This is a genomic window from Desulfitobacterium sp., assembly GCF_035539115.1.
Lineage (GTDB): Bacteria > Bacillota > Desulfitobacteriia > Desulfitobacteriales > Desulfitobacteriaceae > Desulfitobacterium_A.
This window is the reverse complement of sequence record NZ_DATLJA010000042.1, coordinates 1-86,694: the sequence shown is the minus strand read 5'-3', so window position 1 is coordinate 86,694 and position 86,694 is coordinate 1. Positions and strand designations below refer to the sequence as shown.

The 86,694-nt window shown below is 43.7% G+C and carries 74 protein-coding genes, 4 pseudogenes and 1 other annotated feature; of the genes and pseudogenes, 67 read left to right on the top strand and 11 right to left on the bottom strand.

Features of this window, described 5'->3' with window-relative positions; all coding sequences use genetic code 11:
* The first annotated feature begins 264 nt into the window (after window positions 1–264).
* The 7 genes and pseudogenes from VM640_RS08040 to VM640_RS08010 all read left to right on the top strand — a co-directional run bounded on the left by VM640_RS08040 (window position 265) and on the right by VM640_RS08010 (window position 8,224).
* Window positions 265–1,044: an enoyl-CoA hydratase/isomerase family protein gene (locus VM640_RS08040; RefSeq protein WP_325391061.1), complete on the top strand. Its 780-nt coding sequence runs from the start codon at window positions 265–267 to the stop codon at window positions 1,042–1,044.
* 26 nt (window positions 1,045–1,070) lie between these two features.
* Window positions 1,071–2,528 carry a 4-hydroxyphenylacetate 3-hydroxylase family protein gene (locus tag VM640_RS08035; RefSeq protein WP_325391059.1) on the top strand — a complete coding sequence of 486 codons (1,458 nt, stop codon included), beginning with the start codon at window positions 1,071–1,073 and terminating at the stop codon, window positions 2,526–2,528.
* 2 nt (window positions 2,529–2,530) lie between these two features.
* On the top strand, window positions 2,531–4,354 hold the full coding sequence (locus VM640_RS08030; protein WP_325391057.1) for an acyl-CoA dehydrogenase family protein: 1,824 nt from the start codon (window positions 2,531–2,533) through the stop codon (window positions 4,352–4,354).
* 32 nt (window positions 4,355–4,386) lie between these two features.
* A pseudogene (locus VM640_RS08025) lies at window positions 4,387–5,252 on the top strand (3-hydroxyacyl-CoA dehydrogenase family protein).
* Between the two features lie 28 nt (window positions 5,253–5,280).
* The gene (locus tag VM640_RS08020; RefSeq protein ID WP_325391055.1) at window positions 5,281–6,450 is read left to right on the top strand and encodes a thiolase family protein; all 1,170 of its coding nucleotides are present in this window, start codon (window positions 5,281–5,283) and stop codon (window positions 6,448–6,450) included.
* Between the two features lie 33 nt (window positions 6,451–6,483).
* Window positions 6,484–7,806: a DUF362 domain-containing protein gene (locus tag VM640_RS08015; protein ID WP_325391052.1), complete on the top strand. Its 1,323-nt coding sequence runs from the start codon at window positions 6,484–6,486 to the stop codon at window positions 7,804–7,806.
* Window positions 7,807–7,819: 13 nt separating this feature from the next.
* The gene (locus VM640_RS08010) at window positions 7,820–8,224 is read left to right on the top strand and encodes a hotdog fold thioesterase (RefSeq protein WP_325391051.1); all 405 of its coding nucleotides are present in this window, start codon (window positions 7,820–7,822) and stop codon (window positions 8,222–8,224) included.
* Between the two features lie 107 nt (window positions 8,225–8,331).
* On the opposite strand, the gene VM640_RS08005 is transcribed toward VM640_RS08010, so the two are convergent.
* Window positions 8,332–9,024, bottom strand: a complete 693-nt coding sequence (locus VM640_RS08005; RefSeq protein ID WP_325391049.1) for a hypothetical protein — start codon at window positions 9,022–9,024, stop codon at window positions 8,332–8,334.
* Window positions 9,025–9,979: 955 nt separating this feature from the next.
* Between VM640_RS08005 and VM640_RS08000 the strand changes: the two are divergent.
* The 18 genes and pseudogenes from VM640_RS08000 to VM640_RS07915 all read left to right on the top strand — a co-directional run bounded on the left by VM640_RS08000 (window position 9,980) and on the right by VM640_RS07915 (window position 25,228).
* Window positions 9,980–11,137: pseudogene (locus VM640_RS08000) on the top strand (acyl-CoA dehydrogenase family protein).
* Window positions 11,138–11,195: 58 nt separating this feature from the next.
* The gene (locus VM640_RS07995) at window positions 11,196–12,305 is read left to right on the top strand and encodes a 4Fe-4S binding protein (RefSeq protein ID WP_325391047.1); all 1,110 of its coding nucleotides are present in this window, start codon (window positions 11,196–11,198) and stop codon (window positions 12,303–12,305) included.
* A gap of 527 nt (window positions 12,306–12,832) precedes the next feature.
* Window positions 12,833–14,497, top strand: a complete 1,665-nt coding sequence (locus tag VM640_RS07990) for a long-chain-fatty-acid--CoA ligase (RefSeq protein ID WP_325391045.1) — start codon at window positions 12,833–12,835, stop codon at window positions 14,495–14,497.
* Between the two features lie 101 nt (window positions 14,498–14,598).
* Entirely contained in the window at window positions 14,599–15,738 is a 1,140-nt protein-coding gene (sucC, locus tag VM640_RS07985; RefSeq protein ID WP_325391043.1) for an ADP-forming succinate--CoA ligase subunit beta, read from the top strand.
* Entirely contained in the window at window positions 15,719–16,588 is an 870-nt protein-coding gene (gene sucD, locus VM640_RS07980; protein ID WP_325391041.1) for a succinate--CoA ligase subunit alpha, read from the top strand. Before sucC ends, sucD begins: the two co-directional genes overlap by 20 nt.
* 199 nt (window positions 16,589–16,787) lie before the next feature.
* Entirely contained in the window at window positions 16,788–17,525 is a 738-nt protein-coding gene (truA, locus tag VM640_RS07975; protein ID WP_325391039.1) for a tRNA pseudouridine(38-40) synthase TruA, read from the top strand.
* 592 nt (window positions 17,526–18,117) lie between these two features.
* Window positions 18,118–18,573 carry a DUF2383 domain-containing protein gene (locus VM640_RS07970; protein WP_325391038.1) on the top strand — a complete coding sequence of 152 codons (456 nt, stop codon included), beginning with the start codon at window positions 18,118–18,120 and terminating at the stop codon, window positions 18,571–18,573.
* A 45-nt stretch (window positions 18,574–18,618) separates the two neighbouring features.
* Window positions 18,619–18,872, top strand: a binding site (T-box leader).
* Window positions 18,873–18,963: 91 nt separating this feature from the next.
* Window positions 18,964–20,148 (top strand): tryptophan synthase subunit beta, encoded by a 1,185-nt coding sequence (trpB, locus tag VM640_RS07965; protein ID WP_325391036.1) that lies wholly within the window; start codon window positions 18,964–18,966, stop codon window positions 20,146–20,148.
* Window positions 20,141–20,923: a tryptophan synthase subunit alpha gene (trpA, locus tag VM640_RS07960; RefSeq protein WP_325391034.1), complete on the top strand. Its 783-nt coding sequence runs from the start codon at window positions 20,141–20,143 to the stop codon at window positions 20,921–20,923. The genes trpB and trpA overlap by 8 nt, the downstream gene beginning before the upstream one ends.
* Before the next feature lie 79 nt (window positions 20,924–21,002).
* Window positions 21,003–21,269, top strand: a complete 267-nt coding sequence (locus VM640_RS07955; RefSeq protein ID WP_325391032.1) for a thioredoxin family protein — start codon at window positions 21,003–21,005, stop codon at window positions 21,267–21,269.
* A 191-nt stretch (window positions 21,270–21,460) separates the two neighbouring features.
* The gene (locus tag VM640_RS07950) at window positions 21,461–21,688 is read left to right on the top strand and encodes a DUF1858 domain-containing protein (RefSeq protein ID WP_325391030.1); all 228 of its coding nucleotides are present in this window, start codon (window positions 21,461–21,463) and stop codon (window positions 21,686–21,688) included.
* A gap of 16 nt (window positions 21,689–21,704) precedes the next feature.
* Complete coding sequence (locus VM640_RS07945) at window positions 21,705–21,857, top strand: DUF438 domain-containing protein (RefSeq protein WP_325391028.1); 153 nt, start codon at window positions 21,705–21,707, stop codon at window positions 21,855–21,857.
* Window positions 21,850–22,161: pseudogene (locus tag VM640_RS07940) on the top strand (PAS domain-containing protein); the annotation flags it as partial. The gene VM640_RS07945 and the pseudogene VM640_RS07940, both read left to right, overlap by 8 nt.
* A 146-nt stretch (window positions 22,162–22,307) precedes the next feature.
* Window positions 22,308–23,204 (top strand): DMT family transporter, encoded by an 897-nt coding sequence (locus VM640_RS07935; RefSeq protein ID WP_325391026.1) that lies wholly within the window; start codon window positions 22,308–22,310, stop codon window positions 23,202–23,204.
* 25 nt (window positions 23,205–23,229) lie between these two features.
* Window positions 23,230–23,928 (top strand): peptidylprolyl isomerase, encoded by a 699-nt coding sequence (locus VM640_RS07930; protein WP_325391024.1) that lies wholly within the window; start codon window positions 23,230–23,232, stop codon window positions 23,926–23,928.
* 63 nt (window positions 23,929–23,991) lie between these two features.
* Complete coding sequence (gene queF / locus VM640_RS07925; protein ID WP_325391022.1) at window positions 23,992–24,480, top strand: preQ(1) synthase; 489 nt, start codon at window positions 23,992–23,994, stop codon at window positions 24,478–24,480.
* A gap of 154 nt (window positions 24,481–24,634) precedes the next feature.
* Window positions 24,635–24,880, top strand: a pseudogene (locus tag VM640_RS07920) (ABC transporter ATP-binding protein); the annotation flags it as partial.
* Window positions 24,881–24,949: 69 nt separating this feature from the next.
* Window positions 24,950–25,228: a thioredoxin family protein gene (locus tag VM640_RS07915; RefSeq protein ID WP_325391020.1), complete on the top strand. Its 279-nt coding sequence runs from the start codon at window positions 24,950–24,952 to the stop codon at window positions 25,226–25,228.
* A gap of 76 nt (window positions 25,229–25,304) precedes the next feature.
* On the opposite strand, the gene VM640_RS07910 is transcribed toward VM640_RS07915, so the two are convergent.
* Genes VM640_RS07910 through VM640_RS07900 form a run of 3 tightly spaced genes read right to left on the bottom strand, consistent with a single transcriptional unit; the run spans window position 25,305 to window position 27,497 of the window.
* Window positions 25,305–25,529, bottom strand: a complete 225-nt coding sequence (locus VM640_RS07910; RefSeq protein WP_325391018.1) for a MoaD/ThiS family protein — start codon at window positions 25,527–25,529, stop codon at window positions 25,305–25,307.
* 30 nt (window positions 25,530–25,559) lie between these two features.
* Window positions 25,560–25,751: a MoaD/ThiS family protein gene (locus VM640_RS07905; RefSeq protein ID WP_325391016.1), complete on the bottom strand. Its 192-nt coding sequence runs from the start codon at window positions 25,749–25,751 to the stop codon at window positions 25,560–25,562.
* A 21-nt stretch (window positions 25,752–25,772) separates the two neighbouring features.
* A complete protein-coding gene (locus tag VM640_RS07900) occupies window positions 25,773–27,497 on the bottom strand; it encodes an aldehyde ferredoxin oxidoreductase family protein (RefSeq protein WP_325391014.1) in 1,725 nt (574 codons plus the stop codon).
* A gap of 440 nt (window positions 27,498–27,937) precedes the next feature.
* On the opposite strand from VM640_RS07900, the gene VM640_RS07895 reads away from it, so the two are divergent.
* The 15 genes from VM640_RS07895 to VM640_RS07825 all read left to right on the top strand — a co-directional run bounded on the left by VM640_RS07895 (window position 27,938) and on the right by VM640_RS07825 (window position 41,040).
* Complete coding sequence (locus tag VM640_RS07895; protein WP_325391012.1) at window positions 27,938–28,777, top strand: ABC transporter ATP-binding protein; 840 nt, start codon at window positions 27,938–27,940, stop codon at window positions 28,775–28,777.
* Window positions 28,710–29,486, top strand: a complete 777-nt coding sequence (locus tag VM640_RS07890) for an ABC transporter permease (RefSeq protein ID WP_325391010.1) — start codon at window positions 28,710–28,712, stop codon at window positions 29,484–29,486. Before VM640_RS07895 ends, VM640_RS07890 begins: the two co-directional genes overlap by 68 nt.
* A gap of 18 nt (window positions 29,487–29,504) precedes the next feature.
* Window positions 29,505–29,714, top strand: coding sequence for a sulfur carrier protein ThiS (gene thiS / locus VM640_RS07885; RefSeq protein WP_325391008.1), 210 nt, complete (start codon window positions 29,505–29,507; stop codon window positions 29,712–29,714).
* Between the two features lie 43 nt (window positions 29,715–29,757).
* The gene (locus tag VM640_RS07880) at window positions 29,758–30,570 is read left to right on the top strand and encodes a HesA/MoeB/ThiF family protein (RefSeq protein ID WP_325391006.1); all 813 of its coding nucleotides are present in this window, start codon (window positions 29,758–29,760) and stop codon (window positions 30,568–30,570) included.
* 11 nt (window positions 30,571–30,581) lie between these two features.
* Complete coding sequence (locus VM640_RS07875; RefSeq protein WP_325391004.1) at window positions 30,582–31,004, top strand: M67 family metallopeptidase; 423 nt, start codon at window positions 30,582–30,584, stop codon at window positions 31,002–31,004.
* Between the two features lie 305 nt (window positions 31,005–31,309).
* A complete protein-coding gene (locus VM640_RS07870; RefSeq protein WP_325391002.1) occupies window positions 31,310–32,176 on the top strand; it encodes a 4Fe-4S binding protein in 867 nt (288 codons plus the stop codon).
* Window positions 32,173–32,418, top strand: coding sequence for a sulfurtransferase TusA family protein (locus tag VM640_RS07865; RefSeq protein ID WP_325391000.1), 246 nt, complete (start codon window positions 32,173–32,175; stop codon window positions 32,416–32,418). The genes VM640_RS07870 and VM640_RS07865 overlap by 4 nt, the downstream gene beginning before the upstream one ends.
* Window positions 32,418–33,647, top strand: a complete 1,230-nt coding sequence (locus VM640_RS07860; RefSeq protein ID WP_325390998.1) for an O-acetylhomoserine aminocarboxypropyltransferase/cysteine synthase family protein — start codon at window positions 32,418–32,420, stop codon at window positions 33,645–33,647. Before VM640_RS07865 ends, VM640_RS07860 begins: the two co-directional genes overlap by 1 nt.
* A 65-nt stretch (window positions 33,648–33,712) precedes the next feature.
* Window positions 33,713–35,404 (top strand): adenylyl-sulfate reductase subunit alpha, encoded by a 1,692-nt coding sequence (locus VM640_RS07855; protein ID WP_325390996.1) that lies wholly within the window; start codon window positions 33,713–33,715, stop codon window positions 35,402–35,404.
* Complete coding sequence (locus tag VM640_RS07850) at window positions 35,388–35,702, top strand: 4Fe-4S dicluster domain-containing protein (protein ID WP_325390994.1); 315 nt, start codon at window positions 35,388–35,390, stop codon at window positions 35,700–35,702. The genes VM640_RS07855 and VM640_RS07850 overlap by 17 nt, the downstream gene beginning before the upstream one ends.
* 18 nt (window positions 35,703–35,720) lie before the next feature.
* The gene (gene cysD, locus VM640_RS07845) at window positions 35,721–36,521 is read left to right on the top strand and encodes a sulfate adenylyltransferase subunit CysD (protein WP_325390992.1); all 801 of its coding nucleotides are present in this window, start codon (window positions 35,721–35,723) and stop codon (window positions 36,519–36,521) included.
* Window positions 36,522–36,538: 17 nt separating this feature from the next.
* Window positions 36,539–38,260, top strand: coding sequence for a sulfate adenylyltransferase subunit 1 (locus VM640_RS07840; RefSeq protein WP_325390990.1), 1,722 nt, complete (start codon window positions 36,539–36,541; stop codon window positions 38,258–38,260).
* Between the two features lie 281 nt (window positions 38,261–38,541).
* A complete protein-coding gene (locus VM640_RS07835) occupies window positions 38,542–39,594 on the top strand; it encodes an aliphatic sulfonate ABC transporter substrate-binding protein (RefSeq protein WP_325390989.1) in 1,053 nt (350 codons plus the stop codon).
* Between the two features lie 123 nt (window positions 39,595–39,717).
* Complete coding sequence (locus VM640_RS07830; protein ID WP_325390987.1) at window positions 39,718–40,467, top strand: sulfite exporter TauE/SafE family protein; 750 nt, start codon at window positions 39,718–39,720, stop codon at window positions 40,465–40,467.
* Window positions 40,468–40,515: 48 nt separating this feature from the next.
* Complete coding sequence (locus VM640_RS07825) at window positions 40,516–41,040, top strand: TIGR00725 family protein (protein WP_325390985.1); 525 nt, start codon at window positions 40,516–40,518, stop codon at window positions 41,038–41,040.
* Window positions 41,041–41,186: 146 nt separating this feature from the next.
* On the opposite strand, the gene VM640_RS07820 is transcribed toward VM640_RS07825, so the two are convergent.
* The 3 genes from VM640_RS07820 to VM640_RS07810 form a co-directional block, all read right to left on the bottom strand.
* Window positions 41,187–41,786, bottom strand: a complete 600-nt coding sequence (locus VM640_RS07820) for a ribonuclease H family protein (protein ID WP_325390983.1) — start codon at window positions 41,784–41,786, stop codon at window positions 41,187–41,189.
* 156 nt (window positions 41,787–41,942) lie between these two features.
* A complete protein-coding gene (locus VM640_RS07815) occupies window positions 41,943–43,976 on the bottom strand; it encodes an N-acetylmuramoyl-L-alanine amidase (RefSeq protein WP_325391064.1) in 2,034 nt (677 codons plus the stop codon).
* 240 nt (window positions 43,977–44,216) lie between these two features.
* Window positions 44,217–45,539 (bottom strand): radical SAM protein, encoded by a 1,323-nt coding sequence (locus tag VM640_RS07810; RefSeq protein ID WP_325390982.1) that lies wholly within the window; start codon window positions 45,537–45,539, stop codon window positions 44,217–44,219.
* A gap of 201 nt (window positions 45,540–45,740) precedes the next feature.
* Here VM640_RS07810 and VM640_RS07805 point away from each other — a divergent pair, with 201 nt between their 5' ends.
* The 21 genes from VM640_RS07805 to VM640_RS07705 all read left to right on the top strand — a co-directional run bounded on the left by VM640_RS07805 (window position 45,741) and on the right by VM640_RS07705 (window position 76,785).
* Window positions 45,741–45,974 (top strand): hypothetical protein, encoded by a 234-nt coding sequence (locus VM640_RS07805; protein WP_325390980.1) that lies wholly within the window; start codon window positions 45,741–45,743, stop codon window positions 45,972–45,974.
* A gap of 257 nt (window positions 45,975–46,231) precedes the next feature.
* Complete coding sequence (locus VM640_RS07800; protein WP_325390978.1) at window positions 46,232–47,137, top strand: ketopantoate reductase family protein; 906 nt, start codon at window positions 46,232–46,234, stop codon at window positions 47,135–47,137.
* A 26-nt stretch (window positions 47,138–47,163) separates the two neighbouring features.
* The gene (locus VM640_RS07795; RefSeq protein WP_325390976.1) at window positions 47,164–49,071 is read left to right on the top strand and encodes an APC family permease; all 1,908 of its coding nucleotides are present in this window, start codon (window positions 47,164–47,166) and stop codon (window positions 49,069–49,071) included.
* A 19-nt stretch (window positions 49,072–49,090) separates the two neighbouring features.
* Window positions 49,091–50,776: a M3 family oligoendopeptidase gene (locus VM640_RS07790; protein WP_325390974.1), complete on the top strand. Its 1,686-nt coding sequence runs from the start codon at window positions 49,091–49,093 to the stop codon at window positions 50,774–50,776.
* 9 nt (window positions 50,777–50,785) lie between these two features.
* Window positions 50,786–52,063, top strand: coding sequence for a hypothetical protein (locus VM640_RS07785; RefSeq protein ID WP_325390972.1), 1,278 nt, complete (start codon window positions 50,786–50,788; stop codon window positions 52,061–52,063).
* Window positions 52,056–52,340: an EscU/YscU/HrcU family type III secretion system export apparatus switch protein gene (locus tag VM640_RS07780; protein ID WP_325390970.1), complete on the top strand. Its 285-nt coding sequence runs from the start codon at window positions 52,056–52,058 to the stop codon at window positions 52,338–52,340. Before VM640_RS07785 ends, VM640_RS07780 begins: the two co-directional genes overlap by 8 nt.
* A 19-nt stretch (window positions 52,341–52,359) precedes the next feature.
* Complete coding sequence (locus tag VM640_RS07775; RefSeq protein WP_325390968.1) at window positions 52,360–52,647, top strand: UxaA family hydrolase; 288 nt, start codon at window positions 52,360–52,362, stop codon at window positions 52,645–52,647.
* A 20-nt stretch (window positions 52,648–52,667) separates the two neighbouring features.
* Window positions 52,668–53,825, top strand: coding sequence for a UxaA family hydrolase (locus VM640_RS07770; RefSeq protein ID WP_325390966.1), 1,158 nt, complete (start codon window positions 52,668–52,670; stop codon window positions 53,823–53,825).
* Window positions 53,826–54,042: 217 nt separating this feature from the next.
* The gene (locus VM640_RS07765) at window positions 54,043–56,739 is read left to right on the top strand and encodes a response regulator (protein ID WP_325390964.1); all 2,697 of its coding nucleotides are present in this window, start codon (window positions 54,043–54,045) and stop codon (window positions 56,737–56,739) included.
* Window positions 56,717–57,568, top strand: coding sequence for a CheR family methyltransferase (locus VM640_RS07760; protein WP_325390962.1), 852 nt, complete (start codon window positions 56,717–56,719; stop codon window positions 57,566–57,568). Before VM640_RS07765 ends, VM640_RS07760 begins: the two co-directional genes overlap by 23 nt.
* Before the next feature lie 28 nt (window positions 57,569–57,596).
* Window positions 57,597–59,537 carry a PAS domain S-box protein gene (locus VM640_RS07755; protein WP_325390960.1) on the top strand — a complete coding sequence of 647 codons (1,941 nt, stop codon included), beginning with the start codon at window positions 57,597–57,599 and terminating at the stop codon, window positions 59,535–59,537.
* Window positions 59,538–59,592: 55 nt separating this feature from the next.
* Entirely contained in the window at window positions 59,593–60,762 is a 1,170-nt protein-coding gene (gene dinB, locus VM640_RS07750; protein ID WP_325390958.1) for a DNA polymerase IV, read from the top strand.
* 111 nt (window positions 60,763–60,873) lie between these two features.
* Complete coding sequence (locus VM640_RS07745) at window positions 60,874–62,031, top strand: C40 family peptidase (RefSeq protein ID WP_325390956.1); 1,158 nt, start codon at window positions 60,874–60,876, stop codon at window positions 62,029–62,031.
* Window positions 62,032–62,149: 118 nt separating this feature from the next.
* Window positions 62,150–63,061, top strand: a complete 912-nt coding sequence (locus VM640_RS07740) for a hypothetical protein (RefSeq protein ID WP_325390954.1) — start codon at window positions 62,150–62,152, stop codon at window positions 63,059–63,061.
* A gap of 218 nt (window positions 63,062–63,279) precedes the next feature.
* Window positions 63,280–65,256: a 1,4-alpha-glucan branching protein GlgB gene (gene glgB / locus VM640_RS07735; RefSeq protein ID WP_325390952.1), complete on the top strand. Its 1,977-nt coding sequence runs from the start codon at window positions 63,280–63,282 to the stop codon at window positions 65,254–65,256.
* A gap of 12 nt (window positions 65,257–65,268) precedes the next feature.
* Window positions 65,269–67,692 carry a glycogen/starch/alpha-glucan phosphorylase gene (locus VM640_RS07730; RefSeq protein WP_325390950.1) on the top strand — a complete coding sequence of 808 codons (2,424 nt, stop codon included), beginning with the start codon at window positions 65,269–65,271 and terminating at the stop codon, window positions 67,690–67,692.
* 54 nt (window positions 67,693–67,746) lie between these two features.
* Window positions 67,747–68,919 (top strand): glucose-1-phosphate adenylyltransferase, encoded by a 1,173-nt coding sequence (locus tag VM640_RS07725; protein WP_325390948.1) that lies wholly within the window; start codon window positions 67,747–67,749, stop codon window positions 68,917–68,919.
* Window positions 68,920–68,965: 46 nt separating this feature from the next.
* Complete coding sequence (gene glgD, locus VM640_RS07720; RefSeq protein ID WP_325390946.1) at window positions 68,966–70,087, top strand: glucose-1-phosphate adenylyltransferase subunit GlgD; 1,122 nt, start codon at window positions 68,966–68,968, stop codon at window positions 70,085–70,087.
* Window positions 70,088–70,119: 32 nt separating this feature from the next.
* Window positions 70,120–71,592 carry a glycogen synthase GlgA gene (glgA, locus tag VM640_RS07715; RefSeq protein WP_325390944.1) on the top strand — a complete coding sequence of 491 codons (1,473 nt, stop codon included), beginning with the start codon at window positions 70,120–70,122 and terminating at the stop codon, window positions 71,590–71,592.
* On the top strand, window positions 71,570–75,166 hold the full coding sequence (locus VM640_RS07710) for a bifunctional glycogen debranching protein GlgX/4-alpha-glucanotransferase (RefSeq protein WP_325390942.1): 3,597 nt from the start codon (window positions 71,570–71,572) through the stop codon (window positions 75,164–75,166). The genes glgA and VM640_RS07710 overlap by 23 nt, the downstream gene beginning before the upstream one ends.
* Window positions 75,167–75,189: 23 nt before the next feature.
* Entirely contained in the window at window positions 75,190–76,785 is a 1,596-nt protein-coding gene (locus tag VM640_RS07705) for a glucose-6-phosphate isomerase (protein ID WP_475394577.1), read from the top strand.
* Window positions 76,786–76,909: 124 nt separating this feature from the next.
* On the opposite strand, the gene glk is transcribed toward VM640_RS07705, so the two are convergent.
* The gene (gene glk, locus VM640_RS07700) at window positions 76,910–77,908 is read right to left on the bottom strand and encodes a glucokinase (RefSeq protein ID WP_325390940.1); all 999 of its coding nucleotides are present in this window, start codon (window positions 77,906–77,908) and stop codon (window positions 76,910–76,912) included.
* Window positions 77,909–78,249: 341 nt separating this feature from the next.
* On the opposite strand from glk, the gene queC reads away from it, so the two are divergent.
* Complete coding sequence (queC, locus tag VM640_RS07695) at window positions 78,250–78,918, top strand: 7-cyano-7-deazaguanine synthase QueC (RefSeq protein WP_325390938.1); 669 nt, start codon at window positions 78,250–78,252, stop codon at window positions 78,916–78,918.
* Between the two features lie 264 nt (window positions 78,919–79,182).
* Here the strand turns inward: queC and VM640_RS07690 are convergent, their stop codons facing one another.
* The gene (locus VM640_RS07690) at window positions 79,183–80,349 is read right to left on the bottom strand and encodes an iron-containing alcohol dehydrogenase (protein ID WP_325390936.1); all 1,167 of its coding nucleotides are present in this window, start codon (window positions 80,347–80,349) and stop codon (window positions 79,183–79,185) included.
* Window positions 80,350–80,453: 104 nt separating this feature from the next.
* On the opposite strand from VM640_RS07690, the gene VM640_RS07685 reads away from it, so the two are divergent.
* On the top strand, window positions 80,454–80,978 hold the full coding sequence (locus VM640_RS07685) for a type II toxin-antitoxin system RatA family toxin (protein ID WP_325390934.1): 525 nt from the start codon (window positions 80,454–80,456) through the stop codon (window positions 80,976–80,978).
* Window positions 80,979–80,982: 4 nt separating this feature from the next.
* Complete coding sequence (locus VM640_RS07680; protein ID WP_325390932.1) at window positions 80,983–81,969, top strand: aldo/keto reductase; 987 nt, start codon at window positions 80,983–80,985, stop codon at window positions 81,967–81,969.
* Window positions 81,970–82,037: 68 nt separating this feature from the next.
* Here the strand turns inward: VM640_RS07680 and VM640_RS07675 are convergent, their stop codons facing one another.
* Entirely contained in the window at window positions 82,038–82,544 is a 507-nt protein-coding gene (locus VM640_RS07675) for a CarD family transcriptional regulator (RefSeq protein ID WP_325390930.1), read from the bottom strand.
* 158 nt (window positions 82,545–82,702) lie between these two features.
* Between VM640_RS07675 and VM640_RS07670 the strand changes: the two genes are divergently transcribed.
* Entirely contained in the window at window positions 82,703–83,872 is a 1,170-nt protein-coding gene (locus VM640_RS07670; RefSeq protein WP_325390927.1) for a pyridoxal phosphate-dependent aminotransferase, read from the top strand.
* Between the two features lie 45 nt (window positions 83,873–83,917).
* On the opposite strand, the gene VM640_RS07665 is transcribed toward VM640_RS07670, so the two are convergent.
* Window positions 83,918–84,241, bottom strand: a complete 324-nt coding sequence (locus VM640_RS07665) for a hypothetical protein (RefSeq protein ID WP_325390925.1) — start codon at window positions 84,239–84,241, stop codon at window positions 83,918–83,920.
* A 131-nt stretch (window positions 84,242–84,372) separates the two neighbouring features.
* Here VM640_RS07665 and VM640_RS07660 point away from each other — a divergent pair, with 131 nt between their 5' ends.
* Both VM640_RS07660 and VM640_RS07655 read left to right on the top strand, forming a co-directional pair.
* Window positions 84,373–84,711 carry an arsenate reductase family protein gene (locus VM640_RS07660; RefSeq protein ID WP_325390923.1) on the top strand — a complete coding sequence of 113 codons (339 nt, stop codon included), beginning with the start codon at window positions 84,373–84,375 and terminating at the stop codon, window positions 84,709–84,711.
* Window positions 84,712–84,781: 70 nt separating this feature from the next.
* Window positions 84,782–86,395, top strand: coding sequence for an ABC-F family ATP-binding cassette domain-containing protein (locus tag VM640_RS07655; protein ID WP_325390921.1), 1,614 nt, complete (start codon window positions 84,782–84,784; stop codon window positions 86,393–86,395).
* Window positions 86,396–86,694: the final 299 nt, after the last annotated feature.

Here is an 86,694-nt window from a genome sequence, read left to right as displayed (position 1 = left end):
ACTCTAAGTGCAACCAGCGGTTTTCGCTTTCCTACGATGAATGCGGTTAAGTTCGGCAGGATAAGGCGACTAAGGCCACCGCTTTGGCGCTGACCAAGTCTTCTATATCGCAAAGCTCGGCGAAAGCCGGGTTTTCTTTATTTGCCGGATAAGGAATCGGCGTTTTTTCGAGGAATCTTTCCGTTGGCCTTTCGTTGGCATGATTTTTGAATAGAAGTAATGGGTAATCACAAAATTCAGAAAACTTTGAGGGGGAATGAAACTTTGAATTTCGAAACCTTACTTCTAAGTATTGAGGATGGAGTTGCCACAATCACCCTAAATCGGCCTGAAGTACTCAATGCTCTCAACCAACACGTTTATCTGGAACTAATCCAAGCAGCTGAGCAGTTAGCAAACGATGATGAAGTTCGCGCTGTCATCATCACTGGAGGGGAGAAAGTATTCGCTGCGGGAGCCGACATTCGGGATATGGCTATGGCTGGAGCACTTGATATTGCCTTAGCTGACAGACCTTCAGCCAAGGCACTGGAGATCATTGAGAATATGCCTAAACCTGTCATTGCAGCAATAGCCGGGTATGCGTTAGGCGGAGGGTGTGAACTTTCCTTGGTTTGTGATGTGCGTCTGGCGGGTGAAAATGCCAAATTGGGGTTACCCGAAATTACTTTGGGAATTTTACCTGGTGCTGGAGGGACACAGCGCTTACCTCGACTTATCGGTGCAGGGAAAGCCAAGGAAATGATTTTTAGCGGGGATTTTATTGACGCGCAAGAGGCCTTACGCGTGGGCCTAGTTAATAAAGTTGTGCCAACTGAACAACTCTTGGCTGAAGCCCAGCGCCTGGCCAAGCGTTTTGCGGCAAGGGGAGCGGTAGCCTTACGGATGGCTAAGTCGGCAATCGATGAGGGCCTCAGAATGGATCTCCAAGCCGGTCTTCAATACGAACATCAATGTTTTAGCCTGCTGTTTGCCACTCAAGACCAAAAAGAAGGAATGGAAGCCTTCTTGCAAAAACGACGTCCAAACTTTCAAGGGAAATAGGAAATCAACGAAATGGAGGTAAAAAGATGAGAACAGCAGAAGAATATTTGGCGAAACTAAAAATGATGCGTCGAAATGTATACATGAATGGTGAACTGATTGAGCGAGATGACCCGAGCCTTACTCCAGGAACCAACGTTATTGCCGAGACCTTCAACCTGGCTCAGATTCCGGAAAATGAAGCCCTTCTTACCGCCCAATCCCATTTGACAGGTCAGAAGATCAACCGTTATACCCATATTCACCATAGCACCGAAGATTTGCTAAAGAAACAGGAAATGACCCGCTTTTATAGCCAGTATGTGGGCGGCTGTATTCAGCGATGCATGGGCACAGATGCTTTAAATGCCTTGTCAGTTGTAACGAAGAATATTGATATGGCCAAAGGAACAAATTATTTCGAACGCTTTGAAACCTACCTTAAGAATTACCAAGAGCAAGATCTTGTGGGTAATTGCGCTCAAACGGATGTCAAGGGTGATCGCATGCTCAGACCCCATCAGCAAAAAGACCCAGATTTATACTTAAGAGTGGTCAAGAAAACCGAGTCAGGGATTATCGTTCGCGGTGCCAAAGCCCACAATACGATTGCACCCTACGCGGATGAACTTGTTGTGGTGCCTACGCGGATGATGACTGAAAAAGATGCGGATTGGGCTGTTGCTTTTACGATCCCCGCTGATGCCCCGGGTGTGACGCTCATTATCCGTTCAACCACCCTGAGACCTCGTGAAAAATTGAAAGCTCCCCTTGCTAATTATGGCTCAGCTGATTCCTTCACGGTTTTTGATGATGTCTTTGTTCCTTGGGAGAGGGTATTCATGTGTGGAGAATGGGAATTTGCCGGACAGCTTGCTTCCCTTTTTGCTACGTATCACCGACACAGTTATACCGGTTGTAAACCAGCAATGACCGATGTGGTCATGGGTGCAGCTGCTTTAGCGGCCGACTATAATGGGATTGAAAAAACGCCCCATGTCCGTGATCAAATGGCTGAGCTCATTGCCTTGGCCGAACTGGTTTATGGTACAGGAATTGCCGCTTCCGTAAAAGGAACCCAGGCTCCTTCCGGCACCTATATACCGGACATCGTCTTCACGAATGTCGCGCGCTATCACGCGGGGATTAATGTTTATCGCGAACACGAGATTCTCGCTGAAATCACGGGTGGACTTCCGGCGACCCTTCCTCCCGAAAAAGACTTTTATAATCCTGCAACAGCGAAATATCTGGCTAAATATATGATGCGTCGAGAAGGAGTATCTAATGAAGACCAACATCGAGCGTTTCGGTTCTTTAGTGATTTATTAACGTCAGCCCATGCAGGAGTCAGTATGGTTGCCGGCGTCCATGGTGGAGGCTCCCCAATCATGGAGCGAATTGCCATAACCGGACAATATAATCTTAAAGCCAAGAAGAATTTAGCAAAATACTTGGCCGGGATTCAAGTTGAAAAATCAACGAGTCCAAGAAAGGAGAGTTAGTGATGGCGAGTCACTATATCTATAGCAATCGCGAACATAAATTTATCATTAAAGAATGGCTCAAGGGAGAAAAGATCCTTGGACTGAAGCGATTTAAAGACAATCTAAGCCTTGAAGATGTAGATCCTATACTCGATCAAGCGTTAAAAATGGCCAAGGAAGAAATCGCCCCTACCAATGATGACGGAGATAACTTAGGTGCCATCTACAGGGATGGAAAGGTTACTGTTCCGCCCTCGTTTCATAAAGCATTTCAGTTCATTCAGGAAAATGGCTGGGGTTCCAGTAATAAAGATATCGAGGGGGAAGGAATGCTACCCCATCTCATCTTTGGTGCGGTCCATGAATACCTGCTCAGCGCTAATCCTGCACTAATACCTTATATCGGTTTAGGGGGTGGGATCGCCAGCGTTATCAAGGCTTTTGGTTCCGTGGAACAAATTAAACGGTTCACGCCTAAAATGTTTAGCGGCGTTTGGGGTGGAACCATGTGCTTGACCGAACCGGGAGGTGGTTCTGATGTAGGCGATATGCTCTCTAAGGCTTACCCTACTGAGGAGCATGGCATCTACTCGATCAAAGGTACGAAATGTTTTATCACAGGCGGGGATCATGACCTTACTGAGAATATCATTCACTTGGTATTGGCCCGCATCGAAGGTGCAGCCTCGGGTACCAAAGGGCTTTCCTTATTCATAACTCCGAAGTACTGGATCCAGGATGATGGAAATTTAGGAGAAAAAAATGATGTGACGACGGTTGGGATTGAACACAAGTTGGGCATTAAGGGTTCATCAACGGCAGTTTTAAGTTTTGGTGACGAAGGAAAATGCCGAGGATACCTTTTGGGTAACGCCCCAGATGAAAACGGTTTTGGTGAGGGAATGGCCCAAATGTTTAAGATGATCAATGGCTCACGGTTAGATACCGGTCATAGCGCTCTAGCGGTAGCAACCGTTGCCTATAACAACGCCGTCGCCTATGCCAAAGAACGAATTCAAGGGAGAGCAATCACCAAGCCTAAAGGTCCAAGAGTCCGCATCATTGAACATGAAGATGTGCGGAGAATGCTTCTGACGCAAAAGTCCACGTTAGAAGGCATGCGGGCCATGATCTTTAAAGCCTATTATTATCTGGATCTTCAAACCTTTGGTGAGGAAGCACCTGAAGTCGAAATGGCCAAACGTCGAATGGAGGTTATTACTCCACTGATTAAAGCTTATTGTTCAGACCAAGCTTGGATTTTGACTGCGGAGGCGATTCAGGTTCATGGTGGTTATGGATATACCGAAGAGTTTCCTGTGGCTCGGCAAGCTCGGGATAGCAAGATCTACTCAATTTGGGAAGGTACGAATTTTATCCAATCGATGGATCTTGTGGGCCGGAAATGGCGCTTAGATAAAGGAACAGTCTTTAAGGAATGGTTGATGGAACAGGTCCACTTCGTGACAGAAAACAAGGGGTATCCTCAGTTCACTCGGGAGTTCGCGATATTAGGTAAGGCTCTCCAAGCTTATCAAGAATTAATCCAGACAGTATCTCAATATTTCACTCAGGATATTCGTTTAGTCCCGATCTATGCCACCCGTATCTTGAGAATAACCGCCGAACTTTATTGCGGTAGCCTCTTGATGGAACAGGCCGTTATTGCTCAAAAAAGGCTTGAGGAAGTAACCGCGGAGTACTTTGACCGTGCGTTTTACGAAGGCAAAGTTCAATCGTCCCGTTTCTACGTACGCAACCTTTTACCTGATGTCATGGCTACTGCTCAAATCATTAAAGAAGCGGACACTTCAGCAATCGATATTCCTGAAGAAGCGTTTTAGGGCCGAGCAATAAATTTGAAGGAGGACTAAAAATGAGAATTGAGGATGTTCAAAAAATTGCGGTGATTGGTGCTGGAAACATGGGACACCAAATTGCCATCAGTGCAGCTTTGGCAGGTTTTCAAGTAAAAGTGTCCGATATTAGTGTTGAGATGTTAGCAAAGGCTGAGAGTTTTGCTCAAAGCTGGCTACCCGAGCGGGTAGCTAAAGGAAAGCTTGCTCCAGAGCTCGCCCAACAGGCGTTGGCTAATTTAAGTTTTACTGAGAATCTAGGCGATGCAGTGGGCGACGCTGACTTTGTTATTGAAGCAGCGGTCGAGAAATTGGACGTTAAGCGGAAACTATTTGCTGATTTGGATCGTTTAGCCCCCAGTCAGGCGATTTTGGCGACAAATAGTTCGTTCATCGTGAGTTCCAAAGTTGCAGACGCAACTCATCGTCCAGATAAAGTGTGCAATATGCATTTCTTTAATCCAGCTTTAGTTATGAAGCTTGTCGAAGTGGTCCAAGGGCCACATACCTCTGAAGAAACGGCTCAAATTACGAAGGCTTTAGTTGAAAAAATGGGCAAAAACGCAGTTCTCTTAAAAAAAGAAATTTATGGTTTCTTAATCAATCGAATTTTAGCAGCTCTCAACAATGAAGCAGTATTTTTAGCCGATGTCGGCATTGCAACCCAGAAGAAATCGACCTTGCGGTGACCCAAGCTTTAGGGCACCCGATGGGACCTTTCCGCCTCATGGACCTGACAGGTATCGATTTGTCCTACTACGTTTCAATGGAACGTTATCAAGAATCGAGGGATCCTAAGGATAAACCCTCTCCCTTAATTGTCGAGAAATTTGTGAAGAAGGAATGGGGTAAAAAGAGCGGTCAAGGATTTTATAGTTACGAATAAATTCTAAAAGGAATTGGAGTGGGACAAAGTGAGCAAAGAAGCTGTCATCGTGTCTGCTGTGCGTACAGCTATTGGTCGTGAGGGGGGGACCATTGGTAGGATTCCTCCTCAGTTTTTCGGAGCTGAGGTTATCAAAGAAGCCCTTAAACGGATTAACCTTGATCCCAATCTTGTCGAAGATGTGATTTTCGGCAACTGTCTGAATGCAGGCGGAAATATCGCCCGTTTATGTGCCCTTCAAGCAGGCTTACCGATGGAAATTACGGGAATCACCATCGATCGGCAGTGTGGGTCAGGTCTAAATGCGGTCAATCTGGCCGCGCAGGCAATTATGGCTGGGCAGGGGGATATCTACATTGCTGGAGGAGTCGAAAGCATGTCCCTCCGTCCATATATCATGGAGCATCAGGATTTCTTTAGTAAAACTCCTCCTCAGTTCCGTCAGGGCTTTCAACTTTCACCTTCTGAAATTGGAAATCCGGAAATGGGGCTCACAGCCGAAAATCTGGCGGCAAAGTACAACATCAGCCGTGAGGAACAAGATGCGTTTGCCCTCGACAGCCAACAAAAAATGGCTCATGCGCAAGCAAACGGAGTGTTCAATGCGCAAATCGTACCTTTAACTGTGCCTCAAGGTAAAAATCCCCCTGTTCTCTTTACGAGGGATGAACATCCACGCCCTGAAACGACCAGGGAAGGGTTAGCTAAGCTTGCTCCTGTCTTCAAAAAGGACGGTACCGTCACGGCAGGCAATAGTTCGGGTCTCAATGATGCAGCTGCTGCAGTTATTATTATGTCCAGTGATAAAGCTAAAGAGCTCGGATTAAAGCCACTGGCCAAAATCAGTAGCTTTGCCGTAGCCGGTGTCGATCCTTCGATTATGGGGATAGGGCCTGTGCCAGCAACCCGCAAAGCCCTAAAACAAGCTGGCTTAGCTTTGAAAGACATCGACTTAATCGAATTAAATGAGGCCTTTGCTGCACAATGTCTGGCGGTAGATCGCGAATTAGGTTTTGATCGGAATAAGGTTAATGTCAATGGCGGAGCAATCGCCCACGGTCATCCGATTGCTGCCACAGGCGCCATTTTAACCACGAAAGTAGTCTACGAGATGGAAAAAAGAAGTGCTCGATTCGGACTCGTAACTGCCTGTATCGGAGGAGGGCAGGGTATTGCTACAATTTTTGAAAAGGCATAGCTTTATAAATTTTAGAGAAGGAGCTAACATGTGATGTCAAAATCAATAGTGTCTATGGTCAGCTTTGAGGATCCTTACACTTCGCTGAAAAAGCTAATAGAAGAATGCGATGGATTTGCAGGATTAAATCCGGAGGACAAAATTCTCATTAAACCGAATATTGTGAGCTGGGATTTTGAACTGCCTTTTCCACCCTTTGGGGTGATTACAACCACAACGGTTATTCATGCCTTAGTGCGTCTGCTTAAGGAAAATGGCTTTAACCACTTAACCATCGGCGAAGGAGGGCTGCCGAAAGCGCATTCTCAGGATCCGTCTGTCTATCAAACGATTGGTTATGAGGACTTGGCTAAACAGTATGGATTAGAACTCGTTGACTTTAATCAAGGTCGTTTTGGACAAGTCGATTTTGGAAATTTCACCTTATCGATTGCTCAAAGTGTCCTTGATGCCGATAAGATTATTAATGTGCCTGTGCTTAAAACCCACAATCAAGCCAAAGTCTCTTTGGGTATTAAAAATATGAAAGGAGTTCTGAGCCGTAAGTCGAAAATGTTTTGCCATGGGTTAGGCGAGTTTGACTTATTAGAAACCTTTCCGCGAATTATCGAAAAACTTCCCGTTGCTTTAACGATTATCGACGGAGTGTACACGTTAGAAAAGGGCCCTGGGCATACGGGTAAGGCCTTTCGTAAGAACCTTTTGATTGCGTCCCGTGATCCCTTAGCGTGTGATTTGGTGGGTGCCGAAGTTTTAGGGTATAAAGGAGAGGAAGTCCCTTATCTTCAAGATTACGCCAAGCGCAACCGAAGAAGCCTAAGTCTAGACGACCTAAAAATCAAGGGTGAGCGTCTCGAAGAGCATCGCCAGTTTGTGGATTATGACTGGGAGTGGACCAAAGAAAATACCGGCCCGATTGGCTTTGAAAAGCGAGGAATAACCGGTCTGGCGATCCGTAAATATGATAATTCCCTGTGTACCGGTTGTTCCGTGCTGTTTAATCCAATGCTCATTCTGATGATGTCATCCTTCAACGGGCAGCCTTTTCCAAATATTGAACTCGTCAGTGGTAAATCTCAAAGCGCGTCCGAAGGCTTTGCCAAAACGATTCTCTTTGGTAAGTGTGCCTGTGATTTAAACAAAGATAACCCACATATTCAGCAGGCGATTGCGGTTAAAGGGTGTCCACCAGACTTAAAGGACTTTGAAGAACTCCTTCGTGCCGAAGGGATCAAGGTTAACTATGAAGAGTATGTAAACTATCGTCAGCATATTTTTGATCGCTATCGTCCAGAAGACGGATTTGAGCTCAATCATTGGCAGGTTAAGGAAGGTACAGAGGAAGTAAACGAGTAGAAAGGGGTTAGAAATGCTTAAGTCAAATTATCTTAAGAACGCAACTGAAGGTACGATGATCCAAGCCTTGGGTATTGTTATCAAGGAACTGACGCCAGAACGAGTGATCGCTACGATGCCAGTCAATGAGGTAACGCGTCAGCCCACCGGTTTACTCCACGGTGGGGCTTCAGTAGCCTTGGCCGAGACCCTAGCAAGCATTGGGACTTGGAATCTAATAGATCAAGAGAAACAAGCGGCAGTTGGGTTGGAGATCAATGCGAACCATTTACGGGGAAAAAAGGAGGGAATGGTAACTGCAGAGGCAACTCCCTTGCACAAAGGCCGCACAACGATGGTTTGGGATATCAAAATTCGCGATGAAAGTAATCAGCTGATTTGCATTTCCCGATGTACCATTGCCATCATAAACCAATAAACTCTTTACTCAAGTATTTTAAAAAGCGCTCCTTTAAGTCAATTAAAGAGAGCGCTTTACTCTGAGCGATATTAAAGCTCATCAGGACCATCTTTATTGTTTGAAAGTTAACCTTTTATATTAGAGTGAGCTTGTGCAGGAGCACCTGCAAGCTTAGCTAACAGTTTATTAATAGCATAAATACCTAAAATGAAGCAAGCTCCACCGATTAGCTCCACCGCCATCCATTGGTAAACACTCGTTATTGGTACGGTGGCCGCTATTGCTTTGTCCGTAGCAACTTTCACTGCAGCAAGCTCAGCAGCATTACCTCCAGTCGCAACAACACTAGCGGCAGCGCCAGCAACAGTTTTTGCGGCTAGAGAAGCAGCGGTATTTCCATTAGACGCAATAGCAGCGACTGTAAACAACATAAAAGCATAGTTATTGAATAATATGGGAAGAACATCTTTTAAGAAAATAATTGCTGCCACAAAAACAGCTACGTATATTAGCTTGGAAATGAACATAGTTTCGACTGTTTCTGGAGCGGTGTATTTTGCCATGTCCCCTCCTAGCAAAGGGACTGCAAAATAATACCAGTATTTTATCAGAATAAGATTGGCCATCCCGAAAAATGAACCCACCAATATCGCCGGAACTTCTTTTATATTCGTATGGGACATAAAGAAGAATATCATAATCATAAAAGCAGGCCAGCTAGGAAGGTGATTTAACTCAAAAACGAATTCACCAATCATAATAAGTGCTACTAACAAGACCGTAAAGATAATTGTTTCCTTTTTAAAAATATTAGTCATCTTTTCATCCTCCTTGTTTTATACTCACTCGTTACTTGGGGGCTCAGTTTTGCAAGTTCACTCCCTTCCAGCTTAATTCAGCTCTCAATAATTCTGAACTGTACCATACTGTATAAGCAATTTATATGCCATCAATGTGAATCTTCTAAATATACTGAAAATAATTAAAATGAAATCTAGCTTTCTTATTATTCGAGAATAAATGCGATTAGCCGATTCGGCTAGCCGTTTTTTTGTACTAACAGAAAGTATAAATTTTGGGGCAGATAGTATAAGTGCAACCAGCGGCTTTCATTCTCCTACGATGCAAGTGGTTAAGTCCGGCAGGATAAGGCGACTAAGGCCATCGCTTTGGCGCTGGCCAAGTCTTCTTTATCGCAAAGCTCGGCGAAAGCCGGGTTTTCTTTACTTCAGAAAGAGATATCCCTGCTCATCAGGGGATGGACAGCGACCTAAAGTGTTTGATTTGTATACACCCCTGTATATAAATTAAACAAAGCGAGGAGAGAGTACTTTGACTAACCGAGGGGTAGGGAAATCGCCAAAATTCTTAGAACTGTATCGATATGCATACATATAGATAGAGAATCCCACGAGGCAAATTAAAATATAGTGGCCGTTGTACCTCGGGTAAATGACGTTTTTGCTCTTAAAAGAGCAAAAATCCCTTCCTGGTATGTAAATTGCTTATTATAAAGGCAGAGTGATATAACTTAGAAAAATATGGGAGCTACATACGAAAGGAGGATTATAACCAACAGGCCTTATTAGCGGAGTTCTGGTGTTTAAGAATGAAGGACTCTCAAATGGCGATCGTTAGAGAGTTGGAAGATCACCGCGAGGCTTTGATTGAGATGGCCGAGTGGCAAGCTCAATTCCAAGGACGCTAATAAATTCGGATATTTCAAAGCATTTATTAGTACGAAAATACAACGATAAAAGGGGAGATTTGGGGATGGACTTTTCATTAACAATAGAACAAAAGTTATTACAAAACATGGTTCGTAAATTTGCCGAGAAAGAAATCTTACCGACAATGGAAGAGGATCTTCAAAGTCATACTTTTCGGCCAGAAATTGTTAAGAAAATGGGGGATGCGGGCTTTCTAGGCTGCGGCATACAAGAAGAATACGGGGGCAACGGGTTGGGAATTTTGGATTCGGTCCTGATAGCTGAACAAATCGCGAAACTGAATGCCTCCTGGCGGTTACCCCTGAACTTGCAAAACATCGGTCCTGCAATTACAGTTCAAGAATTCGGAACAGCCGAGCAAAAAGAAAAGTACATTCCTGGCTGGGTCAGCGGTGAAAAACTCGGCTTTTTTGCCATCACTGAACCGAATAACGGATCTGATGTCGGAAGTATGCGGACGACTGCGACAGATCGAGGGGATTATTGGGAAATTAACGGGAGTAAGATGTGGATATCACAGGCGTCTTGTGGAGATTATGGTCTTCTCTATGCATCGACTGATCGAGAGAAGAAAAGCAAGGGAATCACTTGTTTCATTATTAATCTCCAAGAAACTGAAGGAATAACGGTCCGCGAAATAAAAACAAAGGCTGGTCTTGCCAATGCTCCGACCGGAGAAATATATTTTGATGACGTAAAATTACGGAAAGACGCAGTACTTGGTCAGGTAGGCGAAGGATTTAAAATCTGCATGTGGCAGTTGAATAATACGCGTATTAGTTGTGCGGCTGGGGGTATTGGTGTGGCTGGAGCCGCCTTAGAGGTCGCAATCAGCTACGCCAATGAGCGGACTTAATTTGGCCAAAAAATCGGTTCATTTCAAATGATTCAGGCATCGATTGCCGAAATGACGGCGGAACATCATGCGGCCCAGCTTCTTGTCTACCGTGCGGCTTGGTTAAAAGACCAAGGCCAGGCAAATCAGATTGAAACGTCTATCGCTAAGTATTATGCGGCTGAATCTGCAGTACATATCGCAAACGAAGCCATGAAAATCTTGGGCTCTTACGGTTATTCCTCTGAATATCCGGTTGAACGGTATTTACGGGACGCAAAATCCTTCCAGGTTGTCGAAGGTACTTCCAACATCCAGAAAATGATTATTGCTGGTATCGCCTTAGGCGATAAACAGAATCGCTAGGATAAATCTTTTTAAACGAACGACTTGTTCAACATGTCTTCAGAGGGAGGAAAACACATTGGGACATATCCTAAACGCCAAAGATGAGCTATATCATGCCTTGGCAGAGCGCCTGAGCAAGACTCCTGAGGGAGCGCCAATCAATGAACCTCTATTGCAAATCCTTCATCGTCTTTATACGGAAAGTGAAGCCCTAGTCGGAAGCCAACTTCCTTTGGTTCCAATGTCCTTAGAAAAAATCGCAATTCTTATGGATTTTCCGGAAGAAAAACTAAGAACACTCCTCGACGGAATGTCCGATAAGGGTCTAGTCATTGATATTCCGCGCAAAAATACGGTCTATTATATGCTAACCCCCATGGTTGTGGGTTTCTTTGAGTATACATTTATGCGTACGGGGAAACAGGTCGACTTAAAAGAACTCGCCGAGTTATTTGATATCTATTTTCATAGCGAAGGAGTTCGTGCAGAAATGGCAGGCCTGGATACGAAAATCATGCGTACCTTAGTTTACGAAAATGTCATCCCTCTGGCCGTTGAAACTGAAGTCCTCAATTATGAAAGAGCAACCAAAATCATCAAGGAAGCTGGTGGCGGGGCCATCTCCTTATGTGCCTGTCGCCATGAAGCGGCTCATATGGGAACGGCATGTGATGCACCGGTAGAAGTATGTACTTCTTTAGGCTCAGCCGCCGAATGGATCATTCGTAAGGGTCTAGGCAGACCAGCCACCGTTGAGGAACTTCTGAACGTGCTCGAACAGACCCAGGAACTCGGCTTAGTTCATTTATGTGATAACGTGATGAACAAACCGACTTATATCTGCCATTGCTGTGGATGTTGTTGCAAAGTGCTTAGCGGTATCAATGAAGATCAAATCTTTGCAACCCAACCCAGTCACTTTATCCCGACCCTGGATAGTGAAAACTGCCTGGGGTGCGGAATCTGTTCGGATAAGTGCCAAATCCACGCTATCACTCTGACCCATTTAGGGGAAGGTGAGGAAATGCCAGTTGTGAAGGAAGAACTTTGCCTTGGCTGTGGAGTCTGTTCTGCGGCCTGTCCAAGTGGTGCCTTGACAATGTTCCGTCGAACGGTATTGTCTATTCCCCCGGAAAATATCCAGGAAAAAACGAGAAGAATGCATCAGGAAAAGGGGAGAGCCTAAAACCCTCTAACATTAATGGTGACTTACTATCGGCGGGTGCTATTCCTAAGCGAACGATGATTGGACATATGTGCGCAAATACAGACATTGCATATCATCTTCGCACGATATCTTGCCCGTCTTGAAGAAAGCAGGAATCAAGCAGGTTGATACTCTGTTTATAAGTAACAGCAGATCTTTGGGACCTAAAAATCCTATTCATTGCTCAACATTGTCTATTTAGTATACACTGTATCCTTAAACGTAAGGAAATGTCTTATTGGTATACACCTTGCTGCTGCGCCCCGAAAATTAGTCGGGGTTTTTTCCCTTGTGTGAAGAGGATTCGCGTTTTTTTAATAACTCTTTTTTAAGTTTCAAATTGGCATGGTTCTTGAATATAGAGATATGATGTTATTTTAATATTCTGAAAATATAAAGGAGGGAAAATCTTTTTGCAAAGTGACCGTTGTTGTGAATTGTTCTCCGTTTTAGACAAAAGGGGTAAGAGAGACAACACAATTTAGGATGAGAGAGGATGGATTGTAATGCTAGGTGGGAAATTTACGTGGTATAAGAATTATCCTTCAGATGTTAAGACGCAAATAGAGATTCCTTTAAAATCATTAGGAGAAATCTTCGATGATTCCGTTGCCCAAATGCCCGATACCATAGCCATGATCTTCGGGTCAGAACAGATCTCCTATGCTCAGTTCGGAGAACAGGTGAATCGTTTTGCAACCGCCTTAGCGGCTCTCGGAATTCAAAAGGGCGATCGCGTCGGCTTGATGGGGCCAAATTCTCCACAATGGGAAGTGAGCTTTTTTGCCGTGCTCAAACTTGGGGCAATCGTAGTTCAGACCAATCCCATGTATGTGGAACGGGAAATTTCCCATCAGATGATTGATGCGGGAGCGTCTTCAATGATTGTCTGGGATGCAATATATCCACAGGTCAAAGCGATTAGGAACGAAACCGCTCTTAAAAACGTGATTGCCTTTCATTTTGGGCAGCCAGCAGGAGAATTTGCGGACGTTCTGGAGTACGATACACTCCTCAAACAGTATCCGCCCTCTCCTCCAGAAGTCAAGATTGATCCTAAGGAGGATACCGCTGTATTACAATATACCGGAGGAACGACTGGGGTTTCGAAGGGAGTTATGCTCACTCATTTCAATCTTGTGGCCAATACGTATCAAGTGATGGAGTGGGCTATAGATCTGCAATACGGCCAAGAAAGAATTTTGACGATCTTGCCCGTATTCCACGTTTATGGGATGACAAACTGTGTCAATTATGCAGTGGCCTGTGCCAGTACGCAAATCGTCATGCCGCGATTTGACGCAACCCAGATTTTAGAGGCGATAAAACTATATAAACCGACGTCATTTCCTGGAGCTCCTACGATGTATACCGCAATCAACAGTCATCCCCGAGTCGGAGAATATAAAGAGGATCTGGCAGGAATTAAAGTGTGTATTAGTGGTTCTGCTCCATTGCCGATGGAAGTTGCTCATCGTTTCGAAGCAATCACAGGGGGAGGAAACCTTGTGGAAGGTTACGGTCTATCTGAAGCTTCTCCGGTAACGCACTGCAACCCACACGGTCGACCCAGCCGGATCGGCTCAATCGGGCTACCCTTTCCTAATACTGATTCCACGATCGTCGACTTGGAAACCGGGACTCATGAACTTTTGCCCGGAGAAATCGGAGAATTGGTGATCAAAGGCCCACAAGTCATGAAGGGGTATTGGAATAAACCGGAAGAGACTGCCAAGGCCTTGCGCGACGGCTGGTTATATACTGGAGACATCGCTAAGATGGATGAAGATGGGTATTTCTACATTGTCGATCGTAAAAAGGACATGATCCTGGCAAGCGGTTATAATATCTACCCTCGAGACATTGAAGAAGTTCTCTATGAACATCCGAAAGTCAAAGAAGCGGTCGCTGCCGGGATTCCCGATCAGTATCGCGGGGAAACAGTAAAAGCCTACATTGTCCTGAAACCTGGCGAGACAGCTACTGAACAGGAATTTATTGATTACTGCCGGACCAAGTTGGCTGCCTTTAAGGCCCCCCGGATTGTCGAATTTCGGGATTCTCTTCCTCGAACCATTGTGGGCAAAGTCTTACGCCGCGTACTTATTGATGAAGAAAAGGCTAAACTCGCTCAAATGGAAGCGTCTGCAACTCAGGAAGGCGATAAATAGGATTTATCCCTGAACGTGTCAGAGTAAGGTGTCCATAAGAATGAAGGAGTCCATGTCCGTGGACTCCTTTGATCTACGGAAAACGAGGAAGGAGTCTTTCCATGAAACTCTACGAATATATGGCCAAAGAGATCTTCCGGAATCATGGCATCGTGACCCCTAAAGGCTGTGTTTTCTCCAGTCCCGAAGGAATTAAGGAATATGTGGAAACTATCGGATCAGTTGTGATTAAATCCCAAGTTTTAGCCGGTGGGCGCGGAAAAGCCGGGGGGATAAAATTTGCAGATACCCCTGAGGAGGCAGTTGCTCGAGCGAAGGAACTTTTCGCCAGTCAACTGAAAGGGTCTAGCGTTAACGAACTTCTGGTGGAAGAAAAGCTAAAAATTGACCAAGAAATCTATCTTGGCCTAGCAATTGATCGAGCACACCGTAGGCCAGTTCTCTTGGCTTCCAAGGCGGGTGGAATGGAGATTGAACAAGTCCCTGCTGAACAGATAATCAAACGCCTCATTGACGTATCCGTGGGCGTACAACCCTATACAACCCGTGAGATCTCGCGGCGTTTGGGGGTTTCCGGAGAAGTTGCCAAGAAACTTTCAGATCTCTTAGTAAAGCTTTATCAGATCTTTGTGACTTATGATGCGGAGCTGGTGGAGATTAATCCCTTAGTCATCTCGGGGACCGATATTTACGCAGCTGACGGCAAAATGACCTTGGACGATGATGCTTCGTTCCGCTTCCGAAGCGATATCCCTCATGTTGAAGAAAAGACTGAGTTGGAAAAGAAGGCTTCCGCCATTGGCATTGCTTATGTCGACCTTGAGGGAGAAATCGGGGTCATGGCCAATGGTGCGGGCATCACCATGGCAACACTGGACCTTATTAAGGATTATGGTATGAATGCTCGTAACTTCATGGATGCCGGAGGTGGGGCTAGTCGCGAAACTGTTGCTCAAGCCCTGGAAATCTTATTATCAACCAAGCCGAAGTCTCTCCTGATTAACATATTTGGCGGAATTACACGGTGCGATGAGGTCGCCAAAGCGTTTATCGATGTTAAAAAATCCGTGGAAATTAATATCCCTGTTGTTATTCGCTTAGTGGGCACGAATGAAGAGGCTGGAATTGAGATCCTGCAGGCCAACGGAATTGAATCCTATAAAAATATTAAGGATGCTGTTACAGCAGTAGTTGCCTTAACTCAAAAGAAAGGAGCCTATCATGACAATTTTGATCAATAATCAAACGAACATCCTGGTTCAAGGAATCACGGGTAAGCAAGGGCAATTCCATACAGAACAGATGTTAGCCTATGGGAGTAAGATTGTAGCTGGTGTATCTCCCACTAAAGGCGGGCAAAGGATCGCCGATGTGCCTGTTTATGATACCGTCGATCAGGCAGTGAGTGAGGTGAAGATTGATGCTTCCGTCCTCTTTATCCCTTCCCAGTTGGTCAAAGATGTCGCATTTGAGGCTATGGATGCTGGTATTAAAACGTTAGTCATTATTACTGAACATGTTCCACTGCATGACGCAATGCAAATTATGGCCTTTGCTGAGAGAAAAAACGTGACCATTGTCGGACCGAACACCTATGGACTGATTTCCCCTGGGCAATCAAAAATTGGAATTATGCCTAATCGTATTTTTACTCCCGGATCCACTGGTGTAGTTGCCCGAAGTGGAACCTTAAGTTATGAGATTGTGGCCAACTTGACGACTACCGGAATCGGTCAATCAACGGTTGTGGGACTAGGAGGGGACCGGATCGTGGGATTATCCTTTATTGATGTTCTCCGAAAGTTTGAAGACGATCCTGACACCAAAGCAGTCGTTTTAGTCGGAGAGATTGGTGGCGATGCCGAAGAAGAAGCTTCAAAGTATATCAAAAGGATGACAAAACCTGTCGTTGCCTTCTTAGCAGGAAAAAGTGCTCCTCCTGGGAAACGGATGGGTCACGCAGGCGCAATTATCGATGGTGGCCGAGGAACCTTTGAGAGTAAAGTTGAAGCACTCACACAAGCTGGAGCACAGGTGGCTTCGCTGCCTTGGGAAGTCAGTTCACTTATTCAGTCGGCTTTGGTTTTGTAAGATCAAATATCGAAGTCATTCTAAGAAGAAAAGGGTAGTTTAATGAGCTGACATAGGGACGATATTTGCTTTAGTTGGGAATTTCCTGTTGTTACCGAGTGGTCTCATGCTTTTGTTGACTTAATTATTGTAGTATACTAACATGTAACCTTAGAATCGGGACAAAATAGCAGTTGAAATAAATTAAAGGCGGAATTAAATGAGAAATTTAAAAATGACTATAGCCTATGATGGTTCTAGATATAAAGGATGGCAAAAGCAAAAAGATACCGATCTTACAATCCAAGGCAAAATAGAAGCTGTATTATCGAAAATGACGGAGGAAAATGTTCTACTCGTGGGCTGTGGAAGAACTGATTTAGGCGTACATGCTGAAAATTATATTGCGAATTTTCATACTAAATGTGCCATGAGCAGTGACACGATGATGGATTATTTATATCAGTTTTTGCCTGAGGATATCGTTGTGAAATCGATGGTAGATGTAGATGAAAGATTTCATGCTCGATATAATGTAAAATCAAAAACGTATGTCTATAAAATAAATAACAATAAATACAGAGATGTTTTTAATCGGAAGTATACGTATCACCTTGCCGAGAAACTTAATTTAACTGAAATGAGAAAGGCTTCCGACGCTTTAATTGGAAGTCATGATTTTCAGAGTTTTATAAACTCCAAAAGTAAAAACAAATCGACTATTCGCACGATCAATTATATCAATATTATTGAACATGATGGCAATATAGATATAGAAGTTAACGGGGATGGATTCTTATGGAATATGGTCAGAATCATTGCAGGAACCCTCATCGAAGTAGGTAAAGGTAACCTTGAAGCCAGCAATGTTGAAAAGATATTGAATGAAAAGAAACGCTGGGAAGCTGGACCCTTAGCTCAAGCAAAAGGCCTATTATTACGAGATGTCCAATATTAGGAGAACATGCGGCAAGGCACAGTGAAATTAGAGTGTTTATGAATTCAATGTATAGAAAATCGAGGAGAAGCACATTATAATGTCGAAGGGTACGTAATGGTTGAGCCCAGATCTCTATATGCTTTGTAAAAAAGGTGTATAGGGGTCGGTCAAAGATAGTTTATAGGTGAAAGTCTATAAATTGTCGGAGAGAAGATTCTTGCGGGTAGGGAAAAGCTTTTTGGTAGTCGACTTAATCGTTGATTATCTGAGGGTTCCAACTTATCTTCAAGGGTCGAGCGAAGATCTTGCTGGGTTTCGAACATCTTTTATAGATAGACCTACACCGCGAGGTGTATTCTTATCTATGAATTTATCGGTCTTATTTAGCCGAAAGGTTAGATAAGGTCGAGTAGGTATCCAGTTTGGTCGAACGACTCATCAGTTGAGGTGGCGATTCTGCTTAGTTATTAGTCGAAAGATTATTGCTAGGTAATAAACTATCTCTATTGGTGTTAGATAGATCATTACGTGCTCTTCATTTAAATCAAAATGAAATGAGCCTTGCGTTCTTTGAGCGCGAGGCTTCTTGATCAAGGGGGGCTAAGGCGCGATGGAAAATCACTCCCAAGTTGATACGCTGAACGAGTTGCTAAAAGGCGAACATATGGCAATCCATATTTATGACAAAACCAAGGGAATACAACAGGATAGCCAAGTAACCGAAATGCTCAACAAATTTGAACAAGACCATCAAAGACACGCTGAGCAACTAACCCAGAGAATAAAGGACCTAGAGGGTACACCAGAAGCAAGAACTGGCTTTTCAGGGGTTATGGCGGACATAGCATCTGTCATTAATTCCCTGCGAGGCCCGGAATTCTTCCTTAAACAAATATACGACGGGGAAGATAAAGGTGTCCATGCCTATGAAGACCGCATTGATGAGATTGACACCCTAAGTCAAAATGTAGTTCGGCAAATAATGGAGGAAGATCATGATCACTTGAAGTGGTTTAAATCGAGAATGGAAAAGGAAAAATTTGAACGCAACCAAAATATCAATTGACAATAGGATCAATCTACGTTATGCTTTTTAAAACAAAATATTTCCAGTAAACCGTTGAGCAAGAGAAGTACGAAAAATTAGGTGTATCCAGAGAACTGCTAGTAGGTGTGAATGCAGTAATGCAGATTTTTCCGAATGGACTTGCGAGGGCAGCTTGAAACTGTGATCCAGGAGTAGACGCTGACGGGAACCTCGTCCGTTATCAGTGAGGTGCATATGATGGTATGCAAAATGAGGTGGACGATATTTTATCGTCAATTTGGGTGGTAGCGCAGAAGTTAGAAGCTTTTGTCCCTTTATTGGGGCAAGGGCTTTTTTGTTGTCCGGCAGGATAAGGCAACTAGCAACCTCAAGCCACCACTGGAATCAACGAGAAAGGGTGAGGTGTAGATGTTAAAAGGACGGTTTGGAATCCATGGCGGACAATTTATTCCCGAGACGCTCATGAACGCCGTGATCGAGTTGGAACAAGCCTATAACCACTATAAGAACGATCCTGACTTTAAGGAAGAGTTGGAGAACCTTCTCAAAAATTATGCAGGGCGGCCCTCGTTGCTCTATTATGCAGAAAAAATGACCCGCGATCTGGGTGGCGCGAAGATCTATCTCAAACGGGAAGATCTTAACCACACCGGCTCGCACAAACTTAACAATGTGCTTGGACAAGTGCTTTTGGCCAAACGTATGGGCAAGACCCGCGTGATCGCGGAAACGGGTGCGGGGCAACATGGTGTAGCTACAGCGACGGTCGCTGCCTTGATGGGTATGAATTGCGAGATTTATATGGGTAAAGAGGACATTGATCGTCAGGCACTCAATGTTTATCGTATGGAGTTGCTGGGTGCTAAGGTACATTCGGTTACGAGTGGTACCCAAACGCTTAAAGATGCGGTAAACGAAACGCTGCGCGAATGGTCATCGCGGGTGGAAGACACACATTATGTGCTCGGCTCGGTCATGGGACCGCATCCCTTTCCGATCATTGTTCGTGATTTTCAAAGTGTGATCGGTCGTGAGGTTAAAGAACAGATACTTCAAAAAGAGGGCAGGCTGCCTGATGCGTTACTCGCTTGCGTTGGCGGCGGGAGTAACGCGATGGGACTATTTTATGACTTTATTGGCGATCTAGGTGTTCGTCTGATCGGCTGTGAAGCAGCAGGAAAAGGCATAGATACAGACAAGACTGCCGCTACAATGGCAACTGGAACAGAAGGCATTTTCCATGGTATGAAATCTTATTTCTGTCAGGATCAGTACGGTCAGATTGCGCCGGTTTATTCGATTTCTGCAGGACTTGATTATCCGGGCGTTGGCCCAGAGCATGCCTACTTACACGATATCGGGAGGGCGGAATATGTCCCGGTTACTGATAATGAGGCGGTAGAGGCCTTCGAGTACCTCTCGCGGACAGAGGGAATTATTCCGGCAATCGAAAGTGCGCACGCGGTTGCCTACGCCCAAAAGCTGGCGCCGACGATGGGCAAAGACAAAATCCTCGTCGTCAATCTTTCGGGCCGGGGCGATAAAGATGTCGCGGCGATAGCACGCTACAGGGGGGTACAAATTTATGAATAGAGTACAGCAGGCATTTGCCAACGGAAAGGCGTTTATTCCTTTTATCACGGCGGGTGATCCCTCATTAGAAATAACTGAACAGCTGGTGCTAAAAATGGCCGAGGAGGGCGCGGATTTGATCGAACTGGGCATTCCGTTTTCCGATCCGGTCGCTGAGGGCCTCGTCATTCAGCGCGCGGATGAACGTGCGCTGGCGGGTGGTGCAACAACAGACAAAACCTTTGATCTGGTGCGACGTATCCGTAAGGTATGCAAGGTCCCCCTGGCGTTTATGACCTATGTCAACCCGATCTTTACCTACGGTACTGACCGGTTTATGAAAAATTGTCAGGAGACGGGTATAGACGCTGTGATTGTTCCTGATGTACCCTTTGAAGAAAAAGACGAGCTTCAACCGTATTGCACGAAATATAGCATCGATTTGATCTCGATGATCGCCCCAAATTCTAAGGATCGCATTCGCACAATTGCCAAGGAAGCACAGGGCTTCATTTACTGCGTATCCTCAATGGGAGTAACTGGCGTGCGGCAAGAAATCAGCTCCGACGTGAGCGAAATGGTCAAACTAGTCAAGAAAGTCAAGGATATCCCTTGTGCCATCGGTTTTGGCATCTCCACACCAGAACAAGCGGCGAAGATGGTTCAGTTTTCCGATGGCGCGATTGTGGGCAGTGCGATTGTAAAGATAGTCGAGCAATATGGCATGGACTGCGTGCCCCATGTGGCAGCCTATGTACGGAGTATGAAGAAGGCAGTTAGGCAAACCGAAGTTTGAAGGATAAGAGACGTTTGGCCGGAAGGATCCGGAAAAGGTTTACCAATTTATGCAGAAAATTAGAGGAGTATGATGTAAAATGAAACCTGTTCTTATGTTTACCATGAAATCCTGTCCTTACTGCAAACAAGCTCTTCAGTGGATGGATGAACTGAGTAAGGAAAATGATCAATATAGCAGGGTGGCGGTAACAATCATTGATGAAGATCTTCAACCGGACATAGCTAAGCAGTATGACTATTACTATGTGCCAACGTATTTTGTCGATGGCGTCAAACTCCATGAGGGAGTTCCAACTAAGGATATCGTCCGCAATGTATTCGAAAGATCCCTTGAAAATAACTAAGAAGCGAAACGAGAATAGCATAGCAGGTTGAAAACAGCTTAGGTTCAATTCACCTTAAGCTGTTTCTTTTAGATTAATGCCCTTCATTAAAAGAAATGAGATATTAATTTTACTCTAAAAGTATGAGTTAAATCACAGAACTCCTTTAATACTATCAGTATGATGGTCTTAGTTAAGAAGAGGTGATAGCCATGGGCAAAGTGATCGACTTATCCAAGACAGTTTATGAGATTTGTACAGAAGATCCTGGGATCATTGATATTATGAAGGAATTAGGGTTTGAGGGGATTACAAATCCAGGTATGTTAAATACGGCAGGACGTTTTATGACCCTTCCCAAAGGTGCAGTAATGAAGAAACTAAGTATGGAGAAAATAAAAGATGTCTTTCAAAGTAAAGGGTATCAAATAAGGGAATAGGAGAAAACTTTAAATTATGATGGGAGGGAATATCATGAGTGAATTGCTTAATAACCGCGCGTACAGGCAAAAGGTCTTAAAAGAACTGATTACTGATTTGCATAAGGGAAAAAGTGTTGAGGAGGTCAAATCTCGTTTTGCAAAGCTGATTGAGGGAATAGCGCGATGACACCGTAAAATACTTTACCCAAGGAAAAGATCGAATCTTCGCTCGGGCTAAGACTGTTCTTGGTAGAAAAGTTGAGAATTGTCATCCGCCTGCAAGTGTTCACGTGGTTGAGGAGATCGTCGAAGAATTAAAATCGGGTAAAAAAGACCATGAGGATTTCTGGCTTAAACTTGGGGACTCGTTTGTCTATATCCGCTACTTCGCAGTAAGAAATGCGCAAGGCGAATACCTAGGAATCATGGAAGTTACTCAAAATATTAAACCTATCCAAGAGATAACTGGTGAAAAGAGGCTGATGTTATAATGAACGACGTTTCAAAATAGAATGATCATCAACAACTTAGGTGAAAAAGCACACCTAAGTTGTTTGCTTTTATCTTGTAACACGCTCCGATTTGGATTAAAATGGCGGAGGAACAAGCGACAATAATCGAGAATAGGAGTATAGATTTGTTCACATCACATCTTGGCGAAATTGCGGCATTGACGACGGCTTTTTGTTGGACCATTTCGGCAACAGCTTTTGAAGTGGCAGGGAAAAAGGTCGGCTCTTTATCTGTTAATATCATCCGCTTAGTTTTCGCCTTTATCTTTATTTCAGGTTATAATTTAGTCTCGAGGGGAATGCTTTTACCCTTTGATGCGCCGGGTTCGACCTGGTTCTGGTTAATCTGCTCTGGCCTTATCGGCTTTGTCCTTGGAGATTTATTTTTATTCCAAGCGTATGTCGAAGTGGGTTCTCGTATATCACTGTTAATTATGTCCGCCGTCCCACCCATCACAGCTATTGCCGGTTTTTTAATTCTGGGAGAAAGAATTACGCTGATGGCTGCATTGGGAATGGTCATCACCTTAGGCGGAATCGCTCTAGTTATTCTGATGAAGGATTCAGGTAAGAACAAAGTAAAGCTATCACATTCGATTAAAGGGTTAACCTTTGCTTTTTTGGGTGCTAGTGGACAAGCCTTCGGCTTGGTTTTGAGTAAATTGGGAATGGGCGCTTTTGATCCCTTCGCAGCGACTCAGATCCGTATTATTGCAGGTATCTTTGGATTTATCCTTGTCATTACTCTTTTGAAGGGTTGGGGAAAGTTACATACAGCAGTTAAAAACACACAGGCCATGAAATGGATCTCAATAGGTTCCGTGTTTGGTCCGTTCCTTGGGGTTTCTCTTTCTTTATATGCAGTCCAACTTGCTCCCACTGGAGTTGTTTCTACCCTGACCTCAATTACCCCAATCCTCATCATTCCCGTCTCAGTTTTTCTGTTTAAGGAGAAAATACGTCCTCAGGAAATCCTTGGTGCCTTTATATCTCTTATCGGAGTTTCCCTTTTATTCTTATAAAATCACAAGTGAAGGAGGAATTTTCATGCAGAAGCTTAAACTTGCATTACTTGTCTGCGTATCGTTAATCCTATTTACCATCACCGGTTGTGGCACCACAGCACAAAACACGGCTAACAATACCAACAATACGAGTACCAGCAACACGCCCACAAATTCGAATACCCCTGCACCAACGAATGGGGGAACTCAATCAAATTCGAAAAATCCAATTGTCACGATCACCATGGCGAGTGGAGAAGAGATCAAGGTCGAACTTTACCCCAATGTCGCTCCGAATACAGTGAAGAACTTTATCTCCTTAGTGCAAAAGGGATTTTACAATGGGACTACGTTTCATCGTGTTATGCCTCAATTTATGATCCAAGGCGGAGATCCGAATGGCAATGGTACGGGAGGCCCAGGTTATAGCATTAAGGGTGAGTTCACCGAAAATGGGTTTAAGAATACCTTAAAACACGAGCGAGGGGTCATTTCAATGGCGAGAGCAAAGACCCCGGATTCAGCCGGATCACAATTCTTTATCATGGTAGCTCCTGCACCTGACTTGGATGGAAAATATGCTGCCTTTGGGAAAGTGCTGAGTGGAATGGAAACGGTGGATAAAATTGTCAACAGCCAAAGAGATCAAAATGATAAGCCATTACAAAGTCAAGTCATGAAAACGGTGACGGTGGATACCTTAGGTGTGAGCTATGGTGAGCCGGAAGTTATTAAGAAATAGAGTGCTTAAAAGTACCCTGTTGATTCGATAACTTATTGTATGTATTGGAAGGATTGAAAACAGATGACACGTCAAAAAGATGAGCTTGAAACAATTACCCTGCTGGGGAGTCAGGTTAAGTTAAACTTTAACTACAATCCCGATATCCTTGAAGCTTTTGTAAATAAGCATCAGGAAAATGATTATTGGGTCAAATTTAACTGCCCTGAATTTACTTCTCTTTGCCCCATGACCGGACAGCCCGACTTTGCAACGATCTACATTAGCTATATTCCTGATGTCAAGATGGTGGAAAGTAAATCTCTCAAACTTTATTTACTAAGCTTCAGAAATAACGGAGATTTTCACGAGGATGTGGTAAACATCATCATGAAGGACTTAATTAAATTGCTTGATCCACGTTATATTGAAGTATGGGGGAAGTTTCTACCTCGAGGTGGGATCAGCATTGATCCTTATTGCAATTATGGCAAGGGTGAGAAATGGGAGAAGTTCGCAGCTCAGCGTCTCTTTTACCATGATCTTCAGCCTGAACGCGTAGATAATCGGTAGGAAAAAGTCTACTTATGAAGCTCTGCAACTTAAAAGGCAGAGCTTTTTTATTAAGAGCTCAACCAATTCATCACTTTTTAATTGAATCCTCCCAGAATCCCCATTCGTGTTCTCCGTTTGTTTCGGTATACGTTGGAGTCACTCCGCAATACGATCGGAATCGTTAGATAATGAAAGTGAAAAATTCATTCAAAAGTCCTTAGCAGAACTCTCGCAAAACAGAACTACAATTGTTATTGCTCATCGACTCAGTACCATTCGCAATGCGGACGAAATCATCGTGATCAACGACGAAGGGATACAGGAACGAGGAAGCCATTAACAACTTCTTGAAATAGGCGGAATTTACGCTCACTATTACACGATGCAATTTGAAGGCAGGGAAATGGAGGATAAATAAACAAATGCTGCATGGGAAACACTAGCCTTCGTTAGAAATTATCTTCGCCCAAGAAAGGATGTATGTTCGATGCTTAAAGAGATAGAATCGGGACGGCTGCCTATCGTGTTAAATAGTCCGACTCCTTTTGCCCTTGAATTTGGTAATTCAACTGTTGAGCGAGTAGCTGATACACAAAAGTCTAAAGTAGAAGTCTATTACGTTGATGTAGATAAGGTTCCGGAAATTAAGGATGAGTTTCAAGTTAAGGAGCTACCGACTATAATTTTGTTTAAGGACGGCAAACCCCAAGACACGTTGATCGGTAATCATCAGGAGCGTGAAATAGACAATTTTCTAAACCAATAAATTGTAGGCTTATTAAGCGTACACATTAAGAAAGACCGTACTGAAAATTTAGTGCGGTCTTTCTTATCTTTTACTATTACATACCACCGACTGGAGGCGAAAAAGCAACGGTATCGCCATTCTGCAGGACATGCCCGAATTCTACATTATGACTATTGACGAGACATAAAGCCACTTTATCCAGTGGCAGATCATGCTTTTTAATAACATCAATTACACGGCTATTTTCCTCTAACTGAGTCATTTCTTGTTCAAATCGACCTTCACGCAGGTCGCCGAAAAGTTTTACATTCACATCCATTTGACTAACCTTCCTTCGAAAATTATATCCTTACCCCTCTCCTACAGGAGGAAAAATCGAAATAATATCACCCTCTTTTAATGTTTGTTCATGCTGAACATCCCGGCCGTTAACGAGACAAATTGTTACTTTCTCGAGTGGAATAGCATAGTAGTTGATTATATCAATAACCCGGTAAGAATCTTGAACTTCAATCTTACCGACCTTCCCGTAAAGAGGCAAAAAGCTTTATAGTGATCTACATTAGAACGTGTAAACCTGATCAAGCTCCTCACCCGTGAAATCCCAAGTCGCGTTATGTGGAGGTATCGGTTCACTAAAGAATTCCGGTAACCGATCATCTTTTTTAGTAAATCCCGCAGCTTTGTTGAAGCTCCGTTCCGTTTTAAGTACAGACTTACCCATTTCGAACCAATCTTCTACTGCCCAATTTGTACCATATTGAGCGTTGATCATGTCGATAAGAGCGTGAGAGACCGGTTCGTAATCCAGGATGGCAAACGCAGTGAAGATACAAAGACCCGCACTGTCGATGGCAGCGGTGGAAATTTGCATGTTTCTGGAAAGTTCCACCTGACCTTCTTTAGACAACGGGTCGACGTAGCCGCCCACTTTTAATATATTCGATGTAACGGTATACCCTGAGGTATGGTCAGCACCCATGGGGCTCGTGGCATAAGTCACTCCAATACCTTTGACAGACCTTGGGTCATAGGCCGTCATCGTTTGATGTTTAACCGTCGGTATACGAGTTACGCCATAGGCTTGACCAATAAAATTGGCTCCGTTACCAAGGATTCGGCCTAAGGATGTGCCTTCTTTAATCTCCTCTTTCAAAAATCTAAGGATCCCGTGACCATCTCCCCAGGAAAGTAAGCCTGCTTCCATAGCGACCATCATGGCGCCGGCGGTTTCAATCGTATCAATCCCGATATCATCGCAAATATTATCCACATGGGCAATAATATCTAGATCGTCAACCAAACAGCCGGCCCCAAACCCCCAAATTGTTTCATATTCAAAACCTGAGGTAAGATATCGACCGTCTTTGTCGTTATAGGTTTGAGAACAACGAATGATACACCCTACATGACAGCCATGAGTGGAATCTCCCTTTCTGCTCGCGATCGTATCATACATGGTCTCGCCGCAGATCTTTTCTGCTCCGTCAAACTGACCTAACCGGAAGTTCTTCGTAGGAAGACCACCCGCCTCATTAAGAATATTGACCAAAACGTCAGTACCGTATTTGGGTAGGGCATTGCCACTCACAGGGTGGCTTAGTAATCCCTTGTTAAAAATCTGAGCTGCGTTCTTGAATTTCTCTTTGTCGAGAATGCTAATTCCTTCTCCGTCGTTATCGTCAAGTGTTATGAACTTTATCCGTTTTGAACCCATTACAGCTCCGAGTCCGCCGCGTCCAGCGCTACGAATATGGCCTTTGGGGTCTTTAACCGAAATATTAGCCGCCGCCATTTTGTGTTCCCCGGCTTGCCCAATGGTCATTACCCCTGTATTTTCTCCATACCGTGAGGTTAACGTATGAATGACTTCATAGTTGCCTTTACCCAGGAGCTCGGTCTCTTCTTTAATTTCCACACCATCTTTATGAACATGAAGGCAGTACCATTTATCTCCTTCGGGAATGCCCTCTACAATTAGGGCTTTAACCCCCAGTTTGGCAAGTCTTTGAGCTGCAGTTCCGCCAGCGTTACTCTCTTTAATACCGCCTGTTAATGGACTCTTGGATCCGACCGACAAGCGCCCTGAGTTTCCTGCCATTGTTCCAGCAAGCAATCCCGGCGCAAAAACCAATTTGTTTTTTTTGCCGAGCGGATGGCAGGTTGGATCAACTTCTTTTGCGACGATGGCCGAGGTTAAACCTCTACCCCCAAGCACGTTCCACTCTTTAGGTACTTCCTCTGCGACAAAAGAAAGATCCGACATATTGACACGATAGAGTTTCATCTTGTTACCTCCAAAACTCATAGGTTTTATGAACCCAGTTCATCCAGAATTCATAAAGTATATTCTTCCTTTTCTCGGGTGGTTTGATTCATCTAAGAAGTGGTGAAGGTAATAATAAATAAAATATTGACATTTAATTCTTTTCAGGATAATATCATACTAAACCGCTTTGAATTATATTTTGATCTTACTAACAGAAAGTATAAGTTTTGGGCAGATAGCATAAGTGCAACCAGCGGTTTTCGCTTTCGCAAGCTCGGCGAAAGCCGGGTTTTCTTTATATGATGGATAAGAGCGGTGCTTCTGAGGGAGACTTTTTGTTTGTTTAGTGAGAGGCCTTTTCAATACCCTTAACTTAACAAACGTTGTGTGTTTTTTTACTCGCAATTCCTAGTAAACTTATATGCTTAGCAGGAATAAATTAGACTGAGGTGATCATTTTGAGTTTACGCGTCGAGAAGGTAAGTAAGGATTTTTCGACTCAGCATAAGTCCACACACGCTCTTGAAGAGGTTGAATTACAAGTGGAAAAGGGAGAATTTGTCTGTCTTTTAGGTCCTTCGGGTTGCGGAAAATCCACGTTGTTAAATATTATCGCGGGTTTAGATAGAGCGACTGAGGGTGAAGTTCATCTGAATGGACGTGAAATTACGGGCCCAGGTCCAGACCGCGTGGTTATGTTCCAAGAATCAGCCTTGTTTCCCTGGTTAAGGGTGATTGATAATGTCGAGTTTGGGATGAAACTGGCAGGAATTCCAAAAGTGGAACGACGAAAGAAGGCTCTTGAATATTTAAAAATGGTCCGTCTAACCCAGTTTAAGAATTCCTTTATTCATGAATTATCCGGTGGTATGAAACAAAGGGTGGCACTCGCTCGCGCTTTAGCGCTTGATTCTGAGATTCTGCTCATGGATGAACCTTTCGCTGCGCTTGATAGCCAGACCAAACGCATTTTACAAAATGAACTTCAACGCATTTGGGCAGAAACACATAAAACGATTATCTTTGTGACCCACAGTGTAGAAGAGGCAGTGCTGCTTGGTGACCGGATCGTCGTTATGGCTGCGAATCCTGGCCGAGTTAAAGCCGAGTTTCGCCTTGATCTGCAGAGACCGCGGAATCTTGAAGATGCTCAGTTAAGAGCCATAATCGCCGAGATCATGAAAGACCTGAAGGAGGAGGTAGAGAAGGTTGCCCAAGAGGAATACGACCTTGATTGGAGTACTGGAAAAGATCACGTTTTATCTGCTGGTGATCCTACTGTGGGAGTTCGTTTATAAGCTGGGCGTCGATGTTTTTAAAATATGGAAAGTATATATTTTCCCTTCTCCAATCGCTGTCTTCCAAACGTTATGGCAGATGATCAAGGATAACACCTTAGGGATCGCCATCTTAGCCAGCATGAGACGAATTATTGTCGGTTATTCGATTTCGCTGCTGCTTGGTGTTATTATCGGTTTCATTTTAGTTAAATTCAAATATCTTAACCGTAATTTACGTCCTCTTATTCTAGGATTACAAACTCTCCCGAGCATCTGTTGGTTACCCTTTGCTATCCTCTGGTTCGGGATCAACGAGAGTTCCATCCTTTTCGTCATCATCGTTGGTTCAACCTTTGCAATCGCAATTGCGACAGAATCTGGGATTAAAAATATCAATCCGATCTACATTCGAGCTGCAAGAACCATGGGGGCTAAGGGGTTTAATATTTATCTGAGCGTGATTATCCCTGCGAGTCTTCCCTCGTTCATTTCTGGAATGAAACAAGGATGGTCCTTTGCTTGGCGGGCACTTATGGCGGGGGAAATGCTCTCGGCCACGAAGGGTCTCGGTCAAGTGCTTATGGTCGGTAGGGATATGGCTGATATCAGTCAAGTCATGGCAGTGATGGTCGTTATTATTATTTTGGGTCTGGCGGTCGACAAACTTGTCTTTGGCCGTTTAGAAATAAGCGTTCGCGAAAAATGGGGCTTGGAAAGAGCTGCATAAAAGAAAGGATGAAAAACGATGGTTATTAAAGTTAATGGTAAAGAAGTTAACTTAGAAAAAGAAGTCACGATCAAGGAACTCCTCGTAATTCAACAGGTTCAAATGCCTGATTATGTTACAGTGCAAGTTAATGAGGAACTCGTCGATCAGGGGCGATTTAATGAGGTCGTAGTTAAGGATCAAGATACGGTTGAATTTCTCTACTTCATGGGCGGCGGAAGTTGCTAAGAAGCACTCCTGGAAAATTCAGAAGAGAAAAGAGGAATACAGTGTGGCTTTTACAGACGAACAACTCGACCGTTATTCCCGGCACATTATCTTAAAGGAAGTCGGGGTTAAAGGGCAAAAAAAATTATTAAAGAGTAAGGTTCTCATCATTGGAACGGGCGGGCTAGGTGCTCCTGCGGCCATGTTCTTGGCAGCTGCAGGGGTAGGTACGATTGGACTTGTTGATTATGACGTCGTCGAATTATCCAATCTTCAACGTCAAATCATCCATTTCACCCAGGATGTTGGAAAACCGAAGGTTCTTTCCGGCCAGGAGACGATTAACCTCATGAATCCAGATGTTAATGTGATTACCTATCGTGAATGGGTGAGTGCTCAAAACATCGAAGATATCATAAAAGACCAGGATTATGATTTCATTATTGACGGAACCGATAATTTCCCAGCAAAATTCTTGATCAATGACGCTTGCGTGTTCTTAAACAAACCGTTTTCTCATGCCGGTATTATTCGTTTTCAAGGTCAGACGATGACTTTTGTTCCCGGACAAGGACCCTGCTACCGCTGCATTTTCCATAATCCGCCGCCGGTGGATGCAGTTCCGACCTGTAAACAGGCTGGAGTTCTCGGCGTCATGGGAGGAATTATTGGAACGATCCAAGCGACGGAAGCCATTAAGTATATTCTCGGCATCGGGGAATTGCTCACGGGACATCTGCTCACCTATGATGCGTTAACCATGGAATTTAGGAAAATTAAACTCTCCAATAATCCAAAATGTGAGGTCTGTGGTGAACACCCCACGATTACAGAGCTCATTGATTATGAACAAACCCAATGTGATATTAAGTCTTAGAGGTGTAATGCATGACGATTCTTCTTAAACAGCAAGACTATGTTGAAATCCTTTCTTATACCCAGGAGAAGTTGCCGAATGAAGCGTGTGGTTTACTGGCTGGCCGGATTGAGGGTGAGGTTAAGACGGTTGAAAAAGTCTATTACCTTATAAATGTGGACCAAAGTCCGGAGCACTTCTCCATGGATCCGAAGGAACAGTTTGCAGCGATTAAAGATATCCGGAGCAAGGGTTGGATGCTGCTTGGAAATTTTCATAGCCATCCCAGTTCGCCCTCAAGACCCTCGCAGGAAGATATTCGCTTAGCCTTTGATCCCGACGCGAGTTATCTCATTCTTTCGCTTCAGGATAAGGAGCATCCCGTGTTTAAAAGCTTCAAAATCAAAGAGGGAACCGTGAACGAAGAGGAGCTGCGACTATTCGATTTACCCTGAAAACCCTTTAAGAATAACTAAAAGGGACCCGATAGCGTAGCTTCTCGCACAGGAATGAACGATTTGCACGGAAGGGCAGTAAAGGAAACTTGACTTGAGTTGAGGAACGAAACGCAAGCCTTAGTTGACTTATCCTCGAAGGGGACTAAGGTACACTACGTTTCCGTGGGTTAGCGGCGCCAGTGGTTCACATGCAGAAGGCAGAAGGGTTTGGCAGAGCTCCCAGGGAAGCGAGTGTGCCAGCCCTGAAGCGCTAAGTGAATGGATGTGCGAGAAGCTACTGTAAGCAGAGGAGGAAAGAAATCATGGCAAAAGTAGATTATAAAGCCTTAAAAGCCGGCGGTCTGATGAGACAAGTCCAAAAAGAGCAGTTTTCCATGCGTTTAAAGACTGTAGGAGGACAAATCTCTGCTGAACATCTTAAAAAAATCTATGAAATCGCCAATAAATATGGGCAGGGTTATGTTCATTTAACCTCCCGACAAGGGGTTGAGATTCCCTTTATTAAGCTTGAGGACATCGAAGAAGTCAAACGTGAAATGGCAACAGTGGGACTTCTCACCGGTGTTTGCGGTCCACGCGTGCGTACAATTACAGCCTGTCAAGGTTCGAGCGTCTGCCCAAATGGGCTGATTGAGACGATCCCCATCGCCGAAAAATTGGATCAAAGATATGCGGGTCTCGAGTTCCCGCATAAATTTAAATTTGGGGTAACCGGATGTAACAACAACTGCCTTAAAGCCGAGGAGAATGATATAGGAATCAAAGGTGGAGTTCAACCGGAATGGCAAGTGGATCCCTGTACGTTCTGCGGTCTTTGCGAAGCGGTTTGTCCGAAGAAGGCTATAAAAGTAGATCGAGACGCTCAGACGGTTACATTCGAGCAAGATCTCTGTAATTTTTGTGGAAAATGTGTGAAATCTTGCCCGAATGAAGCTTGGACTGGGAAAAATGGTTATTCCGTTTATTTTGGGGGACTCTTTGGCAATCAAATTGCAACCGGTAAGTCCATTTTTCCGATGATTTATGATGAAGATGTTCTCTTCAAAGTCACGGATCGGACGCTTGAATTCTTTAAGAAACGTGCCAAACCCGGAGAACGGTTTGGATTAACCCTTAAACGAGTCGGTTGGGAAGAATTTGAGAAGGATCTTCAGGAGGCTTTAAAATGAGCATCAAGGCCAATGATTTTATCGACATTACGAATGTCGTTTGCCCAATCACGTTTGTCAAGGTTAAAGTTGCGATCGAAGAGCTCGAACCGGGTGAAATCTTAGAAATCAAAATGAGCTCTGGAGAACCCATTCAAAATGTGCCCCGGAGTCTGAAGGAAGAAAATCACAAAGTCCTTCAAGTCGTGAACAATGAGGATGAGACCTACACCGTTTATGTAGAAAAGGGTGAGGAGCTGTAATGAAATTCAACACCTCCTTACTCCATGGCAATTTCAAGGGTGACCCAAAATCAGGGGCAACGACGATCCCCATCTATCAGTCCACGGCGTTTGCTCATGAAACGGCGGAAGAGTTAGAAAGAATTTTTACAGGACATGAACCAGGTTTTCTTTACACGCGACTAAACAACCCTACAATAGAGAGCTTTGAACGTCGGATAGCCTTCTTAGAAAAAGGCGTCGGAGCCGTTTCCTGTGCTTCCGGTATGGCGGCCATAAGTATGGCTGTACTGACTTGCTTACAAAGTGGGGACGAAATTCTAGCCGGAAGTGGAATTTTCGGAGGAACGTATGCGTTGTTTGAGGGCTTTAAACCGCTGGGCATTCAGGCTTCCTTCCTTAAGGAAAGCACGGTTGAAGGTTTTGAAGCAGCAATCACGGACCGAACGCGAATAATCTTCGTCGAAAGCCTAGGGAACCCCAAACTCGATGTTCCGGATATCAAACAGCTTGCTGAGTTAGCACATGCGAAGAGAATTCTTCTAATAGTGGATAATACGTGTACGACGCCCTACCTTATTCGCCCACTCGAACTGGGTGCCGATATCGTGATTCACTCGACCTCTAAGTATATTAACGGAAGCAGTAACTCGATTGGCGGAATCATTATTGCGAATGGGCGCACAAATTGGGACGTTAAGAAGTTCCCCAGCATTAAACCCTATAAGAAGTTTGGTCAATTCACGTATTTGGCGAAATTACGCCAGACAACTTTTAAGGATTTTGGAACCTGCAGTGCTCCAATGAATGTCTATTTGACCAGTTTAGGTTTAGAGACCCTCGGAATTCGCATGGATCGCATCTGTGATAATGCCTTAGCCCTTGCGAAGTTCTTGAAAGAGCAACCGCAGGTGAGTTTCGTAAACTACCCTGGGCTTGAGGATAACCCCTATCACGAAATTGCCCGAGAGCAGTTCTCTGGAAAGTTCGGAGGGCTCCTAACCCTTCGCGTCGGTTCCAAGGAAAATGCCTTTCACGTCATCAATAATCTGCAATACGCTTTAAATGCGTCGAATATTGGAGATGCTCGGACGTTGGTGGTTCATCCTGCTTCTACCATCTATGCGGGCAACACGCTTGAAGAACGAGAGAAGATGGGGGTTTATGAGGATCTCATTCGGGTTAGCGTAGGCCTCGAAGACGCTGAAGATATCATCGAAGATTTTCTCCAGGCGTTGGTCAGTCTTTAAAGAGAGAAGCCAAGAGAAGAAGAATAGAAAAAAAGCGTAAAGTAATTGAGAAAATGGAGTAGGTCATGGACTTAGAAATCAAAGAATTAACCACAGATATTTTGATCATTGGTGGTGGAACAGCGGGTTGCTTTGCAGCCCTCACGCTAGCTGAGCATTCCTCCTGCCAGGTGCTTATCGCTGAGAAAGCAAATATTAAACGCAGCGGCTGTCTGGCTGCCGGGGTCAATGCGTTAAATGCCTACATCGTCAAAGGAGAAACTCCGGAAACCTACCTCGATTATGTTCGCAACGATTCTGAAGGGATCCTTCGGGAAGACTTGGTCTATTCCCTTGCACAACGACTCAATAGCGTCACGGAAAAGATGGAAAGCTTGGGTCTGGTGATCCAAAAGGATGAGCTGGGAGAGTATGTGGCTCGTGGACGGCGCAATATCAAAATCAATGGTGAAAATATCAAACCTCTCCTCGCCGCTGCCGTGGAAAGTCAGGAACAGATCACGGTCCTTAATCGTGTGAATATTATTGATTATCTGCTCAAAGGCAATCAGGTTATTGGCGCCTATGGTTTCTCACTTGATAAAAACGTCTTTTATACGCTTCGAGCGAAAGCCGTCATCTGTACAACGGGTGGAGCTGCAGGTCTATATCGACCCAATAACCCGGGCTTTTCTCATCATAAGATGTGGTATTCGCCGTTTAACACGGGTGCAGGGTATGCTATGGGAATTCGGGCTGGTGCCGAAATGACGACCTTTGAGATGCGTTTTGTCGCCTTAAGATGCAAGGACACGCTTGCTCCTACCGGAACAATTGCTCAAGGTGTGGGAGCACCCCAGGTTAATGGCCAAGGGGAACTCTACGAAACAAACTATGGAACGCCTTCAACCCCCATTCGTATGTACTCGACGGCAATGGAAAACCTGCAGGGTCGCGGTCCGTGTTATTTAGCGACGAAAGGAAAATCACCTGCAGTTGAGCAGGACTTGTATAAAGCCTATCTCAATATGGCACCCGCCCAAACCTTAAAATGGCTCGAAAGTGGGAAGGGGCCGTCCCAGGAAAACGTCGAAATCGAAGGTACGGAACCATATATTGTGGGTGGCCATACCGCCAGTGGATATTGGGTGGATACTCAGCGAGCAACCACCCTCCAAGGACTCTATGCCGCTGGAGATGTGGCTGGGGGAAGTCCGCAAAAATATGTGACGGGTTGTTTTGCCGAAGGCGAAATAGCCGCACTCGCAGCTTTAGATTATATTCGAAACCAAACCCTTCTATCAGTTGACCTTGTGGACGTTCAGCGTAAACGCGATGAGCTTCAGTCCTTCTTGAATCAATCTAACGCAAGTCGTTATTCGATTGAAGATCTCGAAGAAGCGATGCAGAAGGTTATGGATATCTACGCTGGAGGCATCTCGGAAAATTATTTAGTTAATACCCCAAAGCTCAATCTCGCTAAAGAAAAAATTAACGTTTTGCTCAAACTGAGTCAGTCCTTAAAAGCCGAGGATCTGCATGAACTTATGTTGCTCTACGAGGTCATTGACCGCCTCTATGTCTGCTTAACGCTGATTGAACATTTACTCGCTCGCAAGGAAACCCGTTGGCACTGCTTCCAAGAGAATGCAGATTACCCAGAAAAAGATGATCAGCACTTCTTGAAATACGTTAATTCGCGTTATCAGCAGGGGAAAGTCGATATTCTATTTCGGGATCTTGTGACAAAGGATGTGAACTATGAGCATCGTGATTAACCGTGAACAATGCACCGGCTGCGGCAAATGTCTCAAGGTTTGCCCCGGGAACTTGATTTTTAAAGATGAATTCGGCAAGTCCTTTATCAAATACCCCAAGGATTGCTGGGGATGTACCTCCTGTCTCAAGGAGTGTGCTTTTGGCGCAATCCAATTCTTTTTGGGTGCAGATATCGGGGGGCAAGGTGGATATATGCAGACCCGAAAGGATAAAGACCTTCTGCACTGGTCTATTCACAAAGCCGAGGGGGAACCGATAGAAATCACCATTAACACTAAAGATCCGAATCAATATTAAAAATATGGAGGCCTTATTATGGATCATCTTGACCAATTAGAAGCCGAAAGTATCTTTATTTTAAGAGAGGCTTATAAGAAATTCGGAAAGCTCGGCATGTTATGGTCGATTGGCAAAGATTCGACCGTCCTTCTCTGGTTAGCTAATAAAGCTTTTTTAGGGTATTGCCCGTTTCCTCTGATCCATGTGGATACTACCTACAAGATCCCGGAAATGATTGAATTCCGTGACCGCATGGCCAAGGAATTAAAACTGGATTTAATCGTGCATAAAAATGAAGAAGCTTTGGCTGCAGGCATGGGTCCACAACGAGGCCGGCTCGAATGCTGTAAGGCGTTGAAGACAGACGGGCTTCAACAAGTCGTCACCAAATATGAGTTCGAGGGACTTATCCTAGGAATTCGGCGCGACGAAGAGGGGTCACGCTCCAAGGAACGCGTCTTTAGTGAACGCAATCAGAACTCGGAATGGGATTATACCAATCAAGCTCCAGAGCTCTGGGATCAATTCAAAACCGATTTTCCGAAGGGAAACCACATCCGAGTTCATCCGCTTCTTCAATGGAATGAGCTTGACATTTGGAGTTATATTGCCCGCGAAAATATTCCCGTGGTGGATCTCTATTTTTCTAAGAATGGCAAACGCTATCGTAGCTTAGGGTGTGCTCCTTGCACGGGTCAAATCAATTCGAACGCCTCCACAGTGGAAGAAATCATCGAAGAGTTGAAGCATACAACGATCAGTGAACGTGCTGGACGTGCTCAAGATCAGGAAGATGCTTATGCGATGCAAAAACTACGTAAAGAAGGATATATGTAAGAGGAAGGGTAAAAACGATGGAAAATGAAAGAGAGACACTGAATATCGTCGCCGTTGGGCATGTTGACCATGGAAAATCGACCGTCATCGGGCGATTACTCTATGACACTCATTCTATCCCCGAAGGAGCTATTGATCGCGTGAAGCGTATTTCCAAGGAAAAAGGAAAGCCTTTTGAGTATGCCTATCTCTTGGATGCCTTCGAAGAAGAACAGAAGCAAGGGATCACGATTGATACGACTGAGATCCAGTTTCGAACCCCCAAACGGGATTATGTGATTATTGATGCTCCAGGACACAAAGAATTCCTTAAGAACATGATTTCGGGTGCTGCTCATGCCGAAGCAGCGCTTCTCATTATCGATGCAAATGAAGGAATTCAAGAACAATCCAAACGTCATGGCTACATTCTTTCCCTTTTAGGAATTAAGAAGGTCTATGTCCTGGTCAATAAAATGGATTTGGTTGGGTACTCCGAGAAGAAATTCCTGGAGATTGAATATGAAATGAATCGCTTCTTAAATAACTTGAATGTCTATCCCCTGAAATATATCCCAATCTCCGCTTTTTATGGGGACAACATGATTGAGAAATCAGAGAATATGCCCTGGTACGATGGAAAACCAATTTTAGAAGCTATTGACGACTTTGAAAAGGGGAAAGGTCTGGAAAACAAAGCGTTAAGATTCCCAATTCAGGATGTCTATAAATTTGATGCCCGACGTATTATTGCCGGAAGAATTGAATCCGGACAATTAAAGGTTGGAGATCAGATTCTCATCTCACCTAGCAATCACGTAACCCAGGTGAAATCGATCGAAGCTTGGGTGGAAAAAGATCGTGTTGATATCGTGAAAGCGGGCATGTCCGTGGGGATTACTGTGGAAGATGAGTTCTTTAACAAACGTGGAGAGTTCATTTCTCACGTGGAGAATGCACCGCTTGTGTCCAACTTCTTTGAGGCCAACCTATTCTGGATGGGTAAACAAAGCCTAGTTGAGAATAAAAAATATAAACTTAAGTTGGCTACCCAGGAAGTAGAATGCGAGATTTTTGCAATCAATAAAGTCATTGATGCCACCACGCTTGCAACTAATGATGAGGCAGTGGTTGTGAAGACGAATGATGTCGCTGAAGTGATCATCAAGACAAAAGAAAGCATCGCTTTTGATGAGTTTAAAAATAATCAGCATACGGGAAGATTCGTACTTGTTGATGGTTATGATGTATGTGGCGGGGGTATTGTTTCAGGTCTTGTAAAGGCTATTGCTACGGTTAATAAGTTTGTCAAAGAGAATTTAGAAGTCAATGTTCAATGCTTTGATGAATACTATATGCTCCTTCCAGGACAGGATATCCAGAAGTTCACGCGTCATCCTCGAGTCTACACGATTGGAGAACCACTGCCGGTCGCAGGGGACACCTATTCCTATCCCACAAGTTTTAACTTGATCGACTTAGAAAATCAACATGTCGTCAAGGTCCGAAACTCGAAGTTTGAGAATTTGCTTTCTCTCGAGGATTATTCCTATGAACCAGTTGTCCATCTTAATACCCTTGGGCTAACCATAAAACTCCAATCTGCTGATGATTATCAACGTTTTATCAACGAGTATAAAGGCTTATCAAACCCTAAACGTAAAGATGAGTTTTTTGCCAAACAATGGCTTAATTTCTCCAAATACCGGAGCATTGGCTTCAAACAAGCTTCGAAATTAAACGCGGAATATGAAATCTAAAAAATCTTCGTAGGATTAGCGATAACTTGGCTGGCGCTCGAAAGGCACTTCTTTTTGCATCTTGCTTGTAAAGGCGTCTGCCGAGCTTATTGATCCTTCCCAATAGAAGGTGAATCATATCTGTACTTTTTTTTACTAACAGAAAGTATAAGTTTTGGGCAGATAGCATAAGTGCAACCAGCGGTTTTCGCTTTCGCAAAGCTCGGCGAAAGCCGGGTTTTCTTTATACCTTGAATACTAATAATGATATGATTGGATAACTATGAAATGGAGGGTTAAGGATGCCTAACCGAAAAAATTCCCATTTACTCTCTATCGTTCTGATTTTCTTAATTTTTACGGGACTTCTAACCGCTTGCGGGACTCAGAATGAAGCAGCGAATTCAGGAGCTAATTCAAATGTCCGAGTCGGTTTTTTCCCGAATATTACTCATTCTCAGGCTTTAATCGGCAAAGCGGATGGTTCTTTTCAGAAGGCCATCGGTGATGCCCACACAGTTGAATGGAAACAATTCAATGCAGGCCCTTCCGAGATCGAAGCTTTATTTGCAGGAGAATTGGATATTGCTTACATCGGACCGGGGCCCGCCATCAATGGCTTCACCAAATCCAAAGGGGATATCCAGATTATCGCAGGGGCCACGGATGCTGGAGCAATCCTAGTCACAAGAAAGGATCTACCGATTAAAGATGTTAAAGAATTAAGCGGAAAGAAAGTCGCAGTGCCTCAGTTTGGAAATACTCAAGACCTATCGCTACGCAACTTGTTACAAGCCAATGGCTTGAAAGATACGACGAAGGGAGGAACTGTTGAGATTCACCAGGCCAATAATTCGGACATTAAGACCCTCCTCGACAAAGGTGATATCGATGCTGCTTTGGTTCCAGAACCCTGGGGTTCAATTCTTGTCAAGGATGTCCAGGCCAATGTTGTACTCGATTATAATCAAGTCTGGAGAGAGGGCAATTATTCGTCTACAGTCGTCGTGGTGAGAACCCAATTTCTAAAGGATCATCCCGATATCGTTGAGAATTTCCTCAAGAACCATGTTGATCTCACCGATTATATTAATACAAATAAAGAAGAAGCCAAGCAAACTGTGAATGCTCAGATCACAGAGCTAACGAAGAAGCCGTTATCCCAAGAAATTCTCGATGCAGCCTTTGGGCGACTGACAATCACCAGTGATCCTGAGAAGGATTCTATTTTGGATTTTGTGACGCTGTCTGTTAATACGGGTTTCATTAAAGAAAAGCCAGATACAACGAACCTTGTGAATTTAAGCGTACTGAATAAGGTTCTTCGTGAGAAAGGGAAGAGTGAAATACAGTAATTTAATGCTTTAAATGTAGGAATATATTGGGTATACTGAGAAAAGGTGAATTTCAATTCTCTATCGGAAGCTCAATTATCTAAGGCAGAGATGATTAATCGCCACACATAAAAGGAGAAAAACATGGGAACAATTTTACTTCTATTGGCAATTGGCGTATTTGCCGGTTTTCTAAACACAATAGCAGGGGGTGGTTCCTTATTAACCTTGCCGATTCTCATCTTTTTAGGCCTACCGACAGCAGTAGCCAACGGGACGAATCGGGTGGCTTTAGTTGTTCAAAATGGGGTCGCTGTCTGGAATTTCCGACGCAAGGGTTTTTTTGACTGGCGTTTGGGTCTGTTCTTTGGAATTCCGGCCATGATCGGTTCTATTCTCGGAGCCAGACTTGCTATTTACACCCCAGATGCGGTATTTAATAAAATCCTTGCATTTGTTATGTTAGTTGTGCTCTGGTTAACTATTAGGCCGAAGAAAAAGAAAAGCAATTTTGTACATCAAGAGCATTTAAGCAAGAAACAAAGGATTATTGGAGTCCTCGGTTTCATCCTGATCGGAGTATACAGTGGTTTTATTCAGGCAGGAGTTGGGTTCGTCATTATGGCCTTCACGAGTACGCTGATTGGGATGTCGCTGGTTAAGGTGAACAGTATTAAAGGTCTAGTCATCGGACTATGTATGATTACATCCTTAATTACCTACATCTTACATGGTGATGTGCGATGGTCTTATGGTTTACTTCTCGCCGCTGGGCAGGGGGCTGGAGCTTGGGTAGGCAGTAATTTCGCTGTCAATAAAGGGGACAAATGGATTCAAAGAATCCTTGTTGTTACCGTACTTTTTATGGCTGCGAAGTTGTTCTTTAAGTTTTAACGGATGAACATCTAAGTTTTGTCGTCTAAAGAAAGAGGTGATTGAAACGTGATACGTATTGGAGTCATCGGACAGTCAGGGGAATTACCCCGTGAAATACAAGAATTGGCTCTAGACCTTGGAAGGGAAATAGCGCAGAGAGGATGTGTTTTGTTGAGTGGCGGTACCAATGGAATCATGGAGTATGCTTCAAAGGGAGCCAAAGAAGCGAACGGACTTGTGGTCGGAATTTTGCCTGGAGATACCCGGGACAGGGGCAACTCCTACATTGATATACCGATTACGACTGGGTTAAGCTTTGATTATCGGAGTTTGATCCTTGTTCATTCTTCCGATGCACTGATCATGATTGGCGGCGGAAACGGTACGCTCGGAGAACTCTCGGCAGCATATCTCAACCGTAAGCCGGTCGTCGTTCTTGAGTCTTCGGGAGGCTGGTCAGGAAAAATCAGGTCTGCAGCTTATGAAGAAGCCTATCTTGATGAAAGAAAGAGCATTAAATTGGATTATGCGCAAACAGTGCATGAGGCCTTAGATATAGCTTTGAGTCACATCGACAAGGGACTCGTCTGAGTTACTAGAGCAACCCGAACTAGGCCAGACTATGTACAGCTAAACACTGTAGAGGTTAACCTTTAAAAAGAACCCTAGGAATTGTTCGTTATCAACTCATAGGGTTCCTTGCATAGTATTCTCCTTCAATCTCATAAAACGTATTCTTACTTTATTATCCCCAACGCCGTCTTGGCCTTGTTATCCACATATTCGTTAAACTTATTTCCTGTATGAGCTTTAACCTTCTCGAAGGCATAAACTCCTTGATACTCATTCATAAGTTTACAATACTTCTGGGTAAATTCATTTTTTGCTCTCCATTCACCCGTAACCCAAAAGGCAATTCCGGCGTAATCATAAAAAATTCGAATGGTTACTCCTAAGTCAGCAGCCCGTTTTACAGCAAAAAGAACCGCCGCTAATTCACCCGCTACATTACGCATTACGGCCGCTTCAGGACTTTTCCCCACATTGCTATCTTCATAAACCACTTCATCCTCTTTGACGAAGGCATAAGCCCAGGAATATTGGCCATTAAGATAACTGCCATCAGTGTAGACCTCATAATCCGTAGGTTGAGCGTTTTCTCTGAGTTCACTTCGATTATCGTTATACCATTCTAGTGCAGCATTTTCGGTCTCAAACCGTTTGTAAACTGCACCGGAAAATCCCCGGATTGCTTTCTCACACTCCGCCCAGGTTGTAAAGATTCCTGTTTCACGACCTTCTTTTATAGCATAAAACTTTGGCTTTATTGTTGGCATTCTTTCATACCTCACCTTAATTTAAATGATCACTTAGGTTATCCCTATTTTAGTAGATTTGGGTAAATATCGCAATCTATCGTGTCCACAATCACAATAAAAAAACTCCGCAACCCTTTTAGGTTATTTCAGGGGTGTGGAGTTCTTAATGGAACCTCAGGATTTGGGGATGGGGTTTTTATAGTAGGTATAGATCCCGTGTAAGATAGCTGACGCTACGTTTTTTTGGAACGTTGGATTCTGTAACCGAGCTTCTTCATAAGGATTGGAGATGAAGGCAGTTTCAAGTAAAATCGCTGGCATGTTGGTATTGCCTAAAACATAAAGGCGACCTTCCTTAACCCCGCGATTTTTAATTTGGATCGAGTCAATGATCGCATTTTGGATACTGTTGGCAAGCTGTATGCTCTCATTGTTGAACGGATTGTCTGAAGAATAAAAAGTTGATGTCCCTTGGGCATCAGGGCTGGTAAAGGAATCATTATGGATACAGATAAATAAATCAACATTATTCTTGTTCGCGAGATCCACTCGGGCCTGTAAATCGTTTATTACGGAATAATCACTAGCTGGAGAGATATCCTTATCACGAGTGAGGAGAACCGTTGCACCCGCTTGTTTTAAAATATCTCTAAGGGCAAGGGAGATAGCCAAATTATTATCTTTTTCAAATGATCGGTTTGGTCCGACTGCCCCTGAATCAGGTCCGCCATGTCCAGGATCGACGAGAATCTTCTTACCCGCTAAGGCATTAGCTGGTAAGCCTTGAAAAGTATCCAGCAGAACTTCAGTCGAAGGATCATAGGTTATTGGAACCGAAGGTATTGAGCTAGCTGGCTGTGTTGTGCTCACCGGCGGAGTACTAATTGTGCCACCCCGGGAAGGTGACTCCGGTTTTTTGATTTCCGCAGGCAGCGGGGAAAAGTCTTGAAGATTAGCTTGGTAAGTTGAAGAAGCTTTTCCGCCAATAATATTTTCGGTGTGCGTACTGATTACACCCGAGCCACCGAGAATCAGAACGGTACCGTTGATCGTTAAATCGGTAACCGCTTGATTAGCTGAAGCGATTTTAACATAATTCGCCGAAACCCATCCAGTGGTCGATTGATAGGTCGTTCGATACCACTGGCTTTGCTGAGCGCTAAGGTCAATCGTCGTGCCCTCAGGAATCGCGAGCAGAATTTTTCCGGTTGCCGAGGGAGTATCTCTAAGATTCAATCCGCCTTTAGCGGTAATTTGGCCTATTTGGACTGAAGTATCTGTTCCCGAACCGGCGTTCTGAACAGAAGGCTCAACCTGCATATGCTCTCGCATAAGGGCATAAACCGAGGGGGGAATATCATCTTTTTCCGAAAGAAGCAGAGGAGCCTTATCTTTGGATGCCAAAACTGTACCAGCGACAGCATCTGGAAAGTTCTGGCCGGAGGCCAAGAAAAAGTTATTTGAAGTATAGGAGGCCTGCATGGAAGAAACAACTTTAGCATTGGTTTCATAGCGATCCTGTCCGCCTAAACGACTTTCAACCTTAAAATTATGTTGAGCTAAATCCACGGAAGGGATAACTCCTTCGCCCCCGATAACCACCAAGTGTTGGGGCCGGGTCACTTGGTAATAGTCGATGACAGATTGCGGAAGGGTGTTCGAGGTCAAAACGATCGGGATATGTTTAATCCCAGCATAGCTTGCGGCAGATAAAGCATCAGGAAAATCATCCCCATTCGCCAAAATTAAGGAATCACTGTGTAGGCGCTGGGCCAGAAGAATAGAGGTTTCATAACGATCTGCTCCACCAATTCTTTCCCAAGTCAAACCTCGTTGATTTAATTCCTCCTCAATTGAAGGCCTTAAACGACCATTTCCTCCAAGCAAGATGGTATTTTGAGGATTTAAACGCTTAATCTCTGCAATTACCCGAGGATCAATCGAGTCTCCTTGGGTGAGCAGAATGGGTGCGTTTAAGTTCACTGCAAAAGGAGTTGAGGCGATAGAATCAGCGTAATCGGAGTATTCCGATAAAATAACCGTTTGAGCGTTTTGCCAGCCTTGTTGGGATATCTCAAGAGCCGTCTCGACTCTGTCCTGACCAGCTATTCGCTCGATTGGGTAAGCTAAAGGGCTTGCTTGTGCAAATAGGGGTAAACCTAATAAAACAGCAAGTAAAGTGATTACCGAAAAAATGACTTTTTTCAGAATGCCCAATCCTTTCTTTTATGTAATTCTATGTCGATTATACCAAAACATTAGACTTTTGGGACATTAAAAACGAGAATAGGGGCAGAAAATTAGAAAAAGTCTTTGGCATTGCCTTTATGACAATGCCAAAGACTTTCTTATACTAACAGAAAGTATAAGTTTTGGGCAGATAGCATAAGTGCAACTAAGGCTTCCGCCTACGCCAGAGGCTTGGCGCAAGCCAAGTTTTCTTTAGGCTTATACATCCTCACGGGGATTAAATATTTTCGGGGTCGTCAAATCTAGCTTCAACTCACGGAGATAACTCCCATCCTCACGTTTTTCCCTAACCTGATAGGAGATTCCGATTTCCAGGTCTAATTTTGCTAGCGACTTAATTTGGTCTACATGAAATTCCAGGTAATCATAATCTTGATTAATCTGATAACCTGTGTAGCGATTTTTCTTAAAGACGCTTAACACCTGAGGAATATCCTCGCCAAAAACCTTAGCTGACTTAAAAAAGTAATCTTTAGCAGAAAAGTAAAGGGCTTTGGTGACTCGCTGATGATCATTTTGTTGATAGATCTGAGCGGTATGCTTGTTTTCTAAGGAACAATACTGCGCACCTAACGTGAGGTGCTGATCGAGAATAAACTCAAGCAGTTCTAAACATTCGACCTCACTTTGTGAGACGGGTAGTCCTCCGGCGTACCAATAATCATAGAGAACGCGGTAAGCCGGATTTTTGACTTTAAACCCCTTTTCTTTAAAGATCTCAGCATTATGGAGCGGAAAACAGAACTCTAAGAGGTTGATTCCAAAGATACCCAGTGCATCAAGCTTGATCACTAATTTTTTCATCTCTTCTAACGTTCCAGGGATAACTGGCATTTCAACCATAACGCTAGGGATATAATCTCTAGCTAACTTCATTTTTTCTAAGATACTGTCCTTAAGCTCCTCCGGATCCTCCATTTTGATACTGAAACGGATCTCATTAAGGTTTGATTCTTGGAGCCCCCTAAGGATCTCTTCATCTAATAAATCACCAGAAGTATATAAACGTGTATAAGCATGAGGAAACTTGGTCCGTGCATACTGAAAAAAGTCTAGGGTCTCAGCTTTATGAAGCAACGGTTCGCCGCCAGTCAAACCCAGCTGCGTGAGTTTTCTGCCATCATGGTAAAGGTCGTCCAGCTCCTTGCGGTAATTTCTCTTTTCTTTCAAGAATTCTTCATAATGATCCTGATTTGGATTAAAGCAGAAAAAACAATGGCGATGGCACCTAAGAGAAATAAATAGGGATATGCTGCCAATTCCTTTCTGGCAAGCCTGACAAGCAGGTGAGATTTGGTTGACCACAATGCTTTTACCATCATTTCTAAATATTGCTCCTTTCGCTTGGAGCTTTTGCAGGATTTCTTCAGTCTTCGAACGCAGATCTAAATCAAGCTCAAGCCCGGTTTGTTGAACCCAATCTTGAAATCCTTGCTCGATTCTGAAATAGATTTGAGCATAGTCCCTCAGGACTGGATTTTTTATCGTCTTAAGTTCTTCCTCAGTCAGATTGATAAGCATGCGGCTAAAACTCCTTTTATCTTCTTATTGTAATATCAAACTCACTCTATATAATAATCTAGTTCGTTTCTTCGGGCAATTATTCGTGACCACTTTTTTCCTTGGTGCAAGTTCGAAGAAATGCAGGATAATTTAGACCTGACTAAGAATAATATTCCATAGCTTACATGACTGGCTCAATTTGAAAGGAGAAAATATCTGATGTCAAAACTCTATCGAATTTTGGGATTCGTTGCGCTTCTTTTCATTCTTGTTACGTCATTAACTTTTGCCTTGAGTATTGTTGTTGTCGGCGCAGCCGTGACCAGTTTGTTCGGAATATACAGATTTTACGTAGCGAAAAAAATCTCGCGAAATAACAAATCGAGATCGAAGGCAATGGGCTATTCCTCAGGCGAAATTATTGATATGAACGTGGATGATCGAAAGGAATGAAGCTACCTCTCACACGCACGCTGACCTCAATGAAAAAAGTGTTAACCTTGAACAATCTCCTACAATGGTACATACTGGGGCCATCCACAATACCATTGTACGCCAAGCATAGGCTCAGGCTGGAACGAGAGAACCCTATATTAAAGGCTTATATATTGAATACTATCAACATTCAAGGAAGAGATTTTAAAGAAAAAACATAGATCTTTAGCCAAGAGATCACAAAGTAAAAGAATCGCAAGAGGAGGGTGTCTCTAATGAATATTATCGTTATCGGAGCAGGAGCTGTCGGAGGTTACTTTGGTGGAAAAATGGCTCAAGCGGGAATGACTGTGACCTTTTTGGTCCGTGAGAAAAGATACCAACAACTCAAGGAACGGGGACTTCGCGTCGAAAGTGTTCACGGGGATTTCATAGTCCAACCTCATTGTGTCCTGAAGGCAGAAGAAGTTGAGAATCCCGATTTAGTGATCCTATCGGTAAAGAATTACCAGCTTGAAGGGACGTTTCCCGATCTTAAGAATTTCGTCGATCGGGGAGCTAAAATCTTACCTCTGATGAATGGAGTTCAGCATATTGATCAGCTTGTTTCCGCCTTCGGACTTGAACATATAATAGGAGGGCTTTGTTATATCGAATCTACCCTCAATGAATTTGGAGATATTCTTCAGAAAAGCTCTATACACGATATTGTTTTTGGTCCTTTAACTGAGATGAATTCCACATTTTTTCAAGAGCTTGAAGCATTATTTCTAAAGAGTGGAGTTAACGTAAAACTTAGCACAGAGATCCTTACTGAGCTATGGACAAAATATATTTTCTTGGTTACATTAAGTGGTATGACAACTGCGACTCGTAACCCTATTGGTATATCCTTGAAGGATCCGGTGACATTCGCTTTCATCAAAGACTTCGTCGAAGAACTCGTTAATCTGGCCAAAACGCTCAAGGTTAAGCTTCCAGAAGGTTTCACAGAACAAATGATCCAACGGATTAAGAATACAGCTCCAGAAATGACCTCCTCCATGCATCGCGATTTCGAAAAAGGGCATCCTCTCGAATTAGATAGCCTACAGGGAGCAGTTCTCAATATGGCGGAGCAGCAAAAGGTCGCGACTCCGTGTACCCGGGCCATCTATGCCTTACTCCACCCATTTAAATAAGTCAACACATAGGAGTGGTCAGAAACGTGTTTACTCGTCTCAAGCGGTGGCTATTAGGTGAAAGTTTATCCTCCGATCAATTAAGCCAAGAAAAATTCAATGTCTTTTGGGGACTTCCAGTTTTAGCGAGTGATGCCATTTCCTCAGTTGCCTATGCTGTTGAAGAAATTCTCTGGGCGCTCGTCCCGGTGATTGGGTTGGCTTCATATCTTTGGATGCCCAAAGTCGCCGGCGCCATTATTCTCTTACTTCTTATTTTGACCATTTCTTACCGTCAAATCGTGGATGCTTATCCGGGCGGGGGAGGGGCCTATAACGCAGCCAAAGAAAACTTAGGAACAAAGTTCGGACTTATAGTGGGTGCCTCTCTTTCAGTCGATTATACCCTGACTGTTGCGGTTAGTATTAGCGCAGGGACGGCTGCTATAACCTCTGCTTTACCGATGTTATACACGCATCGGGTCGTGATTGCTCTACTCTTAATCGTTTTGATTACGATTGGAAATTTACGCGGAATAAGGGATTCCTCAAAGTTGTTTGCCATCCCCACCTATGCCTTTATCGTTTGCGTCCTGATTCTCATTGTGGGGGGGATTATGAACTATTCCACGGCTAACATTACTCCCGTTTCTGCGGTTATTCCTTCAACGGTAAGCTTTGGTACGCAAGCGGTTACGATTTTCCTACTGATGAAGGCGTTTTCTTCGGGTTGCGCAGCCGTCACTGGGGTTGAAGCGATCTGTAATGCTGTGCCCAACTTCGAAGAGCCGGCAAAAAAGAACGCAAAAATAACGTATATTCTCCTAGCCGCAGCAGTGATCATCACCTTTGGGGGAGTTGCCTATCTGGCGAAAATTTATCAGGCCGTCCCGAATCTAGAGCAAACGGTAATTGCGCAGATTGCAACTCAAGTCTTTGGTCGCGGAATTATGTTTTATCTGATTCAGGCTACGACAGCAATCATTTTGGCGATGGCTGCCAATACGGCTTTTGCGGGTTTCCCCACGTTGCTCTCAGTTATTGCTCAGGATGGTTATGTTCCTCGACAATTTGCTTTAAGAGGACATCGTCTGAGCTTTTCCAATGGAATTATATTTTTAGCCATTGCGGCAGGGTGTTTAGTAATCATTTTCAAAGGAGATACCCACCTCTTGATTCCACTTTATGCGCTTGGCGTTTTTACCTCGTTTACACTGGGCCAGGCCGGAATCTTTATGCGCTGGATCCGGACCAAGCCCAAGGGCTGGAGGTACAATTCTTTCGTTAATGGACTCGGGACACTGATCACGTTTATCACAGTAATCGTAATTGCAGTCACGAAATTTACGAGTGGTGCTTGGATTGTCATGATCATCGTTCCGCTTCTTGTTTCACAAATGCTCAAAGTCAGAAAGCATTATTCCTATGTGGCCAAACAGCTCGATATTCCAAATGACCAAATCGACAATCTGAAGTTAATGGTAAAACCCCAAAATTATGTCATCTTACCCGTGCAAAGTCTCAATGCGATGGTGATCAAGGCGTTACGTTATGCTCGAAGCATGTCCACAGAGATTGAAGTTTTTCACGTCGAAACGTATGAAGGGGAAGCTGATAAACTGCGGGCGAAATGGGCAAAGTTAAACACAGATATCCCTCTGGTAATCAAGCTGTCGCCTTATCGCCATATTGTGGGACCGCTAACCGAGTATATCAACTCAAATGAGCATGCCTCCAGATCGGAGGATATCGTGACGATTCTCTTACCTCAGTTTATCGTCGCGAAACCTTGGGAAATGGCACTCCATAATAATACAAGTGTATTCATCGCCCGCGCCTTATTGAAGAAACGAAATATCGTTGTGTCCTTCCTCCCGTTCTTTATCGAGGAAAAATCCGAGGTTTATAAAATAAATCATCGCCATACGGACCAACCTAATCTACTTAAACAATAATTTTAAGGGAGGTAAAGACATGAAATTTAAGGACTACATCTACATTCGCCCGGACATTACGGAAATACAAACCACGTTTCACACTTCGCTCGATCATTTTCAGCACGCCACCAGCTTTCAGGAGCAAGATCAAGTGATGGTTGAAATCAATCTACTTCGCGAGAAGTTTGACTCTATGTTTGAACTAGTTCAGATTCGCCATAGTGTAGATACTACGGACTCATTTTATGAAAAAGAGCAGGAGTATTTCGATGAGAATAGTCCAATTTACGAAGGCCTGATTTCCGAATTCTATCGGGCGTTAGTGAGCTCTTTGTTTCGCGAGGAATTAGAAGATAAATGGGGAAAACAACTCTTCCGGATCGCGGAATTGACCCTTAAGACCTTTAAACCAGAAATCATTGAAGACTTACAGCTTGAAAACCAACTCGAAAGTAAGTACATGAAACTCATCGCCTCGGCTAAAATCCCTTTTGAAGGGGAGGAACGGAATCTTTCCGGACTGGGACCTTTTCTCCAGTCCACTGATCGGGAAATGAGGAAGAAAGCCAACCAGGCTAAGTATTCCTTTTTTACCGAACATGAGGAAGAGCTCGACGCGATTTATGATCAACTCGTCAAAGTACGGACTGTGATTGCCCAAAAACTTGGCTACGCCAATTACGTGGAACTGGGTTATGCTCGTATGCTCCGTTCCGATTATGATCCCGAAATGGTCGCTCAATTTCGTAAGCAAGTGGAAGATGAAATCGTCCCTGTCGCGACCAAACTTCGCGAACGGCAAAAGACGCGTCTGGGTCTAGAGCAATTGATGTATTATGACGAAATGCTTAGCTTTCCTGATGGCAATGCAAAACCCCAAGGAGATTCTGAATGGATCCTAAAGAACGGACAACGGATGTATAGCGAACTTTCTCCGGAGACGAACGAGTTTTTTAACTATATGCTTGAACATGAACTCTTGGATCTGGTCACTCACAAGGGAAAAGCAGGGGGCGGGTACTGTACCTATATAAGTGCATATCAGTCTCCATTTATCTTTTCAAACTTTAATGGGACTTCCGGGGATGTGGATGTCTTAACCCATGAAGCGGGACATGCTTTTCAAGTGTATTCAAGCCGAAGTTTCGCCGTACCGGAATATCATTGGCCTACCTATGAGTCTTGTGAGATCCACTCGATGAGCATGGAATTTTTGGCATGGCCTTGGATGGATTTATTTTTCAAGGAAGAGGCGGGTAAGTATCGCTTCACCCACTTAAGCGAAGCTCTTCTCTTTATTCCCTATGGAGTAACTGTGGATGAATTCCAGCATTTTGTTTATGCTCATCCCGAGGCGACTCCAGAAGAACGAAAAAGGGCATGGCGAGAAATTGAGAAGAAATATCTCCCGCACAGACTATACGAGGACAACGAGTACTTAGAGCGCGGCGGGTTCTGGCATCAGCAAGGACATATTTTTAGTTCACCTTTTTATTATATTGATTATACCTTGGCTCAGATCTGCGCCTTCCAATTTTGGCAGATATGGAGTGAAAACCGTACTCAAGCCTGGGGAGACTATCTCAAACTCTGCCAAGTCGGTGGAAGTTTATCCTTCCTTGAGTTAGTAAAACAGGCAAATCTTATTTCGCCCTTCCAGGAGGGCTGTGTTCATTCCGTCATTGGCGCTATTGAAGCGTGGTTGGACAAGGCTCAAGAATAGAGGTTGAGTATGAATATTCAAGGTCTCAACATGGCGAACAACTTATTGAACTTTAATTCGAGCGAGCTACGCGAAGGACAACGCCTTTTTGTCGAAGTCCTTCGTTCAGATTCCTCTGGCCATGCGGTAATCAACATCAAGGGTAATCTTCTTGACGCTATCTTAGAAACCACAGCCCAACCCGGAGATAAATTTTGGGCTGTCGTCAAGGAGGTGGGAACTCAGGAACTGGTACTTGCAAGAGAAGTAAAAACAGCTCCGGGTTCCTCCGGAAATATTCTACTTTCTCGAGAGCAAGGCTCACTTCAGAGTGGTGGAGGACTCGCTGGATTTTCCGCGCTCGATCAAGAACTAGCTCAGGCAATTAACACAGCCAAAAAACTCGATTGGACCATGCTTCTGGGAGAGAGTATTAAAGAAAGCCAGGGGCAACAGACACAGCAAGCGCAGCAATCTCAAGGAACGCAGCAATCTCAAGGAACGCAACAATCTCAAGGAACGCAGCAATCTCAAGTAACTCAGCAGTCTCAAGGGACTCAGCAATCTCAAGGAACTCAAACGGATCTACAGTCTTCGGGATCGGGCCTAACTCCAAAGTCTTTATTAGGGTTACCTGAACAGCTTTTATCAATTCTCCCACGATGGTCGGAATTAAACGGGGATAATGGTCAGGTGCAGATTCGTGACTTTTTAAACAAATTAGGAATAGGTTATGAACGCAAATTGGCTGAACTTCTTCTTGCTAAAGATAAACCACCTGAGGAAGAATTAGCTCAGCTTAGGAACTCGCTCAAAGCCCAACTCCTACTAGGAGTCAACGCTCAAGAAGATAATTCCTTAAACTCGAAATTACAGGGTCTCCTTGAAAAGATAACCGGACAACAATTAATCTTAGGAGATATCAATAACTCTTATCTCTGGCTAAGTTTGCCTTTACAAGATAATCAGCGCATACACGATGCCAAAATAGCTTTACAAAGTGATCGGCAGAAGAACGCATTAGATCAGTCGCACTGCCGAATTGGAGTATATTTGGAAACTCCAACCTTAGGTAAAATCGGCGTCGATGCTTATCTTGCTGAAAATCTATTGTCCCTACGGGTTCTGAGTGTAGACCCACAAGCTATTTCTGATCTTCTTCAGGAATTTAAAGAGGAAACGATTGCACGCTTTGCTCACTTAGGGTTAAAATTAACGGGAATTGATGTCTCTCTCTGGGACTCCAATTCCGAATTCCAAGATTTTGTCTCGGGCGAACCTCGACAGGGGGTAGATATTTATGCCTGAAGCCGCACAACCCAAAAAAGCGGTTGCTTTAAGTTATGATGGTTCCGGAGCACCGAAAGTAATTGCGCGGGGAAGAGGAGAATTAGCCCAAAAGATCATCGAAGTTGCCCAAGGTGAAGGCATCCCGATTCAAAAAAATGGAGCCTTGGTTGATGTCTTAGTCCAGATTGATCTTAACCGCGAAATTCCGTCCCAACTTTATGTTGCAGTAGCTGAAATTTTAGCGCTAGTCTATAAACTGGATAGCCGTAAACAACAAAAGTGGAAGAAAATCTAGACTTCGGAGGTGTATTTCGATGAAGAAACAAGCAGTTGTAATTCGTGATCAAGATAATGTTGCTACGGTAGTGGATGACTTTAAAGCGGGAACTCTAATCCATTTTTTCTTAGGAAATCAAGAACAATCGGTACTCCTTCTCCAGGATATTCCTCTTGGACATAAGATTGCTATCCGTGAGATTCCAATAGGGGAAGAGATTATTAAATACGGCGAAAGCATTGGTGGGGCCACCCTAGATATTAAAGCCGGTGAGCATGTTCATGTTCATAACATGGAAAGCCTGCGCGGTCGCGGAGATAAATAGCGAAAAGAGAGGGCTTATATATGGAAATTTTAGGTTATCGTCGTCCCGATGGTCGAGTAGGGATTCGTAATCATATCGCTATTATTCCTACTTCTGTTTGCTCCAGTACAGTTGCGGCCAATATTGCAGCCCAAATTCCTGGCGCAGTGGCAATTGCGAATCAACATGGATGCTGCCAAATCGGAGCAGATCATGAACAAACCATGCGCACCTTAATCGGTTTGGGGAGAAATCCCAACGTTGCGGCCATTTTAGTGATCGGACTAGGGTGTGAAGGTATGCCTATCCGTGAGGTTGCCTCAGAAATTGCAGCTTCAGGAAAACCAGTTGAGACTCTTGTCATTCAGGAAGTTGGAGGAACTCTTAAAGCTACCGCTGAAGGTTTGCGCAAAGCGGGAGAACTCGCCCGCAAAGTTGCTCATCTTCAACCTGAAAAAATGGATCTAAGCGAACTTGTCCTGGCGATTGAATGCGGTGGCTCAGACTTCACATCTGGGTTAGCTTCGAATCCGGCGTGTGGGATTGCCTCAGATTTACTCGTTGCGGCCGGTGGAACTTCTATGTTATCAGAAACCACTGAATTCATCGGTGCCGAACATATCCTAGCACGTCGCTGTAAAACTCTGGAGATTGGTGAAAAGTTAATTCGGTATGTTCAGGACTGTGAAGACCGGGCAAAACTCATGCACGTAGATATTCGCGGCAGTCAACCCACTCCGGGAAACATAGCCGGGGGGATTAGTTCAATCGAAGAAAAATCGTTAGGTTGTATCCACAAAGCAGGTCATGCGCCGATTCAAGATGTTTTAGCGTATGGTGAGGCTCCTAGTGGTAAAGGGCTGTATGTCATGGATTCTCCGGGTCAGGATGTCGAGTCGATCACAGGCATGGTTGCTGGTGGAGCAACTATTGTAATCTTTACCACAGGACGCGGAACCCCAACAGGTTGCCCAATTGCTCCTGTCATCAAAATTACCGGCAATGCCCGTACTTTTATAATGATGGAAGATAATATGGATATTGATGCTTCCACTATCATCTCTGGAGAAGAAACGATCGAACACGTAGGTCAACGAATCTTGGATTCTATCGTTGAAGTTGCCAACGGGCATATGCCAAAAGCGGAGAGTTTAGGCCATAAGGAATTTGGAATCTATAAAATAGCTCCGACGTATTGAGATGACTGGCTAGATTTCTAAAATAAACTATGTTTCTTACCACTAAGAACAATCCTTTCTCAATTGAGCGGATTTGTTCTTTTTTCTTTTTTGTTTTCATAATTTTAGAATAATCCACCAGTAGTTGACACCATTCGACACCTAGGACAGGTTATAATGAACTGAAAATATCGAAAGACAATTGGCTAGATAAAGTATTATAACTGGAGGGCAAAACATGCGATTTCGGTCTAAACTTTTCATTGGTTTTGGTTCTATACTCCTGCTAATGGCCTTTATTGTTTCTCTTTCCCTCATGATGCTCCATGATCAGAATAACAGTATCAACGAACTTGTTTTAACCCACTACGATAAAATTCAGCTAGCAACGAGTATAGAATCTGAACGCGCTAATACGGCGAAGCGGATTCTGGATTTGCTCTTAGATCCCTCGCGCTTAACGCCCCAAGAAATCATGCTCATACGGGAGTCCCGTCAAAAATCGAACCTAGACATCGAAGAATTCCTACGCACAAATGATGAGAATCAAAAGAGAGAATTGCTTACTAGTCTCCAGCGTATCAATCTCGCCTATGAACAAGATGTTAACAAAGTACTTGACCTCCTCGTCGCGGGCAAGAGGGAGGAAGCTACGCACTTATTTCATACCCAAGCACAGGACCAAGTCCGAATAGACATCCAGGAGAAGAGCTCTGACCTGCAAACTCTAGAACATACAGAGATGTATAATTTACTTACACAGTCGACTCAGTCCTACAATTTTACGATTCGACTTATAATCTTCTTTCTAGTTCTCGCTCTAGGGATGGGTATGGCTGTCAGTAGATGGGCTATGCTAGGAGTTAGCCGAAGTATTGAACACGTGTCGGATGTTATCACCAGGGGCCGGAATCGAACCGAACAAATGCCCAGAATTGAGATTATTTCAAAAGATGAAATTGGTCCGATCGCTCTCGCTTATAATCAAATGGCAGATTCGATCGAACAACATACCCAACAAGAGGAGCTCTATAAACAAACGTTGCAGGAAAAAACCTTGCTTGAAACAAAGGTTAGTGAAATCATAACCCTATTTCAGGGGATACCTGATTTATCAACCATGGCTAACCTTTTTATAAATAAGATTTCCCCCATCATTAAAGCGCACTTTGGCGTTTTTTACATAAGAGAAGGGGGAAGCGATGAAAATGAAAGAATGGCGGGTCATTATTTCACTCCGTTAGCATCTTATGCTTGTAATATGGATCTCGTAAAAGGACAACGCATTCATGTAGGCGAGGGACTTGTTGGCCAATGCGCTCAGGATCATCAAGAAATACTGCTTTCTAATATTCCTAAGGACTATTTTAAAATTCACTCAGGGTTAGGAGAAGCATCTCCCCATAGCATCCTTCTTTTGCCCATTGAATTTGAGGGAGAAGTAGTAGCCGTACTAGAGTTTGCCTCTTTCCATAACTTTACTTTATTTGAGCGAAATCTGCTCGAACGCATCTTGAAAATTATGGGAATTACTCTTCATAGTGTCGCCCGGCAGGTGCAGGTTAAGAGCCTGCTTGATCAATCGCAGACCTTAACAGAAGAATTACAGGTTCAGTCGGAAGAACTTCAACTCCAACATGAAGAACTCAGAAGCACTAATGAACAACTGGAAAAACAATATCGAGAGTCCGAGCAGAAAACCCAGGAAATAGAGAAGGTTTCACAATTCAAAACCGAATTTTTAGCGAATATGTCGCATGAATTAAGAACTCCCCTTAATAGTATGTTGATTCTTGCCCAGACCTTTGCTGAGAATAAAGAAGGGAATCTAACTCCAAAGCAAGTGGAATATGCTGCTTCTATTCATTCCGCAGGTAAGGATTTGCTTGAATTAATTAATGATATTTTGGACTTATCCAAAGTTGAGTCTGGAAAAATGAGCATTCTTCTGAGTGAAGTAAGTCTTCAGAATTTAAAAAATGGGATTGAAAATCAATTTTCCCCCGTCGCACACCAGAAAGGTCTATTGTTTGAGATTGAAATTTCACCTGACCTTCCCCAAACCTTCATTACGGATCAACAACACGTCCTGCAGATTCTTAAAAACCTTTTGTCGAACGCCTTTAAGTTTACGGAAAAGGGGCATATTCGACTTAAATTTTATCAGCCCAGTGCAGAAACGATACATTTGAAAGGATTCACGCAAACTCCTGTACTTGCGGTATCCGTTACAGACACAGGAACTGGCATCCCTAAAGATAACCTCGAGCTCATTTTTGAAGCCTTTCGTCAAGTAGATGGAACTATGAGCCGAAAGTATGGTGGAACAGGCTTAGGATTATCTATCTGCCGCGAACTTGCCCTCCTATTAGGTGGGACAATTGAGGCCGAAAGTGAAATAGGGAAAGGAAGCATTTTTACTCTTTACTTACCAACCCCTGTATCTACCCTTCTGGAACATGAGCCTACCGTTATAGACCAAGTCGCCGCTTTTTCCATGACACCTATAGAAAAACCGAAATTTTTACTTCCAAAGCCAGTCTCGCTTGAGGGCAAAACAGTATTGATCGTGGACGATGATATGCGAAATATTTTTGCCCTTACGTCCCTCCTTGAAACCCACAATATGAATGTCCTTTTTGCTGAAAATGGACGTGAAGCACTCGACACCCTTTCAGACCATTCAGCTATAGATTTGATTCTCATGGATATCATGATGCCAGAAATGGATGGGTATGAGACAATGCGGGCCATCCGTCAGATTCCAGAATTTGTTGCTCTGCCGATCATCGCACTCACGGCAAAAGCAATGAAAACTGATCGCGAAAAATGCCTTGAAGCAGGGGCCTCTGATTATATTCAAAAGCCTGTTATTACCGAACAGCTCCTGTCTCTAATGCGAGTATGGCTCTATGAGAGGGGGACTAAAAATTAGCGAATGCCCAGATGAAGAACTTGAAACCCTCGAAATAGAGCTTTTGTTAGAAGGGATCTATCGTTATTACGGGTTCGACTTTCGCAATTATTTTTCCCCCTATCTTCATCGACGGGTGAAGCACAGACTGCAGGCTGAGAACTTACCAAGTGTGTCAAGATTGCAAGAACAAGTTCTTCATGACCCTGGCATTATGGGGAGATTATTTGGAGACTTTACGGTTAATGTTACTGAGATGTTTCGCGATCCCGATTTTTTCCTTTCTTTAAGGCGTAATGTTCTCCCGGCTCTCAAGGAACTAACTCATGTTCGAATTTGGCAGGCTGGCTGTTCCACGGGTGAAGAATCCTATTCTTTAGCCATACTTTTGCGCGAAGAAGGGCTCTCAAGTAAGACCCAGATTTACGCCACAGATTTGAATGAGGTTTCGCTCGAGGAAGCCAAAAAGGGCTCCTTTCCTATTGCTTCCATGCAAAAATACACTCGGAATTATCTTCTGGCTGGGGGCAAAAAAGCCTTTTCTGAATATTACACGGTAGACGGTGATCGGGTAAATTTCAACTCCGCTCTTTCGAACAATACAATCTTTGCTCAGCATGACTTAGTTACTGACCGATCTTTTAATGAATTTGATTTAATTCTTTGTCGGAATGTAATGATCTATTTTAATAAGCAACTTCAAAAGCAAGTTCAGAATCTCTTGCACGAAAGTCTGAAGACTTCAGGGTTTCTCTGTCTAGGCAGTAAAGAGGGACTTACCGTTTCATCCCAGGTTCAATGTTACGAACCTATGGATTCGAATGCTAGGATTTTTCGGAAAATAAGATAGGAAAGAGGAAGACTGTCGAATTGTGAATATGTACAAAGCGGAAAAACTCCAGGTAAATATTTTATTAGTTGATGACCGTCCAGAAAATCTACTGGCCTTAGAGGCTGTCCTGACCTCTCCGGAATATCAGGTAATCAAAGCGAACTCTGGCGAAGAAGCCTTAAAATGGGTTTTAAAAGAACAATTCGCGGTCATTTTGCTGGATGTTCAAATGCCTGGTTTAGACGGTTTCGAGACAGCTCGCCTAATTAAACGAAGAAAAAAGTCTAAGGACGTTCCAGTAATTTTTATTACCGCGCTAAGCCAAGCCTCAGAGCACGTTGAGAAGGGTTATGCCTCAGGCGGAATTGATTACATTTTCAAGCCGTTTGAACCTTCAACCTTACTTAAGAAAGTCGAGGGTTTTGTTAAAATCTATCAGGCTCAAGCACGCGTTAAAATTCAAAGTCAACTCTTACAGCAACGTGCCGCTGAACTTGAAGATCTTAACCTTGAGCTCGAATGTACGACCTCCGCTTTAAGAAAGGCAGAGGCCTTAGCCCGAGCCATTACCGATGTATCGATCGATACAGTTTTGGTCTTTGATCCAGAAGGATGCATTATTAATGTAAATTCAGCGATCCTAGCAATGTTTGGATATCTGGCTGAGGAACTCGTCGGGAAAGACGCCTCCCAACTTCTTCCTGAATTAGTACAGCTCCTTAAAGAAAGAAATCCCAGACCTTTTTGTACTCTTGGTCTAGCCAAAGACGGAAAACCCTTCCCCGTGGAAATATCTATAGGTGAGGCTATTGTTGACGATCAACACGTGACCGTCTGTTCGATCCGTGATATCACGGATCGCCAGGAAAACGAAAAGACGCGTAATGAACAGTATGAATTATTGGAGAAACTTGTTCTGGAGCGGACCTTGGAAATTAGCGCTACGAATGAGAAACTCCAAATCTCCGAGCAACTTTTCCGCAAGACGTTCGAGTTTAGCCCTAACTTGATGGCGATTCGCTCTGTTAAAGATGGCCGTTATCTTGATGTCAACGAAAGTTGGGAGAAGCTCACAGGGTATCGATTGGAAGAGCTTAAGGATAGCGCTGCTGAAATTATTAACTTATCCGGAATTTCCGCGGAAGCTAACTCAATCACTCAATTCAGCCAGGAGGAATCCCTGCAAAATATTCGCGTAACTTATGAAACCAAATCTGGAACACTTCGAGAAGGACTTTTATCCACCGAGATTCTCAAATTGAAAGGAGAACAATGTCTACTCTCTGTGGTCACCGATGTTACCGAAAACTTACGTCTTGAAAAAGAAATAGCTCGCTTAGATCGTCTTGATTTGATTGGCGAAATGGCCGCAGGAATCGCACACGAAATCAGGAATCCAATGACAACGGTTCGCGGTTTTTTACAAATGATGAAAGCTCGCCCACAGCATCAGGAGAATCTGGAATACTTTGAATTGATGATGAGCGAACTTGACCGAGCCAACTCCATTATTACGGAATATCTCACGCTTTCGAAGGATCAGGCTCTGGACTTAAAGATGGATAACCTTAATGTCCTCCTGGAAACTCTTTTTCCCTTAATTCAAGCCGATGCCTTTAATCGTAAAAACGATGTTCAGATGGAGCTTGATGAGATTCCTTACCTAATGCTTGATCAACGAGAAATTCGCCAAATGATCCTCAACTTAGCGCGGGACGGGTTAGAAGCGATGCCGCACGGCGGGATACTCAGTTTGCGTACCATTAGAGCAGTTGAAGAAGTTGTCTTCGAGGTACAAGACCAGGGCCCCGGAATTGACTCGGAGATCCTCAACAAATTAGGCAATCCTTTCTTTACAACGAAAGAGAATGGAACCGGGTTGGGTCTTGCCGTCTGCTTCAGAATTGCGGAAAAGCATAAGGCTCGAATTTCGATTAAAACCTCCTCAAGTGGAACAACTTTTGCTGTGCATTTTCCCAAGTATTAAATGACGAGTGATATAATGGAGGTTGCTTCTTATAGAATAATGAGGTGATAAATCAATGAGCAGTGATACTCACTTGCGTCAAATAATCCATATCGATATGGACGCTTTCTTTGCCTCGGTTGAGCAACGTGATAATCCTGCTCTCCAGAACCGGCCGGTCGTGGTCGGAGGGAAGCCAGATAGTCGAGGCGTCGTGTCTACTGCTTCATATGAAGCGCGCAAGATGGGTATTCATTCAGCAATGCCCTTAGCTGAAGCGTATCGACGCTGCCCTCAAGCGGTCTTTTTGCCAGTGAATGGTAAAAAATATCGGCAGGTATCACGGCAAATTCGAGATATATTTTTAACATATACACCTTTAGTCGAGCCCATTTCCCTTGACGAAGCTTTTTTAGATGTTACCGCTTCAACCCGATTATTTGGTTCTGCAGAAGAAATCGCGCAAACGATTAAAGAACGAATTAAGAATGAACTCGACCTAATTGCTTCCGTAGGTGTGGCAAGTAATAAATTTCTTGCTAAACTTGCTTCTGACTTGGAAAAACCCAATGGTTTTGTGGTGGTGGATCTTATTCATGTTCAAGAGTTTCTTGATCCTTTGCCCATCGAGCGAATCTGGGGAGTCGGCGAAAAAACGGCTGAGCGTCTCCATCGTTTGAATATCCGTACACTTCGCGAGCTGCGACAACTTGATCAGGAATACCTCGCCCATCTCTTTGGTACTTGGGGAAGGCAGATATATGCTTTGGCCCGGGGAATTGATGACCGGCCGGTGGAAAGTGAGCGGGAGGTAAAATCCATCGGCCGGGAAACGACTTTCGACTCTGACCTTACGGATCGTGATGTATTAAAGAAGATTCTGCTGGAACTCGCTTGTGATATCGGTCAAAATCTTCGTAAAGAGCAACTCAAAGGAAAAACTATTACTCTTAAAGTCCGTTATTCTGATTTCCGCACTATATCTCGATCCCATACCCTAAACCAAGCTACCAATCTTGAAGATGTAATTTATCAAGAAGCCTGTCAACTCCTGCAGGAAGTATCGCTAAGCCAAGCCATCCGTTTGATTGGGATAACCCTGCAAAATCTTGTGAATCAGGATAAGGGCCAGCTGGCTTTGTTTGACGAACCTGAAAAAGATCGCGAAAAGTTAGTAAAAGTAATCGATTCCATCAAAGAAAAGTATGGAGATAAAAGTATTACCCGAGCTCGATTGTTGCCTTAAAAAAATTTTTCCAGACAACTCCACAAGGACTTTTTGGTTTTCTGTCGAAATAATACATAATAATTTTCAACAAACATTGATTGAGCAACCTAAGGAAGTGGAGTTATTTAAATGAAGAAAATATTCACAACGATTCTTTGCCTTAGCTTAATGGGAACAACCTTACAGGTTCAACCTGTTAATGCGAGTAATTTGCAAGACCAACTTCAACAATATCAATCTCAGTATAATCAGCTGAGCTCACAATTATCGGGTCAGAAGCAGCAGGTCTCCAGTGCATCCACTCAGGCTGCAGCCCTTCAACAATCCATTCAAACGTTGAATGATAGTGTCGTTGCTTATCAAAAGGAGTTAACGGCGGAACAGAAAAATTTGAAAGCCCTCGAAAGTAAACAAAAGGAACTTGAAACCGAACGCCAAAATCATATTCAAGCGTTAGGGCAATACATGCGAACTAGCTATGAAGAAGGTGCTCCAAGTTATCTTCAGGTTCTTTTCCAAGCGACGAACTTAACCGATTTCTTAGCCCGGATCGAAGATGTTTCCGCAGTTGTCAATACCTATGGAAAATTGCAGCAAGAACTCGGCCAAATCAATGAGGATCTATCGACTCAACAAGCGCAGATCAAAGAAAAGAACGACTCCTTACAAAATATTCTCCAAGCTAAAGCCCAAAGTCAGAAGACCGTACAAGAGGCTCTCAATAAGCAGAAGACCCTCGTATCTCAATTGAGTTCCAATGAAAAATCAACCTACCAGGCAACTTTGAACGCTAAGTCGAATGCCGATCGGGTTCAGCAGTTAATCGCGCAACAAGAGCTGGAAGCACGATTGGCTGCACAGAAGCCTATCTCCGATGGCGGGACAAGCTCTGGCGAATCCGCTCCTGTGGCGATATCTGGAGGAGCGGGGGCCATTCTCAGTTATGCCTCACAGTTTTTGGGTACGCCATATGTCTGGGGCGGTACTTCACCTAGCGGGTTTGACTGTTCTGGTTTTACGCAATATGTTTTCCGTCAGGCTGGCATTGATCTGTCCCGTACCTCCCAATCCCAATATAATCAGGGAACCTCTGTTGCTCGTTCAAACTTAAAAGCCGGGGATCTGGTTTTCTTTTCGACCTATGGTTCGGGTGCCACCCATGTAGGAATCTACGCCGGAAACAACACCATGATTGACTCTTCCAACGGAGGAGTTACCTATGAAAATATGAATAATTCCTATTGGGACCCACGGTATTTGGGAGCCCGCCGTTTGATTAGCGAATAATCATTGACATGATATTCCCTATCATGTCAATGATAGACATCCTTTGCCAAAGGATTTTGAACACTGATGAGGAAATCTTCATTACGGAATTCAAAACTTTGAACTGGGGTGTGATTAGATGTATCGGAAGAACACGAGAGAAATCCTCGTGATGAATCACCAAATCGTGTTACTGCGGGAACGATTCAAAAAGATAAGTAGCCCACAGGAGGCACGTCAACTCCTGCACCAGGCTCTTGATCTCTTAATTTCCGTGGACAAGCATTTGCTTCAGGATTTCATTCTCTACTTAAGGCAGATCGCCACAGATTTGCAATTTAGCCATTATCATGCACGCTGCCAGTATATTTTAATTCCTCCCGAAGATGCCCTGACATTTTGGATCAACCACGTCTTGGGGCATTGTCCAGAAGAAGCACGTTTTGCGTATTTTGAAGGGGAGATTCACGAATTACTCAAGGTTCTCGACATGGCCCAGATCGAGGAAAATAAGCTTTGTTTGCCCCGCAAACAAGTCTCGACAGCAGTTGCAATCTTCAAAGACAAATATCCCGGATTTTTAACTGGTCTTACGCGGGAGCCATTCCTCATCCCGATCATGAATTTAAGTATTCAGGGCGGATCCGTATTGTGTTGGCCCCAATATCACTGTTTTGCCCTTTTTGCGTCCCAAAATGACGAGGAGCAATCTCTCATCTCGATTCTGCATTCCTTAGTCCACCTTATCCACTATCAATTAACCGAGGATCTAAGCGTTTTACCGCCAGGCTTCATAAATTTGCAAAGGAAACTTTACGAGGAACCATCAGAAATTCAATCCCTAATTGCAGAGGGCTTTGCTGAAATAATTACGGCATCCCTTCTTTATGACACTGAGTATATGCCTCTTGTCGCCTATATGGAATTTAACCTTCAACAACATGAAGAGATCTGTCACTATTTATCTTGGTTACAAGTCATGTTTTTCTCGGGATTTGGTGATAATGTTAAACAGATGATGTCAAAACACCAACAAAAACTACAAGCTTAAACAAGCTTAATAACGAATTATAACCACGACATAATTATTTATAAATTATGGCCGTGGTTTTTTATTGACTAAACGTGAGGCAACTTATTCCTGTTAATTCTGCAGAAGTCACTATTTATATACGCTTAAAAGTGTTTCTTTTCCGTACCCACGAGGAGACCGAGAAGTTATAATCAAATAAGTGTTTCCAATTAAATCCTTTCATAAGGGATGGTTAAATGAGTAATACCGAATTCATCACAGCTGAAGAACTCTATTTTTTTAACGAAGGAAAACTTCATCACAGTTATCTGCGGTTTGGGGCCCACGTTCTCAACTGCGGAGGAATTAAAGGAACACATTTTGCGGTCTGGGCACCAAATGCATTAAAAGTCTCCGTTGTAGGAGATTTCAATGATTGGTGTGGGAGGGAAAATTTCATGATCCCCGCAGGGGAAAGCGGGGTATGGACGCTCTTCATACCAGGGCTCAAAGAGGGAGATCTTTATAAGTATGAAATCACAACTCAGGAGAAAACTGTTCTTCTGAAAGCTGATCCTTTCGCCTTTTCTTCCGAAAAAAGACCGTCTACAGCCTCGATAATTTACTCCTTAACCTACCCTTGGCAGGATCAAGGATGGATGATGTCCCGTTGGGAGTCCAAAATCAAAGAAAAGCCCCTGCTAATTTATGAAGTCCACCTTGGATCATGGAAAAGAAATGAAGATAGTTATGAAAAAACGGCCAATAACGAACAAGACACATTTTTAAGTTATGAAGAATTGGCTGAGCAACTTATTCCATATGTGCTTGATCTGGGATACACCCATATTGAACTTTTGCCCGTGATGGAGCATCCCTATGATGGTTCCTGGGGGTATCAGGTGACCGGCTATTTCTCATCAACGAGTCGGTATGGCACTCCCCAGCAACTGATGGCTTTCATTGATAAATGCCATCACGTAGGAATCGGCGTTATCCTCGATTGGGTTCCCGGGCATTTCTGTAAGGATAGTCACGGTCTGGGACGGTTTGATGGGACCTCGCTTTACGAAGCGGATGTCCATGAGCAGTGGGGAACCTATAAATTTGATTTTTCACGGACAGAGGTTTGGAGCTTTCTTATTTCCAATGCTCTCTTCTGGTTTGATCAATACCATATTGAAGGTCTCCGGGTCGATGGTGTAAGCAGTATGCTCTATCTTGATTATGGCAAGGAAGGTCGTTCATGGAAACGGAATAGCCAAGGGGGACGTGAAGACCTTGCGGCCATCGCCTTCCTCCGTCAGTTAAATGAGGTGGTCTTTCACTATTATCCCGAGGCTTTAATGATTGCGGAAGAAGCAACAGACTGGCCCTTGGTCTCCTGGCCAGAGGAACTGGGTGGCTTAAGTTTTAACTACAAATGGAATATGGGTTGGATGAATGATACCTTGCATTACCTAGAGCTCGACTTTGACGAACGCCCTAAGCATCATCAGCAACTGACCTTTTCCATGATGTATGCCTTTGCGGAGAATTTTATCCTACCTTTGTCCCATGACGAAGTCGTGCATGGAAAGAAGTCCTTGCTTAGTAAAATGCCCGGAAATTATGAACAAAAATTCGCCGGGCTCCGAAGTTTATACTGTTACTTTATCTGTCATCCCGGCAAGAAACTGTGCTTTATGGGAGGGGAATTCGCGCAATTTAGCGAATGGCGCTTCGATCATGAGCTAGATTGGCTACTTCTAAACTATGAAATGCATCGGAAGCATCAGGATTTCACCCGGGCATTAAATCAACTTTATCGTAATGAGCGTTCACTTTGGGAAAATGACCACAATTGGTCCGGATTTTCCTGGATTGATGCCACTAACTCCAAACAAAGTATTCTGGTTTTTTGCCGGTATTCCCATTGCCAGGACAAAGTAGATCCTCATGAATTCCTAATTGTATTAATCAATTTTCAGCCTGTCGCGTATGAAAAATTTAGAATCGGTGCTCCGCGGTTAGGTCTGTATAGCGAGATTTTCAGCTCAGATCAGCACGCGTTTGGGGGCTCCCATCTGCTTAATCCCGGTTTCCTCTGTGCCCAAAACGTTCCCTGGCACAATCAAAAGTATTCTTTGGAAATCCGCGTTCCTCCTTTGGCGAGTGTCATATTTAAGCCCTTAATTCATAAACATGATAGTACGTTAATTTTTCACGAAGGATCAGGATCTTCTGGAAAATAAGGGGGAACCCATTTGTTTTTCGATAAGGAAAGTTTCAAACAAGCCTATTTAGAGAAGTTCGCCGAGGCGGAAGGGAAAACGATCGATGAAGGGACTTCTTGGGATAAGTATCACGCCCTCGTCCTCCTGCTTAAGGAAAAAGTGAGTTTATGCCGTGCCTTGTCCAATGAAGCTTATTCTCGTGAAAAAGAAAAACACGTGTATTACTTTTCGATGGAGTTTCTAATTGGAAAACTTCTCCCTTTTTATTTAGTCAATATGGAGATTCTTGATTTGGTCAGAGAAGGGCTAGCCGATCTTAAGATTAATCTTGATCAGTTGTTAGCCCAAGAAAGTGATGCTGGTTTAGGAAATGGTGGCTTAGGTCGATTAGCAGCCTGTTTTCTCGACTCGATGTCCTTCAAGGGCATCAAAGGCCATGGCAATGGTATCCATTACAAATATGGATTATTTGAGCAAAAAGTGATCAATGGTTTTCAAGCTGAAATTGCCGATAACTGGCTGAAAAACGGGTATCCCTGGGAAATGCGCAAACCGGACAAATCTATCATTGTCCGGTTTAAGGGACACGTACGGGTTGAATCCGTCCAGGGAAAATTGACCTTCAGCCATGAAGATTATGAACCCATCCTGGCTGTTCCTTATGACATACCTGTCTTTAGTTATCGAAATCCTTTTTACATCAATAACCTGAGGCTTTGGAGTGCTGAGCCGATCTCTGCTGGTTTAGATTTAGCTTTATTTAACAAGGGAGAATTTAAACAAGCCCAGAGCTATAAATCCGAAGTTGAGGCTATTTCTTCCATTCTTTATCCAGAGGATAGTCATCGAGCAGGTCGGGAATTGCGTTTAAAACAAGAGTACTTCTTTGTGGCGGCAGGTTTAGGTTCGATTTTGCAGAGTTATAAGAAGGGAAACACCTCATTCGAGGATTTTGCGCAGTGGGTGGCCATCCACATTAATGACACCCATGCCGCACTCTGCATTCCCGAATTGATGCGCCTCCTGATCGATGAAGAAGGCTTAGGTTGGGAGGACGCTTGGGCTATTACCGTTAGCGCCACAAGCTACACCAATCATACCATCATGCCTGAGGCCCTCGAAAAGTGGCCGATTGAAATGTTACAAGCTCTTCTTCCTCGGATTTATCTGCTTATCGAAGAAATCGATCGCCGCTTTCAAGTCGAACGACGTCTGAAATTTGCCGAAGACTCGCAGACAGCCATTCCTTCGGGAATCATTCTCGACGGGCACGTTCACATGGCTCATCTCGCAATGATCGGGAGTCATTCAATAAATGGTGTCGCTAAACTCCATACCCGGTTGCTCAAAGATAACGTCTTTCCTCAATTTTACACGATGTACCCTCAGCGCTTCAACAATAAAACCAATGGGGTAAGTCACCGCCGTTTTCTCTATGCCGCCAATCCCGGATTATCTCAGCTCATTACAGAGGCGATTGGTCCCCATTGGAAAAGGGATGCTGAAGAGCTCTCAAAACTTAAGGCCTTCCTCAACGATTCAAGTTTTCTCGAAAAGTTGGCAGAAGTCAAAACACAAAATAAACTTCGGCTTATCCAGTACGTTAACGGAAAGCAAGGGTTAGCACTTGACCCTTCTTCCTTGTTTGATGTCCAAGTGAAAAGAATTCATGCCTATAAGAGACAACTTCTGTTCGTTTTTAAAATTATGAACCTTTATAACCAATTGAAAGCTCATCCCGATTACCTCACTGAGCCCCAAACCTTTATTTTTGGCGGAAAAGCTGCACCGGGTTACCATTATGCCAAGACCCTGATCAAACTCATTAATACCCTTGCTCAAAAGATCAATACAGACAAAGACGTTAATGACAAGATCAAACTTGTCTTTCTTGAGAATTTCAATGTTTCCTTAGGTGAATTAATCTATCCCGCAGCCGATATCAGTGAGCAAATCTCGACTGCCGGCCGAGAAGCCTCGGGAACAGGAAATATGAAATTCATGATGAATGGAGCATTGACCCTGGGAACCTTGGACGGTGCTAATCTCGAAATTCGCGAAGCAGTCGGCGATGATCATATTTTCATTTTTGGGCTCAACGTCGAGGAGGTTCTTCGTTACACCAGTCAAGGTGGGTATAAAGCATGGGACGAATATCTGAAAGACCCCAATCTTAAGCGCATCATGGACCAATTGGTTTGTGGTTACTTTCAAGACGTTGGCGGAGAATTTCTCACGATCCATGACTCTCTTCTGCATTACAATGATGAGTTTTTTGTACTTAAGGATTTTTGTTCATATTATGAAACCTATCAAAAAATGCTAACCCTCTACGCGCAAAAAACAAAGTGGTCTAAATCTACACTTGTTAATATCGCCCAATCCGCTCGGTTTTCCAGTGACCGAACCGTTACCGAATACGCTGCTGAGATTTGGAACATTCGGTGCCGCTAAAAAGAATGATTTGAGGACAAGCGAATATATAAGATAGTAGAGGAAAGTGGGAATATGCTGAAAAAAGAGTGCATTGCTATGCTCTTAGCCGGGGGACAGGGAAGTCGATTAGGCTGCCTAACTCGAAATATTGCCAAACCCGCTGTTTCCTTTGGCGGAAAATATCGAATCATTGATTTTAGCCTCAGTAACTGTGCCCATTCAAATATTGATACAGTAGGAATACTCACGCAATATAAGCCCTTTATTCTCAATTCCTATATTGGTACAGGTTCAGCCTGGGATCTTGATCGGGCCTCTGGCGGAGTCAATATTCTCCCGCCCTATATGGGGGAAACCGAGGGCAGCTGGTATAAGGGAACTGCTAATGCAATTTATCAAAACATGAATTTTATCGATCACTATGACCCTGATTACGTTCTTGTCATTTCCGGGGATCACATTTATAAAATGAATTATGCAACACTTTTGGAATTTCATAAGGAAAAGGAGGCCGATGTGACCCTCTCCACACTCGAAGTTCCTATGGAAGATGCCTCCCGTTTCGGAATCCTGAGTGTGGATGAAGGTAATAGAATCACCAAGTTCCAGGAAAAGCCTCTTCGACCGGAAAGCAATTTAGCCTCCATGGGAATTTATCTTTTTAGCTGGCCAGTCCTGAAGAAAGCCTTATACGAGGACGAGATGGATAAAAATTCAGTGCACGATTTTGGCAAGAATGTTATCCCAGCGTTACTCAACCAAGGAAGGAAACTCTACGCTTATCCTTTTCAGGGATACTGGAAGGATGTAGGAACAATTGAAAGTTATTACGAGGCTAACATGGAGTCACTTCGTCCCCAGAAGTCTATAAACCTATTTGACCCTGAATTCAGGATTTATTCTAATGACATGGTTCAGACTCCTCACTATGTGGGCACTAAGGCCAAAATTGAAAACAGCTTGATCAGTAATGGCTGTATCATTTTAGGGGAGGTCAGCAATTCAATCTTAGCTCCGGGAGTTTATGTTGGTGAAGAGTCTCAGGTTAAAGACAGCATTCTTTTGCATCATGCCATAATTCACGCCAAAACGCATATTGAAAAGGCGATCATTGGTGAGAAAACTGAAATTCTGAGTCATTGTCAGATTCAGCCCAAGGATAAGAAGAACTCCGCGCATTCAGGTATAACCGTCATACAAGATCATCATATCGTCACCGAAGGTACGGTTTTCGAGGCAGGGTAAGTCTTGCCTATCTCATAATTATAGGTGCAGAAAGGGAAGAGAGCAGATGAGGAGTATTATTGGCATCATTTTTGGGAATACCCGTTCCGACTTACTACAAGGCCTGACTCAGGAACGGCCGATAGCGGCCGTTCCTTTTGGCGGAAAATTCCGGCTCCTCGATTTTGCTTTGTCCAGTCTCGTCAATTCTGGGATTCGGACCGTTGGGTTAATTACTCCCCAACATTACCGGCCTGTACTCGATCATACGGGCGCCGGAAAAGATTGGTACCTTGACCGAAAATCCGGCGGATTGTTTATTTTACCGGGGGCAATCCATGGCTTAACCGGTGGTCAATCTAAATTTCCGCTCAAGGATATGGGCCTCAACATTGAATTTTTGGAAAAGGATGTTTCCGAAAACGTCATTATCACTTATTGTAACCAGGTTTATAACATTAATTACCATGATACTCTTATCTTTCACGAGAAAAAGCAATCCGATATTACGCTAATTTATAAAGAATCAGACAATCCCAGGGAACTCGAGGGAAGAACGATTTTATCCTTGGGCGAGGGGCAAACTGTTCATGCTCTTGAGGAGAACGAAGCGCAAGAGACTTCCCCGAGTTTAAAACCCTATTTTGTGGATATGCTGATCATCCGCCGCAAACTCTTATTGGAGATTATCGAAGGCTATAAGACTATTGACACGATTGATCTCCTGGATTCTATTCGTGAGAATCTTAGCATCCTTAGTGTTTTTGCTTTCCTCGCCAATGCTTATATTGGGAGGATTCGTTCCATCGCGGATTATTTTAATCGGAATATGGATCTCTTGGATCCAGAAATTTGCGCGGAGCTCCTTCTTAGCAAGAACCGCATTTATACCAAAGTTCGCGATAAATCGCCGACGTTCTACAGTTCAACTGCGAACGTTCGGGACTCACTACTCACGTGTGAATGTTCCATTGAGGGTGAAGTTGAACATTCAATCTTATCCCGGGGAGTGATGATAAAATCCGGGGCCAAAATTAAGAATAGTATTCTTCTGCAAAAATGTATCATCGGCCCGGATGCAGTGCTCGAAAATGTCATTCTGGACAAATTTGTGGAAATCAAAGAGGGAAATGTCCTGAAAGGCAGTGGAGATAATCCCTTGGTTATTTCCAAAAAATCGATAATTTAGAACGCCAGAAAAGAGCGGGAAGAGGGAAGTCGATGAGAATCCTTTTCGTAACACCTGAAGCGGATCCCTTCATAAAAACAGGTGGACTGGGTGAAGTAGGAGGGTCTTTACCCTTAGCTTTAAAAAAGCTGGGCCTTGATGTACGAGTTATGATGCCCCAATATAGCCAAATTTCTGAGGAACTGAAACGGGAAATTCAACCTGTTGCACAGTTTCGTGTACCCCTTGCTTGGCGTCAGCAATACTGCGGGCTCGGAGAAACGAAGGTTAAGGGAATTCCCTATTATTTTATTGATAACGAATACTATTTTAAACGCTCCGGAATTTATGGCTTCTATGACCAGGCCGAACAATACGCTTTTTTCTGCCGTTCTGTTCTTGAAAGTCTGCCCTATTTAGGTGATTTTCACCCCGATATTATCCATTGTAATGACTGGCAAACTGCCTTAATTCCCATGATGCTTAAACTTCAATCATCTGACGTAACGGATGCTTACCCCCGCGCTCGTTCTTTCCCGATTAAGACCGTATTTACCATCCATAACCTCCAATATCAAGGCGTTTTTGCAAAGGAAGTCCTCGGCGATATTCTTGGCCTTGGTCAGGAATTTTTTACGGCGGAAACTTTAGAATTTAATGGAGCCGTAAATTTTATGAAAGCTGCACTCCTCTATGCGGATCATCTGACGACCGTCAGCCCCACCTATGCCCAGGAAATCCAGACCCCCTATTATGGAGAAAAGCTTGAAGGTCTATTGCAAAAGCGCCGAGCGTCACTGACCGGTATTCTTAATGGAATTGATATTGAAAAATACCCCGTTGCTGAAGATGAATTGACTGATGAAAAGCGGAAGTATAAACGCGATTTACAACATTTAATGAACCTACCCCTTCGTCCAGAGGTCCCTGTCCTCGCAATCGTCTCGCGTTTGGTCAACCAAAAGGGGATGGATTTACTCGCCCATGTTCTTGAAGAGATTCTTGAGCTGGATGTCCAAATGGTGGTTCTCGGCACCGGGGAACAGCATTATGAAACAATGTTTCGTGATTGTGAGAAAAAACACCCTGGTAAACTCGTTGCCCGGATTCTCTTTGACGAGCCGTTAGCCCGAGTGATTTATGCCGGATCCGATCTATTTCTGATGCCTTCCCGCTTTGAACCCTGCGGGATTGCTCAGATGATTGCTATGCGCTATGGCTCGATTCCGATCGTTAGAGAAACGGGCGGTCTCAAGGATACCGTTCTTCCTCTCAATGAAGACACGGGGAAAGGGAATGGCTTCAGCTTTGCTAATTACAATGCGCAGGAGCTTCTTTTCACAGTGCAACGTGCAGTTCATTTCTATAAAAAGAGGCCGGGGCTTTGGAAGCGGCTCAAGCTGAATGCCCAAGCCACTAACTTTAGTTGGGACCGTTCCGCACGTCAGTATCTTGAACTCTATCAAATTCTGGCTCAAGATGAGATAAAGCTGGAGGAACAAGATGGAATTTTTTGCGTACCATGATTCTCAAGACTTATTCTTTCGGAATCCTTTTGGGGCAATCTCCTGCGGACAGGAGATTGTTTTTCGCCTCGTACTTCGTTCCACGACACCGATCGAAACCTGTATGCTTCGACTCTGGTTCGAAGATCAGGAAATTCTGCTTTCGATGACGAAATTAGAACGAAACCCCGATCGAGAATTTCACTCCCCCGCACAACCAATCTCCACGTGTTTTTATTCGGCTCTTAAATCCACCTTTGAAGTTTCCTATAGAGTACCTGATCAGCCTGGTCTTATCTGGTATTTCTTCATCATCCCGTTTGGTTCAAAAACGTATTATTATGGGAATAATGATTTGGATTTGGGGGGATTAGGCGAGCTTAAAGAGCAAGAACCTCCGGCGTATCAAATCACGGTTTACACCCCGAGCCACGTCCCTGAGTGGTATAAAAAAGGAGTAATGTATCAAATCTATGTAGATCGATTTTATAATGGCAATGATAATGGTCATTTAAATTCTCCCAAAGCAAAATCCTTGATCCATAGCGACTGGTTAGATACGCCTTTTTATATTACGAATCGGCAAGGTCAAGTGACCCGTTGGAACTTTTTTGGGGGAAATCTACAGGGAGTTAAAAAAAAATTGCCCTATCTAAAAGCTTTAGGTATCAGTATTCTCTATTTAAATCCGATTTTTGATTCCCCGAGCAATCATAAGTATGACACTGCGGATTATCACCGGATTGATTCGATGTACGGAACTGAGCGCGATTTTGAGGACCTCGTGCAGGAAGCCCAAAAGCTAGGGATCGCGATTCTTTTAGATGGCGTCTTTAATCACACCGGGAATGACAGTATATACTTTAATCAGTACGGGAATTACCCGAGTTTAGGTGCCTACCAATCTCCAGATTCTCCTTATTTCAATTGGTTTCGCTTTAACCACTATCCTGAAGATTATAAATCATGGTGGGGGGTTGAAGCGCTTCCGGAAGTCAATGAATTAGATCCTTCTTACCGTGCCTTTATCTACGGAGGAGAAGGAAGCGTTCTTGATCATTGGATGAAAAAAGGAATTAAAGGATGGCGACTTGATGTTGCCGACGAACTCCCCGATCCATTTATCCAGGAACTACGAACAGCAATGAAAGCAAATGACCCCGAATCCGTTCTCATCGGCGAAGTTTGGGAAGACGCAAGCCATAAAAGAAGCTATGGTAATCTACGAGAGTATTTTTGGGGAAGAGAACTGGACGCAACGATGAATTATCCTTTCCGAGAAATATTTCTTCATTTTATCTTAGGTACCAAGGATGCGGAAAGGGTTCATCAAAAGGTTATGAGCCTTTACGAAAACTACCCTCGTGAAAATTTTTACGCTGAGATGAACCTCTTGGGAAGTCATGACCGCAGGCGTATTCTTACGATTTTAGGGGGAGCTCCGCCTGAGGAGGAGTTAACAGCCAAGGAACGAGAGACTTATCGTTTATCATCAACCGCGCGAAAGCGAGGTATAAAACGCTTAAAACTGCTGAGTCTCCTGCAGATGACATTTCCAGGTGTCCCTTGTATCTATTATGGAGATGAAGCCGGTCTAGAAGGGTATAGTGATCCGTTTAACCGGGGGACCTACCCTTGGGGTAAAGAAGATCCGGAGCTTCTCGCTTGGTATCGACAACTTATTCGTTTACGTCAGGAATATGATATTTTGCAAACGGGGGAGTTTATTTCTTTTTGGGCGGGACCCGATGTGTATGGTTTTAAACGAACAGGGCGTGAGGAAGATATCATTATTATCTTAAACAGGCATGAAACGCAAAGAAAAGAAATTACCCTTAATTTCTCGGATACTAATCTATTGATCCTTGATCTACTTCAAGGATCGACCTTAGCCCAAGGCGAAGTCAAAGAATTTACTCTCGAAATCCTCCCCCTCCAAGGAAGGGCGTTGCTCGTGGAAAAAACCAAGACGCCAGAAATGAAGCAAGGGCTCATTCGCTCCTGCGGAATTCTAATGCACGTAAGCTCCTTACCCTCTGCTTGGGGAATCGGTGATATGGGAGAAGGAGCGTACCAATTTGTAGATTTTTTAAAACAATCCGGACAATCGCTTTGGCAGATTCTACCTCTTAACCCACCAGGTGCTGATTATTCGCCCTATCAAAGTGAATCTGCTTTTGCCGGGAATCCTCTACTTATTAGTATCGAGCTGATTATGCACCAAGGACTGCTTACCCAAGAAGAGGTGACGGCAGAAGGAGAAGCGCAAGATTACCTCCTAGCTGGTGCACAACTTCAATCTGACAAACATCTTCATCCCTTCACGTACGTAAAGCCCTTTAAAGAAAATTTATACCGTTTAGCATTCTCACGCTTTCAAGTAATCATCGAACCATTGCATGATTTAACTGAATCAAGAAAGTTTTCTTACCTCTCCTCTGCTAATTACCAACGGTTTCTTCAGGAAAATCAAGATTGGCTTGAGGATTATGCCTTATTCCGCGCGTTAAAATCACATTTTAAGGAACTTCCGTGGTATGAATGGGAGATAGATATCGCCACTAGGAAAGCTAGTGTACTCGAAGCATACGCGGAGCAGCTTGCTCCAGAAATTGAGTATGTTCGTTTTATCCAGTATACGTTTTATGCACAATGGCGAGACCTGAAACACTATGCTCAGGAACAAGGAATTCAAATTATAGGAGATATCCCTATCTTTGTTGCCGAAGATAGCTGTGATACATGGGCAAACCGTGAATTCTTTGTTCTGGATGAAAAGGGCCGGTCGAAGAAATTAGCTGGAGTCCCGCCCGATTATTTTTGCTCCACGGGCCAGCTTTGGGGAAATCCGGTCTATAACTGGGAGGCACTCGATCAAAAGAACTTCAGTTGGTGGAAGCAAAGAATTAAGCAATCTTTAACTCTCTCTGATTTTAATCGTCTCGATCATTTCCGAGGCTTTGAAGCATACTGGGAGGTCTCCGCGGGAGAGGAAACCGCCATCAACGGCAACTGGATTAAAGGTCCCGGGGTGCGATTTTTCAGGAATTTAAAGGAAGAGTTTGGTGAATTACCTCTGATTGCCGAGGATCTGGGGGTGATCACCCCTGCCGTTAAGGTTCTCAAAAAGCTCTGTGGTTTTCCGGGAATGAAGGTTCTGCAATTCAACGCTCAGGTAGATACTGGAGATTCCGGAACGAGAGATTCCGATGATGATTTTGATTTTAGAATCATCCTTGAACCTGCGAGCGATCAGGAAGAAAATTTAGTCTACTATACAGGAACCCACGACAATGACACTCTTTACGGCTGGGTTAAAAGCTTTCTTCAATCTCAAAATTCCTCCTCATCACTGGAAGACGTAACTTTAAAGAGGATTTGTCAAAAGCTCATAGAACAATTATATAGGAGCGAAGCATCTTGGATTGTGTTGCCGATGCAGGACCTACTGGGCCTTGATTCCGCGGCTCGGATGAATATTCCGGGAACGATTGAGGGAAACTGGAAGTGGCAGTTAGAACAAAATCTTTTAACTACAGAGCTCAAGGACTGGCTTAAAACTTTGGCTCAAGAAACAGGGAGAACCTCGCTATAATATAAAGAATGAGATAGGGAAGGGTGGAACAATTGAGCGAAACGTCCTGGCCAAAATTTAAAACTTATTTGTACGCGGATCCTGAATCGGATCTGATGATTGATATTAGCCGTATGATTTTTCCAGAGGATTTTTTTAGCCGTATGGCTCCACAAATGGAAAAGATCTACGCCCAAATTGATTTACTGGAAAAAGGAGCAATCGCGAACCTAGATGAAAACCGAAGAGTTGGGCATTACTGGCTCCGAAATCCGGAATTAGCCCCGAATCCGGAAATTTCTCAAGCTATCCAAGAGAATCTCGCCAATATCAAAGCCTTTGCTCACCAAATTCACAATGGAGAAATCCGTAACGAAAATGGTGCGCTCTTCAAAAATATCCTTCTCATCGGAATTGGAGGTTCTTGTTTAGGACCACAGTTCGTCTCAGATGCACTTGGGACAAATGAGGATCGGATGCAGTTATTTTTTATCGATAATACTGACCCCGAAGGAATGGATCAGATTTTTAAGCGCCTAGAATCTGAGTTGGATACGACCTTATGTATTGTCATTTCCAAAAGCGGCGGAACTCTCGAAACAAGAAATGGGATGCTCGAAGCTAAAAACGTCTACCAGGAGAATAACTTGGATTTTTCGAAGCATGCCATCAGCATCACGCAAGAAGACAGTAAACTCGATCATGTATCTCAAACCGAAGGATGGCTTAAGTCGTTTCCAATGTGGGATTGGGTCGGGGGCAGGACCTCTGTACTCTCATCAGTAGGGCTCGTCGGACTTGCTCTGCAGGGGGTTGAGATCGAATCCTTGCTGGCGGGCGCTCGCCGCTGTGATGAGAAAACGCGTGAGGTTGCAGCAGATCACAATCCCGCTGCTCTTCTCGCCTTAATGTGGTATAAGGCCACCGAAGGCAAGGGAGGCAAGCAAATGGTAATACTTCCCTATAAGGATCGACTTGTACTCTTCTCGAAATACTTACAGCAACTTCTCATGGAATCCTTAGGTAAAGAAAAAGACCTCGAGGGTCGCATCGTGCATCAAGGACTTGTCGTCTTTGGAAATAAAGGCTCGACAGACCAGCATTCTTATGTTCAGCAACTCCTCGAGGGGCCAAATAACTTTTTTGTTACGTTCATTGAAGTCTTAAAAGATAGAGCTAAACTCTCGCCGATTCTTGCCGATAATAGTACGTGCGGAGATTATCTTCAGGCGTCGTTACTCGGAACACGCAACGCGCTTACCTTAAAAGGTCGAGAATCAATCACGATTACGATTTCGGAGGTTACTCCGTTCACGATTGGCGTGCTCATCGGGCTTTTTGAACGAGCCGTTAGTATCTACGCACTCTTAGTTAATATCAATGCCTATAACCAGCCCGCTGTCGAAATGGGGAAAATGTGTACCGGAGAAGCTATTACCTTGAAAAACCTAGCTCTTGATTTTTTGCGCGAGAACCGCGGGCAAAAATTTACCGTGGAGCAATTGGCTCAACAGTTGAAATGTATCAACGCTGAAGAAACTCTTTTTAAACTTTTTGTCCATTTATGCGCGAATCAGGATCATTCGGTACAGATTCAAAAGGGTAAAAGTATTTTCGAAGATCAGTATTTTATAGAATGAACTGGATATGCAAGATCAAGACCTATTTTTTTATACTAACAGAAAGTATAAGTTTTGGGCAGATAGCATAAGTGCAACTAAGGCTTCCGCCTACGCTAGAGGCTTGGCGCAAACCAAGTTTTCTTTATACCCTAGTCTTCTGGTTATATTGAATGATAGCTATTCTAGCGGCACCGAAAAGCGACGTTTGCTCCTCAAGAATGACATAGACAGGGATGCTTGCGAGTAATTCCTTGAATCTGCCTTTATCACAGAATGCTCTCAGAAAAGTTTCATTTTGTAGTTGGGGGAGGAGTTTTGGAACAATTCCACCTCCGAGGTAAATCCCTCCGAGAGCTAAACTTCTCAGGGCTAGATTGCCTGCTTCCGCTCCGAGAATCTTAACAAAAAGGTCAAGAGCGCAACGACACACTGGGCAATTTTGGGAGAGCGCTTTTTCCGTGATCTCCTGCGGAGAGAGCGCAGAAGAGACGTTAGATTCTTCGCCGACCTCGCTAAGAAAGAAACGATAGAGATGCGTAAGCCCCGGTCCGGAAAGGACCCGTTCATAACTCACATGTCCAAATTCATGATGAAGAAAACGCCACAACCGAACCTCTAGCTCACTCTGAGGTGCGAAATCGGCATGCGCACCTTCTGTTGGGCTTACATATTTTCCCTTAATAATCTGGGACTCACCCAAGCCCGTACCGGGAGCTAGAATCGCGCGATTAGCTAAGGCCGGATTGGTGTAGAATTGATCTTCTTTTCCTGAGGCAAGACAGTAGAGTTGTGAACACTCGAGGGTCTGGAGCCCATATCCAAGGGCAACGAGATCATTGCAAAAGGTGAGAGACGTTACTAAATTCAAGGATTTCCGCACCTGCTCTAAGTCAATAGTTTTGCCAAGATTAGTAAGCTGGCAGTGATTTCCTTGGAGTGGCCCGGCTAAACTTAGACATCCAGCTTCTATTTGTTCTTGACCTACCCCCGCGTCCTCTAAGAAATCGTAAAGCACACCTACAAGATCCTGCCAGTCTCTACTGGCTTGTTTTTTTGTCTTAATTAGACAAAGTTCAGAACCACTTTGCTCGAACAAGGCTAAACGTGTATTCGTACCGCCGATATCTCCAGCTAAAATCATGTCAATCGCTCACCTTCAAAAAAATTCTTTCGAAGCAATTTCCCTTTATTTCCCATGATTTATTTAAGCAGTCTACATTTCACATTATATGTTAACACAACTCATTAAACATCTATTACTCGCTCATTGCTTATTTTTTTGCGCTCGATCCTTACTTAGCGTTATAATAGTAGGTATTCTTAAATAGATTCGATAACGTTTCCAACCTTGGCCTTTGGCAGTTTCATTCCTTGGGTTATCTTGGGACAATTTTCGGCCAAAGTTCAAGGAGGTTACGTCTGGTCTTTGCTCCTGTTCCGGGGGAATAAAGAAGAAAAAGGAAAGAAGGGAGAAGTAACGGCATGAAAAAAGCAATAATATTACTTTCTGGAGGATTAGATAGTACCACCTGCATGAGTGTGGCTCATCAAGAGGGGTATGAGCTTTACCCGATCTCTTTTAACTATGGTCAAAGACACCAAAGAGAGCTTGAGAGCGCCAAAGCGGTGGCGTCTTATTACCAGGTCAAGGAACATCGTATTTTTGTCATTGACTCTGTGGGGGGAAGCGCCTTGACGGATCTTTCCATATCCGTACCTGCTTATCAACAAGAAGCGGGAATTCCCGTCACTTATGTTCCCGCGCGCAATATTCTCTTTTTAAGTTATGCTTTAGGGTATGCCGAGGTCATTGGTGCTGAGGCCATTTTTATTGGAGTGAGTTCGATCGATTATAGCGGTTACCCAGATTGCCGTCCAGAATTTATTGAAGCTTTTCAGCACGTCGCTGAGGTTGGAACTAAAGCAGGCGTTGAAGGAAAACCGATCGCGATTAAAACACCGCTTATCCATCTTTCTAAAGCGACCACAATCAAACTAGCAAAAGCCAATGGCGCTCCTTTGCACCTTACGACAAGTTGTTATCAGGGTGGGGAAAAGGCGTGTGGCATCTGTGATAGTTGCACCTTACGGCTCAAAGGATTTAAAGAAGCGGGATTAGTCGATCCAATCCCGTATGAATCACGCTCGTAGTCTTTTGTGTATAAAGAGAAAAAAGCTCCGCTGTCATATAAAGAAAACCCGGCTTTCGCCGAGCTTCAGCGATAAAGAAAACTTGGCTAGCACCAAGCCCTAGCGAAGGTGGTAGCCCTAGTTGCCTTATCCTGCCGGACTTAACCACTTGCATCGTAGGAGAACGAAAGCCGTTGGTTGCACTTATGCTATCTGCCCTCTGTTAGTATTTAAAATGAAGCGGAGCTTCCCCGTTTAAACCGGGTAATCTGAGCAGAGCATGAATTATAGCGCTGACTTATAGATGTTATAGACATCTTCGGTATGAAGCGGTCTGAATTCCCCGATTGCTCCATCTTTTGTAGCAGCTTTAGCCATAATTTTCAGGTTTTCTTCGCCAATCATGACTTCACGAAGAGTTGATGGTAAACCTAAGGACATAAAAAATTCTTGCGTTTTCACAATGGCTTGGCGAGCAAGAGCATAGGAATCCTCGCCTGGGTTTAAGCCCCAAACATTGACCCCGTAATCTTTAAACTGCTCAACCGTAGCATCATTCAGAACATACTCCATCCAGGGCGGAGTTAAAATTGCTAATCCTTCACCATGGGTAATGTCATAATAGGCACTTAATTCGTGCTCCATCGGATGGCAGCTCCATTTTCTTTCTTTGCCATAACTTAAGAGACCATTAATAGCTAAGCTCGAGGCCCACATTAAGTTAGCTCGTGCCTCATAATTATCCGGATTCGCGAGAGCAATCGGAGCATAGTGAATACAGGTCTTTAAAATACCTTCGGCTAACCGACTTTGCAGATAGGCACCTTTGACTGCGGTAAAATAGTTTTCGATAGTATGGCTCATAATATCCGCCGTTCCTGCAGCAGTCTGTTTTTTAGGTACACTATAGGTATAGGTCGGATCAAGAATTGAAAACTTCGGAGCCATGACCGGATTTCCCAGGCCAATCTTTTGATGGGTTTGAAAGTTACTAATCACAGAGAAATTATCCATTTCCGAACCTGTTGCAGATAGGGTTAGAATTGTTCCAAGAGGTAGAGCCTTGACAAACTTCGCTTTGCCGATCATTAAATCCCAGGGATCGGATTCATAGTAGAAGCCCGCTGTGATTAGTTTAGCGCAGTCAATCGAGCTTCCCCCACCTACGGCAAGAACAAAATCAACTTTATGTTTACGACAAATTTCGATTCCTTGGCGGACACTTTCAATTCTCGGATTCGGGTCAATCCCTGCCAATTCCCAAAAAGGAAGATCGTGCGTTTTCAAGATCGCGACGACTTGGTCGTAAAGGCCCATTTGTTTGATACTTCCGCCGCCATATACAAAAAGAACACGCGAACCGCCAAAATTTCGGATTTGTTCGGACAAAGCCCCAATCTGGTCTTTACCAAAAAATATTGCAGTCGGGATTGAATAATTAAAATTACGCATAGATTACACTCCTTTCATCTCTTTTTATTCTAAACTGTAAGTCTAACTTTAGCAAAATTTCTCAGTTAATAATGACTCCTATTTGCAGCACGACAAAGGGGAAGATGATACAAGCAGAATTATTAGAGGGAATTCAAGAAGATTATCGAATTGAGAAACTTGAAAGAAGGTGTCTCATTTTTATGCAACATTTGACGGCCAGCGATTGCCGCGTCTATCCCTATCCGCCAGAAAAAATATATGATATACTCTCAGATATTTCAGGGTATGCCAAATGGTGGCCTTGGGGAGTTAGAGTTAAAGTACTCGAGCAAAGTTCAGATCGAATTGGGGACAAAATTGAGGTTTGGGCGTCCGGAGGCTGGTTCAGATGCCAAGTGAACTCTCTCAAGCCATCCGAACGGATCGGAATAGAATATTATGCTGGAGTAGTCCTTGGGGAAACGTATTGGACGATCACGCCTCAAAAGGAAGGCATGACCAAGGTTTGCTATACCATTGATCTTGAACTTCACGGTCTGCTTCCTAAACTTATGGGAGTAGTCATCAATTTTTCAGCGATTCATTCTTTCCAGTTTCGAAGAGTGCTCTCCTGTTTAGACCATTATCTTATTGGACAGAGGATTTGAGAAGATGAATAAATATCATTTATGCCAATCTCTTCCAGACGTCAGCGAATTATGCTTTGGCGTAGCTCCAATGTGCTCTTTGATGTCCAAGGTTTCCGAGGAAGAAGGTGCCCAGCTTATTCTCAGTGGGCTTGAACAAGGGATAAACTTTCTGGATACAACTGCGCAAATGTACCACCCTTATTCTCGAATCAAACGAGCATTAGACCAGTTCTCAGGTGAAGTTGTTTTGTCTGTTCGCACAACAGCTCCAGATCGAAAAGTAATGTCAAAGGCTATTGAAGACGCGCGCCAGGCGCTAGACCGCGATTATATTGATCTGATGATGCTCCATATCAATAAAAGCACTGAGAATTTAATCAAGGATAAAGCTGAAGCCTTCACAGGTCTCCTTGAGGCTAAGTCCAAGGGCTGGATTCGAGCGATTGGCATATCGACCCATTCTGTCAAGCTCTTGCAACAAGCGCTCGAGGTTGAATTCATTGATGTCCTCAATCCTGCTCTTAACTCCTTCGGTTTAGGAATACTCGATGGTCAACTGCCTGATCTGCTTCAGGTCTTGCAGAACGGGCACGTAGCAGGTAAAGGTAGCTATGCGATGAAAACCCTGGCAGGAGGTCGTTTAGCGGCTCATTCACGCGAAAGTCTCAATTTTATCAGGGGAATACCTGAGATTAGCTCTTTAGCGATTGGTATGTTGACTCCAGATGAATTGAAGTCAAATTTACACCTTTTTGAATCATCTCGACCACAACCTCTCAACCCAGAAGTAAGGCCTACTCCTGAAACTTCACTGGAGTTGACATTTCCGAGAGACAGGACTTTAAAGCGATTCTCCAACTTCTGCAAAGGGTGCGGAATTTGCATCAATAACTGTCCCGCCGAAGCCATGACGCTTCGGGAAGGGAAGGTTCATGTTGATGAAGAAAAGTGCCTTCGCTGTGGTTACTGCGCTTCTGTTTGTCCACAATTCGCCTTGCGTTTGGATTAATTGCTTATTTTTGTATAATAATAAAAGAAGAGACCATCCCTGTAGCCTTGCTCAGGACGGTCTCTTGATTATGCATTAATAACGTTAGTATTAATGACTCCATTTAATAAATTGACAGCTTGTTCATGGGTGATTCCTTTAACTTGTACGACTTCACTAGCAATAATCTGTCGCGCTGTATTCAGCATATTTGCATCATCCATGCCCAACTTATTCTTATTTCTTTTACTTTTCCGCGTTAAATCTCGAATGATTTCCGTAACTTTGAAAATATCCCCGCTTTTGATCCTCTGTTTATTGATTTCATTACAGGATCGTTTATTATCATAAATAACAGGGTCTGTATTTCCATTATTGAAATCCCGAAGGGCTACATCGATTATTTCGGGTTCAACAACCTCGCGAATGTTTAAATTCGACGATTTTTGGGTAGGAACCATAACCTTCATGTTTATATGAGGGATATTCAAGATATAATAGAGCTGACTCTGACCAAGGACTTCTTTCTCTTCAATTGCCTCGATAATTCCAGCTCCATACATGGGATATAGAATCTTGTCGCCAATGTGAAACATTGACCCACCTCCTAAGCAACTGTAACTATAGTATAACACACATTTGTTGTTTTTACAAATCTTATATATTACTACGATGCATCAAAAGTGTCAACAAAATTAATTCATGAAAATACCGCTTAAATAACGTCGAAAATAGGACAAGGGGGAAAATCACGATGCAAAATATGTTTTCAAATCGAATGCAACTTCTTGGAACCGAAACCGCTTTTGAAATGCTCGCGAAAGCTCAGGAGCTGGAACGGCAAGGAAAGGAAATTATTCACCTTGAAATTGGTGAACCAAATTTTCCGACCCCCGTTAATATTACGGAAGCTGGGATTCGCGCTCTACAGGGAGGTATGACCAAGTACACACCTGCACCGGGTTTACTCGAACCCCGGCAGGCTATTGCAGCGTATATCTCAAAGACCCGGGGAATTCCGGTTGAGCCCGAGGAAGTGGTCCTAGTTACAGGTGGCAAACCTATTATGTTTTACTCCATTTTGGCAACTGTCAATCCAGGAGATGAAGTAATCTATCCTAATCCGGGATTTCCCATCTATGAATCCATGATTCGTTTCGTAGGTGGAAAACCCATTCCAATCCCGCTGCGAGAAGAAAATAGTTTTCAAATCGATATTACCGAGCTGAACTCCTTGATTACGGACCGCACCAAGATGCTCATTCTGAATTCTCCGCAGAATCCGACGGGTTCCTTTTTAGCCCGCGAGGATATTGAAGCGATTGCTGAGAAGATCCTAGGAAGAGACATCTGGGTTTTATCCGATGAAATCTATGAAAAGATTTTATACGAAGGAGAAATGTTCTCAATCTCCTCAGTTCCTGGAATGAAAGAAAAAACGATCATTTTAAATGGTTTTTCCAAAAGTTATTCGATGACGGGTTGGCGTCTCGGGTATGGGGTGATGAATCGGGAATTGGCCGAAAAAATCACTCGTCTTGTCGTCAATAGTACTTCTTGTGTTCCTGGCTTTATTCAGATGGCTGGCCTCGAAGCCATAACTGGGCCGCAGACTGCGACCGCCAAAATGGTGGAGAAGTTCAAAGAAAGAAGAAACGCTATTGTCGCCGGGTTAAATGCGATTTCTGGGGTGACCTGTCTAACCCCTCCTGGTGCCTTTTACGTTTTTCCAAACATTAAATCCTTCAAACGCTCCAGTGATGAATTAGCGGAATATCTTCTCTACGAGGCAGGAGTTTCATCGCTGGGAGGGCAAGCCTTCGGCGCGTTTGGAGAAGGATATCTTCGGCTTTCTTATGCAAATTCCCTGGAAAACATCAAACATGCTATAAAACGAATTGAGAATGCTTTAGCAAAACTCTAAAAAAATAGTAGCCATGTTCTTTAGTATCAAATTCCAAGTCTTACGTTATAACTTAAGACTCTTACGGAAATCGGAACGTTTGGACTCCATTTCTGCAAGCTGGACATAGTGATATTCCATAGCTTCCTCCATCCCCATTCTTTCGGCAATTTGGTTGCGTTTCTCGAGTATTTCATAGAGATGGTGGCATTCAAAAATACTGCGTTTCATCATCTTTTTGACCTTCTTTAGATTGGCGCAGCGGTCGCATTTTTCAGGACAATCCGCTACATCCCCTAACGTACCCGCTTGGATTTCTGGCCTATATTGTCCATCCTTAGTTTGAAAACCTTTAACTTTTATCCTAATATAATGATAATTAACGCCCATAATCGTCCTCCTTATTATTCATGTCATTGTTCCCAGCCTCGATCTTTATGATGCAAAACTGGTGTGCTTATTTGTTTCGTAAATTTGAGCACTTTTTAGGATCTGGCTTGGAAAGGAGTCAAGAAGTAGACATGAACATCCAAATTTTCGGTACTAAAAAATGCTTTGATACGAAAAAAGCGGAGCGTTATTTTAAAGAAAGAAATATCAAATACCAATTCATTGATCTCAATGAAAAAGGACTGAGTAAGGGTGAATTAGAGAGCGTCGAACGAACGGTTCCTCTAAACAATTTAATCAATAAAACAGGGAAGGCCTACAAAACTTTAAATCTTGAATTCATCCGCTCGAATAGCTCCCGAGAAGAACTTCTACTTAATAACCCCGGGCTTTATGCAACGCCAATCGTTCGTAATGGGCGGGTAGCATCCGTCGGTTATCATCCCGAAGTCTGGAAGGAATGGGAGTGATTCCAGGAGTAATTCGTGATATAATGGATTATTGTTGAAAAATAAAGTAATTAAAGGAACGATTTAAAGAATGATTAGTACCAGTGAAATAACGTTAAGGTTTGGGAAAAGAGCCTTATTCGAGGATGTCAACGTTAAATTTACGCCGGGGAATTGTTATGGCTTAATTGGTGCGAATGGGGCCGGAAAGTCAACTTTCCTAAAAATTCTCGCCGGTGAAATTGAACCCTCCAAAGGGGAAGTTGTCATTACTCCGGGAGAACGGGTCGCAATTCTCAAGCAAGACCATTTTGAGTTTGAACATTTCAAAGTATTAAATACTGTGATTATGGGGCATTCTCGGCTCTATCAAATCTTGGAAGAAAAAGAAGCCCTCTACTCCAAGCCTGATTTTTCTGAAGCAGACGGCCTTAAAGCCGCCGAGCTTGAAGGGGAATTTGCTGACTTGAATGGTTGGCAAGCGGAAGCTGAGGCTGCAGAACTTCTGATGGGATTAGGAATTCCTAAAGATCTCCATGAAAAATTGATGGAAGAACTCGACGGAAGTCAAAAGGTTCGTGTACTCTTAGCGCAGGCGCTCTTTGGTAATCCCAACATCTTGTTACTTGACGAGCCCACTAACCACTTGGATCTTGAATCCATTAACTGGTTAGAAAACTTTCTCTTAGATTTTGAAAGCACAGTCATTGTTGTTTCCCATGACCGCCACTTCTTGAATAAGGTCTGTACCCATATTGCGGACATTGATTATGGCAAAGTCCAAATGTACGTTGGTAACTATGATTTTTGGTACGAATCCAGCCAACTAGCCTCAAGAATGATGAAGGATTCTAATAAGAAAAAAGAAGAGAAAATCGCCGAATTGCAGAAATTTATTCAGCGGTTTAGCTCCAATGCCTCTAAAGCTAAACAAGCAACTTCTCGTAAGAAACTTTTGGATAAATTAACGTTAGATGATATTAGGCCTTCTTCCCGCAAGTATCCGTTTGTTGGATTTACACCTGAGCGCGAGGCCGGCAACCATCTCCTGACGGTTGAAAATTTAACAGCAACAGTCTTAGGCGAGAAAGTCTTCGAGAATCTTACCTTTACGGTCAACAAGGGGGACAAGATTGCTTTTGTTGGCCCGAATAGTATAGCTAAGACAACCTTATTTCGAATCCTGATGGGAGAGATCAAAGCAGACGAAGGCAGATATAGCTGGGGGGTAACCACTTCGCAGTCCTATTTACCAAACGATAATTCCGAGTACTTTGATACCTACCTCAACCTTGTGGATTGGCTAAGGCAATATTCAAAAGACCAAGACGAATCCTTTGTTCGTGGTTTTCTCGGTCGGATGCTCTTCTCTGGAGACGAAACCCAGAAACCTGCCAATGTCTTGTCAGGTGGAGAGAAAGTACGCTGTATGCTTTCCCGCATGATGCTCAGTGGTGCGAATGTCCTCCTCCTTGATGAGCCGACAAATCACCTTGACCTAGAATCGATCACAGCCCTCAATGATGGTTTAATTCATTTTAATGGTACAATGCTTTTCGTCTCTCAAGACCACCAATTCGTGGAGACGATTGCGAATCGGATCATAGAAATTACACCTCAGGGCTTAGTGGACCGCCAGCTGTCCTATGATGAATATTTGGAAAATGAAAATGTTCAGGAATTACTGGAAAAAATGTATGCGTAGGATCCAAGCCTTAGAAAAGCGGGTCACTGAGAAAAACGAAGTGACCTGTTTTTCTATACTAACAGAAAGTATAAGTCTGGGGGCAGATAATATAAGTGCAGCCAGCGGCTTTCATTCTCCTACGATGCAAGTATTTAAGTCCGGCAGGATAAGTGCAACTAGGGCTTCTGCCTTCGCTTTGCTTGGCACAAGCCAAGTTTTCTTTATCCTACGATGCAAGTGGTTAAGTCCGGCAGGATAAGGCAACTAGGCCTACCACCTTCGCTAGGGCTTGGTGCTAGCCAAGTTTTCTTTATCGC

What these genes read in the sequence shown, in the direction of transcription:
- glgA (WP_325390944.1), top strand. Translation starts at nt 70,120, where the DNA reads ATGAGAATCCTTTTCGTAACACCTGAAGCGGATCCCTTCATAAAAACA.
- VM640_RS07820 (WP_325390983.1), bottom strand. Translation starts at nt 41,786, where the DNA reads ATGCCAACAATAAAGCCAAAGTTTTATGCTATAAAAGAAGGTCGTGAA.
- VM640_RS07840 (WP_325390990.1), top strand. Translation starts at nt 36,539, where the DNA reads ATGGAAAATGAAAGAGAGACACTGAATATCGTCGCCGTTGGGCATGTT.
- VM640_RS07685 (WP_325390934.1), top strand. Translation starts at nt 80,454, where the DNA reads ATGATACAAGCAGAATTATTAGAGGGAATTCAAGAAGATTATCGAATT.
- VM640_RS07955 (WP_325391032.1), top strand. Translation starts at nt 21,003, where the DNA reads ATGAAACCTGTTCTTATGTTTACCATGAAATCCTGTCCTTACTGCAAA.
- VM640_RS07915 (WP_325391020.1), top strand. Translation starts at nt 24,950, where the DNA reads ATGCTTAAAGAGATAGAATCGGGACGGCTGCCTATCGTGTTAAATAGT.
- VM640_RS07710 (WP_325390942.1), top strand. Translation starts at nt 71,570, where the DNA reads ATGGAATTTTTTGCGTACCATGATTCTCAAGACTTATTCTTTCGGAAT.
- dinB (WP_325390958.1), top strand. Translation starts at nt 59,593, where the DNA reads ATGAGCAGTGATACTCACTTGCGTCAAATAATCCATATCGATATGGAC.
- glk (WP_325390940.1), bottom strand. Translation starts at nt 77,908, where the DNA reads ATGATTTTAGCTGGAGATATCGGCGGTACGAATACACGTTTAGCCTTG.
- VM640_RS07780 (WP_325390970.1), top strand. Translation starts at nt 52,056, where the DNA reads ATGCCTGAAGCCGCACAACCCAAAAAAGCGGTTGCTTTAAGTTATGAT.
- VM640_RS07755 (WP_325390960.1), top strand. Translation starts at nt 57,597, where the DNA reads ATGTACAAAGCGGAAAAACTCCAGGTAAATATTTTATTAGTTGATGAC.
- thiS (WP_325391008.1), top strand. Translation starts at nt 29,505, where the DNA reads ATGGTTATTAAAGTTAATGGTAAAGAAGTTAACTTAGAAAAAGAAGTC.
- VM640_RS07765 (WP_325390964.1), top strand. Translation starts at nt 54,043, where the DNA reads ATGCGATTTCGGTCTAAACTTTTCATTGGTTTTGGTTCTATACTCCTG.
- VM640_RS07970 (WP_325391038.1), top strand. Translation starts at nt 18,118, where the DNA reads ATGGAAAATCACTCCCAAGTTGATACGCTGAACGAGTTGCTAAAAGGC.
- VM640_RS07945 (WP_325391028.1), top strand. Translation starts at nt 21,705, where the DNA reads ATGATGGGAGGGAATATCATGAGTGAATTGCTTAATAACCGCGCGTAC.
- sucC (WP_325391043.1), top strand. Translation starts at nt 14,599, where the DNA reads ATGAAACTCTACGAATATATGGCCAAAGAGATCTTCCGGAATCATGGC.
- VM640_RS07870 (WP_325391002.1), top strand. Translation starts at nt 31,310, where the DNA reads ATGGCAAAAGTAGATTATAAAGCCTTAAAAGCCGGCGGTCTGATGAGA.
- VM640_RS07835 (WP_325390989.1), top strand. Translation starts at nt 38,542, where the DNA reads ATGCCTAACCGAAAAAATTCCCATTTACTCTCTATCGTTCTGATTTTC.
- VM640_RS07860 (WP_325390998.1), top strand. Translation starts at nt 32,418, where the DNA reads ATGAAATTCAACACCTCCTTACTCCATGGCAATTTCAAGGGTGACCCA.
- VM640_RS07665 (WP_325390925.1), bottom strand. Translation starts at nt 84,241, where the DNA reads ATGGGCGTTAATTATCATTATATTAGGATAAAAGTTAAAGGTTTTCAA.
- VM640_RS07990 (WP_325391045.1), top strand. Translation starts at nt 12,833, where the DNA reads ATGCTAGGTGGGAAATTTACGTGGTATAAGAATTATCCTTCAGATGTT.
- truA (WP_325391039.1), top strand. Translation starts at nt 16,788, where the DNA reads ATGAGAAATTTAAAAATGACTATAGCCTATGATGGTTCTAGATATAAA.
- VM640_RS07655 (WP_325390921.1), top strand. Translation starts at nt 84,782, where the DNA reads ATGATTAGTACCAGTGAAATAACGTTAAGGTTTGGGAAAAGAGCCTTA.
- VM640_RS07800 (WP_325390978.1), top strand. Translation starts at nt 46,232, where the DNA reads ATGAATATTATCGTTATCGGAGCAGGAGCTGTCGGAGGTTACTTTGGT.
- VM640_RS07850 (WP_325390994.1), top strand. Translation starts at nt 35,388, where the DNA reads ATGAGCATCGTGATTAACCGTGAACAATGCACCGGCTGCGGCAAATGT.
- trpB (WP_325391036.1), top strand. Translation starts at nt 18,964, where the DNA reads ATGTTAAAAGGACGGTTTGGAATCCATGGCGGACAATTTATTCCCGAG.
- VM640_RS07855 (WP_325390996.1), top strand. Translation starts at nt 33,713, where the DNA reads ATGGACTTAGAAATCAAAGAATTAACCACAGATATTTTGATCATTGGT.
- VM640_RS07810 (WP_325390982.1), bottom strand. Translation starts at nt 45,539, where the DNA reads ATGCTTATCAATCTGACTGAGGAAGAACTTAAGACGATAAAAAATCCA.
- sucD (WP_325391041.1), top strand. Translation starts at nt 15,719, where the DNA reads ATGACAATTTTGATCAATAATCAAACGAACATCCTGGTTCAAGGAATC.
- VM640_RS07675 (WP_325390930.1), bottom strand. Translation starts at nt 82,544, where the DNA reads ATGTTTCACATTGGCGACAAGATTCTATATCCCATGTATGGAGCTGGA.
- VM640_RS07690 (WP_325390936.1), bottom strand. Translation starts at nt 80,349, where the DNA reads ATGCGTAATTTTAATTATTCAATCCCGACTGCAATATTTTTTGGTAAA.
- queF (WP_325391022.1), top strand. Translation starts at nt 23,992, where the DNA reads ATGACACGTCAAAAAGATGAGCTTGAAACAATTACCCTGCTGGGGAGT.
- VM640_RS08035 (WP_325391059.1), top strand. Translation starts at nt 1,071, where the DNA reads ATGAGAACAGCAGAAGAATATTTGGCGAAACTAAAAATGATGCGTCGA.
- VM640_RS07910 (WP_325391018.1), bottom strand. Translation starts at nt 25,529, where the DNA reads ATGGATGTGAATGTAAAACTTTTCGGCGACCTGCGTGAAGGTCGATTT.
- VM640_RS07930 (WP_325391024.1), top strand. Translation starts at nt 23,230, where the DNA reads ATGCAGAAGCTTAAACTTGCATTACTTGTCTGCGTATCGTTAATCCTA.
- VM640_RS07760 (WP_325390962.1), top strand. Translation starts at nt 56,717, where the DNA reads ATGAGAGGGGGACTAAAAATTAGCGAATGCCCAGATGAAGAACTTGAA.
- VM640_RS07805 (WP_325390980.1), top strand. Translation starts at nt 45,741, where the DNA reads ATGTCAAAACTCTATCGAATTTTGGGATTCGTTGCGCTTCTTTTCATT.
- VM640_RS08010 (WP_325391051.1), top strand. Translation starts at nt 7,820, where the DNA reads ATGCTTAAGTCAAATTATCTTAAGAACGCAACTGAAGGTACGATGATC.
- VM640_RS08005 (WP_325391049.1), bottom strand. Translation starts at nt 9,024, where the DNA reads ATGACTAATATTTTTAAAAAGGAAACAATTATCTTTACGGTCTTGTTA.
- VM640_RS07725 (WP_325390948.1), top strand. Translation starts at nt 67,747, where the DNA reads ATGCTGAAAAAAGAGTGCATTGCTATGCTCTTAGCCGGGGGACAGGGA.
- VM640_RS07900 (WP_325391014.1), bottom strand. Translation starts at nt 27,497, where the DNA reads ATGAAACTCTATCGTGTCAATATGTCGGATCTTTCTTTTGTCGCAGAG.
- queC (WP_325390938.1), top strand. Translation starts at nt 78,250, where the DNA reads ATGAAAAAAGCAATAATATTACTTTCTGGAGGATTAGATAGTACCACC.
- trpA (WP_325391034.1), top strand. Translation starts at nt 20,141, where the DNA reads ATGAATAGAGTACAGCAGGCATTTGCCAACGGAAAGGCGTTTATTCCT.
- VM640_RS08030 (WP_325391057.1), top strand. Translation starts at nt 2,531, where the DNA reads ATGGCGAGTCACTATATCTATAGCAATCGCGAACATAAATTTATCATT.
- VM640_RS07775 (WP_325390968.1), top strand. Translation starts at nt 52,360, where the DNA reads ATGAAGAAACAAGCAGTTGTAATTCGTGATCAAGATAATGTTGCTACG.
- glgD (WP_325390946.1), top strand. Translation starts at nt 68,966, where the DNA reads ATGAGGAGTATTATTGGCATCATTTTTGGGAATACCCGTTCCGACTTA.
- VM640_RS07660 (WP_325390923.1), top strand. Translation starts at nt 84,373, where the DNA reads ATGAACATCCAAATTTTCGGTACTAAAAAATGCTTTGATACGAAAAAA.
- VM640_RS07670 (WP_325390927.1), top strand. Translation starts at nt 82,703, where the DNA reads ATGCAAAATATGTTTTCAAATCGAATGCAACTTCTTGGAACCGAAACC.
- VM640_RS07770 (WP_325390966.1), top strand. Translation starts at nt 52,668, where the DNA reads ATGGAAATTTTAGGTTATCGTCGTCCCGATGGTCGAGTAGGGATTCGT.
- VM640_RS07830 (WP_325390987.1), top strand. Translation starts at nt 39,718, where the DNA reads ATGGGAACAATTTTACTTCTATTGGCAATTGGCGTATTTGCCGGTTTT.
- cysD (WP_325390992.1), top strand. Translation starts at nt 35,721, where the DNA reads ATGGATCATCTTGACCAATTAGAAGCCGAAAGTATCTTTATTTTAAGA.
- VM640_RS07745 (WP_325390956.1), top strand. Translation starts at nt 60,874, where the DNA reads ATGAAGAAAATATTCACAACGATTCTTTGCCTTAGCTTAATGGGAACA.
- VM640_RS07740 (WP_325390954.1), top strand. Translation starts at nt 62,150, where the DNA reads ATGTATCGGAAGAACACGAGAGAAATCCTCGTGATGAATCACCAAATC.
- VM640_RS07875 (WP_325391004.1), top strand. Translation starts at nt 30,582, where the DNA reads ATGACGATTCTTCTTAAACAGCAAGACTATGTTGAAATCCTTTCTTAT.
- VM640_RS08015 (WP_325391052.1), top strand. Translation starts at nt 6,484, where the DNA reads ATGTCAAAATCAATAGTGTCTATGGTCAGCTTTGAGGATCCTTACACT.
- VM640_RS07790 (WP_325390974.1), top strand. Translation starts at nt 49,091, where the DNA reads ATGAAATTTAAGGACTACATCTACATTCGCCCGGACATTACGGAAATA.
- VM640_RS07785 (WP_325390972.1), top strand. Translation starts at nt 50,786, where the DNA reads ATGAATATTCAAGGTCTCAACATGGCGAACAACTTATTGAACTTTAAT.
- glgB (WP_325390952.1), top strand. Translation starts at nt 63,280, where the DNA reads ATGAGTAATACCGAATTCATCACAGCTGAAGAACTCTATTTTTTTAAC.
- VM640_RS07950 (WP_325391030.1), top strand. Translation starts at nt 21,461, where the DNA reads ATGGGCAAAGTGATCGACTTATCCAAGACAGTTTATGAGATTTGTACA.
- VM640_RS07680 (WP_325390932.1), top strand. Translation starts at nt 80,983, where the DNA reads ATGAATAAATATCATTTATGCCAATCTCTTCCAGACGTCAGCGAATTA.
- VM640_RS07865 (WP_325391000.1), top strand. Translation starts at nt 32,173, where the DNA reads ATGAGCATCAAGGCCAATGATTTTATCGACATTACGAATGTCGTTTGC.